Below are 109,871 nucleotides of genomic sequence, written 5' to 3' on the forward strand. Positions count from 1 at the left end.
AGGACTTCGGCGATGTCCGCCATGCCCATAGGGGCCCCCGGGTGGCCGGAATTTGCTTTTTGTACGGCGTCCATGCTGAGTGCGCGGATGGCGTTGGCAAGCTCTTTACGAGAAGACATAACGAAACTCCAGTGCGGTTACAGTTGAGCGGCCAACATGTCTTCCAGCTTCTGCTGGTCGACGGCGAACAGGCGGATGCCTTCGGCGAGTTTTTCTACCGCCATGGCGTCCTGATTGTGCAGCCAGCGGAATTCCGCTTCGGCCAGCGGAGCGGGTTGGTGGAAGCCCTCGGTCGACGGGGTCAGCTTGCGCTCGACCGGCTGTTCGCTGTTTTTCAGCTGCTCCAGCAGGTTCGGCGCGATGGTCAGGCGATCGCAGCCGGCCAGCGCCAGGATCTGCTCAACTTTGCGGAAGCTGGCGCCCATGATCACCGTCTGGTAACGATGACGCTTGTAGTATTCATAGATGGTGCGCACCGATTTCACGCCCGGATCCTGATCGGCGTCGTAGTCGGCGGCAGGCTGTTTAGCCTGGTACCAGTCATAGATGCGGCCGACGAACGGCGAGATCAGATACACGCCGGCTTCGGCGCAGGCGCGGGCCTGAGCGAAGGAGAACAACAGCGTCAGGTTGGTGTTGATGCCTTCTTTTTCCAGCTCTTCGGCGGCTTTGATGCCTTCCCAGGTGGAAGCCAGCTTGATCAGGATGCGCGATTTGTCGATGCCCTGTTCCTGATACATGCCGATCAGTTTGCGCGCTTTGGCGACGCACATGCCGCGGTCGAACGACAGCCGGGCGTCCACTTCGGTGGAGATGCGGCCCGGCACGCTTTTGAGGATCTCGACGCCGATGTTGACCGCCAGTTTATCGCTGGCGTTGATCAGCTGGGTTTCCTTGCTGCCGCCCTGGCGGCGGGCATACTCCAGCGCTTCGGTGATCAGCGCTTTGTACTGCGGCAGCGCGGCGGCTTTCAGGATCAGCGAAGGGTTGGTGGTGGCGTCCTGGGGTTCGAACTGGCGGATGGATTCGATATCGCCGCTGTCGGCGACCACCGTGGTCAGCTGCTTGAGTGCGTCTAATTGATTCATTGATAAGCTCCTTGAACAAGCTCAACGTAGGGAAATGAGAACCTTTTTCATCATAGGGGGAACACACTGCATCATCGGATCGAGAATGAAAATGCGCTTTTTCTGATTGTTGCGATGGATAATAACAATGAATGACGAATAAACCCAGGCGGAGCGCGGCTTGCGCGCGACCGCCATCGAGACTGCAGGCGATTTAACGCCGACCGACCGCGTTTTCGTAATAGCCGATCCGCTCGACTTTCGGCGCCGATCCTCCCCCTTCAAACTCCGATTCCAGCCAGGCATCGACGATGGTTTTCGCCAGTTCTGCGCCGATGACCCGCGCGCCCAGCGTGATGATCTGCGCATCATTGCTTTTGCGCGCCCGTTGGGCGGAGTAGGTATCGTGACATTGCGCCGCGCGAATGCCGGGCACTTTATTGGCCACGATGCTCATACCGATGCCGGTGCCGCACAGCAGGATGCCCCGCCGATGTTTTTCCTCCCGTATCGCCTGTGCGACGCGATAGGCGATATCGGGATAGATCCCCGTTTCTGCGGTGCGATCCGTCGTGTAGTCAATGACGGGAATGTCCCGTTGTTGCAGGTGGGCGACGATCAGATCCTTCAGTTCAATGGCGGCATCGTCGGCGCCGATGGCGATAGGCAGCATAGCGGTCTCCTGATTGGTAACGAAAAGGGCGGCGATCCTCGATGGCGCCACGTTCATTACCGTATCTCTGTTTAATCAAATGTTCAATCTGTGTTCTTTTGTTTTTCGTCGTGTTTTCTGTTTGCGCCTGTAAAAGGTGACTTTCGTCACTAAAAAAGAGGTTTTAATCGTTATTCATCCTCATGTAGACGGGTTTTTGAGCGTTATCACACTTTGATAAGTTCACTGTGGGCAAATTGAACGCGTGGCGTTAGTGTTCATTTGTTCTTTACGTGTGTTAATGATCAAAATAAGTTCCCCTACCAGAGGAGAGTGCTATGTGTCAGACCTGCATGACAGAGGCGAAAATGGCGGCCGGTATCCCCGAGATCATGAAGGCGGTTGTGGCGTACGCCCCGAAAGATTACCGCCTGGAACAGGTGCCGGTACCGAAGATTGGCCTGAAAGAGATCCTGGTGAAGATCGAGGCCTGCGGCATCTGCGCCGGCGATGTTAAAGCGTTCGAAGGGGCGCCCAGCTTCTGGGGCGATGAAAAACAACCGGCATACATCAAGGCGCCGATGATCCCCGGGCATGAATTTATCGGCCACGTGGTGGGATACGGCGAAGGCGTCGAGGGCTTCAATCTCGGCGATCGCGTGATATCAGAACAAATCGTTCCCTGCTGGCAATGCCGCTTCTGCAACCGCGGTCAGTATTGGATGTGCGAAAAGCATGACCTGTACGGTTTCCAGAAAAACGTCAATGGCGGCATGGCCGAGTACATGAAGTTCACCAAAGAGGCGATTAACTATCACGTGCCGGCCGACTTGCCGATCGAAAAAGCCATTCTGATCGAACCCTATGCTTGCTCCTTCCATGCGGTGCAACGCGCCAATATCAAACTGGGCGATGTCGTGGTGCTGGCCGGCGCCGGCACCCTGGGGCTGGGCATGATCGGGGCGATCAAAAAGTCCGGGCCCTCGAAGCTGGTGGTGCTGGATCTGTCCGACGAGCGTCTGGCGCTGGCGAAGCGCTTCGGCGCGGATGTGACGCTGAACCCGACCCGTGACGACGTGCCCGCGGCGGTTAAAGCGATGACCGACGGCTACGGCTGCGACATCTACATAGAGGCGACCGGCGCCCAAAAGTCCGTGGAACAGGGCCTGACGTTGATCCGCAAACTCGGCACCTTCGTCGAATTTTCCGTGTTCAAGGATCCGGTGACCGTCGACTGGAGCATCATCAGCGACCGCAAGGAGCTGGACGTGCTCGGTTCGCACCTCGGCCCTTACTGCTACCCGCTGGTGATCGAAGGCATCGCCAATGGCGATCTGCCGACCGAAGGCGTGGTGACGCATACGCTGCCGCTGGAACAGTTCGCCGAGGGCTTCGAGCTGATGAAGCGCGGCATCGGTTCAATCAAAGTGGTGCTTAATCCAAACCTCTGAAACCTGCATCGTTCTTCGGGTGCGGGCGAGCCTGCGCCTCCATAATCACATGTGCTGGGGTGTTCTATGTTGCATGGACTGATTCATCGCATTGGTCTGTCACCGAAACTGCTGCTGGGCTATGCCGGCGTGTTGGTGTTCATGATGGGCGAAGGGCTGGAACAAGGATGGCTGTCGCCTTATTTGATTGGCAAAGGGCTGAGCATTCAGGAATCGGCGCTGCTGTTCAGCGTTTATGGCTTTGCGGCCGCGATCGCCGCCTGGTTTTCCGGCGTGCTGGCGGAAATCTTTACCGCCCGGCGGGTGATGTTGGCCGGCCTGCTGCTGTTCTTGTTCGGTTCGGTGTGCTTTTTGACGTTTGGCCTGCCGAGCAACAACCTGGCGATCATGGTGCCGACCTATGCGCTGCGCGGCTTGGGCTATCCGCTATTTGCCTACGGTTTTCTGGTGTGGGTGGCGTATGAGGCGCCGCCGGAAAGGCTGGGGTCGGCGGTGGGGATTTTCTGGTTCGTCTACAGCGGCGGGCTCAGCGTGCTGGGCGTGCTGTATTCCAGCATCATGCTGCCTTATCTCGGCGAGATCCACACGCTGTGGAGCGCGCTGATTTTCGTCGTGCTGGGCGCGGTGATTGCGCTGATGCTCAATCGCGACGACGGCGCGGCACAGAGCGGCAACCGGGAAAAAGCGTCGCTGGGTTACGTCTTGAAAGGCATCACCATCGCGTTTGAAAACCCGAAGATCGGCCTGGGCGGCATCGTGCGCACCATTAATACCTCTGCGGCTTACGGCTTCGTCGTATTCATGCCCATGTACATGATGGATATGGGGTTCACCCGTACGCATTGGCTGCAGATGTACGCCGCGCTGTGGACGGTCAACATCATTTTCAACCTGATTTTCGGCGTGATCAGCGACGGTCTCGGCTGGCGCAATGTGGTGATGTGGTTCGGCTGCGTCGGCTGCGCCTTGACCACGCTGATGTTCTACTACGTGCCGCAATTCTTTGGCGCCAACTACCTGCTGACCGTTTGTGCCGCCGGTTTGTTCGGCGCCTGCCTGGCGGCGTTCGTGCCGCTGTCGGCCATCATGCCGTCGCTGGCGCCGGACAATAAGGGCGCGGCGATGTCGATTCTCAATCTGGGCGCCGGCCTGAGCACCTTTGTCGGCCCGGCGGTGGTGGGGCTGTTTATCGGCAGTCTCGGCACCGTTGGCGTGATCTGGATCTTTACCGGCTTGTACCTGTTCAGCGGCGTGCTGATGAAATTTGTCACGCTGCCGAAGGAAAGCGCGACGGCGTCGGAAGAACGCGGCGCGAGTTTGGCGAAAATATCCTGACCGAGGGTGAAGTTCACAGTTTTAAGGGGAAATATATGATTAATCATCAAACTACGGCGCCGCGCGAGCTCTCGCTGCAGGGCAAGGTGGCGCTGATTACCGGCGGCGCTGCGGGGATCGGCCTCGCTATCGCCGAACGCTATCTGCAAAACGGCGCGTGCGTGGCGCTGCTCGATCGGGCGCCACAGGTTGCGGAAGTGGCGCGACAGCTGGACGCCGAGGCGGCGTTGGGCGTCGTGGCCGACGTCACCGATGCCGCGTCGGTGGAGCGGGCGGTGGCGCAGATTGAGGCGCATTTCGGGCGGCTGGACGTGCTGGTCAACAGCGCCGGCATCGTCGCGCTGCATCCTGCTGAGGAACTGCCGGAAACGGCGTGGGATGCAACCCTGGCGGTCAATCTGAAAGGCGTGTTTCTTACCTGCCAGGCGGTAGGGCGCCGTTTCATTAGTCAGCGCGGCGGCAGCATCATCAATCTCGCCTCGCAGGCGGGGGTGGTGGCATTGCCGAATCACCTGGCCTATTGCGCCAGCAAAGCGGGCGTGATCGGGTTGACTCAGGTGCTGGCGCTGGAGTGGGGGCCGCACAACGTGCGGGTCAACGCCATTTCACCCACCGTCGTTTTGACGGAGCTGGGCCGTAAGGCCTGGTCTGGCGAGGTAGCTGAGCAGATGAAGCAGAAAATCCCGCTGCGGCGCTTTGCTGAGCCGCAAGATATCGCCGCCAGCGCCCTGTTTTTGGCCGGCGACGCGGCGGCGATGATCACCGGCGCCAACCTGGTGGTCGACGGCGGTTACACCATTCAATAATTTCTTATTCAGGCGACAGAGAGGCCGCGATGAACAGAATCATTAACGATCCCGATCACGTAGTGGAAGACGCCATTCAGGGCTATAGGCTGGCCCACCCAGACTATTACGCCGCCACCGACAATGCGCGGGTGTTGAAATATCCGCCGGCGCCGATCGCCGGCAAAGTCGGCATCGTCACCGGCGGCGGTTCCGGCCATGAGCCGGCGTTCCTGGGCTATGTCGGCAAAAACATGCTGGATGCCGTCGCGATTGGCGAGATTTTTTCATCCCCTACGGCGGGGGCTTTTCTCGACGCTTTCAAGGCGGCGGACAGCGGTGCGGGCGTCGCTTGCCTGTACGGCAACTACGCCGGCGACAACATGAACGTCAAGATGGCGATCAAGAAGGCCACGGCGGCCGGCATACGGGTGAAAACCGTGGTGGCCAACGATGACGTCGCCTCGGCGCCGGCCAGTGAGATCGATAAACGGCGCGGCGTGGCCGGCGAAATTCTGATGTGGAAGGTCGGCGCGGCGGCGGCGGCCAAGGGATACGATCTGGACGGCGTGATCGGCGCGGCGCAAAAAGCCATCGACCGGTGTCGTTCGATCGGCGTCGGCCTCAGTTCCTGCACCATTCCCGCGGTCGGCAAACCCAATTTTCATATCGAAGACGGCAAGATGGAGATCGGCATTGGCCATCACGGCGAACCGGGCATTGAGGTGTCGCCGATCCAGTCGGCGTCGGCGATGGCCGGCACCATGCTCGATTTCGTGCTCAACGACATGCCGCTGGAACAGGGGCAGGAGGTGGCGTTGCTGATCTCCGGGCTTGGCGCCACGCCGGTGATGGAGCTGTATATCTATTATGCCGAAATAGAGCGCCGATTGACGGCGAAAGGCGTGCGGGTGCATCGGCGCTACGTCGGCAATTACTTCACGTCGCTGGAAATGATGGGCGTGACGCTGACGCTGATGACGCTGGATGACGAACTGAAAACGCTGCTGGACATGCCGGCGCAATCTTTAGGCTTAACCCAGGTGGAGTGAATCATGACGGAACAAATTTCAACCCGGTACGGCAGTGAGATCGTTACGGGGCTGATAGACACCATTGTCAGCAACCGCGAATACCTGAGCGAAATAGACGGCGCCATCGGCGACGGTGACCACGGCATTAACATGTCGAAGGGATTCGCGATGTGCGGCGATGCCATTCGCGGCCGCACGCTCACGCTGGCGCAGGCGTTCGATGCGGTTTCCGATGCGCTGATGGAGGGCATCGGCGGTTCGATGGGGCCGTTGTACGGCAGCCTGTTCATGGGCATGGCGGAGAGCGTGCGCGAGCGCAGCGTGCTGGATAAGCAGGCATTTTTGGCGATGTTGCACGGCGGATTGCGCGAACTGCAGGACATCAGCAGCGCGGGCGTGGGGGACAAGTGTCTGATGGATACGCTGATACCGGCGGTAGCGGCGTTTGAGCAGGCGGCGGGGCGCGGTGACGACTTCGCCGCTGCGCTGGAACAGATGAGGAGCGCCGCGGCGCGCGGGCGCGATTCCACGCGCGAGCTGGTGGCGAAAATCGGCCGCGCCAGCCGTCTGGGCGAGCGTTCGCGCGGCGTATTGGATGCCGGCGCGGTATCTTGCTGTCTGCTCTTGACCCGATTGGCGGACGAGGTGGAGCAACGACTGAATACCGTTGCCGCCTGATCGCGTTATACTAGCGGGCATTCAGCATTGTCGGAGGGGCGTGTATCGTCCCTCCGCCATGATTAACCGGCCTGCCGTGGGGAAACGTCTAACGGATGGAAAAACAAACTGTGTCCCAGGATAACGAACTGCTGACCGAAATCGCCGTTGCTTATTATCAGGATGAGATCACGCAGGAAGAGATCGCCAAAAAATTCGGCATTTCACGGATCAAAGTCGGTCGTTTGCTCAAGCGCGCCAAGGAAGAAGGCATCGTCGAGATCAACGTGCGTTATCACCCGGTATTCAGCACCCGGCTGGAACAGCAGATGATGGAACGTTTTCCCATCAGCCGCGCGCTGATCGCGCTCGACCATCAGGACGAAGAGGAACAGCGTCGGCAAGTGGCGGCGCTGGTGTCCAACTATCTGGCGATGTCGCTGAAAGACGATATGGTGTTGGCGGTTGGCCAGGGACGCAACGTGGCGGCGATTGCCGATCACGTCGGCAACGTGACGGAGCGCAACTGCAAGTTCATCTGCGGCATCGGCGGTACTCACCGTCCGGGCGATGCGATCAATGCCGACCATATCAGCCGGCGCTTGGCGAAGAAGTTCGGCGGCAGCAGCGAGACGCTTTACGCGCCGGCCTACGTCGAAAATCGCGCGCTGAAAGACGCCTTCATGCAGAACGGCACGATTAAGGAAACCCTGGATCGCGCGCGTAAGGCCGATGTGGCGTTAGTCGGCATTGGCGACATGAATGAAAACAGCTATATGGTGAAATTGGGATGGTTCACGCCGCACGAGATTATCGACGCCAGCCTTAATCAGGGCGTGATCGGCGACATCGCCGGCTATGACTTTTTCAATGCCCAGGGGCAGCATGTCGACACGGTAATGAATGACAGAGTGATCGGGCTAAGCATCGATGAGCTGCGCAAAATCCCTTGTGTGATCGCCATTGCTTCCGAGAATACCAAGGCGTTGGCGATTTTGGGCGCTTTGCGTACCGGTGCCATCGACATTATCGCCACCAGCGCGCTCAATGTGCGCACTATCCTCAACATGTCGCAATAGCGGCACCTGCAAAAATAAAGGGTTCAGCGCCAGGCTGAACCCTCAACGATCTCCTCATTTGACCGATTATTTGCTCAGGTTGACGTCGATCGCCTGATAGAAGGCGTTGGCGGTGTCGGCTATGTCCCACACGGCAAGGATCACGTGCGAACCGCTGCGATCTGCCGGTATGTTGCACTGGTGGGTGACCTGCGCGGCAGGGATGGCACCGCCGTCGTTGAACTGGCAGAACGGCGTCAGGTCAAAGGAAGCGCGGGTCAGCGGCTGCGAAGCGTCCCAGTTCGGCTTGGTGATGAAATAGCGCCAGCTGGTGGTGCTGTGACGTGCGGTCAGCTTCCAGGTAAAGGAGTTCGGGCCGGTTTTCAGGTTGAGCTTGTTCCAGCGCGTCGGCGTTTGCTGATCCAGTTCGAAGAAGGTGGACTTGTCGGCGCTGGCGATGTGGCCGTCAGCCGGACCGGCCTGCGGGAAGCCTTTCAGGCCTTCGACGCTCTGCGGTTCGTACTGCACGCTGCCGCACTGCGTGTTGAGCTGCAGTTTGCACTGGTAGGCGCGGCTGGCTGGCGACTCGACATAACCGTGAGCATTCGCCTGTTGCGAAACGCCGAACATGGCCGCGCTCAGCAGGCCCAGAGAGAGCAGGGTACGGGAAGTTTTGTTCATAAGTCACTCCTGACTGAAATAATGTTGTAAGTTGAGCGTATTTCACCGACAAAATGAGAGAGTAATAACGCAATTGGAAATACCCCTTCTTGTCGGCTTGTTTTATTTTTATCATTCTGGTCATGCGATAGAGCGGAATGTTTTAACGGCTATTAACGAAAATTATTATGATGACGATCTTTGATCGTTAGGCTGAATTTATTTAACTGTCGCTGTGTAAAAGTAGGGCGCTATGATGAATTTTATATCAGGTCGTGATGAATAGTATTTAAGATAGCGCTCTCATTTATGAAGTATATTGCTTGTTGCTATGAGTACCCTTGTTCGATTTGATCGATTTTTGTGCGCCACCACCTTGGGAATTTAGTGTCATTTTTCTTATTTTATTTTAAAGAGGAATTTGTATGACTAGATTATCCCTGGACGCGATTAAAATAATCAGCACCATCAAGAGCACCGGATCTTTCTCTATGGCGGCGGAGGCACTGCATAAAACGCCTTCGGCGATTTCTTATCGGGTTTCCAATATTGAAAGCAAACTCTGCGTGAAACTTTTTCATCGCAATGGCCCCATGATTACCCTGACGGATGAAGGGGAGTTTCTCCTGCAGGAGGGCAGCTGGATATTAAATGCGGTGCAGGATCTGGAAAGCCGGGTGCGCAACATCCCCAAGCTGGACAATAATATCCGCTTGGCGGTAGACACCTTCTTCCCGTTGGAAACCCTGACGCAGGATATCCGCGACTATATTCAGCATTGCCCGAACGCCAGTATCTCGGTGCAGCGGGAAGCGTTGAACGGTACCTGGGATGCGCTGAAGAACAACCGGGCGGATCTGATCATCGCCATCGGCCAAATTCCCGACAGCGTACAGGCCAAAACCCTGATGCTCGGCAAGCTCAACTTTGTGCTATGCGTGTCGCCTTCGCACCCGTTTGCGGCGCAGAGAAAACCGGTGTGCAAGAAACAGCGGTTGAACGACATCGTGGTGGTGATCGCCGACAGCAGCCACGAGCTGCCCAAGCGCAATCACGGCACGCTGCCCTTGCAGCGTCAGTTGGTAGTATGCGACGTGGAAAGCAACCTGGCGCTGCTCAAACGCGGCATCGGCCACGCTTTTCTGCCGCCTGCTTTGATCGAAAAGGAATTGGCCAGCGGCGAACTGGTGACGGTGCCGGTGGAAATGCAAAAGGGCGACGAAATGATTTGGCTGGCGTGGCACCCGGCCAGCAAGGGCGCCGGGTTTAACTGGTGGCATGAGCGGCTGACGCGCAAAAGCGATGTCTACAGCCTGATGGGCCGCGAAGTGGTACGGGATGGCGGCTATCCGTGGTGCCACAACTGATGGAATAGACACGAAGGGACGCGAAAATCAAACGGTTAACTCAATGAAAACCCCGCAGCATTCGGCTACGGGGTTTTTTACGGCTTACGCCACGCGGCCCACCTTCAGCCAGGCGCTGTCTGAGCCCGGCGCCGAGGTGATGTAACCCCACTTGGTCTGCCAGACGTAACCCTGATAGGACACCAGTGCACCCTGCGCGTAAGTGGTGCCCGGCACGTAGGCCGGCGCGGTCATGATCGGCAGGTTACCGGGGCCGACGCCGGTGTAGCGCAGCCCGGTGCCCATATCTAGCTGGCTGTCGTCGTAGTCCGCGGCGTTGAAATAGCGATCCAGTGCGGCCAGCAGATCGCCGTTGCGGTTGTCTTGCCCCAGATGCCAGAACATCACGCCGCCCAGCTGCTGCTGCTTGATGTATTTCGCTTTGTATTTGAAGCTCTCGGCATCGTCATAGGTGACGAACAGCCCTTTCTGCGCATGATACAGGTAAGGGGTTTTGGTCTTGTCGTTCCACAGCCGCTGATAGCCGTAGTTGCCCAGCAGCATCTGCTCCAGCTGGCGATAGGAAGCGATACGCGGATCCTTGTCGCGTACGCACTCTTCGCAACCCACCAGCCAGTAATCGGTATTCGGATACGGATCTTCACCCGGCGTGCTATGGCTGCTGTACTGGCCGCCGTTGCTGCCGCTGACGCCCTTGAAGGCGCGGCCGTAGAAGGGGACGCCCATCACGATTTTGGCGCTCGGCACGCCTTCCATCATCAGGTGTTGCTGCACCGCAGCGTCGACCGTCAGGCTGAACGGGCTGGGGAAGGCGCGGGTCAGCTCTTCCCAGCTCCAGCCCAGATTGGCTTCGCGCAGCGCGTTGTAGAAGGTCGGCCCGGCCGCGTCGCCGAACAGCGCCGCCTGGTGGTTGGTTACCTTCTCCCAAGGGCCGGCCAGATCGTAGGTCATCAGGTTAATGTAATCGAGCGGCGCGACGATCTGCGCCAGCTTGCTGTAATAGCGCGACAGGAAGAAAGCGCCGCCGGCGCCGGCGATGGTCAATTGATACGGCAGCGCCTGGCGGCCGTCGGTGACGGTTTGCTGGTTCAGCAGGGTGCGGATCTCCTGCAGCGCGGCGATGAAACCGTCTACTTCCGCCGCCTGCGGATACTCCCAGTCGATGTCCACGCCGTCGAAGCCGTAATCCTTCATGATGCGCACGCAGGATTGGGCAAACTTGGTGCGCGACGCCGGGGTCTTCACCGCGTTGACGTAGTTGGCGTGCGATACGCCCAAATCGTTGGAGTAGTACCAGCCGCCGATGGAGAACATGATGCGCAGGCTGGGGTTGTGCGCTTTGAGCGCGGTCAGACGATTGACCACATCGCGCGCCTTGGCGTCGTTGGTGGCCGGATCCCAGGCGCATTCCAGATTGCTGTTGATATCCAGGAACGAGAAGTTGATGTGCGTCAGCTGTTTGGCTTTGGCCGGCGTGATGTTGGAAACCGGGAACGGCACGACAGACGTATCGGTCTCGGTGTAATTATTGATTTGGTTGGTCGGAATAAAATAATACCCAATAACCGCTTTACGTGTGGACATGGCATTTCTCCAGAGTGGATGTTTTTCGATGGGGAAATATTTCCCGTTGCCATTAATGTTTATTTTTCGCGGAAATAACAGTCGAAATAAATCACAATGACAATGAATTTTTATTCACTGCTGCACAAATTGGCGCTGATGAGTTGTGCCAGCGCTCAGCATGAATGAATTCGACCATAGGGGCTGTATTTATTCATTTGCTTTGTAATAGCATCCTTAATTAGATTCTGAATATCCGATGTCCCACCGGCCGTGATTGGCATTTAATTAAAAATAAAAAAGGAGATGAGCTATGTCCAGCATAGAGCCTGACGCTGTTGGCTTAATAGTCCAGCGAGTATGTGAATATCTTCAGCCGGTATTGAACGCCATTCTGGCCGGCGTGATGGCGCTATTGCACGGTGCCTATCGCAACGTGGGTATTCGGCGCCGTTTATTGAATGCGGCGATGTGCGCGTTATTGGCCTGGACGGTGCGCGATGCGCTGGCGTTGATGGGCCTGGAATTAAAGTGGGCGAATTTGGCCAGCGTACTGATTGGTTTTATGGGGGCGGATTACATCAACGCCTTAATTAAAAAATTCATCGGCAAAAAGACGGGGTTTAAAAATGTTAAATGACATCGAAGAGATTCGCTTTACTGCCCGCAGCGAAGAAAACCTGCGCGGCGTGCACCCGGATCTGGTGCGCGTTATTCGTCTGGCGCTGCGTTATTCCCTGGTGCCGTTTTCCGTCAGCGAGGGGCTGCGCAGTATGGCGCGCCAGCGGGAAATGGTGCGCGCCGGCAGCAGCCAAACGCTGCGCAGCCGCCATCTGACCGGTCACGCGGTGGATGTGGTGGCGATGCCGGCGGGTGTGGTCTCCTGGGAGTGGGATTACTACGCGCAGATTGCGGTGGCGGTGCGGCGCGCGGCGCGTGAATGCGGCATCATCGTCGAATGGGGCGGCGAATGGAAAACCCTCAAGGATGGTCCGCACTTCCAGCTGACGTTCCGGGACTACCCGGCATGAGCGGTTGGCTGCAAAAACTGATGCAGGGCGGGTTGCTGCTGCTGTTGCTGGCGGCTATCTGCCTCGGCGGCTACAGCTCGCTGCTGTCGCACCAGTTGGCGTCTGTGCGCCAGCAGGCGGAGGAACTGCAAAAAAGCCTGGCGCAGCAGGCGGGGCTGATCGCCACCCTGCAGACTCAGGATGCGCAAAACCGTGCGCTGATGGCGGCGCAGCAGCGGCAGGAACAGCAGCTACGCCAACAACACGAGGCTTATCAGAGGAAATACCGTGAAGCGATTAAAAACGATCCCTGCGCCGCTCAGCCTCTGCCTGGCGCTGTGTTTGAGCTCCTGCGCCCGGCCGCCGGCGCCGCAGGCCGTGCCGCTGTTGCCCCCTGAATCGGTATTCGCTCCCTGTGAGCAGCCGCAGTTGCAGGGGAAGACCTGGGGCGATGCGGTAAGCTATGCCCTGGCGTTACAAACCTCGTTACACATTTGCGCCGGCCAGGTGGATACGCTCAACGCCTGGCGCGCCATGCTGCCGCCGCGCTGACGGCGGCGTTTCTTTGCTCGTCCCGCAGACCTTCTTTTTTTACTTTTAAAACGGAATTTCGACCAAGGTTATGGCGCGCTTCAAAGTTTGTGATGTTTCTCTCACTATACTTCAAGGCTGTGCCCTGTCATTGTACTTGGGCGCCATGGCCCACGGCAGGGCGCAGCCTCAAAGCCTTACCTCAACATAAAAGCAAAAAACAAAGGAATCCATAATGGACGAACAGCTCAAACAGAGTGCCCTTGATTTCCATCAGTTTCCTGTCCCAGGGAAGATCCAGGTTTCCCCTACCAAACCGTTGGCGACCCAGCGCGATCTGGCGCTGGCCTATTCGCCGGGCGTCGCCGCGCCTTGCCTCGAGATCGCCGAAGATCCGCTGGCGGCCTACAAATACACCGCGCGCGGCAACCTGGTGGCGGTGATTTCCAACGGCACGGCGGTACTGGGTCTGGGCAATATCGGCGCGTTGGCCGGTAAGCCGGTGATGGAAGGCAAGGGCGTTTTGTTCAAGAAGTTTTCCGGTATCGACGTATTTGATATCGAAGTGGATGAGCATAACCCTGACAAATTAATCGACATTATTGCCGCGCTGGAACCGACCTTCGGCGGTATCAACCTGGAAGACATCAAGGCGCCGGAGTGTTTCTACATCGAACAGAAACTGCGTGAGCGCATGAAGATCCCGGTGTTCCACGACGACCAGCACGGCACGGCGATCATCACCACTGCGGCGGTGCTCAACGGCCTGCGCGTGGTGAAGAAGAACATCTCCGACGTACGGCTGGTGGTGTCCGGCGCCGGTGCGGCCTCTATCGCCTGTCTGAACCTGCTGGTGGCGCTGGGGCTGCGTCAACAGAACATCACCGTCTGCGATTCCAAAGGCGTCATCTATAAAGGCCGCGACGCCAACATGGAGCAGACCAAAGCCGCCTATGCCATCGAGGATAACGGTCAGCGCACGCTGGGCGACGCCATCCCGAACGCCGACATCTTCCTCGGCTGCTCCGGCCCGGGCGTCCTGACGCAGGATATGGTGAAAACCATGGCGCGCGATCCGCTGATCATGGCGCTGGCCAACCCGGAACCGGAAATTCTGCCGCCGCTGGCCAAAGCGGTGCGCCCGGACGCCATCATCTGTACCGGCCGTTCCGACTACCCGAACCAGGTGAACAACGTCCTGTGCTTCCCGTTCATTTTCCGCGGCGCGCTGGACGTGGGCGCCACCACTATCAACGAAGAGATGAAACTGGCCTGCGTGCATGCCATCGCCGATCTGGCGCTGGCGGAGCAGAGCGACGTGGTGGCTTCCGCCTATGATGACCAGGATCTCTCCTTCGGCCCGGAATACATCATTCCGAAACCGTTCGATCCGCGCCTGATCGTCAAGATCGCGCCGGCGGTGGCCAAGGCGGCGATGGATTCCGGCGTGGCGACGCGCCCGATCGAAGACTTCGACGCCTACGTCGAGAAGCTGGCGGAGTTCGTCTACAAAACCAACCTGTTCATGAAGCCGATCTTCTCGCAGGCGCGCAAAGAGGTGAAGCGGGTGGTGCTGGCGGAAGGCGAGGAAGAGCGCGTGCTGCACGCCACGCAAGAGCTGGTGTCGCAGGGGCTGGCTTTCCCGATCCTGGTCGGCCGCCCGAGCGTGATCGAGATGCGCCTGAAAAAGCTGGGTCTGCAGCTGACGCCGGGTAAAGATTTCGAAGTGGTGAACAACGAGTCGGACCCGCGCTTCAACGAATACTGGGGCGAGTACTACCAGATCATGAAACGCCGCGGCGTTTCGCAGGAACAGGCGCGCCGCGCGGTGATCGGCAACCCGACGCTGATCGCCGCCATCATGCTGCACCGCGGCGAAGCGGATGCGATGATCTGCGGCACCATCGGCAGCTACCACGAGCATTACGACGTGGTGAAGAACGTGTTCGGCTTCCGTGAAGGCGCGCACGTCGCCGGCGCGATGAACGCGCTGCTGCTGCCGAGCGGCAACACTTTCATCGCCGACACCTACGTCAACGACGATCCAACGCCGGAACAGCTGGCGGAGATCACCCTGATGGCGGCGGAAACCGTGCGCCGCTTCGGCATCGAACCTAAGGTGGCGCTGCTGTCTCACTCCAGCTTCGGTTCGTCTGATTGCCCGGCGGCGCGCAAGATGCGTAAAACGTTGGAGCTGGTGAATGAGCTGGCGCCGGAGCTGGAGATCGACGGCGAAATGCACGGCGACGCCGCGCTGGTGGAAAGCATCCGTCACGATTTGATGCCGGACAGCCCGCTGAAAGGCTCAGCCAACCTGCTGATCATGCCGAACATGGAAGCGGCGCGCATCAGCTACAACCTGCTGCGCGTCTCCTGCTCGGAAGGGGTGACCGTCGGGCCGGTGCTGATGGGGGTCGCCAAGCCGGTGCACATCCTGACGCCGATCGCCTCGGTGCGCCGCATCGTCAACATGGTGGCGCTGGCGGTAGTGGAAGCCCAGACCGAACCACTGTAAGCCCGGGTTGAGTAACTGGCCCCCTGCGCTGTTGGCGCCGGGGGCTTTTTTATTTCCAGTGGACGTGGTACAAATAATCGTCAAATATGTACATGTACAGGTAAAGAAAATGACTACGATTAGCTACACGGCGGCGAGAAACAATTTGGCCGAGGTGCTTTTGGAAGCGCAAAAACAGCCGGTGGAAGTGACGCGCCGCGGACACGATGAGGTTTACATCATCAGTAAGGCCGACTATGAGGTTTTGGTCAAAGCCAAAGTGAAAGCGCGCATTCAGGCTAAACACGCGGATACGATTAAGGCGCTGGCGAATAGATGATCTTTTTGACCGCAGAGGATATTGCGGAGTTCAATGCTGAAATTGTGCCTCACGGCCGCCAGGAAGGCAGCAAAGTTGAGGCTGTAGCCAACCGCGTGCTCAATGCTTACCACTACGAGAACGTCACAGACGTTTACCGCTTGGCCGCGCTCTATCTCATCGCCATCAGCCACGGTCACATTTTTCTTGATGGCAACAAACGTACGGCCTTCCAAAGCATGGCGCTATTTCTCGGTATTAATGGCATTGCACTGCGGGAAGACGCAGAACTGGTCGAAATTACGGTTGAAGCAGCTCAAGGCCGCCTCAACGTTGAACAAGCCGCTGAACACTTACGCCGGCTAACCGAATAACCCCCCTGCTCATTTCTTACAGCGCGCGGCGATGGCGCGAATATCCTGCGGCGTAGTGCGACAACAGCCGCCGATCAATTGTGCGCCGAGCGTGCTCCACTCCGTCGCCTGATCCGCCAGGCTGCCGTGCTCGCCGCCGCAGGCGTGCCAGGTTTTGCTCACCGCATCGTAGTGCTCGCCGGAGTTGGGGGAGACCAGCAGCGGTTTGTCGGCCAGCGCGCTCAACTGACGCAGCGCCGGAGCGACCTTGTCCAGCGCGATGCAGTTGATGCCGATCGCCAACACCTGCGGGTTGCCGCGCAGCGCGGACAGGACCTCCGTCAGCGGCGTGCCGTCGCTGAGATGTTGGCTGTCGCGCAGGGTGAAGGCAAACCAGGCGCCGAGCGTCGGGAACTCCTGCAGCAGCGTCAGCAGCGCCTGCAGTTCGGTGAACGACGGCAGCGTTTCGCAGGCCAGCAGATCGACGCCGGCGGCGGCCAGGGCTGCGAGGCGCGGCCGGTGGAAGGCAATCATGTCATCCTGCGCCAGCCGGTAGTCGCCGCGGTATTCCGAGCCGTCGGCCAGATAGGCGCCGTAAGGGCCCACCGAACCGGCGATCAGCAGCGGCGCCGCCTGCGGGTGCGCGGCCAGATAATCGCGGCGCGCGCGTTGCGCCAGCTGCACGCTTTTGGCGATCAACGCCAGCGATTGCTCCTGATCCAGGCCGCGGCGCAAGAAGCCCTGCGGCGTGGCCTGATAGCTGGCGGTGATGGCGCAGTGGGCGCCGGCGTTGAAATAATCGAGATGCACCTGATAGATAAGCTCGGGATTTTCAATCAGCACCTTGGCCGACCACAGCGGATCGGTCAGATCGCAGCCGCGCGCTTCCAGTTCGGTAGCCAGCGCACCGTCCAGGATCAGCGTGGGGTGTTCGGCCAGCAGGCGGGCGACGGGATTATTAACCGACATGTTGTTCTCCCAAAGCGGTTTTTTGCCCGGCGCGCCGGGTCAGGAAATAGGTGAGGTAGCACAAGGCGACGAACGGCAGCCCGCAGTAGAGCGCAATGCGCTGTTCCGGATCGAACGCCAGCCCGATGCAGGCCAGCAGGCATAGTGCGAAGCCGAGGATCGGTGTCAATGGGTAGCCGGGCGCACGGTATTTCAGGCCGCTTATCGGCTGGCCGCTGCGCAGGTAGGCGCGGCGGAAAGCAAAGTGGGCAGCGCAGATGCTCAGCCACACCGCCACCACCGCAAAACCGGAGATCGCCGACAGGGCGACAAACACCGTGTCTGGCGCGATCACGCTGGTCAGCAGCGCCAGCACGCCGCCGAGCATGCTGAAGGTCAGGGCGTTGATCGGAATGCCGCGCGCATTGACGCGCGCAAAGTAGGCCGGCAGGGTGCGCTGGTGGGCCAGCGACCACAGCATGCGCCCTGAAGCGTACAGGCCGGAGTTGGCCGCCGAGAGGATGGCGGTCAGGATCACGAAGTTGAAGATATCGGCGGCGTAAGGCACGCCGATGCGTTCAAACACCAGCACGAACGGGCTTTTGACGATCCCCGCCTGATCCATCGGGATCAACGCCGCCAGCACGAAGACCGTGCCGATAAAGAACAGCATCAGGCGGATCACCGTGGTACGGATCGCCAGCGGTACGACTTTTTCCGGGTTCTCGGTTTCACCGGCGGCAATGCCGATCAGCTCCGTGCCGGAGAAAGCGAAGTTCACCGCCACCATGGTCATCAGGATCGGCAGCGTGCCGTGCGGCAGCCAGCCGGAAGCGGTCAGGTTATGCAGGAACGGCGCCGGCGTGCCGTCTTTCATCGGCAGAAGACCGAACATGGCGGCACCGCCCAGTATGATGAACGCCAGAATGGTCACCACTTTGATCAGCGAAAACCAGAATTCGCTTTCGGCGAAAAAGCGGGTGGTCACCACGTTAAGCAGGAAAATGGCCGCGCAGAAGATCAGGCACCACAGCCACACCGGCGACTGCGGGAACCAGTACTGCATGCAGAATCCGGCGGCGGTGAGGCTGGAGCCGAGCGCCACCGTCCAGGTGAGCCAATATAGCCAGGCGACGGCATAGCCGGTGGCCGGCCCCAGATAGCGTGAAGCATAGACGTGAAAGGCGCCGGTTTCCGGCATCGCCACCGACAGTTCGCCCAGGCACAGCATCACCAGATACACCACCAGCGCGCCGATCAGGTAGGCCAGCAGCGTGCCGAGCGCGCCGGTGGTGGAGATGATGTAGCCGGTGTTGAAAAACAGCCCGGTGCCGATCACGCCGCCCAGCGACAGCATCACCAGGTGCCGGGCCTTCATGCTGCGTTTGAACTGTCCTGCGGCGGGTGCCGATGGTTGCATAATAATCTATCCGTATAGACGTCTAAATATCTGAATGGCTATTGGTTATACCCGCAATGCTTTTTCAACGCAATGCGCAGCCGGCGATCGCCACGTAAAAAAATCGTTAAGCCAGATCTATATGCAAATGATAATTATTATCTATAATGTCGCCATTTTCGATAATGGGGCAACATGATGAGATATCTGATTTTATTGGCGGCGTTGGCGCTTGGCGCCTGCAGCCAAACGCCGGTGAAAACGTCGGCCGGCAACATCGACAAGCTGGGTAACATTACCGATCTGCACAGCGGCGCGACCCTGACGCCGGAGCAGCTGTTGACGCGATTGGCGCAGCAGCCGCGGGTGATCCTGGGGGAAAAGCATGACAATCCTTACCACCATCAGATTGAGCAATGGCTGGTGCAGCAGCTGCCGCAAAGGCGGCCGCAGGGCAGCGTGCTGATGGAGATGATCAACCCGAACCAGCAGGCGCAGGTCGACAAGGTCAAACAGTGGCTGCAGAGCGATCCCACGGTGCGTGACGGCCGCGTAGCGGAACTGATCGCCTGGCAGCCGGGCTGGAAGTGGGAGCTGTATGGCGGGGTGACGATGGCGGCGATGCGCGCGCCTTACCCGCTGTGGTCGGCCAACCTGGATCGCAGCGAGATTACGGCGTTCTATCAGCAGCCGCAGTTCCCGGCGGGGCAGCTATCGGCGCAGCCGGCGGTGCGCAAGGCGCTGGAAGAGACCATCCGCACTTCGCACGGCGGCAAGATTGAGGCCGACCAACTGCACGCGATGCTGGCGATCCAGCAGCAGCGCGATCGGCGCATGGCGGAACGTCTGCTGGCGGCACCGACGCCCGCGTTGTTGATCGCCGGTGGCTATCACGCCGCCAAATCGGTGGGCGTGCCGCTGCACGTGCGGGATCTGCAACCGGCGGCGGTGCCGACGGTGCTGATGCTGGCGGAACCGGGCGTACAGGTCGATGCGAACACCGCAGACTACCTGTGGATCACACCATCAGTGAAATGAATACGTTAAGAGAGTGAAAAGGGGTGTTAATTATAGTTGCAAATGATTATCATTAGTAAATGTGATCTGCAATCATTCGCAATTAAGCAAGCTAATGCCCCTATGTTAAGTCAGTCTTACTCCCTCCCGGCCTTTGAACTGCCGCAGCCGCGCTGGGCGCGCGGCCTGCTGCTCGCCCTGGCGGCGCACGCGGCGTTGGTGCTGCTGTTTTACTGGCCGCAGACGGCGCTGGAGCCGGTGGTACTGCCGCCGCCGGCGGTGATGATGAGCTGGGCGGCGCAGATTGAAGCGCCGGAAAGCAAGCCGCTGCCGCTGGGCGTGCAGCAGGCGGAATCCGCCGCGGCGCAGCCCGCGGAGCAGCAGCAACAGCCGGATCTGCCCAAGCTGGCGCGCGCCGATAAAGCAAAAATCGTGACGGCGCAGAAGAAGCGCGCTGAACACCGTCCCCCGCAAAAAGCGCAGCCGAAGCCGCAAGAACAGGCCAAAGAGACGCGCAATGCCGCCGCGTCCAGCGCCGCCGCGCCGCAGGCGCAGACGATCTCCCACCAGACCGCCGCCCCGATCAACAGCGACGCCAACAGCAATGCGCAGGCCAAACTGTCGTGGGAGAGCCTGGTAAAAGGCAAACTGAACCGCATCAAGGATTACCCTTTGGATGCCCGCAGCCGCCGGCGCAGCGGCATGCCGCAGGTCAGTTTCAGCGTTGACGCGCAGGGGCGGGTCTCGAACGTCGTGCTGCAGGTGCGTTCCGGCACCGCGTCGCTGGATCGGGAAGCGGTGGCGGTGGTGTCGCGCGCCCAGCCGTTGCCGCCGCCGCCGCCGGAGATGCTGCAGCAGGGAGCCGTCAAAGTGACGATGCCGATCGATTTCAATCTGGCGGAGCTGAATGCCCGCCGTTAATGCCCGCAGGCGCCGCATCGTCGTCGTGCGCCTCTTCAAACTTCGTGAGGGATTATGAATCCGCTGTTATCTACCTCGCGCCGTCGCATCGCGGCCGCGCTTTGGCTTTATTTAGGCGTCGCCGGCGGTGCGTTAGCGCAACCGCAGCCGCCGTTGGCGGAACGCGCGCCGAAAGCGCTGACGGCCCACGGTGAGACGCGCACCGACGATTACTACTGGCTGCGCGACGACAGCCGAAAAGAACCGAAGGTGCTGGACTACCTGAAGGCGGAGAACCGTTATACCGAGCAGATGATGGCGCCGTACCAGAAGCTGCGCGCCACGCTGTATCAGGAGATGCTGGGCCGCATGAGCCCTGACGATCGTTCGGTGCCGTATCAGCTCAACGGCTATCGCTACCAGGAAAGCTACGCCGCCGGTAAAGATTTCGCACTGTATCAGCGCCAGGCGCTCACCGCCGACGCGCCGTGGCAAACCTTGCTGGACGCCAATCAGCGCGCGGCCGGCCACGCCTATTACCGCCTGGGGGCGATGGACGTCAGCCTGGACAACCGCCGCCTGGCGGTAGCCGAAGATCTGCAGGGCCGTCGCCAATACCGCATCTCCCTGCGCGAGATAGACAGTGAGCGTTGGTCGCCGGAAACGCTGGAAAACACCTCCGGCAATATGGTGTGGGCCAACGACAACCAAACCCTGTTCTACGTGCGCAACCACCCGCAAACGCTGTTGCCGTACCAGGTCTACCGGCATCGGTACGGGACGCCGACGGCGGAAGATAAGCTGGTGTACCAGGAGAACGATCCGGCGTTCTACCTCAGCCTCGGCCGCTCGTCCTCGCGCGATTACCTGATTCTGACCATCAGCGGCAACACCACCTCCGAAGTGCGCCTGATCGACGCCAACCAGCCGCAGCGCGAGCCGCAGCTGTTCGCTGCCCGGCAGAACGGCCGCGAGTATTACCTCGATCACTACCGCGGCGAGTTCTACCTGCGCTCTAACCATCAGGACCCGAACTTCGGCCTGTACCACACGGCGGCGGCGGGTAAACCCTGGCAGACGCTGATCGCGCCGCAGGCGCAGCACGAGGTGGAGAGCTTCAGCCTGTTCCGCGACTGGCTGGTGGTGCAGGAGCGCGCCAACGGGCTGGTGCAGCTGCGGCAAATCAGCTGGGACGGCAAAACCGAGCGCACCATCCCGTTCGACGACGCCAGCTACATGGCCTGGCTGGGCTATAACCCGGAGCCGGACAGCGATCGCTTGCGCTACGGCTATTCGGCGATGACCACGCCGACCCGCACCTATGAGTGGGATCTGAACAAGGGCGAGCGCACCTTGCTGAAGCAGCAGGAGGTGAAAGGCGTCGATCCGAGCCTGTATCACAGCGAACGCATCTGGGTCACGGCGCGCGACGGCGTGAAGGTGCCGGTCTCGCTGGTGTACCGCACATCGCTGTTCAAAAACGGGCATAACCCGCTGCTGGTGTACGGCTATGGCGCTTACGGCATGAGCATGGATCCGGCGTTCAGCGCCAACCGCATCAGCCTGCTGGATCGCGGCTTCGTCTATGCGCTGATCCACGTGCGCGGCGGCGGCGAGCTGGGGCAGAGCTGGTACAAACAGGGCAAGCTGACGCACAAACCGAACAGCTTCAACGACTTCATTGACGCCACCCAGGTGCTGATCAAAGACGGCTACGGCCAACCGGGGCGCATCTACGCCATGGGCGGCAGCGCCGGCGGCTTGCTGATGGGGGCGGTGATCAATCAGGCGCCGCAGCTGTACAACGCAGTGGTGGCGCAGGTGCCGTTCGTCGACGTGGTGACCACCATGCTGGACGACAGCATTCCGCTGACTACCGGCGAGTACGAGGAGTGGGGCAACCCGCACCAGCCGGCCGCCTATGCGCTGATGAAATCCTACAGCCCGTACGACAACGTGCGCCGGCAGCATTACCCGAACCTGCTGGTTACCAGCGGCTTGTACGACTCGCAGGTGCAGTATTGGGAACCGGCCAAATGGGTGGCGAAGCTGCGGCGCTTCAAGCAGGGCGATTCGCTGCTGCTGCTTTCCACCGACATGACCGCCGGCCACGGCGGCAAATCGGGCCGCCTGGCGCGGCTGGAAAACGGCGCGCTGGAGTACGCCTTTATTCTGGCGGCGGATCGGCAGGCGCAGAAATAACCTTCAGCGCCGCGGCACGCTGCGGCGCAATAAAACAATAACAACCTTTTACCGCGCTTTCGGCGGGCTTTTTGCTGGGCATTGTCGGCCATCAAACCTTATTGGCTATTTCTGGGGATATATGAAAATCAAAATGATAGCGAGCCTGATCGGCGCGGGACTGGCGCTGTACGGGCAGGCTGCGGCCGCGCAGGAACAGGCGGAAAATAATAAAGGCAGCGTGGCGTTCAGCCCGCTCAACGTCTCGGCCGCCGACAGCGGCAAGAGCAGCGAAAAAGAGGCGTTGGCCCGGCCGGGCGCGTTCAGCTCGCGCGATGAAAACAAAAATCTGGAGTCGGTGGACAGCATTCTGCGCAGCATGCCGGGCACCTATACCCAGATCGATCCCAGTCAGGGGGCCGTCAGCGTCAATATCCGCGGTCTGAGCGGTTTCGGCCGGGTCAATACCATGGTCGACGGCATTACCCAGAACTATTACGGTACTTCCACGTCTGGTGTGATGTCACACGGTTCGACCAATAACCAGGCGGGGGTCTTGATAGATCCCAATTTTATCGTCGGAGTGGACGTGGCGCGCGGTGAGAACAGTGGCGGCAGCGGCGTAAATGCGTTGGCAGGCAGTGCTAACTTCCGCACAATCGGTGTCGATGATGTGATCTTTTCTGGCAATCCTTTCGGGGTGAGAACCAAATTCTCTGTCGGCAGCAACGGCATTGGCCGCAGTGGCATGATCGCCGTCGCCGGTAAGGGGCAGGCGTTTACCGATACCGGCAGCATTGGCGCGATGGCCGCGATCAGTGGGAGCTCCATTTACTCGAACTTCAACAATGGCGACGGTATCAGCAGCGAAGATTTTGGGTACGATGAATTTATGAAGCAAAATCCCAAGTCACAGCTGTTCAAACTGGATATCAAACCGAACGAGTTCAATAGCATTGAGTTTTCCGCCAGAAACTACCAAAACCGCTTTTCTCGGCGCGATATCGATAGCCATGACCTCTACCTCAAATATCACTATGCGCCGTTTTCGGAGCTGGTGGATTTAAACCTCACCGTCAGCACCAGTAAAGGCAATCAAAAATACGACGGCGGTTCGCTGTTCACCTTCTTTAACACCAACGCGGAAAACCGCTCCGATGCGCTGGATATCAATAACACCAGCCGATTCAGCCTGCTGGATACCGATGTAGCCTTCAGCTATGGCGGCAAACTGATGCGCAACCAATACCGCAAGCATGTAGAATCGGCTATAGAGAATTCGCAGACGGCGCAGGAAGCAATAGAAAATAATACCTTTGCGCCATCCGGCGAGCAGCGAATCGGCAGTTTATATACCGGCCTGCAGCTTAACCGGGATATCTATCAGCTCGATCTCAACCTGAACTACACCAGCAACAAGCTGACCGGTTACAAGCCTGAATGCGATTATCGCGTGGAGTGCTTCCCGCAAGGGGCCGCTAGCATCAATTTGAAAGAGCAAGGGTTCAATCCTTCGGTAATGCTATCGGCACAGGTGACGCCGTGGTTGCAGCCATTCGTCAGCTACAGCAAGTCGATGCGTGCGCCGAACATTCAAGAAGTGTTCTATTCCAACTCGGGTGGCGCATCGATGAACCCGTTCCTCAAAGGTGAACGAGCGGAAACCTGGCAGGCCGGCTTCAACGCCAACGGACACGATCTGCTGGTGAAGGAAGACTCTTTACGCCTCAAGGTCGTGGGCTATACCAGTAAAGTGCGCAATTACATCTTCAGTGAATCTTACATGGTGTGCCGCAATGGACGGAAATGCAGCTATCGCGAAAATCTGGAAAACGATTGGGCCGATGCGAGCGAAGATTACTCGGACAATATGTATATCTACGTCAACTCTCTGACGCCGGTGCGTATGCATGGTGTTGAGGTTGAAGCCAACTATGATGCCGGCCGAGCCTTCGCGCGCGTCTCTTTCAGCAAACAGCACACCGAGCAGCCGACCTCCATCGCTAGCACCTATTTCGGCGCCGGGGATATCAATGAACTGCCGGACATGTACTTTACGTTGGATACCGGGGTGCGTTTTCTTGATGAATCGCTAACCGTCGGCAGCATCGTGAAATATACGGGCAAGACGCGTCGCCTGTCGCCGGATTATGAGCAGAGTGAATCGACCGGTGAAATCCTCAAGCAGGAAATGCCGAATATTCCTACCGTTATCGACCTGTACAGCACTTATCAGATCAACCGCAACGTCATGCTGAAATTCAGCGTGCAAAACGTGATGAACAAGAGCTATTCCGAGGCGTTGAACAAACTGAATATGTTGCCGATCCAAGGGGATGACGCGACGGCCGCCAACACTGCCCGTGGACGCACCTATATCTTCGGCGGGGAGGTGCGCTTCTAAACTGCAGCAGAACAGGGCGCAGTCACTGCGCCCGTTTCGCCTGCAGCAGCCATTTGTCCAGCTCGTTGGCGAACTGCTGGCGGTCGCGCTGGTTCAGGGCGTTCGGGCCGCCGGTCTGAATGCCGCTGGCGCGCAGGGTATCCATAAAATCGCGCATGTTGAGGCGCTCGCGAATGGTGTCCGGCGTATAGCGTTCGCCGCGCGGGTTCAGCGCCACCGCGCCTTTCTCTATCACCTCCGCCGCCAGCGGAATGTCGGCGGTGATCACCAGATCGCCCGCTTCGCAGCGGCGCACGATCTCGTTGTCGGCCACGTCGAAGCCGGCCGCCACCTGCAGCGAACGGATGTACTTCGACGGCGGCGTGCGCAGCGGTTGGTTCGCCACCAGCGTCACGGTGATGGCGGTACGATCGGCGGCGCGGAACAGTACCTCTTTGATTACGTTCGGACAGGCGTCTGCATCGACCCAAACCTGCATCATTTCGCCTCCTGCAGCCAGTCGCGCACCGGCAGGAAATCGCGCTCCAGCGCCGCTTCCGGGCTGTCGCCTTCCGGCTGGTAGTTATACTCCCAACGCACCAGCGGCGGCATCGACATCAGAATGGACTCGGTGCGCCCGCCGGTTTGCAGCCCGAACAGCGTGCCGCGATCCCACACCAGGTTGAACTCCACGTAGCGGCCGCGGCGGTACAGCTGGAACTGGCGCTCGCGCTCGCCCCAGGTCAAGGCCTTACGTTTTTCGACGATCGGCAGGTAGGCGTCGAGGAAGCCCTGGCCCACCGCGCGGGTGAAGGCGAAGCAGTGGTCGAAGTCCGGGGTGTTCAGATCGTCGTAGAACAGGCCGCCGATGCCGCGCGCTTCGTTGCGGTGCTTGATGAAGAAGTAATCGTCGCACCACTGTTTATATTTCGGGTAGACCTCGTCGCCGAACGGCGCGCACAGATCGGCCGCGGTGCGGTGCCAGTGCACGGCATCCTCTTCGAAGCCGTAGAACGGCGTCAGATCAAAGCCGCCGCCGAACCACCATACCGGCGCTTCGCCCGGTTTTTCGGCGATGAAGAAGCGCACGTTGGCGTGGCTGGTGGGCACGTAGGGGCTGAGCGGATGGATAACCAATGAGACGCCCATCGCCTGGAAACTGCGCCCGGCCAGTTCCGGACGGTGCGCGGTCGCCGAGGCCGGCAGGGTGGCGCCGGAGACGTGCGAGAAGTTGACCCCCGCCTGTTCGAACACCGCGCCGTTGGTCAACACGCGGCTGCGGCCACCGCCGCCTTCTTCACGCGTCCATTGGTCTTCGGTGAACACGGCGCCGCCGTCGGCCTGGGCGAGCTGCGCGCAGATATGATCCTGCAGCGCCAGCAGGAAGGATTTTACTTCAGCGATGTTAGGTAAACTCATGCGGGGTCTTTATAGCGTCTGGCTGAACAAGGCGCTGAGTATACTCTTATTCGCCGCCCGCGGCATCAGCGGGGTTTGCGCTGGTGGGCGTCGAAGTAGTCGAAGAAGTTGACGATGCCGTCCGCGATGGCGCGGGCGATTTTCTCGCGAAACGCGGTGGTGCCCAGCAGCCGCTCTTCGTTCGGGTTGGTGATGAACGAGGTTTCCACCAGCACCGAGGGAATGGACGGGGATTTCAACACCGCGAACGCCGCCTGTTCGGTGCTGTCGCTGTGCAGATGGTGCACCGGGCGAATTTGGCCGAGCACGTGGCGGCCGAGCGTCAGGCTGTTGTTGATGGTGTCGGTTTGCACCAGATCGAACAGCACCTGCTGCAGGTAGTTGTCCTGATCCTTGTACTTGCCGCCCGCCACGTCGTCGGCGGCGTTTTCACGGTTGGACAGGTAGCGCGCCATGGCGCTGCTGGCGCCGCGGTTGGAGAGGGCGAACACCGAAGCGCCGGAGGCCGACGGGCTGGTAAAACCGTCGGCGTGAATCGAAATGAACAGATCGGCCTGGTGCTGGTGGGCGATCTCCACCCGCTGGAACAGCGGAATGAACTCGTCTTCTTCGCGCGTCAGGCGCGCCTCGACGTGGTCATGCTCATGCAGAAAACGGCGCACGTGGTTGGCGATTTCCAGCACGATGTGTTTTTCCTGCGAACCTTCGTGGCCGACCGCGCCCGAGTCAATGCCGCCGTGGCCGGGATCGATCATCACCCGCTTTTTGCCGCCGGCCGGTTTCGCCGCCGGTTTGCTGTGCTGATTGCGCAGCATGCCTTCCGCCTTGGCGCTGTGGCTTTTCACGCCGAACAGCGCGACCGCCAGGCCGGAAAGCAAAAGTTGGCGTCGCGTCGGGGAAACGGCAAGCGGCTTAAAATTGAGGAATTGTTTACCCTGCTTTTTCATTACGCAACGCTCCATCGACGTTTCTATTTTGCGACGTTATATCGTATTGATAATCATTAATCGACCCGATAACTATTTCCATTTATTACGCCTGTTACCGGCGATTTCCGGGTAAATAGCGCGGTAAATCGCAGTTTGATATTGCGTAAGTGAATAATCACGCGATAATCAGATAAACACCTTAATTAACAGCGGCCAACATCGATGGAAATTCGCGTATTTCGACAAGACGACTTTGAAGAAGTCATTACCCTGTGGGAGCGCTGCGATCTGCTGCGGCCCTGGAACGATCCGGAGATGGACATCGAGCGCAAGCTGAACCACGATCCGGAGCTGTTCCTGGTGGCGGAAGTCGGCGGCGAAGTGGTCGGTTCGGTGATGGGCGGCTATGACGGCCACCGCGGCTCGGCGTATTACCTCGGGGTGCATCCCGACTATCGCGGGCGCGGCATCGCCAATGCGTTGATCAACCGTCTGGAGAAGAAGCTGATCGCCCGTGGCTGCCCGAAGATCCAGATTATGGTGCGCGAAGACAACGACACGGTGGTCGAGATGTACGAGAAGCTCGGCTACGAGATCCAGGGCATCACCAGCCTGGGCAAGCGGCTGATCGAAGATCAGGAATATTGATCGCGCGTCGGGCGGCGGTGTTGCACCGCCCGACGCAGTGCATTACGGCAGCTTTTTGACGGTTTTCACGTCCACTTCGAGGCTGTTCCAGTCTTTATCCACTTTGCCTTCCAACTGCACCTTGTCTTTCGGCGTAACGGTTTGGCCGTTCCAGCGTTTGCGATCGATATCGACCGTCAGGGTGCCGGTGGCGTCGCGGAAAGTATAGGTTTCGTCGCCGATGCGCTGCTCGATGTTGCCCTGCAGCATCACCCAGGTGTCGTCGCTCAGCGATTTCACCTTGTCCACGGTGGTCAGCGCTGCGCTGGGGCCGGCGAAACCACCCTGTGCGGTGGTTTGCGTTTGGGCCTGCGGCGCGGCCGGATCGAGGAACCCGCCTTGTTGCGCCAGTACCGGTGCGCTGCACAGCGCGATCAGAGCGGCCAGAGTCAGTTTTTTCATGTTGCGCTTCCTTATTGTTATCGAAAATCACATCCCGCTGATATCGGGTTGCTTGCTTAGTGATAAGCATTAAAACACGCCGATCTTAAGAGCTTCTTAAGCCGACATATTGAAATTCCCATCGCCGGCGCCCATCTGTAGCCATAGTCTTTATTCTGTTGGCAAGGAACGATCGTTGAAGCCATTCTCACCCCGGTTTTCCCCGGACGATTACGACCAGCACGGCGCGCTGCGACTGCCGCTGGGATTTTGGGCCGTGCTGATTCTGCAGGCGCGCACCTGGCTGCTGTTCGTGATGGCCGGCGTTTCGCGTGAACAGGGCGAAAGCTTGCTGGCGCTATTTTATCCGGATACCCAACGTTTTTGGTACGGCATGTTGCTCGGCTTGCCGGCAGCGCTGGCGTTTTTGCTGAGCGGCCGTCGCCATCAATGGCCGCGGCTGTGGCGCGGCTGGCGCTGGGGGCTGGTTATCTCCGTGCTGGCGTCGCTCGGCGGCGCGTTGTTCAGCCTGTGGCGCCAGGACGGTGATGCGCCGGGGCTGGAACTGACGCTGGCGCTGCTCGATGCGCTCGCGCTGAGCTATCTGCTGTTGAATGCGCGTCTGAAAGCCTGTTTCGCGCCGGCGGAGCACGCCGACTAATTGCCGAGAAGTGCGGCACTTTTCGCATTTTCCGCACTCCAAGCTGGCAACCGTTGGCGTAGTGCGGGCCGTTGTGAGAGGCTGGCACGCAGCAAAACGCCGAGTGCGGCAGGGGCGGGTTACCGCCCCGTGCCATTGATGTTTAAGGAGCTAGAGATGAATATTCGCCCCCTGCTGTTAGGGCTTCCGCTGTTATTGACCGGCTGTTCGAGCATGTCCAATTTCTCCTGGTCCAGCCTGTCGCCGTTCAACTGGTTCGGCAGCAGCCTGGAGGTCGGCGCCAAGGGCGTCGGCAAGCTCAACGCCGGCACGCCGATGTCGGAAAGCGCCATTAACGATGGGCTGGACGGCAACTACCGTCTGCGCGGCGGCATGGCGACCAACAACGGCCAGATCGTCTCTTATTATCAGGCGCTGTCCGGCGACGAGGTGAAGCTGGTGATCACCGGTGAACCGAAAGGGCGCCTGCAGCGGGTGGACGTGCTGGATCCGAAAGTGGCGACGGAGTGGGGCAACAAGCTCGGCACACCGTTCGGCGATATGTACAGCAAGGCGTTTGGCTCCTGTAAGCCAGGCAGCGGCGAAGACGCCGGTAAAGTGGAGTGCGTGGCGGAGCAGAGCAAGTACGTCACCTACATCTTCAGCGGCAAGTGGGCCGGGGCGCAGGATATCATTCCGCCGGACGACACCCTGAAAAGCTGGACGGTCAGCAAAATCATCTGGCACGCCAAGCCGCAGCAGTAATATGTTCAACGGGCGCTGGTTCACGGCGCCTGCCTTTTCAAGCCATTACCCCTATTTTCTTTGCGCTGCTGCAAGGCAATCGCCCGTGCTTGCGGTATGATAGCGCGCGTTTGTAACAGGGAACCCGCGCGTCAACCGCCATACCTTACCTGTTGCCGGATTCTGGTATCGAGGATAACAACATGACACAGGTTCAGAGCGGCATTTTGCTGGAGCACTGCCGTTTCGCCATTTTTATGGAAGCCAGCGTACAGGGCGAATTCGCCGACTTGCGCCAGGGCTGCAAGCAGTTTTGTCAGACGCTGAGCGAGCTGCAGCAGCAGTTCCCCGATGCGCGCCTTGGCGCGGTGATCGCTTTCGGCTACGACGTTTGGCACGATCTCTCCAGCGGCCAGGGGGCGAAAGAGCTGAAGCCGTTCACGCCGCTCGGCAAAGGGCTGGCGCCGGCCACCCAACGCGATATGCTGATCCACATCCAGTCGCTGCGTCACGACGTCAACTTCACGCTGGCGCAGGCCGCGCTGGCGGCGTTCGGCAACGTCATCAAGATTGAAGAAGAAACCCACGGTTTCCGTTGGGTGGAAGAGCGCGATCTGAGCGGCTTCATCGACGGCACCGAAAACCCGCAGGGCGATCAGCGCCCGGCAGTGGCGACGATCGCCGAAGGTGAAGAGGACGCAGGCGGCAGCTACGTGCTGGTGCAACGTTACGAGCACAACCTGCGCCAGTGGCAGCGCTTTACCACCGAGCAGCAGGAGCAGATCATCGGCCGCACCAAGCACGACAGCGAAGAACTGCCTGCGGATCAGCGCCCGGATACCTCCCATGTCAGCCGCGTCGATCTGAAAGAGAATGGCAAGGGCCTGAAAATTCTGCGCCAGAGCTTGCCTTACGGCACCGCCAGCGGCAAGCACGGCCTGTTCTTCATTGCCTATTGCGCGCGCCTGCACAATATCGAGCAGCAGCTGCTAAGCATGTTCGGCGATCTGGACGGCAAACGCGACGCGATGCTGCGTTTCAGCCGTGCGGTCACCGGCAGCTACTACTTTGCGCCATCGCTAACGCGCCTGCTGTCACTTTGACGCCGTTGCCGAAGCCGGTGCGCCCGGCTTCGGCCCGTTTTTCCGTCCCGAAAACGCCTCGCATTCCCTGCCTTATAGCGTTTGATGCTTGTAAATCACCAAACGGTATATAAAAGCGTTACAGCTCCGCACCGAGTTATAAATACACTGGTCGTCAATAAGGCGAAAGCCTGAAGGAATGACTCAGTGATAAGGTGCAGAATGAAACAAAACCGGGTTAAAAATCTCGTGCTGAAAGGTTGGCTGGCGGCTGCGCTGTTGGCGAGCGGCGCCGCGTCGGCGGCGGAATTGCTGAACAGCTCTTATGACGTTTCCCGTGAATTGTTCGTCGCGCTGAATCCCGGCTTTGAACAGCAGTGGAATCAACAGCATCCGAACGACAAGCTGACCATCAAACAATCGCACGCCGGCTCGTCGAAGCAGGCGCTGGCGATCCTGCAGGGCCTGCGTGCCGACGTGGTGACTTACAACCAGGTCACCGACGTACAGATCCTGCACGATCGCGGGCAGCTGATCCCGGCGGACTGGCAGTCGCGCCTGCCGAACAACAGCTCGCCGTTCTATTCCACCATGGCGTTTCTGGTGCGCAAGGACAACCCGAAGGGCATCCACACCTGGAACGATCTGGTGCGTGACGACGTGAAACTGGTGTTCCCGAATCCGAAAACCTCCGGCAACGGCCGTTATACCTATCTGGCTGCCTGGGGCGCCGCCAGCCAGGCCGACGGCAATGATACGGCCAAGACTCGCGCCTTCATGACCCGTTTCCTGAAGAACGTGCTGGTGTTCGATACCGGCGGCCGCGGCGCGACCACCACCTTCGTCGAGCGCGGTTTGGGCGACGTGCTGATCAGCTTCGAGTCCGAAGTGAACAACATCCGCAAGCAATACGGTGAAGACAAGTACGACGTGATCGTGCCGCCGATCGATATTCTGGCGGAGTTCCCGGTGGCCTGGGTCGACAAAAACGTCGAGCGCAACGGCACCGAACAGGCGGCCAAAGCCTATCTGAACTATCTCTACAGCCCGGCGGCGCAGCAGGTGATCACCAGCTTCTACTACCGCGTGTATGACCAGAAAGCGATGGCGGCGGCCAAGGGGCAATTCCCGGACACCCAACTGTTCCGGGTGGAAGATCAATTTGGCGGCTGGCCGCAGGTGATGAAAACCCATTTCGCCACCGGCGGCGAGCTGGATCAGCTGTTAGCGGCAGGGCGCAAGTAAATGTTGGCGTTGTCGTCCAGTAAGCGGGTGCTGCCCGGATTTGGCCTCAGCCTCGGCAGCAGTCTGTTTTATACCTGTTTGATCCTGCTGCTGCCGCTCAGTGCGTTGGTGATGCAGCTGGCGCAGATGAGCCTGGCGCAATATTGGGAAGTGATATCCAACCCGCAGGTGGTGGCGGCGTATAAAGTGACGCTGCTGGCGGCCGGCGTTGCCAGCCTGTTCAATGCGGTGTTCGGCATGCTGATGGCCTGGATCCTGACGCGCTACCGTTTTCCCGGCCGTTCGCTGCTGGATGGCCTGATCGATCTGCCGTTCGCGCTGCCGACGGCGGTGGCCGGCCTGACGCTGGCGGGGCTGTTTTCTACCACCGGCTGGTACGGTCAGTGGCTGGCGCACTTCGACATCAAGGTTACCTTTACCTGGCTCGGGATCGCGGTAGCGATGGCGTTCACCAGCCTGCCGTTTGTGGTGCGCACCGTGCAGCCGGTGCTGGAAGAGCTGGGGCCGGAATACGAAGAGGCGGCCGAGACGCTGGGCGCCACGCGCTGGCAGAGTTTTCGCCGCGTGGTGCTGCCCGAGGTGGCGCCGGCATTGCTGGCCGGCACCGCCATCTCCTTTACCCGTAGCCTGGGCGAGTTCGGCGCGGTGATTTTCATCGCCGGCAACATCGCCTGGAAGACGGAAGTGACCTCGCTGATGATTTTTGTGCGTTTGCAGGAGTTCGATTACCCGGCGGCCAGCGCCATCGCCTCGGTGATCCTGGCGGCGTCGCTGCTGCTGCTGTTCAGCATTAACGTATTGCAAAGCCGCTTCGGCAGACGTTTGGGAGGAGGGCACTGATGGCTGATGTTTCCGCCTTCAACGGCGCCGAGCGCCCACGCGTTAACTGGGGCAAGTGGACGCTGATCGCCATCGGAACGCTGTTCTCGGTGCTGCTGCTGGTGGTGCCGATGATGTCGATTTTCGCCGAGGCCTTTTCCAAAGGATTCGGCTCGATGTGGAGCAACTTGCTCGATCCGGACATGCTGCACGCCATTTGGCTGACGGTCTTGATCGCGCTGATTACCGTGCCGTTTAACCTGGTGTTCGGCACGTTGCTGGCGTGGCTGGTGACGCGTTTCACCTTCCCCGGCCGCCAGCTGCTGCTGACGCTGATCGATATCCCGTTCGCCGTTTCACCGGTGGTGGCGGGGCTGATTTACCTGCTGTTTTACGGCAGCAACGGCCTGCTGGGCGGCTGGCTGGATGCGCATAACATCCAGATCATGTTCTCCTGGCCGGGCATGGTGTTGGTGACTATTTTCGTCACCTGTCCCTTCGTGGTGCGCGAGCTGGTGCCGATGATGCTCAGCCAGGGCAGCCAGGAAGACGAGGCCGCCATTCTGCTGGGGGCGTCCGGCTGGCAGATGTTCCGCCGCGTGACGCTGCCCAACATTCGCTGGGCGCTGCTGTATGGCGTGGTGCTGACCAACGCACGCGCCATCGGCGAGTTCGGCGCGGTGTCGGTGGTGTCCGGTTCGATTCGCGGAGAAACCTACAGTCTGCCGCTGCAGGTCGAGCTGTTGCAGCAGGATTACAACACCGTCGGTTCCTTTACCGCTGCCGCGCTGTTGACCCTGATGGCGATCGTTACCCTATTTTTGAAGAGTGCGCTGCAGTGGCGTCTGGAACGTCAAAACGCGCGTCTCGAGCGGGAGGAAAATCATGAGCATTGAGATTAACGGCATCAACAAGTACTTCGGTCGCACCAAGGTATTGAACGATATCTCGCTCGATATTGCTTCCGGCGAGATGGTGGCGCTGCTCGGGCCGTCCGGTTCCGGCAAGACCACGCTGCTGCGCATCATCGCCGGGCTGGAAAGCCAGAGCGGCGGCAAGCTGGGCTTCCACGGCACCGACGTCAGCCACATGCATGCACGCGACAGGCGCGTGGGTTTCGTGTTTCAGCACTATGCGCTGTTCCGCCACATGACGGTGTTCGACAACATCGCCTTCGGCCTGACCGTGCTGCCGCGCCGCGAGCGGCCGAACGCCGCGGCGATCAAACAGAAAGTCACTCAGTTGCTGGACATGGTGCAGCTTGGCCATTTGGCCAATCGCTACCCGTCGCAGCTGTCCGGCGGCCAGAAACAGCGCGTGGCGCTGGCGCGCGCACTGGCGGTGGAACCGCAAATTCTGCTGCTGGACGAGCCGTTTGGCGCGCTGGATGCGCAGGTGCGTAAAGAGCTGCGTCGCTGGCTGCGCCAACTGCACGAAGAGCTGAAGTTCACCAGCGTATTCGTCACCCACGATCAGGAAGAGGCGATGGAAGTGGCCGACCGCATCGTGGTGATGAGCCAGGGTAATATCGAACAGGTTGGCTCGCCGGAGGAGATTATGCGCGAGCCGGCCAGCCGCTTCGTGCTGGAATTCATGGGGGAAGTGAACCGCCTGAACGGCGAAATTCGCGGCTCCCAGCTGTTCGTCGGCGCGCACCAGTGGCCGCTGTCGTTCCAGCCGATGCACCAGGGCAGCGTCGATCTGTTCCTGCGCCCGTGGGAAATGGAAGTGGCGACCGAAAGCAGCGAACGTTGCCCGCTGCCGGTTCAGGTGCTGGAAGTCAGCCCGCGCGGCCATTTCTGGCAGCTGACGGTGCAGCCGATCGGCTGGCATCAGGAACCGATAAGCATAGTGCTGCCGGAAGGCAACGCCACGCCGGTGCGCGGCGGCCGTTATTACGTCGGCAGCCTCAATGCGCGGCTGTATGCCGGCGATCAACTGCTGCAACCTGTTGCGTTAGCCAAAAGCGCCTGATAGGTTTTAACAGCCCTTTTTTTCAAGGCAACCCCAGGGTTGCCTTTTTACTTTACGCACACCAACACACAGGCAAAGATCGTGACAACGCTCGAACAATGCATCGGGAATACCCCGCTGGTAAAACTGCAACGGCTGGCCGCCCAGGCGGGCAGCGAAGTATGGGTCAAACTGGAAGGCAATAACCCGGCGGGATCGGTGAAGGATCGCGCCGCGTTGGCGATGATCCAGCAGGCGGAGCTGCGCGGGGAGATCAAGCCCGGCGACGTGCTGATCGAGGCTACCAGCGGCAACACCGGCATTGCACTGGCGATGATCGCTGCATTGAAAGGCTATACGCTGAAGCTGCTGATGCCGGAGAACATGAGCCTGGAACGGCAGGCGGCGATGCGCGCCTACGGTGCGGAACTGATCCTGGTCAGCCGTGAGCAGGGGATGGAAGGGGCGCGCGATCTGGCGTTGGAGATGCAGCGCCAGGGGCAGGGCAAGGTGCTGGATCAGTTTAACAATCTCGACAATCCTTATGCCCACTTCACCACCACTGGCCCGGAGATCTGGCGCCAGACCGAAGGGCGCATCACGCACTTCGTTTCCAGCATGGGCACCACCGGCACCATTACCGGCGTGGGCGGTTACCTGAAGAGCCAGAATCCGCAGGTGCAGATCGTCGGCCTGCAGCCGGCGGAGGGCAGCAGCATCCCCGGCATTCGCCGTTGGTCGCCTGCTTACCTGCCGGGGATTTTCCGCCCGGAGCTGGTGGATCAGGTGTTGGATATCGAACAGAGCGATGCCGAGCAGACCATGCGCCAGTTGGCGCAGCGTGAAGGCATTTTCTGCGGCGTCAGCTCCGGCGGTGCGGTAGCCGGCGCCTTACGCATCGCGGCGGCCCACCCTGGCAGCGTCGTGGTGGCGATCGTTTGCGATCGCGGCGACCGTTACCTCTCTACCGGCGTGTTCGACTGATCGCTCCTACCCGGCGGTGTGTTCCGTCGGGAGAATCTTTCCCCCTTTCCTTTCGACAGACGGCAGCCCCGCTTGCGTGATAGCTGCCGCTTGCTCGTGCGCCAATGCCATGACTGAAGTAGAGAAATTGCGCGGCAGCGGCCACAATAACGGTGGCGAGACGCCAAGAGCGATGTGTAAGGATTGAGTAAAACCGGCTGCGGGCCGGCGGAATTGGCGGGAAAATAACGAAAATCGGTGAAGGAGCAAGGCATGAAAATTTTACTGGTCGACGATGACCTGGAGCTTGGCACCATGCTGAGCGAATACCTGACCGGCGAAGGCTTCGATGCCACGCTAGTGCTGACGGGCAAGGCGGGGATAGAGGGCGCGCTGTCGGGCGACTATACCGCGATGATCCTCGACATCATGCTGCCGGACATGAGCGGCATCGACGTGCTGCGCGATGTGCGTAAAAAGAGCCGGCTGCCGATCATCATGCTGACCGCCAAAGGCGACAACATCGATCGGGTGATTGGCCTGGAGATGGGCGCTGACGATTACATGCCCAAACCGTGCTACCCGCGCGAATTGGTGGCGCGTCTGCGCGCGGTGCTGCGCCGTTTCGAAGAGCGGCCGCAAGAGGCGGACGACGAAGCCGCCATCAGCTTCGTCGAGCTGACGCTGAACCCTTCAACCCGCAGCAGCGAATGGCGCGGTAAGGCGTTTGATCTGACCGCTTCGGAATTCAATCTGTTGGAGCTGTTGCTGCGCGCGCCGGATCGCGTGGTGTCGAAGGACGAGCTGTCCGAGAAGGGGCTGGGGCGCCCGCGTGAGGCCTATGACCGCAGCGTGGACGTGCACATCAGCAATATTCGCCAGAAGCTGAGTGCGTTGGCCGGCAGTAAGCTCAGCATCGAAACGGTGCGCAGCATCGGCTATCGCATCCGGTAACCTGATATGCGCGGAAGACTGTTCTGGAAAATTTTACTCGGCTTTTGGTTGACCTTCCTCATCATGACGCAGGCGCTGTGGGTGGCGTTTTCTCTTTATGGCGATCGTTATGTGCCGCCGGAGAACGCCATGGCGCGGCGGGTCATTGGCCTGCAACTGACCTCCGCCGCCACCCAGTTGCGCAGCGGCGGTATGCCGGCGCTGGAAGCCCTGATGCGCGACTGGCCCGAGGACGACAGGCGTCTGCTGTCGGTTACGCCGATGACCCAACCGCCGCCGCCCGCGCCGGAAGAACCGGTGTTTGAAGGGCGTCGTATGCCGAAAGCGATTTCCGCCTGGGTGCAGACCGGAGAAGGGCAAGGTTACTGGCTGAGCTATGACGTGCGCGGGCTGCGGGAAGAGTATCGGCCGGAGCGGCGTTCCCACTTCTTCAACATTCCTGCGCCGATGCTGTGGGTCGGCGGGCTGGGCGGTTTGCTGTTCAGCGCCGTGCTGGCCTGGAACCTGACCCGGCCGATGCGTCAGCTGCGCGGCGGCCTGGATCGGGTGGCGCAGGGCGATCTGTCGGTGCGGCTGTTCCCGAACATGCGGCGCCGCCATGACGAGCTGTCCGACGTGGCGCGCGATTTCGACACCATGGCCGAGCGGCTGGAACTGCTGGTTAGCGCCCGCGAGCAGTTACTTCATGACGTTTCGCACGAGCTGCGTTCACCGCTGGCGCGCCTGCAGCTGGCGATTGGCCTGGCGCGGCAGAATGCCGGTAACGTCGAAGCCTCGCTCAAACGTATCGAACACGAGTCGGGGCGGCTGGACAAAATGATCGGCGAGCTGCTGGCGTTGTCGCGTACCGAACACAGTAGCCTGCCGGACGAGGAGTACTTCGATCTGTACGGCCTGGTGGATGCGGTGGTGAGCGATGCACGCTACGAGGCGCAGGTGCCCGGCGTGGATATCGTGCTGCAGGCCGAGTCGGACGTGGAGTACACCGTCAAGGGCAATGCGGAACTGATGCGGCGAGCGGTGGACAACATCGTGCGCAATGCGCTGCGCTTTTCCAGCCACGGCCAGCGGGTGACGGTGGCGCTGTCGCGCGTCGATAACCAGTTCCAGATCGCCGTCAGCGATCAGGGGCCGGGGGTCGAAGAGGCGAAGCTGTCGAGCATCTTCGATCCGTTCGTACGCGTGAAGTCGGCGCAGTCGGGCAAGGGCTACGGCCTGGGGCTGGCGATCACCCGCAAGGTGGTATTGGCGCACGGCGGCCAGGTTGAGGCGCGCAACGGCGACAGAGAGGGGCTGGTCATTACCCTGCGTATCCCGCGCTGGTCGTCATAACGTAGCGAGATTGGGATACGACGAAGGGGATAAAAAAACGGCGCCGAGGGCGCCGTTTTTCTTGCTCATCCGCGCTTACTTCTTGATGCGGATGATCGGGGTTTCGCCAACGGTCACGCTGCCGGACAGTTTGATCAGCTCTTTGATCTCGTCCATGTTGGAGATAACGACCGGCGTCAGGGTAGACTTGGCTTTCTCTTCCAGCAGTGGCAGGTTGAACTCGATAACCACGTCACCTTTCTTGACGCGCTGACCTTCTTCGGCGATGCGTTTGAAGCCTTCGCCTTTCAGTTCTACGGTATCGATGCCGAAGTGGACGAACAGCTCAATGCCGCTGTCGGATTCGATAGAGAATGCATGGTTGGTTTCGAAAATCTTACCGATGGTGCCGTCAACCGGAGCAACCATTTTGTTACCGGCCGGTTTGATGGCGATACCGTCGCCAACGATTTTTTCAGCGAACACTACGTCCGGCACATCTTCGATATTGACGATTTCGCCAGAAAGGGGAGCGACGATCTCGATAGTGCCCGTGTCTTTCTTGTCATCAGAAACCAGAGATTTCAGTTTATCGAACAAACCCATGATCTTCTCCTAAGCATTAAATTGGGCGGCGTTCCAGTGTCGTGGAAGTTTAGCAGAGCGTTTTTTCTTCGATGAATTTATTGACGCAATTCATCAGGTCTTGTGCCGTTGGCTGTGCCAAGGCCTGCGCTGCCAACGCCTTCACATCTTCGAAATTCGTGTTACGAATAATTTTCTTGATGCGCGGGATTGAAATCGCACTCATGCTGAACTCATCCAGCCCCATGCCCAATAACAACAGTGTAGCACGCTCATCGCCAGCCAGTTCGCCGCACATGCCGGTCCACTTGCCTTCTGCGTGAGATGCATCAATAACCTGTTTGATCAGGCTAAGTACTGATGGGGACATCGGGTTATAGAGATGAGAAATCAGCTCGTTGCCGCGATCTACCGCCAGAGTATACTGGGTTAGATCGTTTGTCCCAATACTAAAGAAGTCGACTTCTTTCGCCAGGTGGTGAGCGATGACCGCCGCAGCCGGTGTTTCCACCATCACGCCCACCTCGATGCTCTCGTCAAACGCCTTGCCTTCTTCGCGCAGCTGCGCCTTCAGCGTCTCGATTTCGCCTTTCAGATCGCGCACTTCTTCCACGGAGATGATCATCGGGAACATGATGCGCAGTTTGCCGAACGCCGAGGCGCGCAGGATGGCGCGCAGCTGGGCGTGCAGGATTTCACGGCGGTCCATCGCGATGCGGATGGCGCGCCAGCCGAGGAACGGGTTCTCTTCCTTCGGCAGGTTCATGTACGGCAGGTCTTTGTCGCCGCCGATGTCCATGGTGCGGACGATCACGGCCTGCGAGCCCATGGCTTCCGCCACGGCTTTATAAGCCTGGAACTGCTCGTCTTCGGTCGGCAGCGAGTCGCGGTCCATGAACAGGAATTCGGTACGATACAGGCCGACGCCTTCCGCGCCGTTGCGCTCTGCACCCGCGACGTCGCGCACGGTACCGATGTTGGCGCAGACTTCAACCTGATGGCCGTCCAGCGTAATTGCCGGCAGGTCCTTCAGCTTGGCCAGATCGTTTTTCTCGGTGATGTATTGGTTCTGGGCGGCTTTCAGCTGATCGATAACGTCAGCGGTCGGGTTAACGTAAATTTTGTTGTTAACCGCATCCAGAATCAGGTAGTCGTCGTTTTTCACCTGCTTGGTCACGTCGCTGGTGCCGACGATCGCCGGCAGCTCCAGGGAGCGCGCCATGATAGAGGTGTGGGAGGTGCGGCCGCCGAGATCGGTAATGAAGCCCAGCACTTTGTCCAGGTTCAGCTGCGCGGTCTCGGACGGGGTCAGATCGGTGGCCACCAGGATCACTTCGTCCTGAATGGAGCCCAGATCGACGATCGGCATGCCCAGAATGTTTTGCAGCAGGCGTTTGCCGATGTCGCGCACGTCGGCGGCGCGTTCTTTCAGGTATTCGTCGTCCAGCTCTTCCAACGCTTTTGCCTGACCTTCGATCACGGTGTAGGCGGCGGCGTCTGCGGAGGCCAGATCGTCTTTGATTAGGGCTATGATTTCCTGCTCAAGCTCTTCGTCTTCCAGCAACATGATGTGGCCTTCGAAGATAGCTTCCTTCTCTTCGCCGAAGGTTTCGCCAGCTTTGGTCTTGATCGCTTCCAGCTGTTCGGACGCTTTTGCGCGGCCGGCCAGAAAACGCGAGACTTCCTGCTCTACTTGATCAGCAGAGATTTTTTTCCGGTTGATGACGATGTCGTCTTCTTTCAGCAAGAGAGCCTTACCAAAAGCGATGCCCGGTGATACTAAAATGCCTGAAATCATAACCCTACCTTACTCTTGACTGGTGTTAACTAAAAAGACGGGCCGATTACTCAAGCTCTGCCATCAGTTTTACCAAGTGCTCAACGGCTTTCTGCTCGTCTTCACCTTCAGCTGAGATGGTCACTACGGTCCCTTGAGTCAGCCCCAGAGTTTGCAGTTTGAACAGGCTTTTAGCGCTGGCGCTTTTGCCGTTGGAGGTCACGGTGATGTCAGACGTGAAGCCTTTGGCTTCTTTAACGAACTGAGCGGCAGGGCGAGTATGCAGACCATTCGGAGCGGTAATAGTAACTTCTTGCTGGAACATTGATGTTTCCCCAACTTATTGGATTAATGTTGTGGAGTTAAAGTTTAGCCCAGGGGCCTGACTTTAACTTGTCTGGTTATAGCGCCTGACTATGGACAGGGGCGAACGTTGATGCAACAGAAAACGACGCGTTAGGCACTTCAGATCAAAAAACTCGGCTTTAGACGTCGTTCCAATCCGCTCCCCATTATGCCCGATTCGCCGCGTCGGCGACAGATGAGTAAATCGATTCAGCCTTGACCGTGCTCGGAGAGTGATTAATTTTGCGCATCGAAATAATGCAACGTTAAATACTAAAGGCGACGGGCAAAAGCAATCTTGGACTGCTATAAAGTTTGATCCAGTCCACAAAAAAGCACCCCGCAGGGTGCTTTTTTAGCGATTTGTGCAGTTGCGGAATTACTGCTGCAATTCCTGCTCGGTGAACAGATCGGCGAACAGCGCGGTGCTGAGATAACGTTCGCCGGAAGAGGGCAGGATGACCACGATAGTCTTGTCGGCGAACGCCGGTTCTTCGGCCAGTTTCACCGCCGCCGCGACCGCTGCGCCGGAGGAGATGCCCGCCAGGATGCCTTCTTCGTCCATCAGACGACGCGCCATGCTGATGGCTTCGTCGTTGGAGACTTTCTCGACGCGATCCACCAGGTCAAGATCGAGGTTGCCCGGAATGAAGCCGGCGCCGATGCCCTGGATCTTGTGCGGGCCCGGTTTCAGCTCTTCACCGGCCAGCGCCTGGCTGATGACCGGCGAGTCGGTCGGCTCGACCGCCACGGTGGTGATGGCCTTGCCTTTGGTGTTCTTGATGTAGCGGCTGACGCCGGTCAATGTGCCGCCGGTGCCGACGCCGGAGATGAACACGTCGACTTCCCCATCGGTGTCTTCCCAGATTTCTGGGCCGGTGGTTTTTTCATGGATGGCCGGGTTGGCCGGGTTGCTGAACTGCTGCAGGATCAGGTAACGGTTCGGATCGGTGGCGACGATCTCTTCGGCTTTGGCGATGGCGCCTTTCATGCCTTTCGCCCCTTCGGTCAGCACCAGATTGGCGCCCAGCGCCTTGAGCAGCTTGCGGCGCTCGATGCTCATGGTTTCCGGCATGGTCAGCGTCAGCTTGTAACCGCGCGCAGCGGCGACGAAGGCCAGCGCGATGCCGGTGTTGCCGCTGGTCGGCTCCACCAGTTCCTTGCCGGCGGTCAGCACGCCGCGTTGTTCCGCATCCCAAATCATATTGGCACCGATGCGGCATTTGACGCTGAAGCTCGGGTTACGTGATTCAACCTTGGCCAGAATGCGTCCGTTGCCGATACGGTTCAGACGAACCAGCGGCGTATGGCCGATTGTTAATGAGTTGTCTTCATATATCTTGCTCATAGCCCGTCCTTTAACTCTATGAAAATGTGGGGAACATCGAAAGCATACGCTAACAGTACCGGCAGGGAAGTAAAGAATTGGTATATCTATATGTTATTAGGAAATAAGTTTTAAGCACAATGATAAGGGCGCGAAATGCGCGCCCTGTCGAAAATTCCCGCGCTATCGGCGGTAAAAAACGGCGGTTATCGGACGAATTGCGAGCGGTAGCGATCGACCCACATCGCGGTGGCGCCGCAGACGGCGACCGGCAGGATCACCAGATTGAGGATCGGGATCATGGTGAACAGGCTGACCAGCGCGCCGAACTGCAGGTTGTCGGTTTTGTGCTGGCGCAAGGCGCGGCGCATGTCGGCAAAGCTCACCTTGTGGTTGTCGAACGGGTAGTCGCAATACTGGATCGCCAGCATCCAGGCGCTGAACAGGAACCACAGCACCGGCGCCACCGTTTGGCCGATGCCGGGCACGAAGTACAGCGCCAGCAGCAGCAGCGCGCGCGGCAGGTAATACATCAGCTTGCGCCATTCGCGCGCCATGATGCGCGGCAGATCTTTGGCGATGCCGAGCAGGCCGGTGTCCGGCAGCGGTTTGCCGGTCAGGCTGCCTTCGAGCTGCTCGGCCAGCAGGCCGCAGAACGGCGCGGCGATCAGATTGGTGATAGTGCTGAATAGATAGCTGAACACCAGCAGCACCGAAATGACCGCCAGCGGCCACAGCAGGTAGCTCAACCATTGCAGCCAGTCGGGAACGTGGCTCATCATCGCCGGGATCCAATCGCCAAGCCGGCTGAACAGCCACCAGAAAGCGGAGCCCATCAGCAGCACGTTGACCAGCAACGGCAGGACCACATAGCGTTTAATCCCCGGGCGCGAAATCAGGCGCCAGCCTTCGGCGAAATAGTGAATGCCGCTGGTCGAGCGGGAAGGGAGCTGCGTATAGGACATATCTTAAGTTATCTCGTTGTCTGAACAGGCATCATTATCATATAGGGATGATTTTCCACTGGCTAGGGTAGGGTTGGCTGAAAAACCAGCAGAAAAAGGCAGTATAATCATCTTTATTGGCATAAAGTTCAGCACGGACTTGCACTTGTGTGCGCGGGCAAATAGAGTTAAAGAGTGAATGTTTGCCGCGGTGGCAATGTATTGGAACAACAGAGATAGCAATGATGCAGGATTTGCGTCTGATATTAATCGTTGTTGGCGCGATCGCCATAATAGCGCTGTTATTGCACGGTCTGTGGACCAGTCGCAAAGAACGGTCAGCGCTCTTCCGCGATCGCCCAGCCAAACGTTCCCAAAAGGAACGTGAACAAACTCCGATCGACGATCTCGAAGAAGGCGTCGGTGAGGTGCGCGTACGCGCCGCTCACCCGCAAGACGAGCCGTCATTCGGCCATTTCGATGCCGCACGCGAAGAACCCGTGGCCGCGCCGAAGCCCGCTCCGGCGGCTGCGCCAGCGCCCCACGCCGTTCAGCCGGCTGCCCATCAGACGCCGCCTCCGCTGTCTCAGCGGCCGGAATATGATGATATCCTGCTGAACAACTACGCGCCGGACGAAGAACAGGCCGAACCGCAGCAACCGCAACCGGCCGTGCGCCGTGAGCCGCGCGTCGACGATCTGCCGCATGAACATGAGGCGCCGCAGGGGGCAGAACCGGCATTCCATGCCGAACCGGCTCCTGTGCAGCAAGCGCCGGAAGTGAAGCCTGCGCCGGAACCTGCACCGCAGCCTGCGGCTGCGCCAATTCAGGCTAAGCTGAAAGAGACCGTGCTGGTGCTGCACGTCGCGGCCCATCAGGGCGGCGTGATCGGCGGCGAAGTGCTGCTGCAGAGCGTGTTGCAGGCGGGCTTCCAGTTTGGCGAGATGGGCATCTTCCACCGCCATATCAGCCCGGCCGGCAGCGGCCCGGTACTGTTCAGCCTGGCGAACATGGTCAAGCCGGGGTCGTTCGATCCTGACATGATGTCCGATTTCTCCACGCCGGGCGTGTCGATGTTCATGATGGTGCCGTCTTACGGCGACGCCAATCAGAACTTCAAGCTGATGCTGCAGTCGGCGCAGCGCATCGCCGACGACGTGGGCGGCGTGGTGCTGGACGACGAGCGCCGCATGATGACGCCGCAGAAGCTGGAAACCTACAAAGCGCGTATCCGTGAAGTGTTGGAAAACAACGCCTGACCGGGTTGCCGCGCGCACTGAACATCCGTAACAACAAAGCCCCCGCTAGCCGGGGGTTTTTTATCTTTGATGGTGAGCCATGGAATCGATAATCCAACAAATCAATCAACTACGAGCCACATTGCGCCATCATGAATACCAGTATCATGTGCTGGATGCGCCCGAAGTGCCGGATGCGGAATATGACCGCCTGATGCGTGAGCTGCGCGAGCTCGAGAGCGCGCATCCGGAGCTGATCACCGCCGATTCGCCGACCCAGCGCGTGGGCGCGGCGCCGCTTGCGGCGTTCGACCAGGTGCGTCACGAAGTGCCGATGCTGTCGCTGGACAACGTGTTCGACGAAGAAAGCTTCCTGGCGTTTTACAAGCGCGTGCAGGACAGGCTCAAAAGCAGCGATCCGCTGACCTTCTGCTGCGAACTGAAGCTGGATGGCCTGGCGGTCAGCCTGCTGTATGAAGACGGCGAACTGGTGCGCGCGGCGACGCGCGGCGATGGCACCACCGGGGAGAACATCACCACCAACGTGCGCACTATTCGCGCCATCCCGCTGCGCCTGACCGGCGACAACATCCCGCGCCGGCTGGAAGTGCGCGGCGAAGTGTTCATGCCGCAGGCCGGTTTTGAACAGATGAACGAAGAGGCGAGGCGCAAAGACGGCAAGGTGTTCGCCAACCCGCGCAACGCCGCCGCCGGTTCGCTGCGCCAGCTCGATCCGCGCATTGCCGCCAAACGCCCGCTGACCTTCTTCTGTTACGGCGTCGGCCTGCTGGAAGGCGGTGAGTTGCCGCACAGCCATTTTGAGCGCCTGATGCAGTTCAAGGCCTGGGGCCTGCCGGTTAGCGATCGCGCCCAGCGCCGCACCGGCAGCGAGGAAGTGCTGGCGTTTTATCGTCAGGTCGAGCAGGACCGCGCACAGCTCGGTTTCGACATCGACGGCGTGGTGATCAAGATTGACGACATCGATCTGCAGGAAACGCTGGGCTTTGTGGCGCGAGCACCGCGTTGGGCGACGGCGTTCAAATTCCCGGCCCAGGAGCAGATCACCGTGGTGCGCGAAGTGGAGTTTCAGGTTGGCCGCACCGGCGCGATTACGCCGGTGGCCCGCCTTGAGCCGGTGTTGGTGGCCGGGGTGACCGTCAGCAATGCCACCTTGCACAATGCCGATGAAATTGAGCGGTTGGGGCTGCGCATCGGCGATACGGTGATCGTGCGCCGCGCCGGCGACGTGATCCCGCAGGTGGTGGGGGTGCTGGAAGACCGCCGGCCGCAGGATGCGCGCGAAGTGGTGTTCCCGCTGCACTGCCCGGTGTGCGGCTCCGACGTTGAGCGCGTGGAAGGCGAAGCCGTGGCGCGCTGCACCGGCGGTCTTATCTGCGGCGCGCAGCGCAAAGAGGCGTTGAAGCATTTCGTTTCCCGCCGCGCGCTGGACGTTGAAGGCATGGGCGACAAGATCATCGAGCAACTGGTGGACAAGGAGTACGTGAAGAACCCGGCCGATCTGTTCCGGCTGTCCGCCGGCATTCTGACCGGTCTGGATCGCATGGGGCCGAAATCGGCGCAGAACCTGGTCAATGCGCTGGAGAAATCCAAACAGACCACCTTCGCCCGCTTCCTGTATGCGCTCGGCATTCGCGAGGTCGGCGAAGCGACCGCCGCCAACCTGGCGGCGCATTTCGGATCGCTCGAGAAGTTGTTCGCCGCTGACATCGAGGCGCTGAAAGAGGTGCCGGACGTCGGCGAAGTGGTGGCCAAACACACCCGCAATTTCCTCGATGAAGCGCTCAATCAGCAGGTGATCAACGAGCTGGTGGGCGCCGAGATCGGCATCCACTGGCCGGCGCCGGTGGTGGTGGCGGCGGAAGAGATAGACAGCCCGTTCGCCGGCAAAACCGTGGTGCTGACCGGCTCGCTGAGCCAGCTGTCGCGCGACGAGGCCAAAGATCGCCTGACGGCGCTGGGCGCCAAGGTCAGCGGCAGCGTGTCGAAGAAAACCGATCTGGTGATCGCCGGTGAGGCGGCCGGTTCCAAGCTGGCGAAGGCGCAGGAGCTGGGTATCGCCGTGATCGACGAAGCGGAGATGATCCGCTTGCTGGGTGAGTGATGGAAAAAGAAAACCTGCTGGAGATCGCCAATACCGTGATGCCGTTCGGCAAGTACCAGGGGCGGGTGCTGATCGATCTGCCCGAAGAGTACCTGCTGTGGTTCGCCCGCAAGGGCGAATTCCCCAAAGGCAAGCTCGGCATGCTGATGGAGATGACGCTGGCGATTAAAATCGAAGGGCTTGACCACCTGGTCAAGCCGCTGAAGAAAAGCTGAACTGACGGGCCTTGGCCCGTCTTTTTTTTACCCGCGCGACGCCTGCGCGTTGGCGTTGGGCACCGCCTGTTGCGCCCGCTGCTTACGCTGATACCTTTTCGCCAGCACCGCACAGGTCATCAGTTGCACCTGATGGAACACCATCAGCGGCAGCACCATGATCCCTACCGTCGCCGCCGGGAACAGGATATTGGCCATCGGAATGCCGTTCGCCAGGCTTTTCTTCGAACCGCAGAACACGATGGTGATCTCGTCCGCCTTGCTGAACCCCAGCCAGCGCGCCATGTAGGTGTTCACCACCAGCACGATCGCCAGCAGCACGATGCTGCCGCCGACGATAAACGCCAGTGAACCGATCCCCACCTGATGCCAGATACCGTGCGTCACCGCCTCGCTGAAGGCGGCGTACACTACCAGCAGAATCGAGGTCTGGTCGGTTTTACCGATAAGCGGCCGATGGCGCTCGATCCAGCCGCCGATCAGCGGTCGCAGCAGGTGGCCGGCGACAAACGGCACCAGCAGCTGCAGCACGATCGAACCGACCTGCCGCAGGCCGCCGGTATCGCCGTGCACGTTCATCAACAGGTCGACCAGCAGCGGCGATACGAAGATCCCGAGCAGGCTGGAGGCGGAAGCGCTGCACACTGCCGCCGCGACGTTGCCGCCCGCCAGCGAGGTGAAGGCGATGGCCGACTGCACGGTGGCGGGCAGAATGCACAGGTAGATGAAACCGGCGTACAGTTCGGGGCTGACGTCGATCGGCGCCCACCAGGCGAACAGCATCCCCAGCGCCGGAAAAATGATGAAGGTGCTGAACATCACCCACAGATGCAGCCGCCAGTTATTGCTGCCGGCCAGGATGGCCTCGCGCGACAGCTTGGCGCCGTGCATGAAAAACAGCAGGGCGATGGCGGCGATGGTCAGGGCGTTGAGCCAGCCGACGAACTCGCCGCGCGCCGGCAGGAACGACGCCAGCAGCACGGTGGCGATCAGCGTCAGGGTAAAACGATCGGGCAGGAATCTCATGGCGATGCGCTCGGGTAGAAAATCGATGGGGCTATTCTCCCGCGCGGGCATATAATAATAAAATTGATTTATTTAATTCATCCATGAATAAAACACATGAATTACTCACTCAAACAGCTGCGGGTGTTCGTCGCCATCGCCCGCCACGGCAGCTTCAGCCGCGCCGGGGAGGCGATCGGCCTGACGCAATCGGCGGTCAGCCACAGCGTGAAAGAGCTGGAGGCGGAGGTCGGCGTGCGCCTGCTGGATCGCACCACGCGTGAGGTGGCGTTGACCGACGCCGGCCTGCGGCTAGCCAACCGGGTCGAACGGCTGCTGGACGAGCTGCAGGCCGCGTTGCTGGATGCGCGCAGCTTTGGCGTACAGCGCAGCGGCACGGTGCGGGTGGCGACGAGCCAGACCATTTCCGCCCATCTGATGCCGCAGTGCATCGCCGCCGGCGAGCGTGAATATCCAGAGATCCGCATCATGCTGCGCGATCAGGCGCAGCAGCAGGTGCTGCACAGCGTGCGTAACGCCGAGGTGGATTTCGGCATCGTGGTCGATCCGGTGCAGGCGGTGGATCTGGAGTGCGAAGCGGTGCTGCATGAGCCTTTCCTGTTGCTGTGCCGCGACGATCACCCGTTTGCTGCGCAGCAAGAGGTGCGTTGGTCGGCGTTAAACGGCTGCCGCCTGGTGTTGCAGGATTACGCGTCGGGCAGCCGGCCGCTGATCGACAGTGCGCTGAGGCAGCAGGGCGTGGAGGCGCAGGTGGTGCAGGAAATCGGCCATCCGGCGACGCTGTTCCCGATGGTGGCGGAGGGGATCGGCATCAGCATTTTCCCGGCGTTGGCGCTGCCGTTGCCGGAAGGGGGGCGGCTCCGGGTGCGGCGGCTGGTGCCGGAGATCAACCGTGCACTGATGCTGGTACGGCGCAAGAACCGTTCGCTGACGCCGGCGGCGGAGGCCATCTGGCAGGTGGCGCGTCAGCAGGCGGCGCTGCTGCAACAGCGCCGGCAGGAAAACGCGGAATATTGAGTCAGATATAGACGTCCACTGCGTTGAGCGGCGTTGGGCGGTTTACGCCGTCGCCGGCTTGCGCTGCGGCTTTTGCCATCTGCTCCTGCTGCTGCTTTTCCATTTCTTCTTTCTGGATGCGCGCGATCTCGGCCTGCAACATCTTGATCTGCGCTTCGATCAGCTGTTTCTGTTTTTCGATCTCTTTGGGGTCGGCGCTGGAGTCCTTCAGCTCCACCAGCTTTTGCTGCAGCGCCTGGATCTGCCGGTTCAGCGCCTTGATGCGCACCGAGGCGCGGCTTTCGTTGAGGTTAGCCGGTTCTTCATTGCCGTTGGCGCGTTCGTTTTTCTCCATCTTGCCGCCTTGCGGCTGGTTGTTGACCGGTTTGGCCATCAGCAATTCGCCCTGATGGCCCGGCGCGCTAAAGACGTTGCTGACGCCGGGAACGGTATTTTTGATCGGTACGATCATGGTGATGGTGGTCGACATGGATGCTCTCCCTGAGTCGGTATATCGCTGATCAGGGTATCGGCAGCGGCGGCTAAATCTTTACCTGCCGCAGACGCGGCCAGTGCAACAGCCAGCCTTTGTCGAGCACGCGCTGGGCATAGGCCGCGCGATCGCCGTTTTTCACGTTGAAGGTAATGGTGTCGTCGAACAGCGCCGCGAGCCCGAAGGGGGCCACCAGGGTGATGCTGTCGTCGGCGTTCAGGCGCGCGCCGATCGCCGTTTCCACTTCGGTCCAGAAGCTGATGGCCTCTTCGCTGTTGCGGTAGGGCGCCCGGCCGCCGCGCAGGTGCATGCGCGCCTGGTTCTTGACCGACCACGGCTGCGGCAGCCACTGTTGCAGCCGCGCCTCCAGCATGCGATCGCGTTCGGCGTCCGCACGCTGCGCATCGAAGTGGATCACGTCGATATCGTTGAGCGGCGTGGGCTCCCTATAGCCGTGGCGCCGATCCCACACCAGGTTGCGCACAAAGCCGGCGCCGAGGCACCAGTCATTCAGGCCGAGCCGGCGCACGGTGCGCAGGGCGGCCATGCGCGCGCTATCTTGTTGCAGCCAGTCGATAATTTGCCGTTGCGGATCCATCACCCCTCCTGTTTTCGCGGCTACTGTAACCTGAAGCGACGGCGGGTGAAATGGGGAGAGGCGTGATGGCGGCGATCGCGTGCAAAATAATTTTCTTTTCCCACTGACTACACTTGGTGCAGGGCTGTTATCTCGTCACTCGGGGCAAGGGAGGGGGCTATGTATCAGGCAACGGTGGGTCAACGCGGCTATCGCTTTGGCGATCTGCGCCAGCTGATGGCGAAGGCTTCGCCTGCACGCTCCGGCGATTATCTGGCGGAGGTGGCGGCGGAAAGCGCCGAAGAGCGCATGGCGGCGCGCATCGCGCTGGCGGATGTGCCGCTCAAGGCATTCCTGCAGCAGACGCTGGTGCCGTACGAGCAGGACGAGGTGACGCGCCTGATTATCGATAGCCACGATGCCGCCGCCTTTGAGCCCATCTCGCACCTCACGGTCGGCGATTTTCGCGACTGGCTGCTGAGCGAGCAGGCCGACAGCGCCATGCTGGCGCAGGTGGCCGCCGGTATCACGCCGGAGATGGCGGCAGCGGTGAGCAAGATCATGCGCAATCAGGATCTGATCCTGGTGGCGAAAAAGTGCCGGGTGGTGACGCGCTTTCGCAATACGATTGGCCTGCCGGGCCACCTTAGCGTGCGGCTGCAGCCCAATCACCCGACCGACAGCCTGCAGGGCATCGCCGCCAGCATGCTGGACGGCCTGCTGTACGGCAGCGGTGATGCGGTGGTTGGCATCAATCCGGCCAGCGACAGCCTGCCGCTGCTGGAAAAGCTCAACTACATGCTGGACGACGTGATCCAGCGCTTCGCCATTCCCACCCAATCCTGCGTGCTGACCCATGTGACCAACACGCTGCGGCTGATGGAGCGCGGCGCGCCGGTGGATCTGGTGTTTCAGTCGATCGCCGGTACCGAAGCGGCCAATCGCGGTTTCGGCATCAGTCTGGCGCTGCTGGCGGAGGCGCAGCAGGCGGCGCTGAGCCTCAAGCGCGGCACGTTGGGCGATAACGTGATGTACTTCGAAACCGGGCAGGGCAGTTGCCTGTCGGCTAACGCGCATCACGGCGTCGATCAGCAGACCTGTGAGGCGCGTGCCTATGCGGTGGCGCGCCATTTCTCACCGCTGCTGATCAACACCGTGGTGGGGTTTATCGGCCCCGAATACCTGTATGACGGCAAACAAATTATCCGCGCCGGGCTGGAGGACCACTTCTGCGGCAAGCTGCTCGGCCTGCCGCTGGGTTGCGACGTCTGCTACACCAACCATGCCGAAGCCGATCAGGACGACATGGACACGCTGCTGACGCTATTGGCCGCCGCCGGGTTGACGTTCCTGATCGGCGTACCGGGCGCGGATGACATCATGCTCAACTACCAAAGCACCTCGTTCCACGACGCGCTCTATATCCGAGAGCTGCTGGGGCTGAAGCACGCGCCGGAGTTCGCCGCCTGGCTGGCGGCGATGAACATCACCGACGAACGCGGGCGGCTGCGCGACGCCGCCGCCAATCACCCGCTGTTGCTGGCGCTGCAGGGAGAACGGACATGAGCAAACCGGTTCACGTCAACAGTTGGGATGCGCTGCGCGCCTTTACCGACGCGCGCATCGCGCTGGGGCGCACCGGCGCCAGTCTGCCGACCGACGAGCTGCTGCGCTTCGGCCTGGCCCATGCCCAGGCGCGCGACGCGGTGCATCAGCCTTTCGACAGCGAGCGGCTGGCGGCGGATCTGCACGATGCCGGTTGGCCCACGCTGGCGGTGCACAGCCAGGCTGGCGACCGCGCCGCCTACCTGCGCCGTCCGGATCTGGGGCGGCGATTGGCGCCGGATAGCCGCAGCCTGCTGCTTGGTTTACCGCCGCGCCGCGTCGATCTGCTGCTGGCGGTGGCGGACGGCCTCTCCTCCAAGGCGGTGCACCGCCAGGCGCTGCCGTTGCTGCAAGCGCTGCGGCCCTATCTCGATACGCTGGGGCTGACCGTGGCACCGGTGGTGCTGGCGCATCAGGCGCGGGTGGCGCTGGGGGATGAGATCGGTGAATGCCTGCAGGCTCGGGCGGTGGCGATGCTGATCGGCGAACGGCCGGGGCTGTCGTCGCCGGACAGTCTGGGCATCTATTTGACCTGGGGACCGAGCGCGCGCAGAACGGACGCCGAGCGCAACTGTATTTCCAACGTACGGCCCGAGGGGCTGGATTACCCGCAGGCGGCGTTCCGCCTGGCCTGGCTGCTGGAGCAGGCGTTCCAGCGGCGGCTGAGCGGCATCGAGCTGAAGGACGAGAGCGACAACCCGGCCCTGCATGGACGAGTGACGCCGCTTTACCCCCAGCTGGGCGGCTGACCGATGGTTTGCTGCAGCAGGGCAGTGAAGGCCGCCAGCCGGGCGGACACCTTCGCCATCGGCCGCAGCAGATAGATGCCTTGCTGCTCATGGCGCGGATCTTCCAGCATCTGCACTAGCTGCCCGTGCTGCACGTCCGGCCCCACCACCCAGTTGGGCAGAAAGGCAATGCCGAGCCCGAGCAGTGCGGCCTGACGCTGCGCGGTGAAGTCGTCGCAGCGCAGCGCCATGGTGCAGCGGCTCATCAGCGCCGCGTCGAGGATCTGCGCCCAGCAGGCCGGCTGTTGTTTGTGGTAGCGGGCGATCAGCCGGTGCTGCGGCAGCGCCTCCAGATCGCTCGGCAGGCCATAGCGGGCGACGTAGCCGGGGCTGGCGCACATGACCCAGCGTTGGGTGGCGATGCGGCTGGCGTACAGCGCGCTGTCCTTCTGCTCGCCGATGCGGATGGCGGCGTCCAGCCGTTCCTGGGTCGGATCGGTCTGGCGTTCGGTCAGATCGAGATCGACCCACAGCTGAGGGTACCGTTCCGCCAGCGTCGGCAGCAGCGGTAGCACATAGGTTTTGCCGAAGGTCGGCAGGCAGCTGATGCGCAGCGTGCCCTGCGGCGTTTCGTTCAGCGCGTTCAGCTCGGCGCGAAGGCCGGTAATGTCCGTCATCAGCGCGGCGGCGCGTGTCAGCAGCAGCTCGCCGGCGTCGGTCAGCAACAGGCCGCGGGTGGAGCGCACGAACAGCGTCGCGCCGAGCGCGCTTTCCAGCGCATCGATATGGCGCACCAGCGAAGAAGGCACCATACCCAGCTGGCGCGCAGCGGCGGAAAAGCTGCCCAGGTGGGCCACGTCGAGAAAAATTGGCAGATGTTCTACATAGCGGGCGTCATTCATTTTTGCATTATATGCAAAAGCGTTTCTTATGAATACCCGCTTCTCTGCCGGCGGCGCGGCGGCTACTCTGGCTGCGGGTTGACGACGGGCTTCAACGCCGCCTTATCCCGGCCGTATAGAGAGAAAACGCATAAACCTCGCGGTGCTTAGCACTAAATAACAGATGTTTTTCCCAGGCTGCGCGAGCCGCCTGCGGAGTTGATAGTCGCTCCAACACCAGATTAACCGTTCAATTTGATATCCGATCCAGCATTAATGATTAGTGAGCCTTTACTTTCACTCATCATGCTGTTGACTCTGGATATCGGCCGGCCAGCCGTGCCGGTTTTTTTGTCGCCTCAGGCTGAATCGTTCCAACTGATGAACGCGCCTGAGGGGCATCTTGGCCCGCCGTCGGCGGGTCTTTTGAACGCGTGGAACCGCAGTTCCGCGCTGGTGGAGGAGTCAGCATGAACGAAAAACACGGGTGTTCCTGTGCGCGCCATTTGGCGCAGGGTTTTGCCAGGCAGTCGATCAACGCCGGGGAGGGCGAAATCTATCAAATCTCGCTGATGAGCGCGCTCATCGACGGGGTCTACGAGGGGGAAACCACCATTGCCGAGTTGCTCAAACACGGCAACTTCGGCCTCGGCACCTTCAATCATCTGGACGGTGAACTGATCGCTTTCGACCAGGAAATACACCAGCTGCGCGCCGACGGCAGCGCCCGGCCGGCCGGCCTGCAACAGAAAACCCCTTTCGCCGTCGTCACCTTTTTCCAGCCCAGCGTCAGCCAGCAATTCGATCGGCCGATCACCAAGGCGCAGCTGCACCAGTGCATCGACGAACAGGTCGCCTCGCCGAACCTGTTTTGTGCGGTGCGGGTCGACGGCGAGTTCAGCCACGTGGAAACCCGCACCGTGCCGCGCCAGGAGCGGCCTTACCGCCCGATGCTGGAAGCGATAGAAGAGCAGCCGACCTTCTCGTTCCATCAGCGGCGCGGCACGCTGGTCGGCTTCCGCTCGCCGGATTACATGCAGGGCATCGGCGTGGCCGGCTATCACGAACACTTCGTTACTGACGATCGCAGCGGCGGCGGCCACGTGCTGGATTACCAGCTCGATCATGGCCGTTTGCAGTTCGGCGTCATCACCCGTCTCAATCTTCAGTTGCCGCATGATGCGGATTTCTTGCGCGCCAACCTCTGCCCAGAGGATTTGGACCGCGCGATTCGTTCCGCCGAGGGTTAACCCCGGCGATCGTTTTCTTAGGAGGTGGAACCATGGCACAGGAAAAAACAGGCAATGACTGGCAATGCGGCGCCGATTTGGTGGTGAAAAACCTGGAAGCGCAGGGCGTCAAACACGTTTTCGGCATTCCGGGCGCCAAGATCGACCGGGTGTTCGACTCGCTGGAGGACGCGCCATCGATCGAAACGGTGGTGGTGCGTCATGAGGCCAACGCGGCCTTTATGGCGGCGGCGGTCGGCCGCCTGACCGGCAAGGCAGGGGTGGCGCTGGTCACCTCCGGGCCGGGCAGCTCCAACCTGATCACCGGGCTGGCGACCGCCACCTCGGAAGGGGACGCGGTAGTGGCCTTCGGCGGGGCGGTGAAGCGCGCCGACAGCCTGAAGCAGACGCACCAGAGCATGGATACCGTCAGCATGTTCCGGCCGGTGACCAAGTATTGCGCCGAAGTGCATGCCGGTTCGGCGATTTCCGAGGTGATCGCCAACGCCTTCCGCCGCGCCGAGTTCGGCCGGCCGGGGGCGTCGTTCGTCAGCCTGCCGATGGATATCGTCAATGAGCCGGTCACGGCGCCGGTGCTGGCGGGCTGCCGCTTGCCGCGCATGGGGGCCGCGGCGGCGGACGACATTCAGGCGGCGGTGAAACTGATCCGCCAGGCCAAATGCCCGGTGCTGCTGCTGGGCTTGCAGGCCAGCCGGCCGGAGAACAGCGAGGCGGTGCGCCATCTGCTGTACCGCACCCATATGCCGGTGGTCGGCACCTATCAGGCGGCGGGGGTGATCGACGTCAACCACTTTGCCCGTTTCGCCGGCCGCGTCGGCCTGTTTAACAACCAGCCGGCCGATCAGCTGCTGCAGAAGGCCGATCTGGTGGTGAGCGTCGGTTATGATCCGATCGAATACGATCCCTGCATGTGGAACAGCCACGGGCGGCTGAAGCTGGTGCATATCGACGTGCTGCCGGCGGATATCGATACCTGCTATCGGCCGGACGTCGAGCTGGTGGGCAACATCAGCGCTACGCTGAACATGATGACCGAAGCGTTCACTGAGGCGGTCTGCGTGCCGCCGGAGGTGGAGCTGATCCTCACCGATCTTGGCCGCCAGCGTACTGAACTGGCGGAGCGCGCCGCGCGCCGCGGCGGCATGCCGATCCACCCGCTGCGCATCGTCAAGGAGCTGCAGGACATCGTCAGCGACGACGTGACGCTGTGCGTGGACATGGGCAGTTTCCACATCTGGATCGCCCGCTATCTTTACAGCTTCCGCGCTCGCCAGCTGTTGATCTCCAACGGCCAGCAAACCATGGGGGTGGCGCTGCCGTGGGCCATCGGCGCGGCGCTGGTGCGCCCCGGCGACAAGGTGGTGTCAATCTCCGGCGACGGTGGCTTCATGCAGTCGAGCATGGAGCTGGAGACCGCGGTGCGGCTGAAAAACAACATCGTGCACGTGATCTGGGTCGATAATGCCTACAACATGGTGGAAATGCAGGAAGTGAACAAATATCAGCGCAAATCCGGCGTGGAGTTCGGGCCGATAGACTTCAAGGCCTACGCGGAATCCTGCGGCGCGGTCGGTTTCGCCGTGCAGTCGGTGGAAGATCTGCGGCCGATGCTGCGCAAGGCGATGGCGATCCAGGGACCGGTGGTGGTGGCCATTCCGGTCGACTACGCCGATAACTATAAGCTGATGGCGCAGATGAACTTTAGCCAGATGATTTAATTTCATCATCCTCGCGCCGTTTCACCGGGGCAGGCCGCTTGCGCGCCTGCCCGTTTTATGCGCGGAATTTGTCCTTTACATCGCTAACTGCATGATTTATTGCTATCCGTTGGGCTGTTTTTTCACCACTGGGGATAGCGCAATGAAAAGAAAAGCAATAACGATCGGGCTGCTGGCGTTGGCGATTGCCGGCGGCGCGCGGGCCAATACGCTGGTCTACTGTTCCGAAGGCTCGCCGGAAGGCTTCAACCCACAGCTGTTCACCTCCGGCACCACGGTAGACGCCAGTTCGGCGGCGATCTACAACCGGCTGGTGGACTTCAAACCCGGCACCGTCGAGCTGCAACCCAGCCTGGCGGAAAGCTGGGAGGTGAGCGAAGACGGCAAGCGCTATACCTTCCACCTGCGCAAGGGCGTGGCATTCCAGAGCAATAAATATTTCACGCCCACCCGCGATTTCAACGCCGATGACGTCATCTTCTCGTTTATGCGCCAGAAGGACGCCGACAACCCGTATCACAAGGTCTCCAACGGCGCCTACACCAACTTCGAGTCGATGGAGTTTGGCACGCTGATCGACCGGATCGTCAAGGTGGACGACCACACCGTGCGCTTTGAGCTCTCCCGCGCCGAGGCGCCGTTCGTCGCCGATCTGGGCATGTATTTCGCCACCATTTTATCGGCGGAATATGCCGACGCGATGCTGAAGGCCGGCACGCCGCAGCGGGTGGACAACGATCCGATCGGCACCGGGCCGTTCCAGCTGGTGCAGTACCAGAAGGACGCGAAAATCCTCTACAAGGCGTTCGATCGTTACTGGGAAGGCAAGCCGAAAATCGATCGGCTGGTGTTTTCGATCACGCCGGATGCGACGGTGCGTTACGCCAAGCTGCAAAAGAACGAGTGCCAGGTGATGCCGTTCCCCAACCCGGCGGATCTGGCGCGCATGCGGCAGGACGGCAACCTTCAGGTAATGGAAAAATCCGGCTTGAATATCGGCTTCCTGGCGTTCAACACCCAGAAGAAACCGTTGGATAACGTTAAGGTGCGCCAGGCGCTGGCGCTGGCGGTCAACAAGCCGGCGATCATCGACGCGGTGTTCCACGGCGCCGGCCAGCCGGCCAAGAACCTGCTGCCGCCGACCCAATGGGGCAGCAACGCGCAGCTTGAAGACTACCCGTATTCGCCGGAGCGGGCGAAGCAGCTGTTGCAGGAGGCCGGGCTGGGGCAGGGGTTTGACATCGATCTGTGGGCGATGCCGGTGCAGCGGCCCTACAATCCCAACGCCAAGCGCATGGCGGAGATGATCCAGGCCGACTGGGCTAAGATCGGCGTGCGCGCTAAAATCGTCACCTTCGAGTGGGGCGAATATTTGCAGCGGATTAAAAACGGCGAGCACCAGACCGCGCTGATGGGCTGGACCACCGCCAATGGCGATCCGGATAACTTCTTCGGCCCGCTGTTCACCTGCGCTTCGCTCGGCGGCTCCAACTCGGCGAAATGGTGCTACAAACCGTTCGACCAGCTGATCCTGCAGGCGCGTGAAGAGAACGATCATGCCAAGCGGGTGGCGATGTACCAGCAGGCGCAGGTGATGATGCACGATCAGATGCCGGCGCTGATGATCGCGCACTCGACCATCTTCGAACCGGTGCGCAAGGAAGTGAAAGGCTACGAATTAGACCCGTTCGGCAAACACATCTTCAAGCAGGTGTCGCTGGAGAAATAAAGCGGGGCGCCGCATTGCCGCGGCGCCCAAAACGTTACCAGCTGTAGCTGACCGTCGCGGTGACGGTACGGCCACTGCCGTAGAAACAAGCGTCCACGCCGCCACAGGACGAAACGTAATGCTTGTCGGTCAGGTTGTTGACGTTAACCTGCAGCGCGGCGCCTGCCAGGCTCGGAGCCACTTCTCCCAATTCGTATCGCGCCATCCAGTCATACAGCGTAAAGGCCGGCACTTTGTAGGTGTTGGTCGCATCGCCTTGGCTGGCGCCGCTGTAGCGTACCCCAGCGCCGGTGGAGAGGCCTTTCAGCGGCCCTTGCAGGAAGCTGTAGGTTCCCCAGGCGGAGGCGGCGTGCGTCGGCACCATCACCAGCGTCTTGCCGCGCTGATCGTCGACATAGGTTTCTTTGGTAACGATGTCGGTATAGGTATAGGCCGCCATGAGCTCAATGGCCGGGGTGAGCTGTGAATGCACTTCGGCTTCCAGTCCTTTGGAGCGCACCTTGCCGATCTGCTCCTTATACTTGGTGACCGGGTTGGTGGAGCTGACGTTTTTCTGCGTCAGATCGAACAGCGCCAGTGTCACCAGCGTGTTGCCGTTTTTCGGCTGGAATTTCACGCCGATTTCGGTTTGTTCACCGGTGGTGGGCTTGAACGGATCGGTGCCCGGCGCGCCGGTATCGAGGTTGGGTTCAAACGATGTGCTGTAGCTGATGTACGGGGCAATGCCGTTGTCAAAGGCGTACAGCAGGCCGCTGCGGCCAGTCAGCTTGGTGTCGTTTTGCTGACTGTCGCTGGATCTCAACATGTCCTGAGTGCGTAGCTCGGTCCAATCATTGCGCAGCGACAACAATAAATTCCAACCGCCGTAGCTCATCTGATCCTGCAGATAAACGCCGAGTTGATCCAGCACCTTGCGGTTATCGGTGACCTTCGGCAATGCGCTTTCGTTGACCGGCATGCCGTAAACCGGCCGAGTCCAGTCGAGGAAATAGCCAGCGCTGTCGCCGCGCCAGTTTTGGGTATTGACCTTGCTCCACTTGTAGTCAAGGCCGGTCAACACGCTGTGCTCGACGTCGCCGGTGCTGAATTGCGCTTTCAGTTGGTTATCCAACCCCAGCTCATGGGATTTGACGATATCTTTTTGCGGACGGCGCTGCAGCAGCGTGCTGTTTTTGGCTTGCGACATGAACACCAGATATTTGTAACGTTCATCCACCGTGGTGTAACGCATGTTCTGCTGGAAAGAGAAAACGTCGTTGATATAGTGCTCGAAGATATAGCCGAACGAGGTTTGTTCGCGGCGAGCCTGATTGAAACCGGGATCGCTGACGTTGAAATCATACGGCAGATAGCCGGCGCTGCTTTTGATCGCCACGCCGGAGGTCGGCAGGAAGTTGCGGTAGCCGTTCTCCGGTTCTTTCTGGTAGCTGGTCAACAGGGTGAACGTCGTATCTTCATTGGCGATATAGGTCAGCGCCGGTGCGATGGCGAAGCGTTTTTCCTTGTGATCTTTGATACCGGTCTCTTTGGTGCCGGCGATGCCGTTAAGGCGGTACAGCAGTTTGGCGTCCTCGTCCAATGCGCCGCCGAAGTCGAAAGCGGCCTCTCCTTGATGCAGATTGCCCGCGCTCAATTGAAGTTTGCGAATAGCCTGGACGACGGGGCGCTTGCTGGTCATCGCCACCAGCCCACCCGGGTTGGCCTGGCCGTACAGCACAGAAGCCGGGCCGCGCACCACCTCAACGCGTTCAAGCAACCAGGGATCGATCTGGCCGCTTTGATAGCTCAGGCCGTCCAGATATTTTGGGGCGTAACGAAAGCCGCGTACGATCACTTCGTCGCTGCGGTTAGAGGTGCCGCGGTATTCCGCCACGACGCCGCTGGAGTATCGCAGCGCCTGAGCAACGGAAGCCGCATCCTGTTGATCCATTTGATCGCGCGTGACGACGGTGATGGCCTGCGGCGTTTTTACCAACGGCGCGGCGCTTTTGGTTCCCGCCGCGCTTTCTTTGGCGACGATGCCCTGCAGCGGCGCGGTGACGCTTTCCTGTACGCCGGCGACGACGGTGATATCACGCTCAACGTTGTCGGTTTCGGCCTGTGCGCCCGGCACCAACAGCATGGCTGAGGTCAGCAAGAGTGTGGATGCATGTGCCTTGGCTGGGTGACGCAGAGGTTGATTAGCGGTATTTTTGGGTTGTTCTGACATTTTTCATCCCTTAAAAAACAATTTTATATCAAGCTATTGCTGTCTTTTTCTCATTTGGCGCCGCCGAGAAGGGCTGCGCAGTTCCTTGCCATAATGAACGGTGGGCGAATGGCTTACCGTTTTGCAGAGCCACGCTTCGAAGTGGCCTTGTTGACCTCAGGCGCGTTGATTTATAATTGGTTACATTTTATTGAAAATACAAATGATTCTCAATGCCATTTGCATTGTCAAGAAAGCAAAAACCGCCGGGTGCGGTAAACAGGGAAAAAGGAAAAATGCATTCGCTTCATGCTGATGGCCTGGTGCTCAACCTGCTGCAAAGGCCCGATCTCGGCGGGGAAGATTGGTGGCGTCAGGTCGCGGAGTTGGGAACACCGCTCGTTGAACCGCTGCCTGCAGCTCAGGTGCGCGTTACCTTTTTCTGGCGCGACCCATGGGGCGATGAACGGCGCTCGCCGATTAAAAAGGTGTATGTCGATATCAACTGCGTGACCGACCATCACAGCCCCTCGCCACAGAGTCTGGAACGCTGGCCGGGTAGCGATATTTGGTGGTGGCAGTTCACTATTCGCGGAGATTGGCGAGGTAGTTACAGTTTTATACCCATTGAGACGGCGCAACTGCCGCCCGCTTTTACCGGCGATGCAGCTCAGCGCCGGCAGCAACAGCGTCAGTGGTGGTGTTCGTTGTTTCCGTTGATGCGCCATGATCCGCTCAATCCAGTGGCGCCGCACTGCAGCAGCCGCGGTTTCCCGTTGTCTGCGATACATTTGCCGGCGGCGCCGGATCAATCAGCGTGGCGGGCGTTGGACGCCGGGCAAGTATTGCCCGCCGCGTCTGAGCGTTTGCAGCACTTCTTTTGGCACAGCGAACGATTGGCTAACCGACGCAACATCTGGCTGTACGCCACCGGCGCAGGGGAAGATCGCCCGTTAGTCGTACTGCTGGACGGGCAATTTTGGCTGCATGGCATACCGATTTTTTCCGCACTGGACGCCGAGACACTCAACGGAAGGCTGCCGCCTGCGCTTTATCTGTTTATCGACGTGATAGACATGGCGCGGCGTGCGGAAGAATTGGCCTGCAATGCGGCTTTTTGGCGGGCGGTGCAAGAGGAGCTGCTGCCGCAGGTGGCGACGCGTGAGTCTTACAGCGACGATCCGCAGCGTACGGTGGTGGTGGGGCAGAGTTACGGCGGGTTGGCGGCATTGTATGCCGGGTTGCATTGGCCGCAGCGTTTCGGCTGCGTATTGACCCAGTCAGGCTCTTTTTGGTGGCCGCATATCGAAGCGATGATGAACCCTGCCGAGGAATATACCGCGGACGTCGGTTGGCTGACTGAGCAGGTGCGTGGGGGCTTGTGCGCCGCAACGCCGCTGCGCGTCTTTCAAGAGGCTGGTGAAGGGGAGAGGGACATCCATCAGGTCAATCGCCAAATGCATCGGGCGCTGGTGGAGGCGGGACATCGGGTCGATTATCGCGTGTTCGCCGGCGGACATGACGCCGTCTGCTGGCGCGGCGGTTTGATCGATGGGCTGCGGGTGCTGTTGGCCCCCTGTCATGGCTAAGCGAAGGCCGGGGTAACCCGGCCTTTTTCATGCCTGCGGCGCGTCGCAGTGGTAGCGGCCGCGCGGGATCACCAGCGGCGTGTGGGACAGCGGATCGTCGATGATCATGCACGGCATGCCGAACACCCGTTCCACCAGCTCGGCGGTAATGATCTCCGACGGTTTCCCCTCAGCCACGATCTTGCCGTCGCGCATGGCGATGATGTGATCGGCATAGCGGCAGGCGTGGTTGAGATCGTGCAGCACCGCGATGAGGGTTTGGCCGCGCTCGCGGTTGAGCTGGCGGAACAGATCCAGCAGCTCTATTTGGTGCGCGATGTCGAGGTAGGTGGTCGGTTCATCCAGCAGCAGCAGCGGCGTTTGCTGCGCCAACGCCATCGCCACCCAGACGCGCTGTCGCTGTCCGCCGGACAGCTCGTCGACGCTGCGATCCGCCAGCTGGCTGACGTTGGTGGCCGCCATGGCGGCTTCCACCGCCTGTTTGTCGGCCTGCGTCCACTGTTTCAGCAGGCTCTGGTGCGGATAGCGGCCGCGCGACACCAGGTCCGCCACGGTAATGCTGTCCGGTGCGATCGAGGTTTGCGGTAGCAGGCCAAGCTCGCGCGCCAGCGCCTTGGTGGCGAAACTGCTGATGTTCTTGCCGTCCAGCATCACTTCGCCGGCGCTGGGTTTCAGCAGGCGGCACAGGGCGCGCAACAGCGTCGATTTGCCGCAGGCGTTCGGCCCGACGATCACCGTGAAGGCGCCGTCGGGGATCGCCACGCTCAGATCGTTAGCGATGATTTTATTGTCGTAGCCCAGCTTCAGGTGCGAGGCGTGCAGGCGGTGGCTCATGGCATTATCACTCTTCATTATCTGCGGGCCTCACGGATGAGCAGCCAAATCAGGTACAGGCCGCCGATGCAGACGGTCACGACCCCGACCGGCAGTTGGATCGGCGCGAAAAGATGTTGGGACACCACGTCGGCGCTGAGCAGCAGCGCTGCGCCCATCAGCGCCGATGACGTCAGGGTGACCGAGGATTGTCCGGCCAGGCGGCGGGCGATCTGCGGCGCCGCCAGCGCGATAAAGGAAATCGGCCCGGCGGTGGCGGTGACGGCGGCGGTGAGGGTAACGCCGAACAGCATCAGCCACAGCCGGCTGCCTTCGGCGTTCACGCCCAGCGCGCGCGCCGTGTCGTCGCCCATTTCCAATAGCTGCAGCCGTTTGCCCATCAGCAGCGCGGCCGCGGCCGCCAGCAGGATGAACGCCGTGGCGGGCTGGGCTTTCTGCCAGGTCATGCCGTTGAGCGAACCGGCCTGCCACATGGCGGCGTCCATGGCGCGCTCCAGCGAAGCGGTGATGATCAGCCAGGTATTGGTGGAGACCAAGACCGCGCTGATGGCGATGCCGACGATGATCAGCCGGAAGCCGGCGATGCCTTGCCGCCAGGCCAGCAGGTAGATGGCCAGCGCGGCGAGAATGCCGCCGGCCAGCGCGCCGCCGGCGATGTAGTAATAGCCGCCGTTGAACAGGGTGATGGCGATCAGCGCGCCGGTGTAAGCCCCCATGTTAAAGCCAATCACGTCCGGGCTGCCGAGCGGGTTGCGGATAATCGACTGGAAGATGGCGCCGCTCATGCCGAGCGCGCCGCCTAACAACAGCGCCATGGCAATACGCGGCAAACGCCATTGGGTGACCACGGTGACCAGATTTTTCGGCGCCTCGCCGCTGAGCGCGGCAAAGACCTGTTCCAGCGAAAGTTGCAGTGTGCCGTAGCACAGCGCGGCGACGGCCATCGCCAGACACAGTGCCAACAGTGAAAGGTTGACCAGCAGCAGGCGCAGCGCCATGCGCCAGTTGATGACGCCGTCCGGGCGGCCGATATGCAACGTGTGGGGCAGACTCATCACAGACCCCCCAGCGTTTTCTTGCGGCGCACCAGCCAGATCAGCACCGGCGCGCCGATGAAGGCCGCCACGATGGAAACCCGCAGTTCACCGGCCGCCAGCAAGCGGCCGACCACGTCGGCGCACAGCAGTAAAATCGGCGCCAGCAGCATGGAGTAGGGCAGGATCCAGCGCTGGTCGGGGCCGACCCACCAGCGGGCGATATGCGGCACCATCAGGCCGATGAAACTGATTGGGCCGACGGTGGCGGTCGCCGCGCCGCACAGCAGCGTGATGGCGATCACCGCGACAATCTGAGTCAGCACTACGCGCGCGCCGAGCGCGATAGCCAAATCTTCCCCCATACCGATGGTATTCAGCGGCCGGGCGATGAGCAGCGTCAGCAGGCAGCCGAGCAAAATGGCGGGGGCGGTGACCGGCAGCGTGGACAGCGTGCGGATATCCAGCGTGCCGGCCTGCCAGAAGCGCAGTTGGTCGAAGGTTTGCGGATCGATCAGCGACAGCCCGGTGGTGATGCCGATCAAAACCGCGCCGATCGCCACGCCGGCCAGCGTCAGCCGCACCGGGTTGATGCGCCCGCCCGCCAGCGTGCCGATCAGGTAGACCAGCAGGGTGGTGAGGGCAGCGCCGACGAAGGCATAGGCCATATAGCTTTCAGTGGTGGCGGCGCCGAAAAACATGATGCCGATGACCACGGCGAAGCTGGCGCCGGCGTTGATGCCGAGCACGCCAGGATCGGCCAGCGGATTGCGCGTCAACGCCTGAATCAGCGCGCCGGCGGCGCCGAGCGCCATGCCGGCTAAAATGCCCGCCAGCGTACGGGGCACCCGGGCGTTGAGAATGATGGTGCTGTCGGAACCGCTCGCGGCGCCCTGCAGGCTGAGCCAGACGGTATGGAAGGGGATGGCCTTGGAACCCAGCATCAGGCTGGCAATGATGCACAGCAGCAACAGCACCAAACCGATACCGAACCCGGCGAGGCGTTTGAAGCCACTGGCGTAAGCTGCGTGCGGTGCGGACGAAAGCGTCCGCTCAGTCGGAGTGGGTACGTTCACACCGGTAACTCCTGTATGATTTTTATTCTCATTGTTATTTGCGTTCATGCGGGGTGGCAATAGTAGCACGAGTTTACGCCCGCATGCACCCGCCGGTTGGTGGCAAAGGTGCGTTGACGATGTTAATAACTATTGATATTTCAATTGATTGAATGTGAACGATCGCCCCGCTTGCGGAAAGCGTCGGCAGGCGTCTGGCCTGCCGACGATGTGGCTCAGGGTTTTTTGAACAGCCGTTCGATTTGGTTCAGCATGTTGGTGGCGCTGTAATAATCGAGGCGGAAGGTGTCGTTGCCGACGGCATAGACGTGCCGCTGTTCCACCGGCTCCAGATGTTTAAGGAACGGGTTGGTCAGCACCTCTTGCACTTTGCGCTCATTGGTGGCGAACAGGATCAGGGTTTTGCCGTTCAGGCCTTCGGCCATTTTTTCGCCGGAGATCTGGATGATGTCATGGCGTTTACCCATGCTGGCGTTGCCTTTGGCGCTTTCCGGCGGGGTGGCCAATTGGAAGCCAAGCTGGGTCAGCAGCTTGCCCTGGGCGGAGCCCGGTGTCCACAGCATGGCCTCGCGGCCGTTGTCGGCATACACCAGCGGCGTGGTCGGCTGTGGCGGCAGCGCGATCGCCTGCTTCACTTGCTCCACGCGCTGTTCGAAACGATCCTCCGCCTGTTTGGCGCCGGCTTCGTGACCGGTGATCTCACCGAGCTCGCTGGCCAGCTGTTGCCAGCTTTTGTCGCCATAATCGAGTACTAACGTCGGCGCAATGGCGGACAGCTGATCGTACAGCTTCAGCGCTGAATCCCCGCCGGTGGCGGCGACGACGATCAAATCCGGCGCGGCGGCGGCGACGGCTTCGGCATTGGGCTCCACCTGATACAGCCGTTCGACGTGGCGCTGTTTGGCCACTTCGCTCCACTGGGTAAAGAAGCCTTGTTTATCGGCCACCAGGGGATTTGGGCTGGTGGCGGCGCTGGCGACCACCGGGGCGTCGATCGCCAGCAGCGTACCGGTGATGGTGACGCTGGTGGACACGATGCGCAGCGGTGGTTTTTCCAGCGTGAACTTCCCTTTGGCGCTATCGATGGTGCGCGGCCAACTGCTGTCGGCAGCGGGGGCGGACGGTTTCTGCCCGTCGCTCTTGTCGTCCGGGCCACAGCCGCTGAGCAATAGGCTGGAAGTGGCGATGAATGCAATGAACAGCTGGCGTAAGGATAGGGTCATGAGCGGGCTCTTTCTTTCCTTGAACTAAGGCGTATCAATCCGGCGGCGGATTGGCTGCGTGGTGGATGCCCGCTAATTTACCATTCAAGCCGCCAAAATGATAACCATTCGTATCTCAGCGCGTGGTGAATAAAGAAAGAATACGAAGAAAAGGGAAGTGGGTGAGACAGAAACGGAAAAAGCGCCCAAAGGCGCTTTTTTCTGAATGGGTGGGTCGTGCAGGATTGATTCGGCCTGTGGCCTCACCCTACGGGCAACGCTGCGCGTTGTCGTATCGCTGCGCGATGCTCGAACCTGAACGCAGGATCTCACCCGCACGACTCAGTGGGCCATGTCAGTAAGAAGATAAAGGCAGAGTCAGGTGGCGCAGAAACGAAAAAAGCGCCAAAAGGCGCTTTTTTCTGAATGGGTGGGTCGTGCAGGATTGATTCGGCCTGTGGCCTCACCCTACGGGCAACGCTGCGTGTTGTCGTATCGCTGCGCGATGCTCGAACCTGAACGCAGGATCTCACCCGCACGACTCAGTGGGCCATGTCAGTAAGAAGATAAAGGTAGAGTCAGGTGGCGCAGAAACGAAAAAAGCGCCAAAAGGCGCTTTTTTCTGAATTGGTGGGTCGTGCAGGATTCGAACCTGCGACCAATTGATTAAAAGTCAACTGCTCTACCAACTGAGCTAACGACCCGCAGAAGTGGTGGGTGATGACGGGCTCGAACCGCCGACCCCCTCCGTGTAAAGGAGATGCTCTACCAACTGAGCTAATCACCCACTTCAGGACTTCCAGGTACTGCTAAACGAGAGAATGATGGTGGGTGATGACGGGCTCGAACCGCCGACCCCCTCCGTGTAAAGGAGATGCTCTACCAACTGAGCTAATCACCCTCATTCGTTCTCATTTTTCTCAACAAGATGGTGGGCGATGACGGGCTCGAACCGCCGACCCCCTCCGTGTAAAGGAGATGCTCTACCAACTGAGCTAATCGCCCCGTCTTGTTGGAGTCGCATTATAGGGATAGTTCAAAGTGAGTCAACGCTTTTTAAAATGATTTCAATCGTTCGCCGCAAATTTAGGCAGGGCGCGATAATTATCGCCAGCAGCGCCGATTCTTTGCGCGATGCTATGCGAAACTCGCCGCAAAACGCGCGAAATCGACCGGCGCAATATCGTGTCGGCGTTGAGGAATTAGCGCGTGGTGATACAATGTCGTCCACTCTTTTTTCAATTCCGAGCAATCGTCGGCCATCGCCGACACGCGTTGCGTAATAAGGCAGTGAACCCAATGAAAATCAAAACCCGTTTTGCACCGAGCCCGACCGGCTATCTTCACGTCGGCGGCGCGCGTACCGCACTTTACTCCTGGTTGTTCAGCCGCCATGCGGGCGGTGAGTTCGTTCTGCGTATCGAAGATACCGATCTGGAACGTTCGACCCAGGACGCGATCGACGCAATTATGGATGGCATGAACTGGTTGAACCTGGATTGGGATGAAGGTCCGTATTTCCAGACCAAGCGTTTCGATCGCTACAACGCGGTTATCGACGAAATGCTGGAGCAGGGCACGGCCTATAAATGCTATTGCTCCAAGGAACGTCTGGAAGCGTTGCGCGAGAAGCAGATGGAAAACGGCGAGAAGCCGCGTTACGACGGCCACTGCCGCGACAGCCAGTGCAGCCACACCGACGACGAGCCGCACGTGGTGCGTTTCCGCAATCCGCAGGAAGGGTCGGTGATCTTCGACGACAAAATTCGCGGCCCGATCGAATTCAGCAACCAGGAGCTGGACGATCTGATCATCCGCCGCACCGACGGTTCGCCAACCTATAACTTCTGCGTCGTCGTCGATGACTGGGATATGGAAATCACCCATGTGATCCGCGGTGAAGACCACATCAACAACACCCCACGCCAGATCAACATTCTAAAAGCGCTGGGTGCGCCGGTGCCGGAATATGCGCACGTGTCGATGATCCTCGGCGACGACGGTAAAAAATTGTCCAAGCGCCACGGCGCCGTGGGTGTCATGCAGTACCGCGACGACGGCTATCTGCCGCAGGCGCTGCTGAACTACCTGGTGCGCCTGGGTTGGTCCCATGGCGATCAGGAGATCTTCTCCATCGATGAGATGAAAGAGTTCTTCACGCTGGAAGCGATCAACAAATCCGCCAGCGCCTTCAACACCGAGAAGCTGCAGTGGCTGAACCACCACTACATCAACCATATGCCGGCGGAAGAAGTGGCGGTGCATCTGGCATGGCACGTTGAGCAACTGGGCATTGAAACCCGCAACGGTCCGGAACTGAAAGACCTTGTCAAGCTGCTGGGCGAGCGTTGCAAGACGCTGAAAGAGATGGCGGAGTCTTGCCGTTACTTCTACGAAGACTTCAGCGAGTTCGACGCCGACGCCGCCAAGAAGCACCTGCGCCCGGTCGCGCGTCAGCCGCTGGAAGCGGTGCGTGCCAAGCTGGCCGCCATCACCGTCTGGACGCCGGAAAATGTGCACGACGCCATTCAGGGCACGGCGGATGAGCTGGGTGTCGGCATGGGCAAAGTCGGCATGCCGCTGCGCGTCGCGGTGACCGGCGCCGGCCAGTCGCCGGGCATGGACGTGACCGTGCATGCGATCGGCCAGAAGCGCTCGCTGCAGCGTATCGATATGGCGCTGGCTTACATCGCCGAGCGTGAAGCCCAGGCCTGATTAGGCTGATACGCCGTAAATGAAAAAGCCCCGTGGAGCGATCCCGGGGCTTTTTTATTGCTTGCTGTCAGGCTTGTTCGCCGGCCGGCAAACCCGGACGGTAGGCGATGAAATACATCAGCCCGACAAAGCCGGCGCCGCCCAGCGCATTGCCGAGAAATACCGCGACGAAATTAGGCAGATACTGTTCCCAACCCATGCCGCCGGCAAAGATGGCCGCCGGGATGATGAACATATTCGCCACCACGTGCTGGAAGCCGATGGCGACAAAAGCCATGACAGGGAACCACATGCCGATCACTTTGCCCGGCACATCTTTGCTGGCGAAGGCTAACCACACCGCCAGGCACACCAGCCAGTTGCAGCCGACGCCGGAAATGAAGGCGTGCAGGAAGTCCGCATCCACTTTGGCCTGCGCGATCGCCAGCGTCTTATGCAAGAACGCGCCTTCGGTCAGGCCCAGCAAATGGCCGAAGAAGTACGCGACGGCCACGCTGCCGGCCAGGTTGGCCAGAGTGACCCAAAACCAGTTGCGCAGCACGGCGATGGCGGGGATTTCGCGGGCAAACCAGGCCATCGGCAAGGTCATCATGTTGCCGGTCAGCAGTTCGCCGCCGGCCAGAATGGTCAGGATCAAACCGATAGGGAAGACCGCGGCGCCCAACAGGGCGCCGAAAGAGCCCCATTCAGCCGGCAGGGTGCCGATGACATGAATATCCAGCAGGAAGCCGGTGGCGATAAAGGCGCCGGCGAGAAAGCCCAGAATCAACAGATTAGCGAGAGGGGCGCGGCTTTTGTTTACCCCGGCCTGAACGGCGAGGGCGGCGATTTCTTTTGGTGAATGCAAAGACATGACGGACTCGGTTTATAGTAATAAAGTTTATGGCGCGGGCAGTCTATGCCGCTCGGGAGCCCGACTCAAGCGCATTTCGCTAACATTCCGTTAATTAAAAATCAACGTGATATGCAGGGTCTTTTGCTATTTTGAGATGTAGCGCGCAAAATGGATGAACTCTGCACAAACTGATGATTTTTTGGCGCCAAACATGCTGATTTGGCGGCTTTTTCAACGCTTGATTCAGTAATTCAATTTAGCCGTTGACAGCTTTGAATGGGTTTCATATTATGCGCCCCGTTCACAGCACAAAGTGATTGTGGAACGGGGCTATAGCTCAGCTGGGAGAGCGCTTGCATGGCATGCAAGAGGTCGACGGTTCGATCCCGTCTAGCTCCACCAACCTTCTTCTCAGAGAGGTTGGGGAATACCGTAACGCCGGTCAACGCGTACCACTTTTTTGGGGCTATAGCTCAGCTGGGAGAGCGCTTGCATGGCATGCAAGAGGTCGACGGTTCGATCCCGTCTAGCTCCACCACCATTTAAAAAGCCGACCTTAGGGTCGGCTTTTTGCTTTTCGTCATTTATCCTTCGCCGAATGCCAAGCAATAAAAAAGGCGCCCGCAGGCGCCTTGTTATCGTCGTCGGTTCGAGGCTTAGCCCAGCACCAGACCCGCGATGGAAGCGGACAGGATGCTGACCAGCGTAGAGCCGTACACCAGCTTCAGACCAAAGCGCGACACCACGTTGCCCTGGTGTTCATTCAGGCCCTTGATCGCACCGGCCACGATGCCGATGGAAGAGAAGTTGGCGAAGGACACCAGGAACACCGACAGGATCCCCAGGCTGCGCGGCGACAGCTCGGCAGAGACTTTCTGCAGCTCCATCATGGCCACGAATTCGTTGGAAACCAGCTTGGTCGCCATGATGCTGCCGACCTGCAGGGCTTCGTGTTTAGGAATGCCCATGATCCAGGCGAACGGATAGAAGAAGTAACCGAGGATTTCCTGGAAGCTCAGGCCGAAGATAGCGCTGAATACGCCATTGAGCGCGGCGATCAGGGCGATGAAGCCAATCAGCATCGCGGCGACGATAATCGCTACTTTGAAGCCGGCCAGGATGTATTCACCCAGCATTTCGAAGAAGCTCTGGCCTTCGTGCAGATTGCCCAGATGCAGCTCTTCTTCTTTATTGGTGTCGTACGGGTTGACCAGCGACAGCACGATAAAGGTGCTGAACATGTTCAATACCAGCGCCGCCACCACGAACTTGGCGTCCAGCATGGTCATGTAGGCGCCGACGATGGACATGGACACCGTAGACATCGCGGTCGCCGCCATGGTGTACATGCGCTTTTCCGACATCTTGCCCAGGATATCCTTGTAGGCGATGAAGTTTTCGGATTGGCCCAGGATCAGCGAGCTGACGGCGTTGAACGACTCCAGCTTGCCCATGCCGTTCACTTTCGACAGCACGGTACCGATAATACGGATGATGAACGGCAGCACCTTGATGTACTGCAGAATACCGATCAGCGCCGAAATGAAGACGATCGGGCACAGCACCTTCAGGAAGAAGAACGCCAGGCCTTTGTCGCCCATGCCGCCGAATACGAAATCAGTCCCTTGTCCCGCAAACCCGAGCAGTTTGTCAAACAGCGCGGCAAATCCTTTTACGAAGCCCAAACCCGCTTCCGAATGCAGGAAAAAGTAGGCCAGCAGTACTTCGATAACCAGTAGTTGAATAACATAGCGAATGCGGATGCTTTTACGATCGCGGCACACCAACAGGGCCAGGATCGCCACCACCACTATCGCCAACGCAAAGTGCGCAATATGGGACATGTTTGCTCCAAATTTGAGGCAGGCTGAATTTCGGCTGTCATTTTATGTAACGCTACGTTTAAAAACGAGACTTCTATTGCAAATATGGAAAATCATAGCGGGAATTCTCCTAAAGTGTTGCGCAAAAGCATAAAAAATCAAGATGTTAAAGCAGAAATAGGAAATTCGTATTCTTGTGCTAACCTGTCTTTCAGGGGTATTGCAGCCAAAATCCCATCAGAAAAGCATGGAAATCGGCAAGCTCCGCGCTGAACCCTTCGATAAAACCATTAATGTTGGCTATTACAGAGATAAGTTTTACCGCTCTAAATGCGCTTGATAATTATTATCATTTATATAGAGTGGAGATAAACGTAATTTCAGTAAGGGTTCAACATATGCTGAACAGTCGCGTGGTTGAAACCACCTCCGGTCGCTCCGCCAGAAAAATCAAACTCTCGCTGATGGGGCCCGCCTTCATCGCCGCTATCGGCTATATCGACCCCGGCAACTTCGCCACCAACATCCAGGCCGGCGCCTCGTTCGGCTACAGTTTGCTGTGGGTCGTGGTCTGGGCCAACGTGATGGCGATGCTGATCCAACTGCTGTCTGCCAAGCTGGGCATCGCCACCGGGAAAAACCTGGCCGAGCATATTCGCGATCGTTTCCCGCGGCCGGCGGTATGGGCCTATTGGGTGCAGGCGGAGATCATCGCCATGGCGACCGATCTGGCCGAATTTATCGGCGCGGCGATCGGCTTCAAGCTGCTGCTCGGCGTGTCCCTGTTGCAGGGCGCGGTGCTGACCGGCATCGCCACCTTTTTAATTTTGATGCTGCAAAAACGCGGGCAAAAGCCGCTGGAGCTGGTGATTGGTGGCCTGCTGCTGTTCGTCGCCGCCGCTTATATCGTCGAGTTGGCATTCTCCCAGCCGCAGCTCGCGCCGCTGCTGAAGGGCATGGCGCTGCCCGATCTGCCTAACGGCGATGCGGTATTTCTCGCCGCCGGGGTATTGGGCGCCACCATCATGCCGCACGTGATCTACCTGCATTCGTCGCTCACCCAAATCGGCGGCGAGCACGACAAGGCGGAGCGCTATGCCGCCACCAAAGTCGACGTTGCCGTGGCCATGACCATCGCCGGCTTCGTCAACCTGGCGATGATGGCCACCGCCGCTGCCGCGTTTCATTTCAGCGGCCACAGCGGCATCGCCGATCTCGACGTGGCTTACCTGACGCTGCAACCGCTGCTCGGGCAAGCCGCCGCCACCGTGTTTGGTCTGAGCCTGGTGGCCGCCGGCCTCTCTTCTACCGTAGTGGGCACGCTGGCGGGGCAGGTGGTGATGCAGGGGTTCGTGCATTTCCATATTCCGCTGTGGCTGCGGCGCGCGGTGACCATGCTGCCGTCGTTTATCGTCATCATGCTCGGGATGGACGCGACGCGGATTCTGGTGTTGAGCCAGGTGCTGCTCAGCTTCGGCATTGCGTTGGCGCTGGTGCCGCTGCTGGCTTTCACCGGCAATCGGGCGCTGATGGGGGAGATGGTTAACGGTCCTGTGGTGCAAAACCTGGGCAAGCTGATCGTGCTGGTGGTGGTGGGATTGAACGGCTACCTGCTGATCGGCAGCGTGCTGTAGGCAAAAAAAGCGCGGGCCGGCATGGTGCCGGCCCGTCGTCGTTAATCGCGGTCGTCATCGCCGTGGCGGCGCCAGCGATCGCGATCATGATCGTGGTGGTGCTTTTTCTCTCTCTTCCAGTAATGCTTGTCGCAACGGCGGTCGCACTTGTAATAACGGCCATCGCGCGAGTAGTAGTATTTGCGCCAATAGTCGCGGTCGCGCCAGCGATAGCCGTCCCAGTAATAACCACGCGGGCTGCGGTCGCCGAGATAGCGGCCCTGATGGCCTTGCCACCAGTCGCGATCGCGCCAGTCGTAACCGTCCCAGTAGCGGCCGCGATTGTCCTGATCGCCGATGCGTAACGAAACGCCCGGCATCAGATCGATGCTGAGCCCTTCGGCGTGAGCCTGCTGTGCGGCGGGCAGCACCGTCGCCGCCAAGATGGCGGCCAAGAGCAGAGGTTTAAACATGACTTCTCCTTTCCGCTTGCGCGGCCTGGCCGTTAATCACTTTATGAAGCGCGTTCATCAGTTTAAAAAGCGGCCTTATCGTTATTTTTGCTGCAATATCGGCATCATAGCGCCGGCGCATAGGGTTGAATCTGAGAGCCATTCTGAAAACGGTGCGGGAGTTCAAGATTTGAGATTTTTCTGGGGTCTCGCCGCTCGATTGAGCGGCGGAATTTGTAAACGATTACAATAAGATTTTCTCGATCTGCGCGAGCTCTTCTTCACTGAAGTGACGATTGGCCAGCATGCCCACCGCGTCTTCTATCTGCGCATTCTTACTGGCGCCGATCAGCACCGAGGTAACGCGATCGCCGCGCAGCACCCAGGCCAGCGCCATCTGCGACAGCTTCTGCCCGCGTTGCCGCGCCAGCGCATCGAGGCGGCGCACCTTGTCCAGCCGCTCGTCGGTCAACTGCTCCGGCTGCAGGAAGCGGCTGCCGCTGGCGGCGCGGGAATCTTGCGGGACGCCGTGCAGGTAGCGGTCGGTCAGCAGGCCGCCCGCCAGCGGCGAGAAGGCGATCGAGCCGACGCCATGCTCCGCCAGCGTATCCAGCAATTCCGCCTCCGGCGTGCGTTCCAACATCGAATACTTGGGCTGGTGGATCACGCACGGCGTACCGAGCCGCTGCAGAATGTCGAACGCCTGCCGCGCGCGCTCGGCCGGGTAGTTGGACAGGCCGACATACAGCGCTTTGCCCTGGCGCACCAACAAATCCAGCGCCGCCATGGTTTCTTCCAGCGGCGTGTCCGGATCCGGCCGGTGGTGGTAAAAGATATCCACATACTCCAATCCCATGCGCTTCAGGCTCTGATCGAGGCTGGCGACCAGGTACTTTTTCGAGCCCCAATCGCCGTAGGGGCCGGGCCACATGGTGTAACCGGCTTTGGATGAGACGATCAGCTCATCGCGCCAGGCCCGCAGATCGGCGTTGAGAATGCGGCCAAAGTTCTCCTCGGCGGCGCCGGGCGGCGGGCCGTAGTTATTGGCCAGATCGAAATGGGTAATGCCGCGATCGAAGGCGCAGCGGATCAGGCCGCGGGCGTTGTCATACAGCGTGGCGTCGCCGAAGTTGTGCCACAGCCCGAGCGAGACGGCGGGCAGCTTCAGCCCGCTGCGGCCACAGCGCCGGTATTCCATATCTTGATAACGCGAGGGGGAGGCTTGGTAGGACATAGTTATCCTTGTCGGCGAGAGATAAAGTGCTTTGAGTGTATACGTTTCCACGCTGCACTGCCGCGGGAGCGATCACAGCGCCGGCATGTAACGTCAGGTTGCCGATCGATGTCGGTGCGTTTGTTCGAAATTTGAGCGGCATCTTCGATAATTAAGATAATCGCTCCAGCTGCAGACAGGTGATGATCATGACTCAGTCCTATACGGTGGCCGATTATCTGCTCGATCGTCTGGCCCAAATCGGCATCCGTCATTTCTTCGGCGTGCCGGGGGATTACAACCTGCAATTTCTCGATCATGTCCTCGATCATCCGCAAATTACCTGGGTGGGCTGCGCCAATGAATTGAACGCCGCCTACGCCGCCGATGGCTACGCGCGCTGCAAACCGGCGGCTGCGCTGCTCACCACCTTTGGCGTGGGGGAACTGAGCGCGTTGAATGGGGTGGCCGGCAGCTACGCTGAATACCTGCCGGTGATCCACGTGGTCGGCACGCCGGCGCAGCGCGCCCAGCGCGCCGGTGATTTGCTGCACCATTCATTGGGGGATGGCGACTTTACCCACTTCGCCCGGATAGCCAAAGAGGTGACCGTTGCGCAGGCTAACCTGACCGCCGATAACGCCGCCGTGGAGATAGACCGCCTGATCGGCGTCGCCTTGCTGGAACATCGCCCGGTTTACCTGATGTTGCCCAGCGACGTCGCGCAGGCGCCGCTGTCGGCCAAACCGGCGCCTTTGATGTTGCATCAGGCCAAACTGTCGCGCAGCGCATTGCAGGCATTTATCGCCGCCGCGCGCGAAAAGCTGCTGTCGGCGCGGCGGGTATCGTTGCTGGCGGACTTCCTGGCCGATCGCTTCGGCGCCGAAGCGGTACTGGACGAGTGGATGCAGGAGGTCGACATTCCGCACGCTACGCTGCTGCTCGGCAAAGGCGTGCTGGATGAGAACCGCGCCGGTTTTGTGGGTACCTACTGCGGCGGCGCCAGCGATCCGGCGGTGAAACAGCTTATCGAAAACGCCGATGTGGTGATCAGCGTCGGGGTGCGTTTGACCGACACCATTACCGCCGGTTTCACGCATCATTTGCCGGTGGAAAAATGCATCGATATTCAGCCGTTCGAAGCCTGGGTCGGGCGGCGGCGCTTTAGCCGCATTCCGATGCGCGAGGCGGTGCAGGCGCTGCATCGTCTGAGTCTGTCGCTGGCGTCGCGTTGGCCGTTGCCGCCGATCGTCCGCCCGGCCCTGCCGGAAGGCAATGGGGAAGGGTTGGATCAGCACGCCTTCTGGCGGCAGATACAGGATTTCCTGCGGCCGGGGGATATCGTGCTGGCCGATCAGGGCACCGCCTGTTTCGGCGCGGCGGCGCTGACGTTGCCGCGCGGCTGCCGGCTGATCGTGCAGTCGCTCTGGGGATCGATCGGCTATACCCTGCCGGCGACGTTCGGCGTGCAGACTGCCGAACCGCAGCGCCGGGCAGCATTGCTGATCGGCGACGGCGCCGCGCAGCTGACCGTGCAGGAACTGGGATCGATGCTGCGCGACGGGCTTAAGCCGGTGATCTTCGTGCTGAACAATCAGGGGTATACCGTTGAACGCGCGATCCACGGGCCGGAGCAACGTTATAACGACATCGCGCGCTGGAACTGGACGCAGCTGCCGTCGGCGTTGGCCGGCGAGCGGCCGGTGAAGGCGTTGCGGGTCAGCGATCCGGACGGATTGCGTCAGGCGCTGCGCGAGGTAGCGGACGACGAACGGCTGGCCTTCATCGAAGTGATGCTGCCGAAGATGGACATTCCGGAACTTCTCGATACCGTCTCCCGCGCCATTCAGGCGCGCAACGCCGCCGCTTAGGGCAGGGTATCGCCCAGCAGGCGCTCCAGCATCCAGAACCCCGCCGGGCCCGGCGGGGTCAGTTTGGACCATACCGCATCCACCGAAATCAGTTTTGGCCAGCCGCGCGGCCGCAGCTGGGTGAGCCTGCCGTGGCCGTATTGCTGCACCAGCCAGTGCGGCAACACCGCCCAACCGAATCCTTGTTCCGCCATCTCCAGCAACAGCAGATAGCTGGGCGCCGACCAAACCAGGCCACCCTGTCTGGCCGCCTCGGCGCCGGTGTAGGTATTGAGGATCAGTTGGCGGGTGCTGGACAATTGCTCTGGCGTCGGCGCGGCGACCTGCGCCAGCGGATGCTGATGGGCGACGAACAGCCCCATTTCGGTCTGCTCAGGCAGCCGGGAGAAGGCGATATCCGGCGGATAACGTTTTTGCACTTCTACCATGCCCAAATGCGCGCGGCCGCTTTGCAGCAGATCGATAACGTCGCCTTCCTCGGCGATCATCCATTCCAGCTCAATTTCCGGGTAGCGCTGTTCGAACAGCTGCATTAACCGATCGTGATGCTTGGGCTGGTAGGTATCGGAAAACACCATGCTCAGGCGCGGTTCAACCTCGCCCGCCAGCTGAATGCTCAGGGCGTTGAGCCGTTCGCTGGCCGCGAGGATCGCCTGTACGTGCCCCAGCACTTTGCGGCCGGCGGCGGTGAGCACCGGCTGGCGCGCGCTGCGATCGAACAGCGTCAATGCCAGGTCGGCCTCCAGATTGGCGATGGCGGTGCTGACGGTGGATTGGCTTTTACGCAGCTTGCGCGCGGCGGCGGAAAATGAGCCGAGGGCGGCGGCTTCCACGAACGCCTGTAACGCTTCCGGTGAATAGTGCATATGTATCTACTTTATCGATGGAACCTATTTTTAATCTACCCAAAAAAACGATGATAATCACCTGGCTTTCGCAACAACTGTTGAAAAAAGGTGATGTATGCAACTGCAAAACAAGTCTCTCATTGAACGTATCGTCCACGCCGTCGGTTTCGAGGCCATCGCCGTGATGGTTTGCGCCCCGCTGGGCGCGTGGTTGTTGAACCGCTCAATGGTGCAGGTCGGTGCGTTGGCGGTGATGCTCTCCACCGTCGCGATGCTGTGGAACATGGTTTACAACACGGTGTTCGACCGCCTGTGGCCGGCCAGCCGGGTGGTGCGTAACCTGAAGGTGCGTGCGCTGCACGCCGTCGGCTTTGAAGCCGGTTTTATCCTGATCGGCGTGCCGATCGCCGCCTGGATGCTGAGTATCTCCTGGGCGCAGGCGTTTATGCTGGAAATCGGTTTCTTCCTGTTCTTCCTGCCGTACACCATGGCCTATAACTGGCTGTACGACACGCTGCGCCAGCGCTGGTTCGAAGCGCGCCAGCCGATCAATTCCGGCGCCAAATAAGGCGTCGTCAGCCCGGCGATTCTCAGGTAAGGTCAGAGGATCGTCGGAAATGCTGAGGAACGAAGGATGAAAGTGTTGGGTCTGCTGGGCGGCATGAGTTGGGAATCCACCATTCCGTATTACCGCACCATCAACGAGCAGGTAAAGGCGCGCCTCGGCGGGCTGCATTCGGCCAAAATCGTGCTCTACAGCGTCGATTTTCAGGAAATTGAACGCTTGCAGCATCAGGGCGATTGGGATGGTGCCGGCCGGCTGCTGGCCGAGTCCGCCGTGGCTTTGCGCGCCGCCGGCGCCGAAGCCATCGTGATCTGCACCAACACCATGCACAAGGTGGCGGAGGCGGTCGAGCAGGCCAGCGGCCTGCCGCTGATTCACATCGCCGACGCCACGGCGCTGCAGGTGCGGGAAAAAAACATTCGCCGCGTCGGGCTGCTGGGTACGCGTTTTACCATGGAGCAGACCTTCTACCGCGGCCGCCTGCAGGAATTGCACGGCATTGATGTGGTGACGCCGCTCAGCGCCGATCGTGACATCGTGCACCGCATCATCTATGACGAGCTGTGCCTCGGTAACATTCGCGACGCCTCGCGCGATGAGTATCGCCGGATCATCAGCGACCTGGAGCAACAGGGCGCGCAGGGGATTATTTTCGGCTGCACCGAGATAGGGTTGCTGGTGAGCGAGCGGGATGCGTCGGTGCCGGTGTTCGACACCACCGCGATCCACGCCCGCGCCGCCGCGGCGTTCGCGCTGGACTAATCGTCGTGCGGCGGTTGCCGGCGGTTCACCAGCATCAGCGGTTTGCCTGCCAGCGTCAGCCAGGCGGGCAGCATCACGATGCATAAGACGGGCAGCAGGTGCAGATCCGGCACCACCGCCACTGCCATGAACAGGCTGAGCCAGCCGTCGCGCGTGACCACCAGCACCAGCCCCATAATGGCGCAGGAGACGGTGATCGCCGCCGGCACCGCCGGAACGTGCTGGTGCAGCATCAGCCCCAGCGCCACCCCGACGAACACCGCTGGGAAGATGCGCCCGCCGCGAAAGCCGCTGGCGGCGGCGATCACCAGCGCCGCCAGCTTGGTCAGGGTAACGGTCAACAGCGCCGGCACCGAATAGTTGCCGTCTGCCGCGAGGCGCTTCATTTCATCCAGCCCTTTGAACAGGGTAATCTCTCCGCCCACCAGCGCCAGCAGGCCCAGCACAAAGCCACCCAGTCCTAACATCAACACCGGATTCTTCATCGAATGGAACAGGCGGTGAACGTGTGGGAAGCACCACAGCGCCACCATGCCTAGCGCGATGGCGATCAGCGCCACGATGGCGCCGCTGAAGATGTCCGGCAGTCGCGTTACGTCGTAGGCGTCGAGCTGCAGGGCGAAATTGGGTACGAAGAACAGCTGGGTGGTGACCGCGCCGGCGGCGGCGGCCACCAGCGGGGCGAACAGCCGATCCCACAGCGGCGTTTCGTTATTGCCCGCCAGGGTTTGCGAGAAGATCAGTGCGGCGGCGACCGGCGTGCCGAACATCGCGCCGATGGTGCCCGCGGCCGCCAGGATGATCCAGTCCATGCGCGGCACCTTCGGCAGCAGGCGCGCCCCCGCCGTCGCCACCAGCGCGATATTGATGGCGGTGATCGGGTTTTCCGGCCCCAGGCTGACGCCGCCGGCCAGGCCGACGATCAGCGCCAATCCCAGCCCCGGCAGGGCGGAGAGCGGCAGCGGCATGCCGATCAGCGATTCCGTCGCCGGATCCGGCCCGGCGTGGCCCGGCATGTAGCGCACGATCAGGCCGACCGCCACACCGGTCAGCGTCAGCATGCCGAGCGGCCACCAGGGTGCCTGGGCGTCCAGGCTCAGCGCGTCGGGCAGCGTCACCCACAGCCATTGCTGCAGCGTAGCGGCGACTTTCATCATCAATAGCAGCACCAGACTGGAGGCGGAACCGATAATCAGCGCAGGCAAAGCAAAGGCCAACATGGCATTGGCGCGCGGATGCAGCATGGATAATCCCTTGTCGATGCCTCCATGCAGGGCAGGGAGAGCGGGTGGTTGGGCAGTGGCCACAGCTTGCCAGACTATCGGCGAGCAGGCACGCATTGATATTGCCCGGCGTCGATGACGGTTAACAGTCGCGGCGGCGCGTTTTTTGCCGCAATTTGTTTCAAATCGCGGCATCACGGGCAAGCTGAAACGTTTTTTGTGATCCGGATCGCTATTGGGGCGCAGATCCGAGGCGGGTGATTGTTGTTTTCGCAGCAGGATTTTACAGTGTGGGCAGCTTTTTATTTTTCATTTTGCGGAGACGAAATCAATGACCTATGCCCTCGTGGGTGATGTTGGCGGCACCAATGCCCGCCTGGCGTTGTGCACTGTTGCGACGGGTGAGATTACCCAGGCGAAAACCTATTCCGGCCTGGAGTTCGACAGCCTGGAGGCGGTGATCCGCCACTACCTGAAAGCGTGCGATATCGAGGTGCAGGATGCCTGTATCGCGATCGCCTGCCCGGTGACGGAAGACTGGGTCGCGATGACCAACCACAGCTGGGCGTTCTCTATCAAAGAAATGAAGGCCAACCTGGGGTTGAGTCATCTGGAAGTGATCAACGATTTCACCGCCGTCTCGATGGCGATCCCGATGCTCTCGCCGGACGACGTGCTGCAGTTTGGCGGCGGCGATGCGCAGCCGGGCAAACCGATCGCGGTGTACGGCGCCGGCACCGGGTTGGGCGTCGCCCACCTGGTGCACGTCGATCGCCGCTGGGTCAGCCTGCCGGGCGAGGGCGGCCATGTCGATTTCGCGCCGAACAGCGAAGAAGAGGACATTATTCTGGAGGTGCTGCGCGGTGAAGTGGGGCACGTTTCCGCCGAGCGCGTGCTGTCCGGGCCGGGCCTGGTCAACCTGTATCGCGCTATCGTCAAGGCGGACAATCGCCTGCCGGAGAAATGGGAGCCGAAGGACATCACCGAGCGGGCGCTGGCCGACAGCTGCATCGACTGCCGCCGTGCGCTGTCGCTGTTTTGCGTGATCATGGGGCGCTTCGGCGGCAACCTGGCGCTGAATCTGGGCACCTTTGGCGGCGTGTACATCGCCGGCGGCATCGTGCCGCGCTTTATGGAATTCTTCAAGGCCTCGGGCTTCCGCGCCGCTTTCGAAGACAAGGGGCGCTTCCGCGACTATGTGCGAGACATTCCGGTGTTCATGATAACCCATGGCCAACCGGGCCTGCTGGGGGCCGGCGCGCATCTGCGCCAGACGCTGGGCATGCAGCTGTAAGCAACGCGGCGGCACGATAAAAAAAGGGGCGCAACCCACAGGTTGCGCCCCTTGTCGTTTTCGTGGGGTATCAGGCTTTGGCCAGCTCCGCCGTTTGGGCGGTTTCTGCCGTTTCCGCTGCCACCGCCTTCGGCGCTTTGATGAACAGCGTAATCAGCAGAGAAGCGGCGGACAGGACGCCAATCACCATAAAGGTGGCGTGGAAGCCGCCGAAGTATTTGGCGACGAACGAACCGGCCAGCGCGCCCAGGCCGAAGCCCTGGTAGATGATGCCGTAGTTCTTGCTGTGGTTTTTCAGGCCGAAGAAGTCGCCGACAATCGCCGGGAACACGGTGATGTTGCCGCCGAAGCAGAAGGCCACCGCGCCGACGCAGATGAAGAACAGCGTGTGGTTCAGAGTCATGAAGCTCAGGGCGACAATCGCCAGCACGGTAACCAGCATGGTGAAGCTGATGACGCGCATGCGGCCCACTTTATCGGACAGCGTACCCAGGATGATGCGGCCGGCGGTGTTGAAGATGGCGACGGCGGACACGGTGTTGGCGGCGGTGGCCAAGTCCATCCCGGCCAGTTGAACGCCCATGTCTTTCACGATGCCAATCAGATACAGACCGCTCATGCAGGCAGCGAAGAAGATGGTGAACAGCAGGTAGGCTTCTTTGGTGGCCAGCATCTGACGCACGCTGTAGTCGTTACCCAGACCGTTGGCGCCTGGTTGTGCGGCGTTGGTCGCCAGCACCGGCTCTTTCAGCAGCAGGGAGCCGACGACGATCAGGCCCATCACGATGGCACCCCAGTAGAAGAAGGCACCGGAAACGCCGACGTCGGCGATCAGGGCGGCGTTGACGTATTTGAACAGCAGGCTACCGCTGCCGAAGGCGCCGACGGAGATGCCGGAAATCAGGCCTTTGTTGGCGGGGAACCACTTAATCAGGTTGGACAGGGTGGAGATGTAGGCGATACCGACCGCAAAGCCCACCACCACGCCGGCCAGCAGGTAAATCATGTCAAGCGAGCTGACGTGGGCGCTGGCGATGAGACCCAGGCCGACCAGGATGCCGGAACACAGCGTCAGATTGCGGATGCCGAAGCGTTCTTGCAGCTTGCCGGCGAACAGCGTGGCGAAGGCCAGGAAGAAGCTGGTGATGGAGAAGGTGGTGGCGACGTCTGCCAGCCCCCAGTGGAACTTGTCGACCAGCGGCTGGTTGAACAGGCTCCAGGTGTAGATGGTGCCCAGACCCATCTGACAGATGATGGTGCCGAGAACGATTAAGCTGCGATTTGCCGGTTTGGTGTTCATGGCCGGTCTCCTTCCTGTGTGTGCGTTGCCGGGCGTGAGCCGTTGGCTGAAATTTGCGGGGTGAATCTGTGTTCCCGCGGTATGGGCTTATTATATGGCCGGCACCCCCGGCGGGCGGCGGATCGGGAATGAGTTGCACGACGGAAGGAATGAAATGCATGTTATGCGGCGTGAGTTGCCGTTTTTGCGCCGAAAAGCGCGTGAAATGCCGGGGGTGACACGTGATCTACATCAAAGATATCAACGATTTATTGTTAATCGCCGGTGAACGATTGTGGTGAAATTGTGAAGGATGCGTCTGAAAGGCGTAAATCGGCATTGCGCCTATAGAGCGGCGATGAGCGCGGGACTATGTTATCTGCGATCGGACGAGGTCCGCTCTGCAGGAGTCCATGAAATGAAAAAAACGCTGTTGTTACTGGCCGCGCTGCTGGCGCTGCCGCTGGCGAGCCAGGCCGACGTGTCCATCGGCGTGAACGTGCCGGGCCTGTCGTTGCATATCGGCGATCGCGATAATCGCGGCCACTACTGGGACGGCTATCGCTGGCGCGATCCGCGTTGGTGGGCCGATCATCACCGGTATGAACGCCCGCGCGGGTACTATTACGGCCCGCCGCCACGGGTGATTTACTACGGGCCACCGCGGCGCGACTGGCGAGATCGGCCGCATTACCGCATGCCGCCACCGCCGCCGCCCGGCTATTACTACCGTCCGGGCCCGCGCTGGTAAGCGCTTACAGGCGCATCAGCTTGCGGAACTCTTTCACCTTGCTGCGGCTGACCGGCACTTCAAACTCGAGATCGCTCAGCCGCAGAATGTAGGTATTGTTGAACCAGGGGACGATCTCGCGGATCTTCGCCAGGTTAACGCAGTAAGAGCGATGGCAGCGGAAGAAATGTTCTTCCGGGAGCCGGCCGTAAAACTCGGTGATGTTCATCGGCATCACGAACTCTTCCCGGCGGGTATAGACCCGCGTCACCTTTTCATCGGCGGCGGCGTAATAGATGTCGTTGATGTCGGTAACGATGATCCGCTCGTCTTTGATCAGGTTGATGCTATGGCTGCCGCGGCTCGGCGCGCTGGCCGGCTCCGTCGCGCCGGCGGGGCGATGATGCAGCGCCTCCAGCTTTTGCAGCATGGTGACGATGCGCGCCTCGTGATAGGGCTTGAGGATATAGTCGAACGCTTCGATCTCGAACGCTTCCACCGCGTGCTCTTTATAGGCGGTGATGAACACGATCGACGGGCGATGCGTGAACTTGCTGATGTTTTGCGCCAGCAGCACGCCGTCCAGCGACGGGATGTTGATGTCGAGGAAAATGGCGTCGACCTGGTGGGTTTGCAGGTATTTCAGGACATCGAGGCCGTCCTCGAAGGTGGCGACGATATCGATATTGCTGTGTTTCTTGATCAGGTAGCTGAGTTCTTCCTGCGCGAGGAATTCGTCTTCCACGATGATGGCTTTCATGAGGCCTCCCCGACCGGCGGCGCGCTCGGCTCCTGATGCAGCTTGCCGCCGTTTTTGCTGATGTAGAACGCGATTTCGGTGCCCGGCTCCAGGCGGCGGATATGCAATCCCTCGCCGTACAGCAGCGACACGCGGTGATGCACGTTAAGCAGGCCGATATTGTGGCCCGGCATCTCGTTGCGCGCCACCCGATCGATGGTTTCCTGATTGATGCCGTGGCCGGTATCCTTCACCGAAATCTTCACCCGGTCGCCCTGATCTTTCACCGCGATCACCACCACCCCTTTCCCCTTGCAGGGTTGGATGCCGTGCACGATGGCGTTCTCCACCAGCGGTTGGATCAGCAGGCTCGGAATACGCACCGAGACGTCGTCGTCGATGTCGTAAATTACCGTCAGCTTGGCGCCGAAACGCGCCTGTTCGATGGCGATGTAATCCTGGATCTGATGCAGCTCCTTGCGGATATCGATCAGTTCATCGTTCAGCTCCAGGTTGTAGCGCAGGTAGCGCGACAGGTTGATGATCAGCTGGCGCGCGGTGTCCGGATTCAGGCGAATGGAGGAAGAGATGGCGTTCAGCGCGTTGAACAGGAAGTGCGGGTTAATCTTGCTCTGCAGCGCGCGCATTTCGGCTTTATCCGCCATCTGGCGCAGGTGTTCGATGCGCGAAACCTCCATCTGCGTGGAGATGATCTGCGACAGCCCGACCGCCATCACCTTCAGCGTGTTGGTGATCTGGTGGGCGTGGCAGTAGTAGATTTTCAGCGCGCCGGTCACTTCGCCTTTTTCCCACAGCGGTACCACCAGCTGCGAATGGATCTGCGGCGCGGCCGGGTTTTCCAGGTTGTTCTTGATGATGATTTTGCCGTGGCGAATGCTTTCGCGGGTGACGCGGCTCAGCCCTTCGCGGCCGATCGGGTAGGCTTCACGCCCTACGCCGACGTAGGCCAGCACCTGGTGGGTATCGGTGATCGCCACCGCGTCGGCGCGGATGTCCTGGCGAATGATATCGCAGATGGTGGCCAGCGATTCGCTGTTGATGTTGCGGAAATAGGGCAGCGTCTTGTGGGCGATATCCAGCGCCAGTTTGGCCTGGCGCGCGGCGATCACTTCTTTCTCATCCTCGACGCTCTGTACCAGCAGCACGATCAGGCCGATGCACACCGTACCGAGGATCATCGGCAGGGCGATCTGCGACACGATGTCCAGCCCAAGCTCGGTCGGCTTGGCCCATAGCACGATCAGCAGCATGGTGAGGGATTCGCACAGCATGCCGCCGACGATGCCGGCACGCCAGCGCTGCTCTTTTTTCACCTTGAGGTTGATGTAACCGGCGCTGATGCCGGCGATGATGCTGGTGATAAGACAAGGCACCGAGGTGATGCCGCCGATGTCGATCAGATAACGGTGCACGCCGGCGATGATGCCGGTGACGATCCCCACCCAGGGGCCGAACAGGATGCCGCCGGCCATGATGGCGATGACGCGCACGTTAACCAGCGATCCTTCGACGTTGATGCCGGAGTAGGTGCTGAACAGCGCGAACAGCGAGAAGATCGCCGTGACGATGCCGAGCTCGAGCGGCGTATGGTCTTCTTTTTGCAGCAGTTGGCGGAACAGCCGGGTGCGGGTCAGGAAAAACAGACAGATCAACATCAGCGCGGCGCGATCAAACACCGCCAACAGCATTTCAAAAAAAGGGTGCACGACGGGTTCTCGCTGCGGCTTACGGATGGCGGCAGTATACCACAGCGAAAGGGGCCCGTGGCGTGCGCCACGGGCGGGGGATCAGCCCATGCCGAGCTGCGCTTTGCCCAGTGGCGTCAGCAGGTCGACGGTGGCGCGGCCGTCGAAATCCACCTCGAAGTCGTCAGGGGCGAAGTCTGGCGGCGTTCTGCCGTCGATAAAGCTCGGCAGCTGGCGCTGCAGATAGGCGTCGTTTTTCTCGCAGCCCGGCGCGGCAGCGATGTACATCACGTTGCTGTCGAACTCGCCGTTATGCTCGTTCTCCACCGCGTGGATCACATCGCAGTGCCAAAAGACCGTGTCGCCCGGCTCCAGATCGGGAATGGGGGAAATCCCACTTAATAAAAGGGGATGCCACTTTTCCGAGATCGACAGCGCGCGGCCCGGTGCCGCATCGCACAGATCGTCGTCGGCGACGTCGTCCTGCAGCGCGCGCAGCAACACATAGGCCATGGCGTTGGCGATCGGCACCAGGTTCAGCGTGCCGGCGTTGGTGCGTTGCGGCGTCAGCGCCGTCCAACCCTGGAAGGTGCGGAACATCGAGCAGACCGCCGGGGAGGCTATTTCGCGCACCTCGGTGCGGCCGTCGGCGGCGAAGGGATCGTACTGCTGCCAGTCGCCGGAGAAAACGTGGCGATATACATAGCGGAAGTTTTCGTCCAGCCAGCGCTCAATGGTGCCGCTGTCGACGTGCGGTGACAGGCCCAGCGACGAGGAGTTCGGCGGGCGGCGGCGGGTGCGATCGGCGTAGGTGGCGACGCGGGTCGGTTCGAAATGCTGTTTGCCGTTGCTCTCGGTGGCCCACAGGCTGTTGAGGAACACCTGCACCGCATGCATGCGCGCATCCTGCCGCGCTTCAACCTGCGGTTTTGACCAATAGATGCCGTAAATCTGCGGCTTGCTGGCGGCCAACTTGCCGAAATAGTTGTCTTCGGCGGCGTTTTTCAACCGTTCGACGAAGTTGTTGCGCTCAAGGTAGTCGCCGATTTCCCGGTTCCAGCCTTCGGCCTTGGCGCGGGGGAACACGTCGCGAATGGCGCAGGCGCCGCGCTGTTTGATCAGCGCTATTTGTTGCTCGCTGACGCGCTGCTGCAGGATATCTTCTGCGTCGATCTGCGGCACCGGATTATGGCCGGCGGCCAGCTCGCGGCGGATCTGTTCGACCTGGCCGCGGATGTTCTCTTCCAGCGCTAGAAAGACGTCGCGGTAGTTCGGCAATGCCTGGCGCAGCTGGCGCTTGACGTTAACGATCGTCTGCGGAATATCGTCGATGACTAAAGAGGCCATGGTGTTCTCCTGGTGCCGCGTGGATAACGGCGGCGGGCAGTTGTAGGGAATCGGGCAAGACGTTAAGGTTTTGTGGTTTTAACGTGAATGATTATCGGCAACCAATCGGGGAAAATAAAGAGATATCTTTCATTCGTAAGTTCCTCTTTTTCGTTTTTCGGAGATTTTATGAAGCTGGTCACTGAACGTCTGCACTTACAGTCGATAACCGTCGAGGATTGGCCGCTGTTTCTGCGCCTGTACCAAGATCCCGAGGTGATCCGTTACATCTCCGATCCGCGCAGCGAAGCGGAGATCCGCGCTCGGTTCGAAGAGCGGCTGCCGGCCTGGGACAAACACGGCGAGCAGTGGTTGTGTCTGGTGATGCGTGAGAAGCACAGCGGAGAGGCGGTGGGCATTACCGGCTTTCGTCCGCACTGGGCGCCGTATCGGCAGGCGGAAGTGGGATACGGGAGTTTGCCTTCCGGGCAGGGCAAGGGCTATGGCAAGGAGTCGCTGCGGGCGGTGCTGGATTTTGCGGTGAACGCCTGCGGTTTTCACAAGCTGACCGCCACCGTGACCGCCGGTAACGTCGCCTCGCGCGGCCTGCTGGAGTCGTGTGGTTTCCAGCTGGAAGGCACGCTGCGCGACAACTACCGTCTGGCGGATCAGTGGTGCGATGACTGGCTGTTCGGGCTGTTGGCGGCGGAGTTTCAGGGCGGCAAATAAAAATATCGCGCCAGGTATCGACAAGCTCGTCGGCGCTGCGCTATGTTCGATATTCGGTCAGTTCGCTGGCCAGCGTCGCTCGGACGGTCCGGGCGCTAACGTCTATCGAGGAATCCCCTATGGCTGATAACAGTCCACAGCGCCGTTTTACGCGCATTGAACGCCTTCCCCCTTACGTATTCAACATCACCGCCGAACTGAAGATGGCCGCACGCCGTCGCGGTGAGGATATTATCGACTTCAGCATGGGGAACCCCGACGGCCCGACGCCGCCGCACATCGTGGAAAAACTGTGCGCCGTCGCCCAGCGCGACGATACCCACGGTTACTCTACTTCGCGCGGCATTCCACGCCTGCGCCGTGCCATTTCGCGCTGGTATGCCGATCGTTATCAGGTGGATATCGATCCGGAAACCGAAGCCATCGTCACTATCGGTTCGAAAGAGGGGCTGGCGCACCTGATGCTGGCGACCCTTGATCACGGCGATACGGTACTGGTGCCGAACCCCAGCTACCCGATCCACATTTACGGCGCGGTGATCGCCGGCGCCCAGGTGCGCTCGGTGCCGCTGGTGGACGGTGTGGATTTCTTCGGTGAGCTGGAGCGCGCCATTCGGGAAACCATTCCGCGCCCGAAAATGATGATCCTCGGCTTCCCGTCCAACCCGACCGCGCAGTGCGTAGAGCTGGATTTCTTCGAGCGGGTAGTGGCACTGGCCAAGCAGTACAACGTGCTGGTGATCCACGATCTGGCCTATGCCGATATCGTCTATGACGGCTGGAAAGCGCCGTCGATCATGCAGGTGCCGGGGGCGAAAGACATTGCAGTGGAGTTCTTCACCCTGTCGAAAAGCTACAACATGGCCGGCTGGCGCATCGGTTTCATGGTCGGTAACCCTGAACTGGTCAGCGCGCTGGCGCGCATCAAGAGTTATCACGACTACGGCACCTTTACGCCGCTGCAGGTGGCGGCCATCGCCGCGCTGGAAGGCGATCAGCAGTGCGTGCGCGATATCGCCGAGCAGTATCGGCAGCGCCGCAACGTGTTGGTGAAGGGGCTGCACGAGGCCGGCTGGATGGTGGAAAACCCGAAGGCGTCGATGTACGTATGGGCGAAAATTCCCGAGCCTTATGCCCACCTCGGTTCGCTGGAATTTGCCAAACGCCTGCTGGCGGAAGCCAAGGTCTGCGTCTCGCCGGGCATCGGCTTCGGCGACTACGGCGATACCCACGTGCGTTTCGCGCTGATCGAGAACCAGGATCGCATCCGCCAGGCGGTGCGCGGCATCAAGGCGATGTTCCGCGCGGACGGGCTGCTGAAACCGGGCAAGGCCGGCAGCGCCAAATAATCCTGTCAGGCCGGGCGTTCGCCCGGCCTTATTTTTTCCGTCCCAAGGTTTTCTTCATCATTTCCCCATTATGCTCAATTACGCTGAATTTTATTTTTTGGATAGAGTGTATGAGCAACCGCTACGCGCGATCGCAAATCGTTTTACATTGGCTGACTTTGCTGATGGTGATCCTCACCTATGCGGCGATGTTGCTGAAAGACTCGGTGCCGGAAGCGTGGGCGCCGATGGTCAAAAATCTGCACTTTAATTTTGGGGCTTCGGTTTTTGCCCTGATGCTGATTCGGTTGGCGGTGCGCGCTTTCCACGCGACGCCGCCGACCACGCCGCCGCTGGAGGAGTGGCAGGAAGTGGGCGCCAAGATCTTCCATTGGCTGCTGTACGTGGTCTTCCTGATGTTGCCGTTGCTGGGCATGTTAACCCTGGCCTACGGCGGGAAATCGTGGTCTTTGCTGGGCTGGCCGATGCCGCAGTGGGTGACGCCGGATCCGGTGATGCGCAGGCTGGTCAAAACGGTTCATGAGACGCTGGCGAATATCGGCTACTTTATCATTGGCGCACATGCGTTGGCGGCGCTGTTTCATCACTACCTGCGTAAGGACGACACCTTGCGCCGCATGATGCCGGGCAAATGATCGTTAACAGAAACGACAAAGGGACGCTTGCGCGTCCCTTTGGCTGTGTTCCTGGTCTGGCTACCGTCAGGCAACCATCAACATGAAGGTGCCAACCCAGGCAACCAGCATGAATGACACGCCCATCAAAAAATATTTCACTGAACAACTCCTGTCTGGAGTCCTCGCCAGCAATGATCCCGATTGTTGTGCTGAGTATTTTATGGGCAGCCTGCTTGTCGGGCGGATTCTTCCAAGCGAAAGAACAACGTCCTCGAGCGCGGGCTGTCCGGTTGTCGCGCCTCATGCTCCGTGAGGTAAAATCCGAACCGCGACAGGATCGGCGCTAATGTACTCTCAATACTGGTCTGATTTCAATACTGTGTTTTTGATCACAATTTTCGGCTATTTTTTGAACAGGGTGCGCTGTTTTATAACGCTTTTTATGGGCGGGCGACAGGAACTAGCCCGCCGTGGCGGGCTGTTAAATAGGGGATGAAGCAATGCAGCGGCGGGCGCTCAGGCGACGGCGTTGATGCCGGTCGCCAAAATGACCCAAAAAACGAGACAAGACAGCAGAATAACGGCCCAAATATGACGGCGACTCCACTCCATTTTTAGCCTTCGTTGTTGCGACAAGTGATTAGGTAGCCATCATATCGGCGCAAAACGGGGAAAATTTAGTCCTGCTGGCGAATATTTCGCTAACTTAGCGCTAACTCATTGGCAAACTTCGCTTATCGTCACGCGCACTTCGTAGCCCAGCAGATACAACGCCTGCTCCAGCGCTTCAACCTTCGAGGCGTAGCCGATATCCAGCAACCGCTCCATTTGCCCGCCGTTGAATCCCAGCTTGCGCGCCAGCGCCGCTTTGCCGGTGTTTTTGCGTAGCATGGCATTGTGCAGTTCGATCTTCAGCGCCACCAGCGCCGGCAGGTGTACTTTCAAGTCATCGGTTTGCGCAGGAGAAGGGGCGGGCAGAGGCAGACCTTCATCCATCGCGGCGGCGATGGCGGCCAGCAGGCTTTCCTGCGCTTCCAGCTCGATGTCTTCGCGTTTATAGCAGGCAGATTGCCACTCGGGGAAGTCGTGGAAACCGATCTGCCAGGCGTCGCTGTCGCTATCGAAGGTGTAATGGGCGGGGTAGTGGCTGTACATGGCAATCCCTGATTGAAACCTGAATGAGGCGCTATTGTGACGGCGCGGCCGGCGGATAGCCATAGCCTTGAGCGGAATGGCGCTCAATCGGCATGTTCACGCGGCTTGCGACGCAGCCCGTCGGGCGGCAACAGTAGGGCGCAGATCATGACGGCCAGACTGAACAGCGGCAGCCAGCGCGCCACCGGGCCGGGGGAGTAGTTGTTGAGCACCGAGCAAACGTAGCATGTGACGGCCAGCACCCAACCGGGCAGGCCGATATCATTAAGGCGAAACGCGGTTTTGGCCATAAACCACGCCACCAGGCCAAAACAGAACAGCGCCCACACCATGATGCACAACAGATACAGCAGCACCGAGACGAATTCCTCGGTGTCGCCGTGCGCATGGGCGCGAAAATGGTTTTTATCCAGATAGGTCGACAGAAACGACAGCAGCACGATGCCAACGGCGAAGATCGCCAGCGAGAAAACAAAGGGTTTGCGCGAGATGCGCCCGCGGTAAAGGTCTTTGGTGAGTTGTCCGAGAGATTCCATCACAGTCCGTTGTCGTCATCATTGGCCGCCCGGCGGAGGCCGGATGGCAAGCAGCCGGGCATTCTAGCGGGGTAAACGGGGGCGTCAAGGTGATAATTTTTCTCATTTAGTCGCGGTTGAGATTCCACGCGGCCGCACAGGGCGTCCTTTCACCGAGCAAAACGTCACAATTTGGCACGTTTGGCCACCTGACGCGGTCATTGGCGGCATAATCCTGTTTGTTCGCGTTGAACAATGCATTAACATAACTCCCACTTATCTCTTGCATGGCTATGGATATCCGATGCGTCACCTGGTTGCGCTTTTACCGCTGATTACCTTGCTTGCTGCCTGTAGCAGCACGCCGAAACCCAGTACCACCGCTACGCCGCAGAGCACCCCGGTAAAGGGCGGCTTTTTGCTGAGCCCGGCGCACAGCGGCGCGCCGCTGGGAGGGGATTTCGCCAATAACCCGAATACCGCGCGCTTTATCGATAAGATGGTGCAGGAACACGGGTTTGACCGGCAGCAGCTGCACGACGTGCTGGCGCAGGCTCGGCGATTGGACTCGGTGCTGCGGCTGATGGACAGACAGGCGCCGACGCCGTCTACTCAGGGGCCAACCGGGCCGAACGGTTCCTGGCTGCGCTACCGCAACAAGTTCATCACCCCGGATAACGTGCAAAACGGCGTGGTGTTCTGGAATCAATATCAGGATGCGCTGCAGCGCGCCTGGCAGGTGTACGGCGTGCCGCCGGAGATCATCGTGGGGATTATTGGCGTGGAGACCCGCTGGGGCCGCGTAATGGGTAAAACCCGCATTATCGACGCGCTGGCGACGCTGGCCTTCAACTACCCGCGCCGCGCCGATTACTTCGCCGGTGAGTTGGAAACCTTCCTGCTGATGTCGCGCACCGAAGGTGACGATCCGCTCGAGCTGCGCGGCTCCTTCGCCGGCGCGATGGGCTATGGGCAGTTCATGCCTTCTTCCTTCAAAAGCTACGCGGTCGACTTCAACGGCGATGGGCATATCAACCTGTGGGATCCGGTCGATGCCATCGGCAGCGTGGCCAATTACTTCAAGGCGCACGGCTGGTCCAAGGGCGAGCCGGTCGCCATTCAGGCCAACGGCCAGGCGCCGGGGTTGGAAAACGGCTTCAAGACCCGCTACTCGGTCGCCGCACTGGCTGAAGCCGGCCTGAGCCCGCAGGGTTCGCTCGGGGATAACCAAGAGGCCAGCCTGCTGCGGCTGGACGTCGGCACCGGCTACCAGTATTGGTACGGTCTGCCGAACTTCTACACTATCACCCGCTATAACCACAGCACCCATTACGCCATGGCGGTATGGCAACTGGGCGAAGCGGTAGGGCGCTCGGCGCGCGGCGGCTTCTGACCGCTGCTTCAAACAACGAAAAAGGCCGCTTGCGCGGCCTTTTTTACGTTCTGAGCAATCAGAAATCGTAGCGCAGACGGACCACGGTCATATCGCCGAGGTTGTCGGTGCTCGATGTCAGCACGTGCTCTACGTCAACGCGGAAACCGTAGTCAAACTGTACGGTAACCCCGAGGCCGTTGTCGATGCGCTGGTAGTTGCGGCCGCTGATGTATTCCAGGCGGTCGCCCATGAAGTACGGCATCACCGATTTCACCGCGTACTGGCCCACCGGCACGGTATAACCGGCCAGGTATTCGATACCCCACGCATCGCCGGCGAAGTAATTGTTGACGTCGGCTTTCTTGGTGGTCAGGAAGTCGTTGTAGTAACCGCCGCCGAAGGTGAGCGTCCAGTTGTCCGGTTTCCAGCTGATGGCGGTACCGAAAATGTTTTGGTCATAACTCTTGCTGCCGCTGGTGGACGGGTTGCGCATTTCGGCGCGGGTGTAGTTCCAGGCGGTACCCCAGGTCAGATCCTGTGTAATGTGGTAATCCACACCCAGTGAGCCGCCGCCTTTGCGCTTATAACGCAGGCCGTTGCCCGGCAGGTAGTCGCTGTCGCTGAACAGGTACGAGGCGTAAACGTCCGCATCGCCGAAGCGGTTCTTGTACTTCAGCATTTTGCGTGAACGGTAAGAGCCGTCGTAGTCGCCGTTGATGCCGTTGCCCGGTGCCTGGGCCAGCATGTCGTAGTCCCAGATATCGGTCTTGGCGCCAACCACGTCATAGTAAACGCTGTTTTGCTGACCGAAGGTCATCTGGCCCCAGGTGTTGCTTTTCAGGCCGGTATACAGCATACGGCGGCTGGTGTTTCTCGCGCCGTCGGCATAGTGGTGATCCCAGTCAAACAGCGCCGGAATGTTCACACCCAGCTCGTAGTAGCTGATCCAGCTGATATCGTCGAACAGGTAGTAGTCCGCTGCGAAACGGAAACGGGTGCCGCCATCGAAGCCGTTACGCTTATACGAGCCCTTGTCACCGTCGCCCGTCATGTTGTTGAACTGCGGACGGATGCTGCCGCCAACGGTGAAGTTCAGGCGGCTGAGCGGATCGCCGGCCTGTGGATCTTGCTTCAGCAGAGTGATTTCTGCCTGAGCGGCGAACGACGCGCTGCCGATCGCCAGACCCAGCGCCACCGCTTGAGTCACTACGCGCAATTTCATTGCCATGTGTTATCCCTGTTTTATGTATGACCGCCCCATCAGCGCCGCCATGCCGATGTTTTGCGCAGAACGCTGCGTTTTCACGCATTTTGACGGTTTTTTTGGTGTTTTAGCGGCGGGCGGCATTTGTAACATAAACGGTGAGATAAATAATTACTTTTCTTGCTAATTATTGGCCGGTTTTTGACCATTTCGTGCGGTGAAAAGCGCCATTATTTATGTCTCTCGATTCGGATGAATTCATCTAACGCCAAGGTTTATATTTTTCATTTGTCAGTCATCGGCGTCAGCCTGTAATTTTAGTCGTGCAAGAGATAATTAATTTCAGCCTGTCACCGCCGTATTAACGTTTGCCTTCTTCTGCGTAAACGGTCGGCAGGAATAAGCGATTGGGAGGTCGCCATGAGAAATCTGTTAATGTTGTTGGTGGGGCTGTTTTCATTACCGGCGATGGCGGCGGAGTCGCACGTTTGCCATTCTCAAGCTTATGATTATGCAGAGGTTAGCAAACTCAGGTTATCTGACGATACCCTGTTTACCTGCCGCGGCGTGGGGCGCCTGACGATCCCGGAATTGGCGCGTAAAGGATGGCGGGTGATTCATTTAGCGCAGCAAACTGAATATACCGACTCCGTCGACAGCGATGGTGAGGTTATTAAACTTTATCAGGAAATCGTGGTGTATAAAGAATAATTCTACGGTGGCCTGTGATTATTTCAACGGTGGCGAGAATTCTATTATGAATGCAAGAGTCGGTATTGACGGCAGGGCCGCCGCCGCCATGGTGCTGCTTTGCGCCATCTGGGGGATGCAGCAGGTGGCGATCAAGGCCGCCGAGCAGGATGTGTCGGCGGTGCTGCAAATTGCCATTCGCTCGGGCCTCGCCGCGCTGGGGGTATACCTGTTGGCTCGTTGCCGCGGCGAGTGTTTCACCTGGGATCGCGCCACGCTGAGCGCCGGTTTGAGCGTAGGGGCATTGTTCGCGCTGGAGTTCTTTTTTGTCTCCGAAGGGCTGCGCTACACCAGCGCCTCGCATATGGCGGTGTTTTTGTACACCGCGCCGCTATTTTCCGCCCTCGGTCTGCATTTTCTCCTTCCTCAGGAGCGTCTGTCGCCGGTGCAGTGGCTGGGCATGCTCATCGCCTTTGGCGGCGTGGTGCTGGCCATATCGGGCATGGCTGACGGAAGTGGCGGAGCCGATCGGCTGAAAGGCGATTTCTATGGCCTGCTGGCGGGGATCGCCTGGGGCGGTTCTACCCTGGTGATCCGTACCACGCGTCTGGCGGAGTGCCCGGCCAAACAGACGTTGTTATTCCAGTTGACGGGCGCCTGCGTGCTGCTGTCGCTGCTGGCGATAGCGACGGGCAATTTGCACGTCGTCCTGAGCCCGGTGGCCTGGTGCAGCCTGCTGTTCCAAACGCTGATCGTGTCGTTTTTCAGCTACCTGATCTGGTTTTCACTGCTGCGCCGTTATCAGGCTTCCTCGCTGGGCATTCTCACCTTTATGACGCCGATATTCGGCATCCTGGCGGGGGTCGCCATTCTCGGCGAACCACTGCAAATTGAGTTTGTATTGGGTGCCGTGCTGATCGTGCTGGGGTTAATCGTGGTGAGTTGTTCATATCTTCTTTATTTTGACCGAAGGGTGGCACCAAAAATATAAATTATGGATGTTGATGTACAGAACTACCAAATAAGCTGCGAAAGCCAATTCATTATTCAGTTGCAAATATCCCGCTATGCTTGGGGCGTGCCGCTGATTACGCTCAGCGATAACGGTGATTTTACCGTGATAAGAAGCCGAGGCTGGTCGAGGTTGGCGAATGGGATGCGATTGGAGGTTTATTATTTTGCCAATAATTCCCTGCTGACCTGGGATAAAAGTCGCAAATATATTTCTTATTCAAAGGCCGGCCGGCTCTACGCCTGCGCGCTGCATTTTTCTTATTCCCCCAAAGTAGAGCGCTAACCCTCTGGCCATCAGACCAGAGGGGAGATTTTCATGATCCACTGCTTAAACGCGAGGATCTTGGGCCACTGCCGTTCGGAAATGGTCGAGGTAAAATAGCAGTGCTCACAGGGCACGGTCATGTTGGTGAACGGAATGATCAGTTCGCCGCTTTTTATCCAGTCCTGCACCAGATTAAGCCGCCCCATGGCGACGCCAAGGTGCCGTGTGGCGGCCAGTACCGCGAGATCGGAACGGTCGAACTCCATGCTTTTACTGTCGGTATCCAGCCCCAACGCAAAGTGTTGTGACCAGGTTTGCCACTCATCTTCGCCGGAGTTGTAGCGATCGTGCAGCAGCGTACAGTGAGCCAGGTTTTCCGGCGCATCGTACAGGTTATGTGCAGCGGCGTACTGCGGCGTGCAAATCGGCACCATCGATTCCTGCATAAAGGCCTCGTCCAGATGCCGCCCCGAGGGCAGTTTGCCGAAGTACATCGCCAGGTCCACGCCGCGGTTGGCCAGGTTGATGATTTCCTGCCCGGTCAAAATGTTGAGGTGAATGGTGGGGTGCTGGGCGATAAAGTCGCCGATGCGCGGCAGCAGCAGACATTGCACCAGAGACGGGTGCGAGTAGAGGGTCAAGGTCCCCGTCAACTCGCGATTTTTGATGTCCAGGATTTCCTGATTCAAGGTGTTGAAGGAGCTGTCCAGCGCCCATTGCATGCGCTCGCCCTCCGGTGTCAGCGTAATTCTGCGATGAAAGCGTTGGAATAGCAGAAAGCCCAATTCCTTTTCGAGCAAATTAATGCGGTGGCTCACGGCGCTGGGGGTGATCGACAATTCTTGTGCCGCCAGCGCAAAAGATAAATGACGGGCGACGCATTCGAAAGTATGCAGCCTGGAAAATTGATAGCTGGTCAGCGGGGTCGCCCGCTGTGAATGTTTTTTACTGGGGAACATGCTATTTCTCCGTGCGCACAATCTGGCAATATTAACATTTAATGGCGCGGAGGATAAACCCAGCCTGATTGATCTATTCGGTTTTTATACCGAGGGATTTCGATATGTTGAAGAGAATTGCATAACAACCGGAAATAACAGACGGTGGGGGCGATGATAATCAGCAATAGGACGAATATAATAAAAAGAGGTGCCGTTAAGCAGCGAGTAAAGGCGGTGTACCGCAGCCTGAACGATAAAAGCTCATATTCCCTGCGGGATATAACGGTTTCGCCATAATCATCCGTCGCATGGCGACGTTGAGTACGCGTTAAGCCCGGATGCCAACGAGATGGAGGTAGCAATCGATAACGCTGAGCCCCGCCTGGCCAGAGAACCGTGCCCAGTGGTTACCCACCGGGCACAACATTCAGGGAAAAGCAGGTTGATCGTCGGCGCTAATCAACGGCGACGCAGCAGCAGGCCGGCCAACAAACCTGCGCCGGCAACGAGTGCCAACGCGGCGAGGGGGTTTTTCTTCATCATACTGCCGGCGCAGCTCAGGGCGTCGCCGTATTTTTCTTGCAGCGCGCCCACTGCCTGGCGCGTGACGCCTTCGGCCTGCCAACGTTCGTTACCGCTGACGTCGCCTGCGATTTCCTGCGCTTTGCCCGCCACTTTGTCCATCATGCCATTGGCTTTTTCGCTGTTCATTATGATGTGCTCCTAAGGTTCGATCCGTTTGGCGTTCGCACAGAGCGAAAGCCTGCATTTGCACCGCCATGTTATGCACTTCACTCTGCGCTCATAAGGGGCGTTTGCATCGGTGCGGGTAGTGCATTTGCAGGCTACTTGCCGTTCCTGGAGGCCGCTCCGCCGGTAAACAGCCCGCGCTCTCTGGCCCAGACGATGGCTTCGCTGCGGCTGTGCACGCCGAGTTTGGAATAGACCGTCGCGACATGATTGCGGATGGTGTTGAGCGCCAGATTGAGACGCGCCGCGATTTTCTTGTCCGGCAGCCCCTCGCAAATCAATTCCAGCACATCGCGCTCGCGCGGCGTGAGGTCGCTGCCGGTGAATCCAGCCTGGTCGGGCCGGTTGATGCTTTTTACGTTGGCCAGTTTTTCGATCAAAGTTTGGCTGAACCACGAGGCATCCTGCATCACTTCTTCGATGGCATTCACCAGCTCCAGCTCCGATCGTTTACGCTCAGTAATGTCCATGAGCACCAACAGGTAGCAGGGCGCATTATGGATACTGACGGCATCCGCCGAGGCCACGCAGTCGATTAGCTCGCTCCCTTTCTTTCGCACCTGGATATCCAACCCTTCGACGTTGCCGCTTTTTTCCAGTGCGGCAAACAAACGGCGGTTCGCCTCGGGATCGTCAATAAACTGGATCTCATCGACCGTTTTGCCGATCAACGCTTCGGCGTCGTACTCGGTGGTGCGGGTGAACGCTTCGTTGACGTCCAGCACGCGCCGCTCGTCTGCGGTACACACCAACGTCGGCACCGGGCTCAGGCGAAATGCCTTGGCGAACCGCTCTTCACTTTCTCGCAGCGCCGATTCCGCCAGGCGCCGGGGTTCGAGATCGGTAAACGTGAACAGCATGCAGTCGTCTTCATTGATATCCAGCGGTTGACCGGCAACCACCACCAACTTGCTTCCTCCGCCGGGCAGTTTCAGCTCGGCCTCCATCTGCGGAATGGTGGCGCCTTCCCCCAGGCGCTGAACCGCCAGCTCTTTGTGCTCTGCCTGTTCCAAGACGTCGAGTTCATAAACCGAACGCCCCATGACCTGTTCACGCTGGTAACCGGTCATATCGAGGAACCCCTGGTTGACCTTGACGTAACGCAGGTCGCTTAGCCGACAAATGACCGCCGGCGCCGGATTGGCGTTGAAGGTTTTTTCAAAGCGCTGTTCGGCGCTGGCCCACTCCGTTGCGTCGCTCAGGATCAGCGCCAGCAGCTCCGGCTGCCCCTGCGCATCGGTGATGATCAGGCTCCGCAGGCGGTGCACCCAGAAGCTCTCCGGATCGTCGACCTGCCGAACCTCCACCACCACATCGGTGAAGGTTTCGCCATCGGCAACCCGGCTCAGCGGGTACTGTTCCAGCGCCAGCGGGTGGTTGTTGCGATAACGCAGTGCAAAACGCGCCGCGTACTCGCCGGCATCAGCCCCCAGGGCTTTCTGGTGGCTCACGCCGTGCATGGCCAACGCGGCTTCGTTAGCCCAGAGAAGCGTTTGATCGGTATCCGTCAGGATCACGCCGTCGGACAAGCCGGAGATGATTTGCTGCAGGTGGCCGCGGTGGGTTTCGCTGGCCAGGACGGATGGGTTCATGTGCTCTCCGCTAGACAGAAGGGGAGCGGCCTCTGATCGGGGCCGCGGGTTACGCTACTCGCTGAGCAGCTTAGTGCATAACGTGCGTATTCGCAGGGTGTGAATGCACTAGGCATTATGGCGCAAATGAACTGGGACGGCCGACGCCGCCGCGCGGCAGACTGAATTTGTCTGCGCGGTTATCCACCGTGCGTGCAATCACTTGTCCAGAAAATATAAGGAACAACGATGACCACTGTCTATGAATCAAATCGCTTTGCGTTTCAGGTGTCATGGGGCTCGATATTGGCCGGGAGTGCCGTGGCGCTGGTGACTTATCTTATCTTCAGCGTGCTGGGTACGGCTATCGGTGCCCAGGCCGTGGATATGATGCAAAAGGGCAATCCGCTGAGCGGTTTTGGCACCGGCACCGGGATCTGGCTGCTGGTTTCCACGCTGGCATCGCTGGCCGCCGGTGCGTTCGTCGCCGGACGCACTGCGCCGAACCGCGGCGGTTTGCATGGCCTGCTGAGCTGGGCGATCACCACCTTGCTGACCACCTGGCTGATGGTTTCATTAGCAAGCGGCGTGGTGGGGCTGGCGGGCAGCGCGGTGGGTAAAGGGCTCTCGCTGGCGGGCAGCGGCCTGGCGGCGGCAGCGCCAAACGTGGGTGAAGGCCTCAAGCAACAGCTGGATAAAAAGGGTATCAGCCTGGACTGGGGAAGCCTGGAGAATCAGTTGAACGCCACGCTCAAGCAGACCGGCAAGCCGGAATTGGATCCGGCTCGGTTGGAACAGAAGGCCGATAGGGCGACCGCCGACGGCAAGCAATCAGCCATGGACGCGGCTGCCGATCCGGCGCAGGCCGCTACCGAGCTTAAGCAGTGGTTCGAACGCGTCAAGCAGTCCGGTGAGCCGACGTTGAGTGCGGCCGACAAGGATGCGTTGGTGAATATCGTTGCGGCACGCACCGGCAAGAGCCGTGATGAAGCGAGCCAAATCGTCGATAACTACGCCCAGGCTTATCAGCAGGCGGTGCAGAAGGTGGAAAAACTCAAGGCCGAGGCCGAGCAGAAAGCGCGCGAAGCGGCTGATGAAGCGGCCAAACAACTGTCTCGCGCCGCATGGGGCTCACTGCTGATACTGCTGTTGGGTGCTGCGCTGAGCGCCGGCGTGGGGCGGATTGCCGAATCAACCCGCCGTACCGTCGCGGTAAGTTGAGATGAGGAAAAACCTGTCTTGCATCTCGCTGAACTATCGAAAAGTGGCGGGAGCGTCTGCTCCCGTGCTCGTCATCGATTTTTGCAACGAGAACAACGAGCGCTACACCTTGCGCTACAACCTGCCGCCGGATACCCCGGAACGCACCGAGCGGCGGGTATCTTTGCTGCTGTATCTGTTGCGCAAGCACCGATCGGCAGAGATCGACAACCTGGCTGATTAATCAGTCCGTTAATGAAAAGCCCGGCCTGGCGAGCCGGGCTTTTTGCCGTGCTGTGGCAACAAAGCACGGGTATGCAGACACGGCACTGTTACGAGGGAAGAGCGAGGCATAAATGGTGCCCCAATTGGCGTGGAGGGTAACGTAGGGCATCGAACAAGGTTTGTTGAAACATCGATTCTGCTTTGTATGGGAAAAGATAAAAAAGAAACGCGCTATGAAGCTCTGCGATTATCTGGCCCGAGGTTAAGGCCTTGCGTTTATCCACCGCATCCTCCCTCGACATTGTTCCTACTTCTTCGCATTAGGTTCAATAATTTTATCAGCCGACCAAACAATAAATTCACGATTTAATTTGTGATGATGAAATTCCTATTCGGCCATGCCAGTGGAGTATAAAAAAACACGTTAAGATAAAACAATTGGCAAAAAGTGTGATTCTCCCTAGAGATGTAAATGCATCTTTGACGGGAGCATTTTATGTGGGTTGTTTTTGTTTTGCCGTTTTTTTGCGGGTGGATTTATATAACATGATCATTTTCAGTTATTTAAGTAATGGCTTTTCCTATGCCGCAAAAATGGCGCTGCCAAGGTGATTTTTTTTAGGATTAATCTTAATGACTTGGTTTGGTTGGTTAACGATTTTAATGAAAAGGACACAATTTTTATAAAGGCAGGGAGCGCACATGGACTATCGGAAAGATATTCTTTTACAGGTATTAGAGTATATGGAGAAGAATATTATAGAGGGGCTTTCCGTCGAGAAAGTGTCTATTATCTCAGGGTATTCTAAATGGCATTTGCAACGGCTGTTTAAACATTATTTTGGTATGACGCTCGGAACTTATATCAGGCACAGAAAGCTGAGCCGATCCGCAATTTTGCTTAAACAACATCAAGGGAACATACTGGATGTCGCCTTGGCATCGGGCTTTGCCTCTCAGCAATGTTACACGCGGGCATTCAAACGTTTCTTTGGCGAAACGCCCAACAGCTTTAGAAACAGCCGGGGATGGGATTTCTCCATCCAGATCCCACCGTATGGCAATGACAATAAGCCCTATTTTTATCACACGGTCATGCCGGATGATATTGAGTTGTTAAAGCAGTACAAAGCATTGATTTTCCATTCCATAAGGAAATACAGAGATGCCAGTGACATTACGCAGACTAATGAAAAATGGTTAAGCAAGAATGGAAAAGCTTATGGTGTGGAAAAAACCAGAGCGGGTAAATGGCATTCAAATGGTAAGGAACAAGAGGTTTTCCACTCTATTTTTAACTTCTACATACCCAGAGGGAAATATATTGTTATTCCCTTTATGGGAGCGTTGCCTGAGTACATTGATTTTTTTGAAAACATCTATGACGCTTACCTGCCGGCCATTAATGTCAAGATGAGGGAAAGCTTTTTTATTGAGCTATATAGAAACGAGCATTTAAACAGCGAAGTTGTTAATGTCGATATACTGATTCCTGTGGTGTAGCGTTGAGAAAAGGAGACATCATGAGTGTAGAGAAATCCCCCGGTTCAATGAATAAACACCATTACGCTTTCGGTATGCTACCTTTAACGTTGTCTGTGTCTGGCAGGGTGAACGTTGCCGGTTTAGGCTGGCAGGTCATTCAATTAATGCTGGCATTAACTCTCTTCATGTTTTCAGGAAATGCGATGGCCAATAATCGGGAGCATCAACAAATAGCGTTAGTCGGTACCTGGACCCATATTCCGGATGCGCCCGCGGTGCAGAAACCGGCGTTCCCCAGTGAAGGGCTCTATCGTCTGAGGGTAAATGTCGACGGCACGTTAACGCTGCTCAATGTTATCAAGATGAAAAGCCCGTCATGGATCGCAAAATCTCGCGATGGTCGTTTCGCCTATGTCACCAATGAAGAGGATGCGGGAACGGTGACCGCCTTGGCAATAGACGACGCAGGCAGCGTGCGGGTGCTGAATACGGTGAGCAGTGCGGGCCAGCAGCCGACGCATGCCACACTCAGCCCGGACGGTAAGTTTCTGTTTGTCGCCAACTACTCCGTCGCCAAAGGAGGCGCGGGGGTGACGGTATTGCCGATTCGCAGCGACGGCACACTGGGTGAACGCGTGCAGCATTACCCGTTTATACCCGGCTCCGGCATCGTGCAGGGGCGCCAGGAAGGCGGGCATGCGCACTCCACCACCTTCAGCCGCGATGGCCAATACCTGTACGCGGCGGATCTCGGCGGCGATAAGTTGCACGCCTACCGCTATCGCCCGGATAACGCGCAGCCGCTGCAGGCGGATGCTTCGCGCGATGTCGGCTTTGCGCCCGGCGCCGGTCCACGGCACATGGTGTTCTCGCCAGAAGGCGAATATGCGTATGTCATCACTGAAATGGCGGGCGAGATCGAGGCGTTTGCCGTCAGCGATCATCGATTGACGCGGCAAGGGAAAGTGAAACTGAACGGCGGCCTCGATTCGGCGGAGGAGAGAAGCGGCGGGGCTATTATCCTGAGCCCGAGCGGCAGATATCTTATTGCCACCCATCGCGGTACCGATAACCACCTGCTGGTATTTAAAATAGGCAGGGACGGTCTGCCAGGCGTGCCGACGCGCTATGAGGCCGGCGGCATTGAACCGCGGGCGCTCGCTTTTGATGCCGGGGGCCGCTACCTCTATGTCACGAATGTGTTCACCAATAGCGTTACGCTGTTCGATTTCGATGATGAGAAGGGTGAGTTGCAGGCCAGAGGTGAAGCGGCGGCGATTTCAACGCCGACGGATATCAAGTTTTTCAATTAATGCCCATCATAAGGCGCGGGAGAAACCGGGTCTGAACAGGGGAAAAGGGGAATTGCGGGTGCAGATGATGGGGAATGGCTTGATGAGAAAGAATGGTGTCCCCGACTGGAATCGAACCAGTAACTAGCCCTTAGGAGGGGCTTGTTATATCCGTTTAACTACGGGGACGCTGCGGACCGGCAACCGAAGCTGCCGGGGCATTATACCTTTTTTTACCCGCAGAATAAGCGCTTAGCGGCGCGTTTGCTCAATACCTCGCCAGTTCGCGCCGAAATTTCCTCGGCTAACCGACGGCGATCACGGTTTTTCCCCGCCGTGGCGCCGTTTTTCCTCTTGCAGCCGCGCCGCCTTATTTTTGGCGCTCAAATCGTTGCGGATTTGCGCGTGGCTGATCAGCGCAAAGATAAAGGTGCCGCCGATGATGTTGCCCGCCAGCGTCGGCAGGGCGAACGGATAAACGAATGCTTGCCAGCCAATCGCGCCGTTGAACACCAGATACAGGATCTCTACCGAGCCGACCACGATATGCGTCAAATCGCAAATCGCCACCAGGTAGGTCATCAACACGATCACCCAAATTTTCGCCGCGCCGGCGGCCGGGAACATCCATACCATGGTGGCGATGATCCAGCCGGCCAGGATGCCGTTGGCGAACATTTCTCCCGGCGTATGGCGCATCACCTCTTCGCCCAGGCTGATGAAGGCGCGGCGCGTTTCGGCGTCGAACAGCGGCATATGGGTAAACGCCAGCGCCGCCAGCGCGGTGCCGATCAGATTGCCGAGCAGCACCACGCCCCACAGGCGCAGCAGGATAAGCAGGTTGCGCGGCGTGGGTTTATGCATAATGGGCAGCACCGCCGTGACGGTGTTTTCGGTAAACAGCTGCTGGCGCGCCATGATGACAATGATAAAACCGAAGGTGTAGCCGAGGTTCTCAATGAAAAAGCGGCTGGGATCGTCCGGCAAGCGGGCGTGGAAAATGCCTTTCGCCGCCAGCGAGGCGCCCATCGACAGCCCGGCGGCAATCGCCGACCACAGCAGCGCCAGCCCGTCGCGCTCCAGCTCTTTTTCGCCTTCCATTCGGATCTGTTCATGCACCGCCGCCGCGCGTGACGGCAGATTCTCTTCCCTGACTTCGATTTCGCGTTTGCCCTGTTCCTGCTCTTCGCTCTCTACCTGCATTGTCTCATCCGGCTCGTGCTGCTGGCGTTGCTGGTCGTTCATGCTGTCGCTCCTGCTCAATAAGGGTGAGGTCACGTCATTAAGCGTAGTTGCCCGGCCAAAATGCGGCGAAATACAGAAAAAGGTAACAAGAGTTAAAATCCGCCGATTTTTTCCACGCATTCTTGATCCTGCTCGCCATATTGGCCCCTCGGCGCGCCCGCCGCAGGCTGCGTGTGGGGAAAGGCTTATGCTATGATTCGCTATCCCAAAGAAAAATATGAGTTCCCTGATGCTGGAAGCCAAAAGTCTGAGTTGCGTGCGCGATGAGCGCATCCTGTTTAGCGAGCTAAGCTTTTCAGTTCAGCCGGGCGATATCATTCAGGTAGAAGGGCCGAACGGCGCGGGCAAGACCAGTTTGCTGCGCATCCTCGCCGGTCTGGCGCGGCCGGACGGCGGTGAGGTGTGCTGGCGCGGGCGCAACACGCTGCGCGATCGCGCGGCGTATCAGCAAGATTTGCTGTTTATCGGCCATCAACCGGGCATCAAAGCCGTATTGACACCCTTCGAAAATCTGCAGTTTTATCAGGCGGTGCGCGGCGCGGCCGAGCATCAGGCCATCTGGCGCGCGCTGGAGCAGGTCGGGTTGGTGGGGTACGAGGATCTGCCGGTGGCGCAGCTTTCGGCCGGGCAGCAGCGGCGGGTGGCGCTGGCGCGATTGTGGCTCAGCGCGGCGCCGCTGTGGATCCTCGATGAACCCTTGACGGCGATCGATAAACAGGGCGTAGCCGAGTTGATTAGCCTTTTTGAACAACATGCGCAGCGTGGCGGCATGGTATTGTTGACCACGCATCAGGATTTGGCCGGCGTCAGCCAAACGGTGGGCAAAATTCGTTTGGCGGAACACGACGCGGGGAGTTTGTGATGTTTTTGACTCTGGTGCGTCGCGAATTGAAGATCGCCTGCCGTAAAGGGTCGGAGATCGTCAACCCGCTGTGGTTTTTCCTGATTGTGATCACGCTGTTCCCGCTGGGGATTGGCCCTGAACCGCAGCTGCTGGCGCGGATTGCGCCGGGCATCGTGTGGGTGGCGGCGCTGCTGGCCTCGCTGCTGTCGCTGGAGCGGCTGTTTCGCGACGACTTTCTCGACGGTTCGCTGGAGCAGCTGTTGCTGCTGCCGACGCCGCTGCCGATGACGGTGCTGGGCAAAGTGTGTGCTCACTGGGTCGTGACGGGATTGCCGCTGCTGATCCTGTCGCCGCTGGTGGCGCTGCTGTTGTCGCTCGATATGCAAACCTGGCTGGCGGTGGCGGGTACGCTGCTGCTCGGCACGCCGACGCTGAGCCTGATCGGCGCTATCGGCGTGGGGTTGACCGTCGGCTTGCGCAAAGGGGGCGTGCTGCTCAGCCTGCTGGTGCTGCCGCTGTATATCCCGGTGCTGATCTTCGCCACCGGCGCGATCGACGCCGCCTCGATGGGCATGCCGATTGACGGTTACCTGGCGATACTCGGTGCGATGCTGGCGGGCAGCGTGACATTGGCACCGTTTGCCACCGCAGCGGCGCTGCGAGTGAGCGTGCACTAGCTAACGTATTGAATGAACAGACGGGGCAAGGCCGACAAGAGCGTACCCTGCAGAAGATTTTCGCCGTTTCGATCGCTCGGGGCGGCCGACGCATAAAAATTACCGTGAGCACTGACGACAATGTGGAAATGGTTACATCAACTGGCGCGGCCTGAACGGCTGTATCACGTCTGCGGCCGCTTTATCCCCTGGCTGGGGCTGGCGGCGGCGGCCTGCCTGCTGCTTGGCTGGGCATGGGGCTTTGGTTTCGCGCCGAAGGATTATCAGCAGGGCGACAGCTTCCGCATCATTTATATTCACGTGCCGGCGGCCATGTGGTCGATGGGCATCTATGCCTCGATGGCGGTGGCGGCGTTTATCGGCCTGGTGTGGCAGATGAAAATGTCCGATACCGTGGTGGCGGCGATGGCGCCGATCGGCGCGGTGTTCACCTTTATCGCGCTGGTGACCGGCTCCGCCTGGGGCAAGCCGATGTGGGGCACCTGGTGGGTGTGGGACGCGCGGCTGACCTCCGAGCTGGTGCTGCTGTTCCTTTATATGGGCGTCATCGCGCTGTATAACGCTTTCGAAGACCGCCGCCTGGCGGGCCGGGCCGCCGGCATTCTGGTGCTGGTGGGCGTGGTGAACATTCCGATCATCCATTTCTCCGTCGAATGGTGGAATACGCTGCATCAGGGCTCGACCAACATGCAGCAATCCATCGCGCCCAGCATGCGCACCCCGCTGCGCTGGGCGATCCTCGGCTACCTGCTGTTGTTCGTTACGTTGACGCTGATGCGTCTGCGCAATTTGATTCTGTTCCAGGAGCGCCAGCGCCCGTGGGTTGCCGGGCTGGTGAATAAGGAGCGTCAGTCATGAATGCCGCATTCGATTCCTGGCCGGCGTTTTTCGCCATGGGCGGTTATGCCTTCTATGTCTGGCTGGCGGTCGCCGTCACGCTGATTTCGCTGTTGGGGCTGGTGGCACACACCGTCTGGCAGCGGCGGCAGTTGCTCGCCGAGATCGGCCGCCGTCAGGCGCGCGAGCGGCGCATTCGCCATGCGCAACAATCAAAACAAAAATCCGCCGCACCGCGGGAGAAATCATTGTGAATCCACGTCGTAAAAGCCGCCTTTATCTGGCGATCGTTGTGCTGATCGGCATTGCGCTGACCGCAACCCTGATGCTGTACGCGCTGCGCTCCAACATCGATCTGTTCTATACCCCGGGTGAAATCCTGCAGGGCAAGGGCGAAAATCATGAGAAGCCCGAGGTCGGCCAGCGGCTGCGTATCGGCGGCATGGTGATGCCCGGCTCGGTGAAACGCGATCCCAATACGCTGCAGGTCAGCTTCAAGATTTACGACGCGCGCGGCGCGATCGGCGTGACCTACACCGGCATTCTGCCGGACCTGTTCCGCGAAGGGCAGGGCGTGGTGGCGCAGGGCGTGCTGGGCGAGGGAAACGTGGTCAATGCGCGCGAAGTGCTGGCCAAGCACGACGAGAAATACACGCCGCCAGAAGTGGCCGACGCGATGAAAGAGAATCACAAAGGGCCGGCGGAAGCGTATAACGCGCCGCAGGCGGAGGGTGCCAAGTCATGATGCCGGAACTGGGCAGTTTTCTGCTGTGCCTGGCGCTGGCGATCGCGCTGTTGCTGAGCATCTACCCGCAGTGGGGCGCGGCGCGGCAGGACAGCCGCATGATGGCGGTGGCCCGGCCGCTGACCTATGGCATGTTCGCGGCGATTGCGCTGGCGTTCCTGTGCCTGGTGCATGCCTTCGTGGTCAACGACTTTACCGTCGCCTACGTGGCCACCAACTCCAATACCCAACTGCCGGTGTATTACCGCATCGCCGCCACCTGGGGGGCGCACGAAGGTTCGCTGCTGCTGTGGGTGCTGCTGCTGAGTTGCTGGTCGCTGGCGGTGGCGTTGTGCAGCCGGGCGATGCCGCAGGACGCGGTGGCGCGGGTGCTGTCGGTGATGGGCATGATCACCGCCGGTTTCCTGCTGTTCATCATCATGACCTCCAACCCGTTCACCCGCACGCTGCCGAACTTCCCGATCGACGGCAGCGATCTCAACCCGCTGCTGCAGGATATCGGCCTGATTTTCCACCCGCCGCTGCTGTACATGGGCTATGTCGGCTTCTCGGTCGCCTTCGCGTTCGCCATCGCCTCGTTGATGGCCGGCCGGCTCGACACCGCCTGGGCGCGCTGGTCACGCCCGTGGACTACAGCCGCCTGGGTGTTCCTCACGCTGGGCATCGTGCTCGGATCGGCCTGGGCCTACTATGAGTTGGGCTGGGGCGGTTGGTGGTTCTGGGATCCGGTGGAGAACGCCTCCTTTATGCCGTGGCTGGCCGGCACCGCGCTGATGCATTCGCTGGCGGTGACCGAGAAACGCGGCACGTTCAAAGCCTGGACGGTGCTGCTGGCGATCACCGCCTTCTCGCTGTGCCTGCTGGGCACCTTCCTGGTGCGCTCCGGCGTGCTGGTCTCGGTGCACTCCTTCGCCTCCGACCCGGCGCGCGGCATGTTTATTCTCGCCTATCTGGTGATCGTCATCGGCGGTTCGCTGCTGCTGTACGCGGTCAAGGGCGGCCAGGTGCGTAGCCGTGTACAGCACGAGACCTTCTCGCGCGAGACCTTCCTGCTGGGCAACAACGTGCTGCTGATCGCCGCCATGCTGGTGGTGCTGTTGGGCACGCTGCTGCCGCTGGTGCACAAACAGCTGGGGCTGGGCAGCATTTCGATCGGCGAGCCGTTCTTCAATACCATGTTCACCTGGCTGATGGCGCCGCTGGCGCTGCTGTTGGGCATTGGGCCGCTGGTGCGCTGGCGCCGCGATGAGCCGCGCAAGCTGTGGCGGCGCCTCGGCGTAGCGCTGCTGGCGACGCTGGTGCTGTCGATTCTGCTGCCGTGGCTGCTGCAGGACAGCATCGCCGGCATGACGGTGGTGGGCCTGATCATGGCACTGTGGGTGATCATCCTGACGCTGATGGAGCTGCATGAGCGCGCCACCCATCGTCACGGTTTCTGGCGCGGCCTGCGACAGCTGTCCCGCAGCCACTGGGGCATGGTGCTCGGCCACCTCGGCGTGGCGGTGACGGTGATCGGCATCGCCTTCAGCCAGAACTACAGCGTGGAGCGTGACGTGCGGATGAAGGCCGGCGACAGCGTGGATATCCACAATTATCATTTCGTGTTCCGCGACGTGCACGACATCCGCGGCCCGAACTACAGCGGCGGCGTCGGTATCATCGACGTGACGCGCAACGGCAAGCCGGAGGCGACGCTGCATGCGGAGAAACGCTACTACAGCGTGGCGCGCAGCATGATGACCGAGGCGGCGATCGACGGCGGGTTCAGCCGCGATCTGTACGCGGCGCTGGGCGAGGAGCTGGAAGACGGCTCCTGGGCGGTGCGCCTGTATTACAAACCCTTCGTGCGCTGGATCTGGTTCGGCGGCGTCTTTATGGCGATCGGCGGCCTGCTGTGCATTCTCGACCCGCGTTATCGCATGAGCAAAAAGCTCAAGCGCGAAGGCAAGCTGGAGGCGCAATCATGAAGCGTAAGCTGCTGTTTATCCCGTTGGTGCTCTTCCTGCTGCTGGTGGCGGCCCTGATGGTGCAACTGACGCGCAACGCCGGCGGCGAAGATCCGACCATGCTGGAGTCGGCGCTGATCGGCAAACCGGTGCCGACCTTCAGGCTGGAATCGCTGGATCAGCCCGGCAAAACCTACGATCAGGCGGTGCTGCGCGACGGCAAGCCGATATTGCTCAACGTCTGGGCCACCTGGTGCCCGACCTGCCGCGCGGAGCACCAGTATCTCAATACGCTGGCGGCGCGCGGCGTGCGGGTGGTCGGCCTGAACTATAAAGACGATCGTGCCAAGGCGGTGACCTGGCTGAATTCCCTCGGCAATCCCTATGCGCTCAGCCTGTACGACGGCGACGGCATGCTGGGGTTGGATCTCGGGGT

The 109,871-nt window shown here is 59.8% G+C and carries 108 protein-coding genes, 7 tRNA genes and 2 other RNA genes (1 of these 117 running past the window's edge); 67 read left to right on the plus strand and 50 right to left on the minus strand.

Annotated features, from left to right (window positions below):
- The 3 genes from ACJ8J5_RS00005 to rpiB all read right to left on the minus strand — a co-directional run.
- Positions 1-119, minus strand: a 119-nt coding sequence (locus ACJ8J5_RS00005) for a hypothetical protein (protein WP_154648380.1), incomplete at its 3' end; no start/stop codon positions are given.
- 18 nt (positions 120-137) lie between these two features.
- Positions 138-1,088: a transaldolase gene (gene tal, locus ACJ8J5_RS00010; RefSeq protein WP_016926754.1), complete on the minus strand. Its 951-nt coding sequence runs from the start codon at positions 1,086-1,088 to the stop codon at positions 138-140.
- Positions 1,089-1,281: 193 nt separating this feature from the next.
- Positions 1,282-1,740, minus strand: coding sequence for a ribose 5-phosphate isomerase B (gene rpiB, locus ACJ8J5_RS00015; protein WP_025303812.1), 459 nt, complete (start codon positions 1,738-1,740; stop codon positions 1,282-1,284).
- A 317-nt stretch (positions 1,741-2,057) separates the two neighbouring features.
- Between rpiB and ACJ8J5_RS00020 the strand changes: the two genes are divergently transcribed.
- The 6 genes from ACJ8J5_RS00020 (at position 2,058) to ACJ8J5_RS00045 (ending at position 8,060) form a co-directional block, all read left to right on the plus strand.
- Positions 2,058-3,170 carry an MDR/zinc-dependent alcohol dehydrogenase-like family protein gene (locus ACJ8J5_RS00020; RefSeq protein WP_334273825.1) on the plus strand — a complete coding sequence of 371 codons (1,113 nt, stop codon included), beginning with the start codon at positions 2,058-2,060 and terminating at the stop codon, positions 3,168-3,170.
- A gap of 66 nt (positions 3,171-3,236) precedes the next feature.
- Positions 3,237-4,505, plus strand: coding sequence for an MFS transporter (locus ACJ8J5_RS00025; protein ID WP_025303810.1), 1,269 nt, complete (start codon positions 3,237-3,239; stop codon positions 4,503-4,505).
- Between the two features lie 35 nt (positions 4,506-4,540).
- Complete coding sequence (locus tag ACJ8J5_RS00030; protein ID WP_025303809.1) at positions 4,541-5,311, plus strand: SDR family oxidoreductase; 771 nt, start codon at positions 4,541-4,543, stop codon at positions 5,309-5,311.
- Positions 5,312-5,340: 29 nt separating this feature from the next.
- The gene (locus tag ACJ8J5_RS00035; RefSeq protein WP_015378693.1) at positions 5,341-6,342 is read left to right on the plus strand and encodes a dihydroxyacetone kinase subunit DhaK; all 1,002 of its coding nucleotides are present in this window, start codon (positions 5,341-5,343) and stop codon (positions 6,340-6,342) included.
- A 3-nt stretch (positions 6,343-6,345) separates the two neighbouring features.
- Complete coding sequence (gene dhaL / locus ACJ8J5_RS00040; protein ID WP_025303808.1) at positions 6,346-7,002, plus strand: dihydroxyacetone kinase subunit DhaL; 657 nt, start codon at positions 6,346-6,348, stop codon at positions 7,000-7,002.
- A gap of 95 nt (positions 7,003-7,097) precedes the next feature.
- Positions 7,098-8,060: a sugar-binding transcriptional regulator gene (locus ACJ8J5_RS00045; RefSeq protein WP_025303807.1), complete on the plus strand. Its 963-nt coding sequence runs from the start codon at positions 7,098-7,100 to the stop codon at positions 8,058-8,060.
- A gap of 66 nt (positions 8,061-8,126) precedes the next feature.
- Here the strand turns inward: ACJ8J5_RS00045 and ACJ8J5_RS00050 are convergent, their stop codons facing one another.
- Positions 8,127-8,720 (minus strand): lytic polysaccharide monooxygenase, encoded by a 594-nt coding sequence (locus ACJ8J5_RS00050; protein ID WP_004936574.1) that lies wholly within the window; start codon positions 8,718-8,720, stop codon positions 8,127-8,129.
- A 404-nt stretch (positions 8,721-9,124) separates the two neighbouring features.
- Here ACJ8J5_RS00050 and ACJ8J5_RS00055 point away from each other — a divergent pair, with 404 nt between their 5' ends.
- Positions 9,125-10,066 (plus strand): LysR family transcriptional regulator, encoded by a 942-nt coding sequence (locus ACJ8J5_RS00055; protein ID WP_025303805.1) that lies wholly within the window; start codon positions 9,125-9,127, stop codon positions 10,064-10,066.
- Between the two features lie 84 nt (positions 10,067-10,150).
- Here the strand turns inward: ACJ8J5_RS00055 and ACJ8J5_RS00060 are convergent, their stop codons facing one another.
- Positions 10,151-11,650, minus strand: coding sequence for a glycosyl hydrolase family 18 protein (locus tag ACJ8J5_RS00060; protein ID WP_025303804.1), 1,500 nt, complete (start codon positions 11,648-11,650; stop codon positions 10,151-10,153).
- A gap of 292 nt (positions 11,651-11,942) precedes the next feature.
- Between ACJ8J5_RS00060 and ACJ8J5_RS00065 the strand changes: the two genes are divergently transcribed.
- The 7 genes from ACJ8J5_RS00065 (at position 11,943) to ACJ8J5_RS00095 (ending at position 16,357) form a co-directional block, all read left to right on the plus strand.
- Positions 11,943-12,269, plus strand: coding sequence for a phage holin, lambda family (locus tag ACJ8J5_RS00065; RefSeq protein WP_004936551.1), 327 nt, complete (start codon positions 11,943-11,945; stop codon positions 12,267-12,269).
- Positions 12,259-12,660 carry a M15 family metallopeptidase gene (locus tag ACJ8J5_RS00070; RefSeq protein ID WP_025303803.1) on the plus strand — a complete coding sequence of 134 codons (402 nt, stop codon included), beginning with the start codon at positions 12,259-12,261 and terminating at the stop codon, positions 12,658-12,660. The genes ACJ8J5_RS00065 and ACJ8J5_RS00070 overlap by 11 nt, the downstream gene beginning before the upstream one ends.
- Entirely contained in the window at positions 12,657-13,037 is a 381-nt protein-coding gene (locus ACJ8J5_RS00075) for a DUF2570 family protein (protein ID WP_043140376.1), read from the plus strand. Before ACJ8J5_RS00070 ends, ACJ8J5_RS00075 begins: the two co-directional genes overlap by 4 nt.
- Positions 13,018-13,191 (plus strand): Rz1-like lysis system protein LysC, encoded by a 174-nt coding sequence (lysC, locus tag ACJ8J5_RS00080; RefSeq protein ID WP_049205380.1) that lies wholly within the window; start codon positions 13,018-13,020, stop codon positions 13,189-13,191. Before ACJ8J5_RS00075 ends, lysC begins: the two co-directional genes overlap by 20 nt.
- A gap of 214 nt (positions 13,192-13,405) precedes the next feature.
- Entirely contained in the window at positions 13,406-15,685 is a 2,280-nt protein-coding gene (gene maeB / locus ACJ8J5_RS00085; protein ID WP_016926766.1) for an NADP-dependent oxaloacetate-decarboxylating malate dehydrogenase, read from the plus strand.
- A 109-nt stretch (positions 15,686-15,794) separates the two neighbouring features.
- Entirely contained in the window at positions 15,795-16,004 is a 210-nt protein-coding gene (locus ACJ8J5_RS00090) for a type II toxin-antitoxin system Phd/YefM family antitoxin (protein WP_004936539.1), read from the plus strand.
- On the plus strand, positions 16,001-16,357 hold the full coding sequence (locus tag ACJ8J5_RS00095) for a type II toxin-antitoxin system death-on-curing family toxin (RefSeq protein ID WP_025303801.1): 357 nt from the start codon (positions 16,001-16,003) through the stop codon (positions 16,355-16,357). The genes ACJ8J5_RS00090 and ACJ8J5_RS00095 overlap by 4 nt, the downstream gene beginning before the upstream one ends.
- Before the next feature lie 9 nt (positions 16,358-16,366).
- On the opposite strand, the gene mmuM is transcribed toward ACJ8J5_RS00095, so the two are convergent.
- Together mmuM and mmuP are read right to left on the minus strand one after the other, a co-directional pair.
- On the minus strand, positions 16,367-17,305 hold the full coding sequence (gene mmuM, locus ACJ8J5_RS00100; RefSeq protein WP_414105031.1) for a homocysteine S-methyltransferase: 939 nt from the start codon (positions 17,303-17,305) through the stop codon (positions 16,367-16,369).
- Positions 17,295-18,704, minus strand: a complete 1,410-nt coding sequence (gene mmuP / locus ACJ8J5_RS00105) for an S-methylmethionine permease (protein ID WP_047730133.1) — start codon at positions 18,702-18,704, stop codon at positions 17,295-17,297. The genes mmuM and mmuP overlap by 11 nt, the downstream gene beginning before the upstream one ends.
- Before the next feature lie 177 nt (positions 18,705-18,881).
- On the opposite strand from mmuP, the gene ACJ8J5_RS00110 reads away from it, so the two are divergent.
- The 4 genes from ACJ8J5_RS00110 to ACJ8J5_RS00125 all read left to right on the plus strand — a co-directional run bounded on the left by ACJ8J5_RS00110 (position 18,882) and on the right by ACJ8J5_RS00125 (position 25,185).
- Positions 18,882-19,721, plus strand: a complete 840-nt coding sequence (locus tag ACJ8J5_RS00110) for a ChaN family lipoprotein (protein ID WP_127146851.1) — start codon at positions 18,882-18,884, stop codon at positions 19,719-19,721.
- 102 nt (positions 19,722-19,823) lie between these two features.
- Positions 19,824-20,621, plus strand: a complete 798-nt coding sequence (locus ACJ8J5_RS00115; RefSeq protein ID WP_060433815.1) for an energy transducer TonB family protein — start codon at positions 19,824-19,826, stop codon at positions 20,619-20,621.
- A 54-nt stretch (positions 20,622-20,675) separates the two neighbouring features.
- Positions 20,676-22,802 carry a S9 family peptidase gene (locus ACJ8J5_RS00120; protein ID WP_414105032.1) on the plus strand — a complete coding sequence of 709 codons (2,127 nt, stop codon included), beginning with the start codon at positions 20,676-20,678 and terminating at the stop codon, positions 22,800-22,802.
- A 121-nt stretch (positions 22,803-22,923) separates the two neighbouring features.
- Entirely contained in the window at positions 22,924-25,185 is a 2,262-nt protein-coding gene (locus ACJ8J5_RS00125; protein WP_089181190.1) for a TonB-dependent receptor domain-containing protein, read from the plus strand.
- 22 nt (positions 25,186-25,207) lie between these two features.
- Here ACJ8J5_RS00125 and ACJ8J5_RS00130 read toward each other — a convergent pair whose 3' ends face one another.
- The 3 genes from ACJ8J5_RS00130 to amiA form a co-directional block, all read right to left on the minus strand.
- Positions 25,208-25,663 (minus strand): YaiI/YqxD family protein, encoded by a 456-nt coding sequence (locus tag ACJ8J5_RS00130; protein ID WP_025303794.1) that lies wholly within the window; start codon positions 25,661-25,663, stop codon positions 25,208-25,210.
- Positions 25,663-26,583, minus strand: coding sequence for an oxygen-dependent coproporphyrinogen oxidase (hemF, locus tag ACJ8J5_RS00135; protein ID WP_025303793.1), 921 nt, complete (start codon positions 26,581-26,583; stop codon positions 25,663-25,665). Before hemF ends, ACJ8J5_RS00130 begins: the two co-directional genes overlap by 1 nt.
- Before the next feature lie 65 nt (positions 26,584-26,648).
- Entirely contained in the window at positions 26,649-27,530 is an 882-nt protein-coding gene (amiA, locus tag ACJ8J5_RS00140; RefSeq protein WP_043140361.1) for an N-acetylmuramoyl-L-alanine amidase AmiA, read from the minus strand.
- A gap of 204 nt (positions 27,531-27,734) precedes the next feature.
- Between amiA and ACJ8J5_RS00145 the strand changes: the two genes are divergently transcribed.
- Entirely contained in the window at positions 27,735-28,160 is a 426-nt protein-coding gene (locus ACJ8J5_RS00145; RefSeq protein WP_004936504.1) for a GNAT family acetyltransferase, read from the plus strand.
- A gap of 42 nt (positions 28,161-28,202) precedes the next feature.
- On the opposite strand, the gene ACJ8J5_RS00150 is transcribed toward ACJ8J5_RS00145, so the two are convergent.
- Positions 28,203-28,601: a YgiW/YdeI family stress tolerance OB fold protein gene (locus tag ACJ8J5_RS00150; RefSeq protein ID WP_025303791.1), complete on the minus strand. Its 399-nt coding sequence runs from the start codon at positions 28,599-28,601 to the stop codon at positions 28,203-28,205.
- A 175-nt stretch (positions 28,602-28,776) separates the two neighbouring features.
- On the opposite strand from ACJ8J5_RS00150, the gene ACJ8J5_RS00155 reads away from it, so the two are divergent.
- The 10 genes from ACJ8J5_RS00155 to ACJ8J5_RS00200 all read left to right on the plus strand — a co-directional run bounded on the left by ACJ8J5_RS00155 (position 28,777) and on the right by ACJ8J5_RS00200 (position 38,312).
- Positions 28,777-29,241 (plus strand): DUF2919 domain-containing protein, encoded by a 465-nt coding sequence (locus tag ACJ8J5_RS00155; RefSeq protein ID WP_197811638.1) that lies wholly within the window; start codon positions 28,777-28,779, stop codon positions 29,239-29,241.
- Between the two features lie 156 nt (positions 29,242-29,397).
- The gene (locus tag ACJ8J5_RS00160; protein ID WP_004936494.1) at positions 29,398-29,985 is read left to right on the plus strand and encodes an RpoE-regulated lipoprotein; all 588 of its coding nucleotides are present in this window, start codon (positions 29,398-29,400) and stop codon (positions 29,983-29,985) included.
- 182 nt (positions 29,986-30,167) lie between these two features.
- Positions 30,168-31,067: a Dyp-type peroxidase gene (locus ACJ8J5_RS00165; RefSeq protein WP_004936493.1), complete on the plus strand. Its 900-nt coding sequence runs from the start codon at positions 30,168-30,170 to the stop codon at positions 31,065-31,067.
- A gap of 201 nt (positions 31,068-31,268) precedes the next feature.
- The gene (locus ACJ8J5_RS00170) at positions 31,269-32,291 is read left to right on the plus strand and encodes a sulfate ABC transporter substrate-binding protein (RefSeq protein ID WP_173889296.1); all 1,023 of its coding nucleotides are present in this window, start codon (positions 31,269-31,271) and stop codon (positions 32,289-32,291) included.
- Positions 32,292-33,131: a sulfate/thiosulfate ABC transporter permease CysT gene (cysT, locus tag ACJ8J5_RS00175; protein WP_004936486.1), complete on the plus strand. Its 840-nt coding sequence runs from the start codon at positions 32,292-32,294 to the stop codon at positions 33,129-33,131.
- Positions 33,131-34,006 carry a sulfate/thiosulfate ABC transporter permease CysW gene (gene cysW / locus ACJ8J5_RS00180; RefSeq protein ID WP_173889294.1) on the plus strand — a complete coding sequence of 292 codons (876 nt, stop codon included), beginning with the start codon at positions 33,131-33,133 and terminating at the stop codon, positions 34,004-34,006. Before cysT ends, cysW begins: the two co-directional genes overlap by 1 nt.
- Positions 33,996-35,084 carry a sulfate/thiosulfate ABC transporter ATP-binding protein CysA gene (cysA, locus tag ACJ8J5_RS00185; protein WP_025303786.1) on the plus strand — a complete coding sequence of 363 codons (1,089 nt, stop codon included), beginning with the start codon at positions 33,996-33,998 and terminating at the stop codon, positions 35,082-35,084. The genes cysW and cysA overlap by 11 nt, the downstream gene beginning before the upstream one ends.
- An 81-nt stretch (positions 35,085-35,165) precedes the next feature.
- Complete coding sequence (gene cysM / locus ACJ8J5_RS00190; protein WP_049294928.1) at positions 35,166-36,047, plus strand: cysteine synthase CysM; 882 nt, start codon at positions 35,166-35,168, stop codon at positions 36,045-36,047.
- Positions 36,048-36,299: 252 nt separating this feature from the next.
- On the plus strand, positions 36,300-36,980 hold the full coding sequence (locus ACJ8J5_RS00195; RefSeq protein ID WP_442520462.1) for a response regulator transcription factor: 681 nt from the start codon (positions 36,300-36,302) through the stop codon (positions 36,978-36,980).
- Positions 36,981-36,986: 6 nt separating this feature from the next.
- The gene (locus ACJ8J5_RS00200; RefSeq protein WP_025303783.1) at positions 36,987-38,312 is read left to right on the plus strand and encodes an ATP-binding protein; all 1,326 of its coding nucleotides are present in this window, start codon (positions 36,987-36,989) and stop codon (positions 38,310-38,312) included.
- Between the two features lie 75 nt (positions 38,313-38,387).
- Here the strand turns inward: ACJ8J5_RS00200 and crr are convergent, their stop codons facing one another.
- The 5 genes from crr to cysZ all read right to left on the minus strand — a co-directional run bounded on the left by crr (position 38,388) and on the right by cysZ (position 43,290).
- Positions 38,388-38,897 (minus strand): PTS glucose transporter subunit IIA, encoded by a 510-nt coding sequence (gene crr, locus ACJ8J5_RS00205; RefSeq protein WP_004936467.1) that lies wholly within the window; start codon positions 38,895-38,897, stop codon positions 38,388-38,390.
- 49 nt (positions 38,898-38,946) lie between these two features.
- Positions 38,947-40,674: a phosphoenolpyruvate-protein phosphotransferase PtsI gene (gene ptsI / locus ACJ8J5_RS00210; RefSeq protein WP_025303782.1), complete on the minus strand. Its 1,728-nt coding sequence runs from the start codon at positions 40,672-40,674 to the stop codon at positions 38,947-38,949.
- 46 nt (positions 40,675-40,720) lie between these two features.
- The gene (ptsH, locus tag ACJ8J5_RS00215) at positions 40,721-40,978 is read right to left on the minus strand and encodes a phosphocarrier protein Hpr (protein WP_004936458.1); all 258 of its coding nucleotides are present in this window, start codon (positions 40,976-40,978) and stop codon (positions 40,721-40,723) included.
- 399 nt (positions 40,979-41,377) lie between these two features.
- Entirely contained in the window at positions 41,378-42,346 is a 969-nt protein-coding gene (gene cysK, locus ACJ8J5_RS00220) for a cysteine synthase A (RefSeq protein WP_004936453.1), read from the minus strand.
- 185 nt (positions 42,347-42,531) lie between these two features.
- Positions 42,532-43,290 carry a sulfate transporter CysZ gene (gene cysZ / locus ACJ8J5_RS00225; protein WP_197770170.1) on the minus strand — a complete coding sequence of 253 codons (759 nt, stop codon included), beginning with the start codon at positions 43,288-43,290 and terminating at the stop codon, positions 42,532-42,534.
- A 221-nt stretch (positions 43,291-43,511) separates the two neighbouring features.
- Between cysZ and zipA the strand changes: the two genes are divergently transcribed.
- The 3 genes from zipA (at position 43,512) to ACJ8J5_RS00240 (ending at position 46,844) form a co-directional block, all read left to right on the plus strand.
- A complete protein-coding gene (gene zipA, locus ACJ8J5_RS00230; RefSeq protein WP_043140339.1) occupies positions 43,512-44,528 on the plus strand; it encodes a cell division protein ZipA in 1,017 nt (338 codons plus the stop codon).
- Between the two features lie 79 nt (positions 44,529-44,607).
- Complete coding sequence (ligA, locus tag ACJ8J5_RS00235; RefSeq protein WP_414105034.1) at positions 44,608-46,629, plus strand: NAD-dependent DNA ligase LigA; 2,022 nt, start codon at positions 44,608-44,610, stop codon at positions 46,627-46,629.
- Positions 46,629-46,844, plus strand: coding sequence for a DUF3820 family protein (locus ACJ8J5_RS00240; RefSeq protein WP_004936441.1), 216 nt, complete (start codon positions 46,629-46,631; stop codon positions 46,842-46,844). The genes ligA and ACJ8J5_RS00240 overlap by 1 nt, the downstream gene beginning before the upstream one ends.
- Positions 46,845-46,871: 27 nt before the next feature.
- Here ACJ8J5_RS00240 and ACJ8J5_RS00245 read toward each other — a convergent pair whose 3' ends face one another.
- Positions 46,872-47,870 carry a bile acid:sodium symporter family protein gene (locus tag ACJ8J5_RS00245; RefSeq protein WP_414105035.1) on the minus strand — a complete coding sequence of 333 codons (999 nt, stop codon included), beginning with the start codon at positions 47,868-47,870 and terminating at the stop codon, positions 46,872-46,874.
- A gap of 96 nt (positions 47,871-47,966) precedes the next feature.
- Between ACJ8J5_RS00245 and ACJ8J5_RS00250 the strand changes: the two genes are divergently transcribed.
- Entirely contained in the window at positions 47,967-48,887 is a 921-nt protein-coding gene (locus ACJ8J5_RS00250) for a LysR family transcriptional regulator (protein ID WP_261426096.1), read from the plus strand.
- A 1-nt stretch (position 48,888) separates the two neighbouring features.
- On the opposite strand, the gene ACJ8J5_RS00255 is transcribed toward ACJ8J5_RS00250, so the two are convergent.
- Together ACJ8J5_RS00255 and ACJ8J5_RS00260 are read right to left on the minus strand one after the other, a co-directional pair.
- Complete coding sequence (locus ACJ8J5_RS00255; RefSeq protein WP_025303776.1) at positions 48,889-49,356, minus strand: FlxA-like family protein; 468 nt, start codon at positions 49,354-49,356, stop codon at positions 48,889-48,891.
- 52 nt (positions 49,357-49,408) lie between these two features.
- On the minus strand, positions 49,409-49,957 hold the full coding sequence (locus ACJ8J5_RS00260; protein WP_261426098.1) for a nucleotidyltransferase family protein: 549 nt from the start codon (positions 49,955-49,957) through the stop codon (positions 49,409-49,411).
- Positions 49,958-50,116: 159 nt separating this feature from the next.
- Here ACJ8J5_RS00260 and ACJ8J5_RS00265 point away from each other — a divergent pair, with 159 nt between their 5' ends.
- Together ACJ8J5_RS00265 and eutC are read left to right on the plus strand one after the other, a co-directional pair.
- Entirely contained in the window at positions 50,117-51,502 is a 1,386-nt protein-coding gene (locus ACJ8J5_RS00265; protein ID WP_060433805.1) for an ethanolamine ammonia-lyase subunit EutB, read from the plus strand.
- A complete protein-coding gene (gene eutC / locus ACJ8J5_RS00270; protein ID WP_043140316.1) occupies positions 51,499-52,290 on the plus strand; it encodes an ethanolamine ammonia-lyase subunit EutC in 792 nt (263 codons plus the stop codon). Before ACJ8J5_RS00265 ends, eutC begins: the two co-directional genes overlap by 4 nt.
- On the opposite strand, the gene ACJ8J5_RS00275 is transcribed toward eutC, so the two are convergent.
- Positions 52,269-53,171 (minus strand): LysR family transcriptional regulator, encoded by a 903-nt coding sequence (locus tag ACJ8J5_RS00275; protein ID WP_060447978.1) that lies wholly within the window; start codon positions 53,169-53,171, stop codon positions 52,269-52,271. The two genes, eutC and ACJ8J5_RS00275, sit on opposite strands and share 22 nt — an antisense overlap.
- Before the next feature lie 449 nt (positions 53,172-53,620).
- Between ACJ8J5_RS00275 and budA the strand changes: the two genes are divergently transcribed.
- The 3 genes from budA to ACJ8J5_RS00290 all read left to right on the plus strand — a co-directional run bounded on the left by budA (position 53,621) and on the right by ACJ8J5_RS00290 (position 57,847).
- Positions 53,621-54,400, plus strand: a complete 780-nt coding sequence (gene budA / locus ACJ8J5_RS00280; protein WP_025303770.1) for an acetolactate decarboxylase — start codon at positions 53,621-53,623, stop codon at positions 54,398-54,400.
- A 32-nt stretch (positions 54,401-54,432) separates the two neighbouring features.
- Positions 54,433-56,118, plus strand: a complete 1,686-nt coding sequence (gene alsS, locus ACJ8J5_RS00285) for an acetolactate synthase AlsS (RefSeq protein ID WP_414105036.1) — start codon at positions 54,433-54,435, stop codon at positions 56,116-56,118.
- 142 nt (positions 56,119-56,260) lie between these two features.
- Positions 56,261-57,847, plus strand: coding sequence for an ABC transporter substrate-binding protein (locus tag ACJ8J5_RS00290; RefSeq protein ID WP_308370220.1), 1,587 nt, complete (start codon positions 56,261-56,263; stop codon positions 57,845-57,847).
- A gap of 34 nt (positions 57,848-57,881) precedes the next feature.
- Here ACJ8J5_RS00290 and ACJ8J5_RS00295 read toward each other — a convergent pair whose 3' ends face one another.
- A complete protein-coding gene (locus tag ACJ8J5_RS00295; RefSeq protein WP_141967428.1) occupies positions 57,882-60,056 on the minus strand; it encodes a TonB-dependent siderophore receptor in 2,175 nt (724 codons plus the stop codon).
- Positions 60,057-60,331: 275 nt separating this feature from the next.
- On the opposite strand from ACJ8J5_RS00295, the gene fes reads away from it, so the two are divergent.
- Entirely contained in the window at positions 60,332-61,624 is a 1,293-nt protein-coding gene (gene fes, locus ACJ8J5_RS00300) for an enterochelin esterase (protein WP_060433789.1), read from the plus strand.
- A 27-nt stretch (positions 61,625-61,651) separates the two neighbouring features.
- On the opposite strand, the gene ACJ8J5_RS00305 is transcribed toward fes, so the two are convergent.
- The 10 genes from ACJ8J5_RS00305 to ACJ8J5_RS00350 form a co-directional block, all read right to left on the minus strand.
- A complete protein-coding gene (locus tag ACJ8J5_RS00305) occupies positions 61,652-62,458 on the minus strand; it encodes an ABC transporter ATP-binding protein (protein WP_060433787.1) in 807 nt (268 codons plus the stop codon).
- A gap of 17 nt (positions 62,459-62,475) precedes the next feature.
- Entirely contained in the window at positions 62,476-63,513 is a 1,038-nt protein-coding gene (gene fepG / locus ACJ8J5_RS00310) for an iron-enterobactin ABC transporter permease (protein WP_173889279.1), read from the minus strand.
- A complete protein-coding gene (gene fepD, locus ACJ8J5_RS00315) occupies positions 63,513-64,568 on the minus strand; it encodes a Fe(3+)-siderophore ABC transporter permease (protein ID WP_060433785.1) in 1,056 nt (351 codons plus the stop codon). The genes fepG and fepD overlap by 1 nt, the downstream gene beginning before the upstream one ends.
- A gap of 215 nt (positions 64,569-64,783) precedes the next feature.
- Positions 64,784-65,791, minus strand: coding sequence for a Fe2+-enterobactin ABC transporter substrate-binding protein (fepB, locus tag ACJ8J5_RS00320; protein ID WP_173889275.1), 1,008 nt, complete (start codon positions 65,789-65,791; stop codon positions 64,784-64,786).
- A gap of 207 nt (positions 65,792-65,998) precedes the next feature.
- Positions 65,999-66,123: non-coding RNA, RtT sRNA (locus ACJ8J5_RS00325), on the minus strand.
- A 75-nt stretch (positions 66,124-66,198) separates the two neighbouring features.
- Positions 66,199-66,323: non-coding RNA, RtT sRNA (locus ACJ8J5_RS00330), on the minus strand.
- A gap of 75 nt (positions 66,324-66,398) precedes the next feature.
- Positions 66,399-66,474, minus strand: a tRNA-Lys gene (locus ACJ8J5_RS00335).
- Between the two features lie 7 nt (positions 66,475-66,481).
- Positions 66,482-66,557 (minus strand) — tRNA-Val (locus tag ACJ8J5_RS00340).
- A gap of 38 nt (positions 66,558-66,595) precedes the next feature.
- Positions 66,596-66,671: transfer RNA gene (locus ACJ8J5_RS00345), tRNA-Val, on the minus strand.
- 28 nt (positions 66,672-66,699) lie between these two features.
- Positions 66,700-66,775 (minus strand) — tRNA-Val (locus ACJ8J5_RS00350).
- Between the two features lie 294 nt (positions 66,776-67,069).
- On the opposite strand from ACJ8J5_RS00350, the gene gltX reads away from it, so the two are divergent.
- Positions 67,070-68,485, plus strand: coding sequence for a glutamate--tRNA ligase (gltX, locus tag ACJ8J5_RS00355; RefSeq protein WP_025303764.1), 1,416 nt, complete (start codon positions 67,070-67,072; stop codon positions 68,483-68,485).
- A 67-nt stretch (positions 68,486-68,552) separates the two neighbouring features.
- Here the strand turns inward: gltX and ACJ8J5_RS00360 are convergent, their stop codons facing one another.
- Entirely contained in the window at positions 68,553-69,338 is a 786-nt protein-coding gene (locus ACJ8J5_RS00360; protein WP_043143749.1) for a formate/nitrite transporter family protein, read from the minus strand.
- 308 nt (positions 69,339-69,646) lie between these two features.
- Between ACJ8J5_RS00360 and ACJ8J5_RS00365 the strand changes: the two genes are divergently transcribed.
- Together ACJ8J5_RS00365 and ACJ8J5_RS00370 are read left to right on the plus strand one after the other, a co-directional pair.
- Positions 69,647-69,722 (plus strand) — tRNA-Ala (locus ACJ8J5_RS00365).
- Between the two features lie 60 nt (positions 69,723-69,782).
- Positions 69,783-69,858, plus strand: a tRNA-Ala gene (locus ACJ8J5_RS00370).
- Between the two features lie 118 nt (positions 69,859-69,976).
- Here ACJ8J5_RS00370 and ACJ8J5_RS00375 read toward each other — a convergent pair.
- Positions 69,977-71,164, minus strand: coding sequence for a NupC/NupG family nucleoside CNT transporter (locus tag ACJ8J5_RS00375; protein WP_004936373.1), 1,188 nt, complete (start codon positions 71,162-71,164; stop codon positions 69,977-69,979).
- 377 nt (positions 71,165-71,541) lie between these two features.
- Between ACJ8J5_RS00375 and ACJ8J5_RS00380 the strand changes: the two genes are divergently transcribed.
- The gene (locus ACJ8J5_RS00380; RefSeq protein ID WP_033635427.1) at positions 71,542-72,777 is read left to right on the plus strand and encodes an Nramp family divalent metal transporter; all 1,236 of its coding nucleotides are present in this window, start codon (positions 71,542-71,544) and stop codon (positions 72,775-72,777) included.
- Positions 72,778-72,818: 41 nt separating this feature from the next.
- Here the strand turns inward: ACJ8J5_RS00380 and ACJ8J5_RS00385 are convergent, their stop codons facing one another.
- Complete coding sequence (locus ACJ8J5_RS00385; protein ID WP_414105037.1) at positions 72,819-73,229, minus strand: DUF2502 domain-containing protein; 411 nt, start codon at positions 73,227-73,229, stop codon at positions 72,819-72,821.
- Here ACJ8J5_RS00385 and ACJ8J5_RS00390 point away from each other — a divergent pair.
- Positions 73,228-73,461, plus strand: a complete 234-nt coding sequence (locus tag ACJ8J5_RS00390; RefSeq protein WP_414105038.1) for a hypothetical protein — start codon at positions 73,228-73,230, stop codon at positions 73,459-73,461. The genes ACJ8J5_RS00385 and ACJ8J5_RS00390 overlap by 2 nt on opposite strands.
- Here ACJ8J5_RS00390 and mgrA read toward each other — a convergent pair.
- Positions 73,453-74,442, minus strand: coding sequence for an L-glyceraldehyde 3-phosphate reductase (gene mgrA / locus ACJ8J5_RS00395; RefSeq protein WP_414105039.1), 990 nt, complete (start codon positions 74,440-74,442; stop codon positions 73,453-73,455). The two genes, ACJ8J5_RS00390 and mgrA, sit on opposite strands and share 9 nt — an antisense overlap.
- A 188-nt stretch (positions 74,443-74,630) precedes the next feature.
- Between mgrA and ACJ8J5_RS00400 the strand changes: the two genes are divergently transcribed.
- A complete protein-coding gene (locus ACJ8J5_RS00400) occupies positions 74,631-76,292 on the plus strand; it encodes an alpha-keto acid decarboxylase family protein (protein WP_414105040.1) in 1,662 nt (553 codons plus the stop codon).
- Here the strand turns inward: ACJ8J5_RS00400 and ACJ8J5_RS00405 are convergent.
- Positions 76,289-77,158, minus strand: a complete 870-nt coding sequence (locus ACJ8J5_RS00405) for a LysR family transcriptional regulator (RefSeq protein ID WP_414105041.1) — start codon at positions 77,156-77,158, stop codon at positions 76,289-76,291. The genes ACJ8J5_RS00400 and ACJ8J5_RS00405 overlap by 4 nt on opposite strands.
- A gap of 97 nt (positions 77,159-77,255) precedes the next feature.
- Between ACJ8J5_RS00405 and ACJ8J5_RS00410 the strand changes: the two genes are divergently transcribed.
- Together ACJ8J5_RS00410 and ACJ8J5_RS00415 are read left to right on the plus strand one after the other, a co-directional pair.
- Positions 77,256-77,708 (plus strand): multidrug/biocide efflux PACE transporter, encoded by a 453-nt coding sequence (locus ACJ8J5_RS00410; protein ID WP_049300106.1) that lies wholly within the window; start codon positions 77,256-77,258, stop codon positions 77,706-77,708.
- Between the two features lie 66 nt (positions 77,709-77,774).
- On the plus strand, positions 77,775-78,467 hold the full coding sequence (locus tag ACJ8J5_RS00415; protein ID WP_060433779.1) for an aspartate/glutamate racemase family protein: 693 nt from the start codon (positions 77,775-77,777) through the stop codon (positions 78,465-78,467).
- Here ACJ8J5_RS00415 and ACJ8J5_RS00420 read toward each other — a convergent pair.
- Positions 78,464-79,711: an ion channel protein gene (locus tag ACJ8J5_RS00420; RefSeq protein ID WP_049207375.1), complete on the minus strand. Its 1,248-nt coding sequence runs from the start codon at positions 79,709-79,711 to the stop codon at positions 78,464-78,466. The two genes, ACJ8J5_RS00415 and ACJ8J5_RS00420, sit on opposite strands and share 4 nt — an antisense overlap.
- A 310-nt stretch (positions 79,712-80,021) precedes the next feature.
- Between ACJ8J5_RS00420 and glk the strand changes: the two genes are divergently transcribed.
- Positions 80,022-80,984: a glucokinase gene (glk, locus tag ACJ8J5_RS00425; RefSeq protein WP_060433777.1), complete on the plus strand. Its 963-nt coding sequence runs from the start codon at positions 80,022-80,024 to the stop codon at positions 80,982-80,984.
- Positions 80,985-81,054: 70 nt separating this feature from the next.
- Here glk and ACJ8J5_RS00430 read toward each other — a convergent pair whose 3' ends face one another.
- Entirely contained in the window at positions 81,055-82,284 is a 1,230-nt protein-coding gene (locus ACJ8J5_RS00430; protein ID WP_060433775.1) for an L-lactate MFS transporter, read from the minus strand.
- 397 nt (positions 82,285-82,681) lie between these two features.
- On the opposite strand from ACJ8J5_RS00430, the gene ACJ8J5_RS00435 reads away from it, so the two are divergent.
- Positions 82,682-83,014, plus strand: a complete 333-nt coding sequence (locus tag ACJ8J5_RS00435) for a DUF2502 domain-containing protein (RefSeq protein ID WP_025303752.1) — start codon at positions 82,682-82,684, stop codon at positions 83,012-83,014.
- Between the two features lie 4 nt (positions 83,015-83,018).
- Here ACJ8J5_RS00435 and ACJ8J5_RS00440 read toward each other — a convergent pair whose 3' ends face one another.
- The 3 genes from ACJ8J5_RS00440 to ACJ8J5_RS00450 all read right to left on the minus strand — a co-directional run bounded on the left by ACJ8J5_RS00440 (position 83,019) and on the right by ACJ8J5_RS00450 (position 86,785).
- Complete coding sequence (locus tag ACJ8J5_RS00440; protein ID WP_089181175.1) at positions 83,019-83,753, minus strand: LytR/AlgR family response regulator transcription factor; 735 nt, start codon at positions 83,751-83,753, stop codon at positions 83,019-83,021.
- The gene (locus ACJ8J5_RS00445; RefSeq protein ID WP_025303750.1) at positions 83,750-85,441 is read right to left on the minus strand and encodes a sensor histidine kinase; all 1,692 of its coding nucleotides are present in this window, start codon (positions 85,439-85,441) and stop codon (positions 83,750-83,752) included. The genes ACJ8J5_RS00440 and ACJ8J5_RS00445 overlap by 4 nt, the downstream gene beginning before the upstream one ends.
- Positions 85,442-85,540: 99 nt before the next feature.
- Positions 85,541-86,785, minus strand: coding sequence for a DUF1479 domain-containing protein (locus ACJ8J5_RS00450; protein ID WP_414105042.1), 1,245 nt, complete (start codon positions 86,783-86,785; stop codon positions 85,541-85,543).
- 168 nt (positions 86,786-86,953) lie between these two features.
- On the opposite strand from ACJ8J5_RS00450, the gene ACJ8J5_RS00455 reads away from it, so the two are divergent.
- The 3 genes from ACJ8J5_RS00455 to ACJ8J5_RS00465 all read left to right on the plus strand — a co-directional run bounded on the left by ACJ8J5_RS00455 (position 86,954) and on the right by ACJ8J5_RS00465 (position 89,477).
- The gene (locus ACJ8J5_RS00455; protein WP_060433771.1) at positions 86,954-87,493 is read left to right on the plus strand and encodes a GNAT family N-acetyltransferase; all 540 of its coding nucleotides are present in this window, start codon (positions 86,954-86,956) and stop codon (positions 87,491-87,493) included.
- Positions 87,494-87,612: 119 nt separating this feature from the next.
- Positions 87,613-88,842, plus strand: a complete 1,230-nt coding sequence (gene alaC, locus ACJ8J5_RS00460; RefSeq protein WP_060433769.1) for an alanine transaminase — start codon at positions 87,613-87,615, stop codon at positions 88,840-88,842.
- Positions 88,843-88,952: 110 nt separating this feature from the next.
- The gene (locus ACJ8J5_RS00465) at positions 88,953-89,477 is read left to right on the plus strand and encodes a cytochrome b (RefSeq protein WP_060433767.1); all 525 of its coding nucleotides are present in this window, start codon (positions 88,953-88,955) and stop codon (positions 89,475-89,477) included.
- 66 nt (positions 89,478-89,543) lie between these two features.
- On the opposite strand, the gene ypdK is transcribed toward ACJ8J5_RS00465, so the two are convergent.
- The 3 genes from ypdK to ACJ8J5_RS00480 all read right to left on the minus strand — a co-directional run bounded on the left by ypdK (position 89,544) and on the right by ACJ8J5_RS00480 (position 91,150).
- Positions 89,544-89,618 carry a membrane protein YpdK gene (ypdK, locus tag ACJ8J5_RS00470; RefSeq protein WP_099782600.1) on the minus strand — a complete coding sequence of 25 codons (75 nt, stop codon included), beginning with the start codon at positions 89,616-89,618 and terminating at the stop codon, positions 89,544-89,546.
- A gap of 558 nt (positions 89,619-90,176) precedes the next feature.
- A complete protein-coding gene (locus ACJ8J5_RS00475; RefSeq protein WP_025303746.1) occupies positions 90,177-90,614 on the minus strand; it encodes an antitoxin HicB in 438 nt (145 codons plus the stop codon).
- 83 nt (positions 90,615-90,697) lie between these two features.
- Positions 90,698-91,150, minus strand: coding sequence for a DUF805 domain-containing protein (locus ACJ8J5_RS00480; RefSeq protein ID WP_043140239.1), 453 nt, complete (start codon positions 91,148-91,150; stop codon positions 90,698-90,700).
- Between the two features lie 283 nt (positions 91,151-91,433).
- On the opposite strand from ACJ8J5_RS00480, the gene mltB reads away from it, so the two are divergent.
- On the plus strand, positions 91,434-92,522 hold the full coding sequence (mltB, locus tag ACJ8J5_RS00485) for a lytic murein transglycosylase B (RefSeq protein WP_049203736.1): 1,089 nt from the start codon (positions 91,434-91,436) through the stop codon (positions 92,520-92,522).
- Positions 92,523-92,580: 58 nt separating this feature from the next.
- On the opposite strand, the gene ACJ8J5_RS00490 is transcribed toward mltB, so the two are convergent.
- Positions 92,581-93,732, minus strand: coding sequence for a porin (locus ACJ8J5_RS00490; RefSeq protein ID WP_025303743.1), 1,152 nt, complete (start codon positions 93,730-93,732; stop codon positions 92,581-92,583).
- Between the two features lie 396 nt (positions 93,733-94,128).
- Between ACJ8J5_RS00490 and ACJ8J5_RS00495 the strand changes: the two genes are divergently transcribed.
- Genes ACJ8J5_RS00495 through ACJ8J5_RS00505 form a run of 3 tightly spaced genes read left to right on the plus strand, consistent with a single transcriptional unit; the run spans position 94,129 to position 95,695 of the window.
- Positions 94,129-94,419, plus strand: coding sequence for a hypothetical protein (locus ACJ8J5_RS00495; protein WP_049200124.1), 291 nt, complete (start codon positions 94,129-94,131; stop codon positions 94,417-94,419).
- Positions 94,420-94,465: 46 nt separating this feature from the next.
- Positions 94,466-95,389 carry a DMT family transporter gene (locus ACJ8J5_RS00500; protein ID WP_049294925.1) on the plus strand — a complete coding sequence of 308 codons (924 nt, stop codon included), beginning with the start codon at positions 94,466-94,468 and terminating at the stop codon, positions 95,387-95,389.
- 3 nt (positions 95,390-95,392) lie between these two features.
- Positions 95,393-95,695 (plus strand): hypothetical protein, encoded by a 303-nt coding sequence (locus ACJ8J5_RS00505; RefSeq protein WP_049294901.1) that lies wholly within the window; start codon positions 95,393-95,395, stop codon positions 95,693-95,695.
- Positions 95,696-95,706: 11 nt separating this feature from the next.
- On the opposite strand, the gene dsdC is transcribed toward ACJ8J5_RS00505, so the two are convergent.
- From dsdC to ACJ8J5_RS00520, 3 genes are all read right to left on the minus strand, one after another.
- Complete coding sequence (gene dsdC / locus ACJ8J5_RS00510) at positions 95,707-96,636, minus strand: DNA-binding transcriptional regulator DsdC (RefSeq protein WP_025303739.1); 930 nt, start codon at positions 96,634-96,636, stop codon at positions 95,707-95,709.
- Between the two features lie 441 nt (positions 96,637-97,077).
- Positions 97,078-97,329 carry a CsbD family protein gene (locus tag ACJ8J5_RS00515; protein WP_025303738.1) on the minus strand — a complete coding sequence of 84 codons (252 nt, stop codon included), beginning with the start codon at positions 97,327-97,329 and terminating at the stop codon, positions 97,078-97,080.
- Positions 97,330-97,463: 134 nt separating this feature from the next.
- Positions 97,464-98,960 (minus strand): helix-turn-helix transcriptional regulator, encoded by a 1,497-nt coding sequence (locus tag ACJ8J5_RS00520; protein WP_414105043.1) that lies wholly within the window; start codon positions 98,958-98,960, stop codon positions 97,464-97,466.
- A 228-nt stretch (positions 98,961-99,188) separates the two neighbouring features.
- Between ACJ8J5_RS00520 and ACJ8J5_RS00525 the strand changes: the two genes are divergently transcribed.
- The 4 genes from ACJ8J5_RS00525 to ACJ8J5_RS00540 all read left to right on the plus strand — a co-directional run bounded on the left by ACJ8J5_RS00525 (position 99,189) and on the right by ACJ8J5_RS00540 (position 103,162).
- Complete coding sequence (locus ACJ8J5_RS00525; protein WP_043140216.1) at positions 99,189-100,160, plus strand: TIGR04086 family membrane protein; 972 nt, start codon at positions 99,189-99,191, stop codon at positions 100,158-100,160.
- 64 nt (positions 100,161-100,224) lie between these two features.
- Positions 100,225-100,383 (plus strand): hypothetical protein, encoded by a 159-nt coding sequence (locus ACJ8J5_RS00530; protein WP_230201404.1) that lies wholly within the window; start codon positions 100,225-100,227, stop codon positions 100,381-100,383.
- Between the two features lie 683 nt (positions 100,384-101,066).
- Entirely contained in the window at positions 101,067-101,867 is an 801-nt protein-coding gene (locus ACJ8J5_RS00535) for a helix-turn-helix domain-containing protein (protein ID WP_197770101.1), read from the plus strand.
- Positions 101,868-101,887: 20 nt separating this feature from the next.
- Positions 101,888-103,162: a lactonase family protein gene (locus tag ACJ8J5_RS00540; RefSeq protein ID WP_414105044.1), complete on the plus strand. Its 1,275-nt coding sequence runs from the start codon at positions 101,888-101,890 to the stop codon at positions 103,160-103,162.
- 93 nt (positions 103,163-103,255) lie between these two features.
- Here the strand turns inward: ACJ8J5_RS00540 and ACJ8J5_RS00545 are convergent.
- Positions 103,256-103,330: transfer RNA gene (locus tag ACJ8J5_RS00545), tRNA-Arg, on the minus strand.
- Positions 103,331-103,459: 129 nt separating this feature from the next.
- Positions 103,460-104,386: a formate/nitrite transporter family protein gene (locus ACJ8J5_RS00550; RefSeq protein WP_049207362.1), complete on the minus strand. Its 927-nt coding sequence runs from the start codon at positions 104,384-104,386 to the stop codon at positions 103,460-103,462.
- A 229-nt stretch (positions 104,387-104,615) separates the two neighbouring features.
- Here ACJ8J5_RS00550 and ccmA point away from each other — a divergent pair, with 229 nt between their 5' ends.
- The 7 genes from ccmA to ACJ8J5_RS00585 form a co-directional block, all read left to right on the plus strand.
- Positions 104,616-105,248: a cytochrome c biogenesis heme-transporting ATPase CcmA gene (ccmA, locus tag ACJ8J5_RS00555; RefSeq protein ID WP_015378626.1), complete on the plus strand. Its 633-nt coding sequence runs from the start codon at positions 104,616-104,618 to the stop codon at positions 105,246-105,248.
- Positions 105,248-105,907 (plus strand): heme exporter protein CcmB, encoded by a 660-nt coding sequence (ccmB, locus tag ACJ8J5_RS00560; RefSeq protein ID WP_025303731.1) that lies wholly within the window; start codon positions 105,248-105,250, stop codon positions 105,905-105,907. The genes ccmA and ccmB overlap by 1 nt, the downstream gene beginning before the upstream one ends.
- 120 nt (positions 105,908-106,027) lie before the next feature.
- Complete coding sequence (locus ACJ8J5_RS00565; protein ID WP_004936270.1) at positions 106,028-106,765, plus strand: heme ABC transporter permease; 738 nt, start codon at positions 106,028-106,030, stop codon at positions 106,763-106,765.
- The gene (gene ccmD / locus ACJ8J5_RS00570) at positions 106,762-106,998 is read left to right on the plus strand and encodes a heme exporter protein CcmD (protein ID WP_025303729.1); all 237 of its coding nucleotides are present in this window, start codon (positions 106,762-106,764) and stop codon (positions 106,996-106,998) included. Before ACJ8J5_RS00565 ends, ccmD begins: the two co-directional genes overlap by 4 nt.
- Entirely contained in the window at positions 106,995-107,489 is a 495-nt protein-coding gene (ccmE, locus tag ACJ8J5_RS00575; RefSeq protein WP_004936264.1) for a cytochrome c maturation protein CcmE, read from the plus strand. The genes ccmD and ccmE overlap by 4 nt, the downstream gene beginning before the upstream one ends.
- A complete protein-coding gene (locus ACJ8J5_RS00580) occupies positions 107,486-109,456 on the plus strand; it encodes a heme lyase CcmF/NrfE family subunit (RefSeq protein WP_025303728.1) in 1,971 nt (656 codons plus the stop codon). Before ccmE ends, ACJ8J5_RS00580 begins: the two co-directional genes overlap by 4 nt.
- A protein-coding gene (locus ACJ8J5_RS00585) for a DsbE family thiol:disulfide interchange protein (RefSeq protein WP_015378623.1) crosses the window boundary here: on the plus strand, positions 109,453-109,871 show its 5' portion. Its footprint extends 133 nt past the window's final position; the window shows 419 of its 552 coding nt (coding positions 1-419); the start codon lies at positions 109,453-109,455; the stop codon falls past the right edge of the window. The genes ACJ8J5_RS00580 and ACJ8J5_RS00585 overlap by 4 nt, the downstream gene beginning before the upstream one ends.

Source organism: Serratia sp. CY43202 (genome assembly GCF_052168755.1).
Taxonomy (GTDB): Bacteria; Pseudomonadota; Gammaproteobacteria; order Enterobacterales; family Enterobacteriaceae; genus Serratia; species Serratia bockelmannii.

Excerpts from the sequence above, each read along its gene's own strand:
- ACJ8J5_RS00035 (WP_015378693.1), top strand. The coding sequence starts at position 5,341 with ATGAACAGAATCATTAACGATCCCGATCACGTAGTGGAAGACGCCATT.
- ACJ8J5_RS00165 (WP_004936493.1), top strand. The coding sequence starts at position 30,168 with ATGACACAGGTTCAGAGCGGCATTTTGCTGGAGCACTGCCGTTTCGCC.
- ACJ8J5_RS00145 (WP_004936504.1), top strand. The coding sequence starts at position 27,735 with ATGGAAATTCGCGTATTTCGACAAGACGACTTTGAAGAAGTCATTACC.
- ACJ8J5_RS00385 (WP_414105037.1), bottom strand. The coding sequence starts at position 73,229 with ATGTTTAAACCTCTGCTCTTGGCCGCCATCTTGGCGGCGACGGTGCTG.
- gltX (WP_025303764.1), top strand. The coding sequence starts at position 67,070 with ATGAAAATCAAAACCCGTTTTGCACCGAGCCCGACCGGCTATCTTCAC.
- ACJ8J5_RS00360 (WP_043143749.1), bottom strand. The coding sequence starts at position 69,338 with ATGTCTTTGCATTCACCAAAAGAAATCGCCGCCCTCGCCGTTCAGGCC.
- alsS (WP_414105036.1), top strand. The coding sequence starts at position 54,433 with ATGGCACAGGAAAAAACAGGCAATGACTGGCAATGCGGCGCCGATTTG.
- ACJ8J5_RS00305 (WP_060433787.1), bottom strand. The coding sequence starts at position 62,458 with ATGAGCCACCGCCTGCACGCCTCGCACCTGAAGCTGGGCTACGACAAT.
- ACJ8J5_RS00020 (WP_334273825.1), top strand. The coding sequence starts at position 2,058 with ATGTGTCAGACCTGCATGACAGAGGCGAAAATGGCGGCCGGTATCCCC.
- cysT (WP_004936486.1), top strand. The coding sequence starts at position 32,292 with ATGTTGGCGTTGTCGTCCAGTAAGCGGGTGCTGCCCGGATTTGGCCTC.
- zipA (WP_043140339.1), top strand. The coding sequence starts at position 43,512 with ATGATGCAGGATTTGCGTCTGATATTAATCGTTGTTGGCGCGATCGCC.
- mltB (WP_049203736.1), top strand. The coding sequence starts at position 91,434 with ATGCGTCACCTGGTTGCGCTTTTACCGCTGATTACCTTGCTTGCTGCC.
- ACJ8J5_RS00550 (WP_049207362.1), bottom strand. The coding sequence starts at position 104,386 with ATGAACGACCAGCAACGCCAGCAGCACGAGCCGGATGAGACAATGCAG.
- ccmB (WP_025303731.1), top strand. The coding sequence starts at position 105,248 with ATGTTTTTGACTCTGGTGCGTCGCGAATTGAAGATCGCCTGCCGTAAA.
- maeB (WP_016926766.1), top strand. The coding sequence starts at position 13,406 with ATGGACGAACAGCTCAAACAGAGTGCCCTTGATTTCCATCAGTTTCCT.
- ACJ8J5_RS00400 (WP_414105040.1), top strand. The coding sequence starts at position 74,631 with ATGACTCAGTCCTATACGGTGGCCGATTATCTGCTCGATCGTCTGGCC.
- eutC (WP_043140316.1), top strand. The coding sequence starts at position 51,499 with ATGAGCAAACCGGTTCACGTCAACAGTTGGGATGCGCTGCGCGCCTTT.
- ACJ8J5_RS00200 (WP_025303783.1), top strand. The coding sequence starts at position 36,987 with ATGCGCGGAAGACTGTTCTGGAAAATTTTACTCGGCTTTTGGTTGACC.
- ACJ8J5_RS00250 (WP_261426096.1), top strand. The coding sequence starts at position 47,967 with ATGAATTACTCACTCAAACAGCTGCGGGTGTTCGTCGCCATCGCCCGC.
- tal (WP_016926754.1), bottom strand. The coding sequence starts at position 1,088 with ATGAATCAATTAGACGCACTCAAGCAGCTGACCACGGTGGTCGCCGAC.
- mmuP (WP_047730133.1), bottom strand. The coding sequence starts at position 18,704 with ATGCAACCATCGGCACCCGCCGCAGGACAGTTCAAACGCAGCATGAAG.
- ACJ8J5_RS00410 (WP_049300106.1), top strand. The coding sequence starts at position 77,256 with ATGCAACTGCAAAACAAGTCTCTCATTGAACGTATCGTCCACGCCGTC.
- ACJ8J5_RS00445 (WP_025303750.1), bottom strand. The coding sequence starts at position 85,441 with ATGCTGTTGGCGGTGTTTGATCGCGCCGCGCTGATGTTGATCTGTCTG.
- fepB (WP_173889275.1), bottom strand. The coding sequence starts at position 65,791 with ATGACCCTATCCTTACGCCAGCTGTTCATTGCATTCATCGCCACTTCC.
- ACJ8J5_RS00465 (WP_060433767.1), top strand. The coding sequence starts at position 88,953 with ATGAGCAACCGCTACGCGCGATCGCAAATCGTTTTACATTGGCTGACT.
- ACJ8J5_RS00565 (WP_004936270.1), top strand. The coding sequence starts at position 106,028 with ATGTGGAAATGGTTACATCAACTGGCGCGGCCTGAACGGCTGTATCAC.
- ACJ8J5_RS00520 (WP_414105043.1), bottom strand. The coding sequence starts at position 98,960 with ATGAACCCATCCGTCCTGGCCAGCGAAACCCACCGCGGCCACCTGCAG.
- ACJ8J5_RS00515 (WP_025303738.1), bottom strand. The coding sequence starts at position 97,329 with ATGAACAGCGAAAAAGCCAATGGCATGATGGACAAAGTGGCGGGCAAA.
- ACJ8J5_RS00075 (WP_043140376.1), top strand. The coding sequence starts at position 12,657 with ATGAGCGGTTGGCTGCAAAAACTGATGCAGGGCGGGTTGCTGCTGCTG.
- ACJ8J5_RS00045 (WP_025303807.1), top strand. The coding sequence starts at position 7,098 with ATGGAAAAACAAACTGTGTCCCAGGATAACGAACTGCTGACCGAAATC.
- ACJ8J5_RS00160 (WP_004936494.1), top strand. The coding sequence starts at position 29,398 with ATGAATATTCGCCCCCTGCTGTTAGGGCTTCCGCTGTTATTGACCGGC.
- rpiB (WP_025303812.1), bottom strand. The coding sequence starts at position 1,740 with ATGCTGCCTATCGCCATCGGCGCCGACGATGCCGCCATTGAACTGAAG.
- ACJ8J5_RS00030 (WP_025303809.1), top strand. The coding sequence starts at position 4,541 with ATGATTAATCATCAAACTACGGCGCCGCGCGAGCTCTCGCTGCAGGGC.
- ACJ8J5_RS00095 (WP_025303801.1), top strand. The coding sequence starts at position 16,001 with ATGATCTTTTTGACCGCAGAGGATATTGCGGAGTTCAATGCTGAAATT.
- ACJ8J5_RS00025 (WP_025303810.1), top strand. The coding sequence starts at position 3,237 with ATGTTGCATGGACTGATTCATCGCATTGGTCTGTCACCGAAACTGCTG.
- ptsH (WP_004936458.1), bottom strand. The coding sequence starts at position 40,978 with ATGTTCCAGCAAGAAGTTACTATTACCGCTCCGAATGGTCTGCATACT.
- ACJ8J5_RS00375 (WP_004936373.1), bottom strand. The coding sequence starts at position 71,164 with ATGTCCCATATTGCGCACTTTGCGTTGGCGATAGTGGTGGTGGCGATC.
- ACJ8J5_RS00420 (WP_049207375.1), bottom strand. The coding sequence starts at position 79,711 with ATGCTGCATCCGCGCGCCAATGCCATGTTGGCCTTTGCTTTGCCTGCG.
- fes (WP_060433789.1), top strand. The coding sequence starts at position 60,332 with ATGCATTCGCTTCATGCTGATGGCCTGGTGCTCAACCTGCTGCAAAGG.
- crr (WP_004936467.1), bottom strand. The coding sequence starts at position 38,897 with ATGGGTTTGTTCGATAAACTGAAATCTCTGGTTTCTGATGACAAGAAA.
- ACJ8J5_RS00580 (WP_025303728.1), top strand. The coding sequence starts at position 107,486 with ATGATGCCGGAACTGGGCAGTTTTCTGCTGTGCCTGGCGCTGGCGATC.
- ACJ8J5_RS00150 (WP_025303791.1), bottom strand. The coding sequence starts at position 28,601 with ATGAAAAAACTGACTCTGGCCGCTCTGATCGCGCTGTGCAGCGCACCG.
- ligA (WP_414105034.1), top strand. The coding sequence starts at position 44,608 with ATGGAATCGATAATCCAACAAATCAATCAACTACGAGCCACATTGCGC.
- ACJ8J5_RS00115 (WP_060433815.1), top strand. The coding sequence starts at position 19,824 with ATGTTAAGTCAGTCTTACTCCCTCCCGGCCTTTGAACTGCCGCAGCCG.
- ACJ8J5_RS00125 (WP_089181190.1), top strand. The coding sequence starts at position 22,924 with ATGAAAATCAAAATGATAGCGAGCCTGATCGGCGCGGGACTGGCGCTG.
- dhaL (WP_025303808.1), top strand. The coding sequence starts at position 6,346 with ATGACGGAACAAATTTCAACCCGGTACGGCAGTGAGATCGTTACGGGG.
- ACJ8J5_RS00170 (WP_173889296.1), top strand. The coding sequence starts at position 31,269 with ATGAAACAAAACCGGGTTAAAAATCTCGTGCTGAAAGGTTGGCTGGCG.
- ACJ8J5_RS00455 (WP_060433771.1), top strand. The coding sequence starts at position 86,954 with ATGAAGCTGGTCACTGAACGTCTGCACTTACAGTCGATAACCGTCGAG.
- ACJ8J5_RS00525 (WP_043140216.1), top strand. The coding sequence starts at position 99,189 with ATGACCACTGTCTATGAATCAAATCGCTTTGCGTTTCAGGTGTCATGG.
- ACJ8J5_RS00070 (WP_025303803.1), top strand. The coding sequence starts at position 12,259 with ATGTTAAATGACATCGAAGAGATTCGCTTTACTGCCCGCAGCGAAGAA.
- ACJ8J5_RS00065 (WP_004936551.1), top strand. The coding sequence starts at position 11,943 with ATGTCCAGCATAGAGCCTGACGCTGTTGGCTTAATAGTCCAGCGAGTA.
- ACJ8J5_RS00110 (WP_127146851.1), top strand. The coding sequence starts at position 18,882 with ATGAGATATCTGATTTTATTGGCGGCGTTGGCGCTTGGCGCCTGCAGC.
- cysW (WP_173889294.1), top strand. The coding sequence starts at position 33,131 with ATGGCTGATGTTTCCGCCTTCAACGGCGCCGAGCGCCCACGCGTTAAC.
- ACJ8J5_RS00055 (WP_025303805.1), top strand. The coding sequence starts at position 9,125 with ATGACTAGATTATCCCTGGACGCGATTAAAATAATCAGCACCATCAAG.
- ACJ8J5_RS00490 (WP_025303743.1), bottom strand. The coding sequence starts at position 93,732 with ATGGCAATGAAATTGCGCGTAGTGACTCAAGCGGTGGCGCTGGGTCTG.
- ccmD (WP_025303729.1), top strand. The coding sequence starts at position 106,762 with ATGAATGCCGCATTCGATTCCTGGCCGGCGTTTTTCGCCATGGGCGGT.
- cysA (WP_025303786.1), top strand. The coding sequence starts at position 33,996 with ATGAGCATTGAGATTAACGGCATCAACAAGTACTTCGGTCGCACCAAG.
- cysZ (WP_197770170.1), bottom strand. The coding sequence starts at position 43,290 with ATGTCCTATACGCAGCTCCCTTCCCGCTCGACCAGCGGCATTCACTAT.
- ACJ8J5_RS00405 (WP_414105041.1), bottom strand. The coding sequence starts at position 77,158 with ATGCACTATTCACCGGAAGCGTTACAGGCGTTCGTGGAAGCCGCCGCC.
- glk (WP_060433777.1), top strand. The coding sequence starts at position 80,022 with ATGACCTATGCCCTCGTGGGTGATGTTGGCGGCACCAATGCCCGCCTG.
- ACJ8J5_RS00130 (WP_025303794.1), bottom strand. The coding sequence starts at position 25,663 with ATGCAGGTTTGGGTCGATGCAGACGCCTGTCCGAACGTAATCAAAGAG.
- ACJ8J5_RS00245 (WP_414105035.1), bottom strand. The coding sequence starts at position 47,870 with ATGAGATTCCTGCCCGATCGTTTTACCCTGACGCTGATCGCCACCGTG.
- hemF (WP_025303793.1), bottom strand. The coding sequence starts at position 26,583 with ATGAGTTTACCTAACATCGCTGAAGTAAAATCCTTCCTGCTGGCGCTG.
- ACJ8J5_RS00505 (WP_049294901.1), top strand. The coding sequence starts at position 95,393 with ATGGATGTTGATGTACAGAACTACCAAATAAGCTGCGAAAGCCAATTC.
- ACJ8J5_RS00120 (WP_414105032.1), top strand. The coding sequence starts at position 20,676 with ATGAATCCGCTGTTATCTACCTCGCGCCGTCGCATCGCGGCCGCGCTT.
- ptsI (WP_025303782.1), bottom strand. The coding sequence starts at position 40,674 with ATGATTTCAGGCATTTTAGTATCACCGGGCATCGCTTTTGGTAAGGCT.
- cysK (WP_004936453.1), bottom strand. The coding sequence starts at position 42,346 with ATGAGCAAGATATATGAAGACAACTCATTAACAATCGGCCATACGCCG.
- ACJ8J5_RS00060 (WP_025303804.1), bottom strand. The coding sequence starts at position 11,650 with ATGTCCACACGTAAAGCGGTTATTGGGTATTATTTTATTCCGACCAAC.
- alaC (WP_060433769.1), top strand. The coding sequence starts at position 87,613 with ATGGCTGATAACAGTCCACAGCGCCGTTTTACGCGCATTGAACGCCTT.
- amiA (WP_043140361.1), bottom strand. The coding sequence starts at position 27,530 with ATGAAAAAGCAGGGTAAACAATTCCTCAATTTTAAGCCGCTTGCCGTT.
- ACJ8J5_RS00295 (WP_141967428.1), bottom strand. The coding sequence starts at position 60,056 with ATGTCAGAACAACCCAAAAATACCGCTAATCAACCTCTGCGTCACCCA.
- ACJ8J5_RS00535 (WP_197770101.1), top strand. The coding sequence starts at position 101,067 with ATGGACTATCGGAAAGATATTCTTTTACAGGTATTAGAGTATATGGAG.
- ACJ8J5_RS00275 (WP_060447978.1), bottom strand. The coding sequence starts at position 53,171 with ATGAATGACGCCCGCTATGTAGAACATCTGCCAATTTTTCTCGACGTG.
- ACJ8J5_RS00050 (WP_004936574.1), bottom strand. The coding sequence starts at position 8,720 with ATGAACAAAACTTCCCGTACCCTGCTCTCTCTGGGCCTGCTGAGCGCG.
- mgrA (WP_414105039.1), bottom strand. The coding sequence starts at position 74,442 with ATGTCCTACCAAGCCTCCCCCTCGCGTTATCAAGATATGGAATACCGG.
- ACJ8J5_RS00265 (WP_060433805.1), top strand. The coding sequence starts at position 50,117 with ATGTATCAGGCAACGGTGGGTCAACGCGGCTATCGCTTTGGCGATCTG.
- ccmA (WP_015378626.1), top strand. The coding sequence starts at position 104,616 with ATGCTGGAAGCCAAAAGTCTGAGTTGCGTGCGCGATGAGCGCATCCTG.
- ACJ8J5_RS00195 (WP_442520462.1), top strand. The coding sequence starts at position 36,300 with ATGAAAATTTTACTGGTCGACGATGACCTGGAGCTTGGCACCATGCTG.
- ACJ8J5_RS00500 (WP_049294925.1), top strand. The coding sequence starts at position 94,466 with ATGAATGCAAGAGTCGGTATTGACGGCAGGGCCGCCGCCGCCATGGTG.
- ACJ8J5_RS00440 (WP_089181175.1), bottom strand. The coding sequence starts at position 83,753 with ATGAAAGCCATCATCGTGGAAGACGAATTCCTCGCGCAGGAAGAACTC.
- ACJ8J5_RS00450 (WP_414105042.1), bottom strand. The coding sequence starts at position 86,785 with ATGGCCTCTTTAGTCATCGACGATATTCCGCAGACGATCGTTAACGTC.
- mmuM (WP_414105031.1), bottom strand. The coding sequence starts at position 17,305 with ATGTCGGTTAATAATCCCGTCGCCCGCCTGCTGGCCGAACACCCCACG.
- ACJ8J5_RS00415 (WP_060433779.1), top strand. The coding sequence starts at position 77,775 with ATGAAAGTGTTGGGTCTGCTGGGCGGCATGAGTTGGGAATCCACCATT.
- ACJ8J5_RS00435 (WP_025303752.1), top strand. The coding sequence starts at position 82,682 with ATGAAAAAAACGCTGTTGTTACTGGCCGCGCTGCTGGCGCTGCCGCTG.
- ACJ8J5_RS00255 (WP_025303776.1), bottom strand. The coding sequence starts at position 49,356 with ATGTCGACCACCATCACCATGATCGTACCGATCAAAAATACCGTTCCC.
- ACJ8J5_RS00430 (WP_060433775.1), bottom strand. The coding sequence starts at position 82,284 with ATGAACACCAAACCGGCAAATCGCAGCTTAATCGTTCTCGGCACCATC.
- ACJ8J5_RS00540 (WP_414105044.1), top strand. The coding sequence starts at position 101,888 with ATGAGTGTAGAGAAATCCCCCGGTTCAATGAATAAACACCATTACGCT.
- ACJ8J5_RS00495 (WP_049200124.1), top strand. The coding sequence starts at position 94,129 with ATGAGAAATCTGTTAATGTTGTTGGTGGGGCTGTTTTCATTACCGGCG.
- fepG (WP_173889279.1), bottom strand. The coding sequence starts at position 63,513 with ATGAGTCTGCCCCACACGTTGCATATCGGCCGCCCGGACGGCGTCATC.
- ACJ8J5_RS00260 (WP_261426098.1), bottom strand. The coding sequence starts at position 49,957 with ATGGATCCGCAACGGCAAATTATCGACTGGCTGCAACAAGATAGCGCG.
- ACJ8J5_RS00480 (WP_043140239.1), bottom strand. The coding sequence starts at position 91,150 with ATGGAATCTCTCGGACAACTCACCAAAGACCTTTACCGCGGGCGCATC.
- dsdC (WP_025303739.1), bottom strand. The coding sequence starts at position 96,636 with ATGTTCCCCAGTAAAAAACATTCACAGCGGGCGACCCCGCTGACCAGC.
- ACJ8J5_RS00475 (WP_025303746.1), bottom strand. The coding sequence starts at position 90,614 with ATGTACAGCCACTACCCCGCCCATTACACCTTCGATAGCGACAGCGAC.
- ACJ8J5_RS00290 (WP_308370220.1), top strand. The coding sequence starts at position 56,261 with ATGAAAAGAAAAGCAATAACGATCGGGCTGCTGGCGTTGGCGATTGCC.
- ACJ8J5_RS00380 (WP_033635427.1), top strand. The coding sequence starts at position 71,542 with ATGCTGAACAGTCGCGTGGTTGAAACCACCTCCGGTCGCTCCGCCAGA.
- ACJ8J5_RS00090 (WP_004936539.1), top strand. The coding sequence starts at position 15,795 with ATGACTACGATTAGCTACACGGCGGCGAGAAACAATTTGGCCGAGGTG.
- ACJ8J5_RS00240 (WP_004936441.1), top strand. The coding sequence starts at position 46,629 with ATGGAAAAAGAAAACCTGCTGGAGATCGCCAATACCGTGATGCCGTTC.
- ACJ8J5_RS00390 (WP_414105038.1), top strand. The coding sequence starts at position 73,228 with ATGACTTCTCCTTTCCGCTTGCGCGGCCTGGCCGTTAATCACTTTATG.
- budA (WP_025303770.1), top strand. The coding sequence starts at position 53,621 with ATGAACGAAAAACACGGGTGTTCCTGTGCGCGCCATTTGGCGCAGGGT.